Raw genomic sequence first — 113,733 nt, 5'->3', positions numbered from 1 at the left:
TGGTAAGCAAAAAGGGGACGGAGGGGATTAAGCCGCAATCGGCCTGATCGGATCCGTCGGCGTTCTGTTTGGCATCCTGAAGAGCAGCCGAGCATGGCTCGGCTCTACATGAAGGCCTTCCTTTTTGCCGGGGTGTATCGTCCCCATATCGGGCGACACACCTGCGGAGGATAGCCATGGCCACCGGTTGGGCAGGAGACGGCGCGGTCCAGGACCAGATCGACGCCACCGTCGACGACGCAATCGCCCGCGCGCGGCGCCAGCTGCGCGAGGGACCCGGTCTGGAACACTGTGAGGAATGCGACGCGCCGATCCCGTTGGCGCGGCGCCAGGCTGTGCCTGGTGTGCGGTTGTGCGTTGCGTGCCAGCAGGCGCGGGACGACGAAGACCAGGCGCATGCCGGGTACAACCGGCGTGGCAGCAAGGACAGCCAGCTGAGGTAAAGGGGTGTTTTATTGCAGGGCTGCGCCCTGCACCTGCAGAAGCAACGTCAACATCAAAGGCGCCATCCATGGCGCTCACTGATCTGGCCCCCCTCAACCGGACCCACCCCGCCTTCGACAGATTTCCGCGATCTGTTGGAACCTGCTGCTGATGGTGGGTGCCGACCGTTGGTCGGCACGGGGTCGGATCCAATTTTGACTATCGATATCTGACAGATGTGCCGACCAACGGTCGGCACCCACCAACAGCGCGCGGAATCTGTCAGAGGTGGGGCGGTGTGGGTGGGCAGGACCGTTGGCGCCATGGATGGCGCCATCGAGCCCCCAGGGGTGAGGGCGCTTTGCTTGCGAAGCACTGCTTCGCAAGCGCCCGAACGCACAGCCGCCAGCGGCTGGGCCGGACCCCGGAGGGGGGTTTACGGCGTGTCCTGACCACCCACACCGCCCCGCCATCCCACGGAATGCCGCTCTTGATCTTGCTTCGGCTTCGGCCTCTGCAGGTGCAGGGCGCAGCCCTGCCGAAAACTCCACCCTCAACCGTCGCCCTGGATGCCGCCGGGGGCCTGCGCCGGGTCACGCCAGCGCCGTACCGTGCGCTGGAAGAACAGGTTGTTCGGCAGCTGCAGCACCGTGCCCTCGTGGCCCTCGCCGGTCTCCTGCAGCGTGGTGTAGATCAGGTTCACGTCGATCACCCGGCCCTTCAGGCCCGGCTTCTCGCCGTTCTCCAGCACCTCGATGTAGTCGTGCAGGCGGAACGGGCGGGTGGTGAAGATCAGCAGCGTGCAGAAGATGTTGGACAGCACGCTCCAGGCCGCGAAGAAGGCCACCGCGCCCACGGCCGCGAAGCCGGTGAACGCGGTCCACAGCACCGAGGGCTTCGCGCCGAGCAGGCTGAGGATGTACAGCAGGGCACTGAAATAGACCACGAAACTGGTGATCCGGCGCGCGCCCATCACCATCTCGGGCGGCAACGTGTAGTGCTCGGCGAAGCGGCGGATCAGGCGCCGGGCGAGCACGCGCAGGAGCCACGCGACCAGAAGCACCCCTACGATCTGCAGGGCGACGCCGGCGTAGTTCAACCACGGGTGGGTCCAGGGCGGCAGGTGATCCTTCAGCGACAACATCATGGGGCGACAACAGGTGGCAATAACGACCTTCGATGTTACCCGGCGCGTGCCGGGGATTCGACCGCCGGGGCCCAGGCCAGGCACACCAGCGCCTGGCGGTGCTGTTGCAGGCAGGCACGGCCGTTACCGGGGTGCAGCTGCAGCGACAGGCCCAGTGCCTGCAGCACGACGCAGGCGGCGATCACCAGCAGGGCGGCGCAGGTTGGGCTGGACATGGCAGGACTCCTGGACGGCAATTTCGCGAAGGACCTTCCATGGATGCAGCAGGTGTCGAAAAGGTTGCACGGCAGTGATCGTCGTCCGGCTCTAAACCTTTTCCCGGGCCGCCGCATCCAAGCGATATGCTCGACACCACCATGCCCGCGCCGCCTGCCGCCCACGACGCCGTCGATGAACCCGCCCTGGTGCGGGCGGCCGCCGCCGGCGATACCTCGGCCTATGAACTGCTGTACCGGCGGCATGCACCGCGCGTGTTCGCCGTGCTGTGGCGGCTGTGCGGGGGCCAGCAGGCGCGTGCCGAAGACGCCTTGCAGGAAGCCTTCCTGCAGGCGTGGAAGGCGCTGCCGGGGTTCCGTTTCGAGAGCAGCCTGTCGACCTGGCTGCATCGCCTGGGCGTCAACGCTGCGCTGATGGAACTGCGTGGGCGCGCCGCCGGGCAGGACCACGACAGTCTTGATGATGTGGACGGAGGACTGCAGGAACTGGCCGTACACGACCGCTGCGCCGGTACCGAGCGCGACCTGGAGCGCGCGCTTGCGACGCTGCCGCCGAGGGCGCGCGCGGTACTGGTGCTGCATGACATCGAGGGCTGGAAACACCAGGAGATCGCCGCGCAGCTGCAGATGGCCGTCGGCAGCTCCAAGGCACAGTTGCATCGTGCGCGCGGCCTGTTGCGCGCACGGCTGGGAGACATGACATGAGTACACACGAACACGATTCCGACCACGATCTGGTGGCCCGACTGCGCGCGCTGCCTTCCGAACGCGGCCTGCCAGCCGATGGCTGGGCGCGGTTGTCGGCGCAGCTGCCGCCGCATGAACCACAGGCGGCGCCTGCGCCGACCGGCAACGTGGCGGTGCTGCCGGGGCGTTCGCGCCGGCGCTGGTGGTTGCCGGTGGGGGCCGCACTGGCCGCAAGCCTGGCGCTCTACGCGGTGGCGCCGTGGCGCCACGCGCAGCCGGACGCGCCGGTGCCGTCTACCCTGCAACTGCAGGCCGCGGCGATGACCGAGCAGTACCAGCAGGCAGTGGCCTCGTTGCCCGCAGGCCGGGCGCCGGAATGGCAGCCGGCGCTGCACGAACTCGATGAAAGCGCGGCACAGATCCGGGCCGCGCTGGCGCAGGATCCACGCGCGCCGCATCTGCTTGGCCAGCTCAAGCGCACCTATGCGCTGCGGCTGGAATTGACCCGGCAGGCGGCCTATGCCGCCGAGTCCGGCCTGACGACCTGAGGAGACCCCCGATGACACGAACCCTGATGACCTGCTGCGCCGCGCTGTTGCTGCTGCCCGCGGTGGCCCTGGCTGACACCCGGATCGACGAGCGCCACAACCTGGCCGCCGGCGGCCGCATCGAACTGAGCAACGTGGCCGGCAAAGTGAGCGTGCGTGGCTGGGACCGCAACGACGTGCAGCTCACCGGTACGCTAAGCGATGGCCTGCAGCTGCGCCAGGAGAAGAGTGCCAACCGCGTGCGCTGGGAGATCGAGTATCCGCCTCGCAACAACAACGGCGGCGCGACGCTGGTGCTGAACGTGCCGCGCTCGGTGGAACTGCTGCTGAGTACGGTCAGTGCCAGCCAGGACATCAGCGGCATCGATGTGCGCCGCCTGCAGGCCGACACGGTCAGCGGCAGCCTGAGCGCCTCCGGTCGCAGCGGCGACAGCAAGCTCAATACGGTCAGCGGCGGTGTCATCGCGCGCCTGCAGACGCCGAAGCTGGACGTGAACACGGTCAGTGGCCGCATCGAAGCCGGCGGCGGCGTGTCCGGTGACATCGGTGCACAGACGGTATCCGGCCGGGTCGAGGTCGATGCCGGGCGGGTGCAGCGGCTGGCGGTGGAAACCGTGTCGGGCAGCATCGACCTGTCGGCGGCCGGGCTGGCGCCGGGGGGCCGTATCAATGTCGAATCGGTGAGCGCGTCGGTCAACCTGCGCCTGCCACGCACGGTTTCGGCGCAACTGTCGGTGAACAGCTTCAGCGGGTCGATCAACAGCGACGCCGGCCAGGTGGAACGGCCGCGCTACGGCCCCGGCAGCCATCTCGATACTCGGCTCGGCAATGGCGACGGTGACATCCGCATCCAGTCGCATTCGGGCAGTGTGCGGGTACGCCTGGATCGCTGAGCGCCGTCCGGCAGGCCGCGGCGGCAGCGCCGCCGCGGTCGGAGCTGGGTCAGCTGGCTTTCTTCAGCGCCCAGGTAGTGCCGAGGACTTCGATCTTGCCACCGGCCTTGCGGAACGCTGCCAGGTCCGAAGCGATCGAATCGCTGCTGACCACGGTGCTGGCGGCCGCGCCCTTGCGTTCGCTGCGGATGCTGTTGCTGGCCTTCGCGGGGGTCTTTGCCTTGCGGGGCATGGTTGCTCCTGTCAGGTGGAAGGGGAGGAAAGCGCCCAGGCATCGGCCTGGCGCAGGTAGTCCTGCCGCTCGCGGCGGCAGTCATCGCCGCCCATCGAGAACTGGCGGCAGATCGCCGGGCGCTGCGAATAGATCGTGCAGCGCAGGTGATAGGGATCGATCGCCGCGCACCAGCCTTCCTCGTTGCGCGCCATCACGGCACGGCCGTGGGTGTCGCGTGACAGGAACTGGCCGGGCACGTGGTCGCCGGGCTGCAGCAGCACGGGCAACCGGCAACAGACCGCGTCACAACGGCGGCAGTCGATGGGTGCAGGTGCTGCGTCAGGTTGTAAGGCCTCAGGGGCCTGGCGGGTGCCCAAAGCGGGTCTCAATGGCGGCTCAGGTGCTGCGCGGACCATGAACGAGCCAGGAAGGCATGGCCGCTAGGCCCGCTGGGCGGACCAGGCTGCACCGTGGACACACACCGGCATGGCCGGTGGAAGGGGCAGCAGGGTTCTAGCCGACCAAGAGTAACTTAGACCGCGTAACGTTTTGTTAATCCTGGCTGGCTGCCGCCAGCGCAAGGCCCTGGACCACGCCCAGCGAGGGCTCGCCGTGGACCATGCGGGCGCCCGGGAAGGCGGCCGCCACCGCCTGGCGCAGGTAGCCGGCGCGGGACATGCCACCGGTCAGGAACACGGCATCCGGGTCGCCGCCGATGTCGCTGCGGACCTGGGCCAGCAGCTCGCGGATCTGCTCCAGGTAGCCATGGGCGGCGGCGGCCAGGCCGTCGGCGCTGCTGTCGGCATGCAGGTCGCGGGCGATGTAGTCCAGCGTGCTGCGGTGCTCGCTGGCAGCGCTGAGGGCGATCTTGGCGCGTTCGACGTCACGGTACAGGCGGGCGGTGTTGCCGGTGTCCTGCAGGGCCTGCAGGCGCTCGCCCCAGGGCGCGTCGACATGGTCGTACTTGTGCAGGCGGAATTCGCGCTGGCGGGTCATGTCCTGCACGGTGGCCGCTTCCACGTAGTGGTGGGCCGGCACGCGGGTGATGCCGCGGCCGAACAGCGGCATGTAGCTGGACAGGCTCAGCGCCAGATCGATGTCGGTACCGCCGCGGGCGATACCCCAGGCGCGGTGGATGCGCGGGGCGTCGTCGCCGCCGACTTCGGCATGGGCGATGTCGGTGGTGCCGCCGCCGATATCGACGATCACCGCCTGGTGCCGCTCGCGGCTTTCGGCGTGGTAATGCATGGCCGCCGCGGCTGGCTCCTCGAGGAAATCAACCTGGTCGAAGCCGGCCTGGGTGGCCGCTTCACGCAGGATGTCCAGCGCCTGGTCGTTGCCGGCTGCGCCGATCGAACTGCGGAACTGCACCGGGCGCCCGAGCAGGGCGGCGCGCAGCGGCCGGCCGAGCTGGGCACTGGCGGTCAGGCGGATGTGTTCGAGGATGTGCGCGGCGATGCCGGTGATGGTCTGCTTCGCGCGCGGGTGCAGGTTGTAGCCGAGCATCGACTTCGGGCTCTGCACCAGGTTGCCTTCGTGTTCCTCGAAATAGGCTTCCAGCGCTTCGTCGCCGTAGACCGCGTTCTGCAGCAGGTCGTTGGCGCTGCGTTCCTTGCCGGCGCGGGCTTCCATCCATTCCCGGCGCAGCGCGCGCAGGGCTTCGCGGCGCAGCGCCTGCGGCGTGCGTTCCTGGCCGGCGGCGCGCGCCGCGCGCGCGGCGCTGTCGATCATCTGCTGCAGCTGGTGTTCCTGGCCGTCGTCGAGCTGGAAGTCGTCCGGGTCGGGCACCACGCCGGGGAAGTACACACTGGTGCGGAACTGCTCGGCGTCGCCGAAGCGGATCGGCAGCAGTGTTCCCTCATGCACGATGGCGGCGGCGGAGTTGCTGGTACCGAAGTCGATGCCGAGGCGCATGGGGAGTTCCGGGGGGCGATCAGGGGCCGCGCACTCTGCTGCAGTTCGCCGCCGACTGCAAGTTCCTGCGGCCTCCCATTCCGTATCGGGAGGCCGGATCGGGTCAAGCCGGGAGCCGGGCGCCGCCCGGAAAAGGGCAGGCGAGCCGGGCGGTTACAATGGCGGCTGTTGATTCACTTTGAGGTACTTGCTGATGTCTTCTGCCCCCGCCTGCCCGCAGTGCACCCTGGAAAACACCTATGCCGATGGCGCGCTGTGGATCTGCGCCGACTGCGGCTTCGAATGGACCGCCGAGGAAAGTGCCGGTTCGACCCTGGTCGTGCGTGACAGCAACGGCAATACCCTGCAGGCCGGTGACACCGTCACCGTGATCAAGGACCTGAAGGTGAAGGGTTCCTCGATCCCGCTCAAGCAGGGCACCGTGATCCGCAACATCCGCCTGGTCGAGGACGATGCCGAGCACATCGAAGGCAACTCGGACAAGATCAAGGGCCTGGTCCTGAAGACCTGCTTCCTCAAGAAGGCCTGACCGGCCTTCAGCGCCTGGCCTGCTGCTGTGCGCGCCAGCGGGCCAGGCTGTCCAGCTTGGCCTGGTAGCGCGCCTGCTGCGGGGCACCGCCCAGCGCCTGCGCGCGCAGCAGTTCACGATCGGCGCGCCTGAGCTGGCCGGCCAGGAAATAGGCCCGCGCCAGCCCGAAGTGGAACTGGTGTGCGGTGTCGTACAGGCGCACGGCCTGCCGGTAATAGCGGATCGCCTGATCCAGTCGGCCGGCGCGTTCGGCCTCGGCGCCGAGCATGTACTGCGCGAACGGATCCTCGCGCTGCACCGACTGCAGGCGCTGCTCCAGCGCCTGCGCCTGCATGACCATGCCCAGCTTCCGGTACAGCGCGCTGGCGTTGGTCAGTGCAGCGTCCTGGCGGCCGTCCAGTCGCAGCGCCGTTTCCAATGCCCGGCGCGCGGCGGCGGTATCGCCCGTACGGTTTTCCAGCACGCCCAGGTTGTTCCAGGTGGCGGCGAAGCTGTTGTCCTGTGCCAGCGCGGCATTGAAGAAGGTGCGTGCACCCACCAGATCGCCGCTGGCCATGCGTTCGGCGCCGCGGTTGTTGTAGAAGTGTGCCAATGCCCGTGCCTGGCTGATCGGCAGCGGCCCGCGGCGGTCGTACAGCACGTTGCGATCCAGATCGACGGTGGCGAAGCGGCCGGCGAAGCCGACCCCGACATTGACGTGGCCGACGCTGTAGACCAGGCCCTGGGCCTGGTCCTGGTACCACGACACGACCTGGCCGACTTCCTGCACGCGTGCCTGGATGCCGGCTTCGCGTGCCAGCGCGACGAACATCAGGGTAAAGGCCAGGCAGTTGGCGCGCCGCTGCTGCCAGATCTCGCTGACGGTGAAGGTCGCATCGGCGTCGTACTGCAGGTCCAGGCCGTGGCGGTCGAAGATCATCTCCACCAGCGCCTGCAGGCGCTGCTCGCGGGAGTAACCGTGATTGATCACCTGCGTGCGCAGCATGTCGCGCATCGCCGGTGGAATCGCGAACACCTGCTGCGGCGTCGGCATCGCCGGAGTGGTGGTGCTGGCAACGGCCAGCGGCGCGGCCGTTCCCGGATGATCCTGTGCGATCGCGGACGGCGCTGCCAATGCGGCCAGTGCGAGCAGAACGAATCGGGCGGCAGGACGGTACATGACGGCTCCCGGCAGCGGCGGGCGCTCCCGCCTGAGGCGAGTGTAGACCTGTGCGCGCACCGCTGCAGCGACCGTTGGTCGGTCCGCACGTTCATCCACAACCGGTGTGGACCAGCGCTCGGGAAAGCTGTGGACAACCGCGTTGCGGCCTAGTGCGAAGGGCGTTGTGAGGACGTGGTGAAAAAAGCGACAGCTTGCCCGTCAACCGCGCAGGCGGGATGATCCGGGCATGGACTTTTCCCCGCTGACGCTCGCTCCGGCGCAGTGGCAGGCGCTGCAGGACAGCTATGCAACGCCACCACGCGCCTACCATCACTTCGGCCACGTGCGCGCGGTGCTGCAGCACTGCCAGGAGGTTGCCGACGGCCCCGGCTGGCAGCAGCCGGCCGAGGTCTACCTGGCCGTGCTCTACCACGATGCGATCTACGTGGCGGGGCGAAAGGACAACGAAGCACGTTCGGCGCAGATGGCCCTGCAGGCGATCACGCAGGCGCCGGAACTCGCCGCTGTCGATGCCGCCCGGGTCGAGCAGCTGATCCTGCTGACCGCCCGCCATGGCGCGCTCGGCCCGGACGATGTCGATGCCGAGGCCGCGCTGTTCCTGGACTGCGACATGGCGATCCTGGCCGCGCCGGAACCGGTGTTCACCGCCTATGACCGGGGCGTGGCCGAAGAGTACAAGGGCGTGGTGCCGGGCTTCCTGTATCGCGCTGGCCGCCGCCGTTTCCTGCAGGGCCTGCTGCGCGCACCGCGCATCTTCCTCAGCGAGTTCTTCCACCAGCGCCTCGACGCGGCCGCGCGCGACAACCTGCGGCGGCAGCTGGGTCGCTGAGCCAGCCCGCTACACTGGGGCCCGTTTCCACCGATTGCCGCTTCCAACCGTGTCCCTCCCTGATCCCGATCCCCGTCCGCTGCCGCCGGAAGAGCCCGGTCCCAACGAATGCTGTGGCAGCGGTTGCCCGCTGTGCGTGCTGGACCTGTATGCCGACGAGCTGCAGCGCTATCGCAAGGCGTTGGCCGAATGGCAGGCGCGGCACCCGGAAGCCTCCGCATGAGCCGCGCGCGTCCGGCGGCGCTGCTGGCGCTGGCCGCCCTGGTTCTGTTCCTGGTTACCGCGCTGTGGACCCAGTTCGCACGCACCGACCTGGACTGGGTGCGGGCCACGCTCAGCCTCTACCTGCACGGGCCGTGGGGGCTGGCGTTGCGTGCGGCGTACTGCCTGCTGGCACTGGCGATCACCCTGCTCGGCATCGCCCTTTATCGCGGCAGCATCGGCCCGCGGCGCAGCGCGGCGGCGCCGCTGCTGTTCACGGTCTCGGCGCTGGGCCTGGCCACGGTCGCCATCGGTGACAGCTGGCTGCCCGAAGCAACCCCGCTGCTGGCACCGTTCATCCACGGGTTGGCGGCCAACACTGCGTTCCTGTGTGCCAGCGTCGGCATGCTGCTGCAGGCCTGGTACCTGCGCCGCGAACCGGGCTGGCAATCCGCCGCCGGCCTGCTCTGGGGCTGGGCCTGGCTGGCCTTCGTGCTGCTGTGGCTGCACGTGCTGTGGCGTGGCGGGCCGCCGCGCGGGCTGGGGCAGAAAGTGGTGATCGTGGTGATCGTGGGCTGGCTGCTGTATCTGGCGCTGGCGCTGTATCGGCGCAGTCGTCGCGCCGCAGCCTGCTGAAACCCCAACGGCCTGCACCGGTACGTGCCGTGCACGTGGAGGCAGCGTATCGTGTGCGCATTCCATCGGGGCTGCGATATGAAGCGTGCAGGGCTGGGCAGGGTAATGGGCGTGGTGCTGGCGCTGGCCGCACTGCCGGCAACCGCGGCAGCGACCGTGCAGCAGTTCAGCCACGGGCGGTTCGAACAGATTCCGGTGCATATGCCGGCCGGTACCCCGCAGCGGGTGGTGATCTGGTTCCACGAACCGACTCCCGGTGGCGATACCAGCCGTCTGCCGATCGAGGCCCTGCGTGCCGACGGTGCGATGGTCGCCGCCGTGGACATCGCGCACCTGCGCGGCGTGCTCAAGCGCGAAGGCAACCCGACCTGTTCGTTCGGTTCCGGCGATGTCGAGAATTTCTCGCGCTGGCTGCAGGCCTCGCTGCATCTGCCCGGGTACCACCTGCCGCTGGTCGGCGGCGATGGCGAAGGCGCTGAAATGGCCTATGCGCTGGCTGCGCAGGCCGATACGCAGGTGTTCGCCGGCCTGCTCACCACTGGTTTCTGCCCGGACCACAACCACGAGCGCATGGTCTGCGGCGATGGCGTGAAGCGCAACACGCTGCAACCCGCCGAACTGAACTTCCCGTGGTTGAGTGCAGCCGGTGATCACGGCTGCAAGGCGGGCGAGGCCAGCGGTTTCGTGCAGCAGGTGGCGATGGCGCGCGAGTTCAAGCGCACGGCGCGTGGTGATGCCTCACCGGGCCTGGTGGCTGCAGCGCGGGTGATGGGTGCGCAGGCAGGCGTCAGCCTGGCACCGCCGCCGGCCGCGCTGAAGGGCCTGCCGGTGGTGGAAGTACCGTCGACCGGCAACGGCGACACGCTGGCCGTGTTCGTCTCCGGTGATGGTGGCTGGGCCGGCCTGGACAAGGACGTGGCGTCGTCGCTCAACGAGCACGGCGTGGCCGTGGTCGGCATCGACTCGCTGCGCTACTTCTGGAGCGAGCGCACGCCGAAGGGCTTCGCTGCTGACCTGCAGAAGATCATCGATCACTACCGCCAGCAGTGGCACCGCGACAAGGTGATGCTGATCGGTTTCTCGCAGGGGGCCGACGTGCTGCCGGCGACCATCAACCAGCTCGATGCCGATACCCGTGCAGCGCTGGACCGCATCGTGCTGCTGTCGGTAGGCAAGAAGGCCGACTTCGAGTTCCACGTCAGCAACTGGCTGGGCGGCGGCGGCGACGGCCTGCCGATCGCGCCGGAAGTGGCCAGACTGCCGGCGGAGAAAACGCTGTGCGTGTACGGCGACAAGGATGAGGACGCACTGTGCCCGGACCTGCCGGCCAATGACGGTGTGAAGAAGGTGAAGCTGCCGGGTGACCACCACTTCAATGGTGATTACGACCGCTTGGCCGAAGTGATCCTCAAGGGCGGTATGTAGCGCTTGGTAGACGCCGACCTTGGTCGGCGCTGGGGCTGAGGGCGCCTTGGGGATGAGCGTGTCGACCAAGGTCGACACCTACCGGGCGGCAGCTGGCGCCGGGTATGCCTGGTGGTGCGGGGCGTCAGTTGCGCCGCGGGTCCAGCGAGATCAGGCGCGTGGCATCCAGCAGTGCGGCCGGCAGGTGCATGCCACCGGGCGCAGCGAGATAGCGTGGCCGCCACTGCGGGTCGAACTTCGACTTGAAGCGGCGCAGGCCACTGAAGCCGTAGAAGCGTTCGCCATGCCGCGCCAGCAGGCCGGCCAGGCGGTTCCAGCGGCCGGCCAGGCGATGCTGTGCCAGCCCGGACAGTGGCGCCATGCCCAGCGAGAAGCGTGCATAGCCCTGCGCGCGGCCCCACAGGAACAGTTCGATGAAGAGGAAGTCCATCGTCCCCTTCGGCGCCTCGTTGACGTGGCGCATCAGGTCCACCGACAGCTCGGCACCGGCCGGCGCCTGCCACAGGTTGGCGAACGCCACGATCTGGCCTTCGGCCTCCACCAGTGCCACCGGGAACCGCACCAGGTAATCCGGGTCGTAGCTGCCCAGCGAAAAGCCCTTTTCGTCGCCGGCCTTGTCTTCCAGCCACGCGTTGGAGATCGCGTGCAGGCGCGGCAGCAGGCTGGGAATTTCCTCCACCGGTGCCACACGGAAGGACAGGCCGCCGCGCTTGCCGCGGTTCCAGGCCTGGCGCAGGTCCGCACGTTCGCGGCCTTCCAGGCCGAAATCGTGCAGCGGCACCATCGCTTCTTCGCCCAGCTTGACCAGGCCCAGGCCCAGGTCGAGGTAGGTCTGCCAGTAGGACTCGCCGACCTGGTAGAACACCGGGCGCAGGCCGAGCCGGTCGGCTTCCTCGCGGAAGCGCCAGATCAATGCGCGGGCGACCTCCGGCGGGCCGACGGGATCGCCCATCGCGATCAGCGAACCGCCGTAGCGCTGCATCATCACGAAGCCCTGTTTCGCCTCGTCGCGCAGCACCGCCTTGTCGGCGGTCAGTACCAGGCAGGCCTGGGTATCGGTGGCACCGGCCAGTACCGGCGCCAGTGATTGCAGCGTGGCCTCGTCGGCGGCTGGCAGCGGGCTGCGCGTGCTGTGCAGCAGCCGCGCCAGGCCGAACATCACCAGCGCGATCGCCACGACCAGCAACGCGCGCAGCGCGCGTGGTGCGTTGCCGGATATCGCAAACTGCCACCACAGCTCGTTCTGGTACTCGACATGGCTGTAGGTGAAGAACAGCAGCCAGGTGACCGCGACCAGCACCAGGCCGAGGTTGCGCAGCCACGGCCATGACCAGGCTTCGTCCAGCAGCGCGCCCTGGCGGTAGAACTCGCGACGTGCGGCCCACAGTGCCATCGCCACCAGCACTGCCGAGACGGCGATCAACAGTTGGCCACCCCGCAGCCACAGCGGCAGCGGGGTGATCACGCACACCGCCATCGCCAGCACCCACGCGGCGTGGCTGCGCCGGGCCAGGCCCTGGCCGATCAGCAGCAGTGCGACGCCGCTGAGGCTGCCGATCAGGTGCGAGGTCTCCAGGATCGGCAGCGAGGCATTGACCAGGTGACGGCGTGGCGTCGGCAGCGTGCCGTCGATGACCAGTGCGGCGCCGATGCTGAACACCGCCAGCGCGATGATCTGCGGCAGCCACGGGCGCAGCGCGTTCCAGCCCGCACGGGTTGCCCCGGCGCTGGCCTGCAGCGGTTGGCGCAGGGCGGGCGCAAGGGCGAGCAGGGTGGCCAGCACCAGCGGCAGCACGTAGTAGGTGACGCGGTAGATCAGCGCCGCTGCCAGCACCGCCGCCGGTGCCACCTGCGGTAACAGCTTCAGCAGGCTCCACTCGAACACGCCAAGGCCGGCGGGCACGGTCGAGACCAGGCCGGCCAGCACGGCCACCAGGTACAGGCCGACGAAGCCGGGCAGTCCGGTCGGCGTGGAGTCCGGCAGCAGCACGTAGAACGCGGCACTGGCCAGCACCAGTTCGATCACGCTCAGCACGGTGACGCCGATCATGGTGCGGCGGTCGGGCAGCCACAACGCATGGCCGAACACGCTGAACTGCCGTCCATCGCGGCCGACCAGCAGCACGGTGCCGAGATACGCGAGCAGGGCGACGATGCCGACGATGCGCACGGCATCGGGATTCAATGGCAATGCCAACGCTGCCGCTGCAGGTTCCATGCACAGTGCCACGCTGATCAGCAGCCATGCCCCGAACACGAAGCCGAGCGTGCTCATCAGCACCACCTGGCCGATCTGCGCCAGGTCCAGGCCGGCGCTGCGGTAGCCACGCAGGCGTACCGCGCCGCCGGTCAACGCGGCAAAGCCCACGGTCTGGCCCAGCGTGTGCGCAAGGAACGCGGTGATGCCGACTCGCGCAGGGTGCACGCGGATGCCGCTGCGACGCAGGCCGATGGCATCGAAGCCGATCAGGCAGGCGTAACTGGCCAGGCCGAGTACCACGGTGAGCGCGATCTGCATGCCACTGAGCTGGCGGAACGCCTGGCGGATGGCCCGGTAGCCGTGCTCGTCGAACTCGTTGGCCAGGCCGTGCAGGGCCAGGGCGAGGATCAGCAGCGGGATGACGATGGTGGCAACCCGCTTCCAGGCTGGCGTGGAAGGGGCAGTGGTGGAATCGACGGGGACGGTCATCGGCGCAAGGGTGCGGCAGGAGGGGCGAGGGCGGTGTCAACGCGGGCGTGGCGCATCGTGCGCCTGTCATCGTCATTTGACCAGTGGGACCGTCGGAGCCCGGTAGTGACGTGTCGCGGAAGGTGCCCGTGCACCCACCGTCGACCGGATTGGAGGACAATGCAGGCCTGATCACCCGCAGGAGCCACGCCCATGATGGAGCGTTACGACGTCGGACCGCGCATGTCCGAAATGACCGTGTACAACAAGGTCGCCTACCTCTCCGGCCAGATTCCGGAAGACACCAGCCAGGACATCACCGGACAGACCCGGCAGGTGCTGGCGGAGATCGACAAGCTGCTGGCACTGGTCGCCAGTGATCGCCAGCATGTGCTGCGCGCGGAAGTGTTCCTGGCCGATATCGCCGACTTCGACGGCATGAACAAGGCGTGGGACGAGTGGGTGGTCGAGGGCGCGACCCCGGCCCGCGCAACCTTCGAAGCCAAGCTGGCCCACGCCGAGTGGAAGGTCGAGATCGTGGTGACGGCGGCCGTGCCGTAACTGCGGGATGGGGTCGGATCCCTTTCCCGCGGAAAGGGATCCGACCCCTGTTACAGGGGCAGCAACTCGATGCAGTCCACCGGGCACGGCGGAATGCACAGTTCGCAACCGGTGCACAGATCGGCAATGACCGTGTGCATGTACTTGGCGCCGCCGACGATGGCGTCCACCGGGCAGGCCTGGATGCACTTGGTGCAGCCGATGCAGTCGGCTTCCACGATCAGCGCCACCTGCGGCACCTTGTGTTCGCCACGCGAACGATCAACCGGAATGGCAGGCACGCCCAGTACCTGCGCCAGCGCGCGCGCGCCGGCATCGCCGCCCGGCGGGCAGCGGTCCACGCCCACCTCGCCGCGCGCCATCGCCTGCGCATACGGGCGGCAGCCGTCGTAGCCGCACTGCCCGCATTGGGTCTGCGGCAGCAGGCGGTCGAGGCGTTCGGTCAGGGGCGGGATCAGGCTCATGCGTGGCGAAGGCTGCGCGTCGGGGTTACTTCAGGGGTTTGCCACGGAACCAGCGCTCGTGGGCCAGCGCCAGCATCGGCTTGTCTTCGGAACTGTCACCGTAGGCATGGATGCGCACGTAGCGCGACAGATCGAACTGGCGACGGATGTGCTCGACCTTGCGCGGGCCGCAGTCGCCACCGGCATAGCGACCGGTCAGGCGGCCGTCCTGGCTTTCCAGCCGGTTGCAGATCAGCTGCAGGCCCAGCTGCTCGCACCATGGCCGCAGGTACAGGTCCAGCGAGCCGGACACGATCACCACGGTATGCTGCTGTTCCCTGTGCCAGCGGATCTGCTCCAGCATTTCCGGGCGCACCACCTCGGGCAGGAACTCACGCGAGAAGCCTGCGGCCAGCGTGGCGATGTCATCGCTGTGGCGGTTGCTGAAGGTCAGGCGGGTGACGCGTGCACGGATGCGTTCGGCCGAGATCAGTTTCAGCTTGTATGCGGCCAGCCACGGTCCGACCTTCCACCACGCCTGCGCCAGCTGTTCGGCGGTGGCCACGCGGCGCAGGAAACGGCCATAGGTATCGCAGGTGGTCACGGTGTGGTCGAAGTCGAACAGCGCCAGTTCCATTCCATTGCTTCCCATCGCGTTGCCTCCGCTGGCCGATGCTGCCGGCAGGCGCGGCGGTGGCCGCGCCCGCTGCAGGCATCAGCGGACCGGCATGCCCGGCTGCGCGCCGCTGTCGGCGTCCAGCAGCGCCAGCGCGCCGCCGTCGAAACCGGCCGACAGGATCATGCCTTCGCTCAGGCCGAAGCGCATCTTGCGCGGGGCCAGGTTGGCGATGAACACCACGCTGCGACCGACCAGGGCTTCCGGCTCGCCGTAGCTGCCACGGATGCCGGAGAAGATCTGGCGCTTGCCCAGTTCGCCGGCATCCAGTTCGAAGCGCAGCAGCTTGTCCGAACCTTCCACGAACTCGCACACCAGCACCTTGCCGATGCGCAGGTCGAGCTTGGCGAAATCGTCGATGCCGATATAGGCCGGAGCATCGGCGCTCTTCGCGTCGTCCTTGGCCGGGGCCGGTGTGGCCGGCTTGGCGGCGTCGGTCCTGGCGGCGGGGGCGGCAGCGGCGGCCGGCTGCAGGGTGTCCTTGGAGGCGTCGATCATGGCGTCAATCTTCTTCGGGTCGATACGGGTGAACAGCGGGGTGTAGTCGGTGATGCGGTGGCCCAGCAGCGGCTGTGCCAGTTCGGTCCAGTCATTGACCGGCGCGGCCAGGAAGGCCTCGGCCTGCGCGGCGGTGGCCGGCAGCACCGGCTTCAGTGCGGTGACCAGCACGCGGAACAGGTTCAGGCCCTGGCTGCACACGGCCTGCAGCTGCGCGTCGGCGCCTTCCTGCTTGGCGATGACCCACGGCTTGACGTCGTCGATGTAGCGGTTGGCTTCGTCGGCCAGGGTCATGGTCAGGCGGATCGCCGCAGCCGGGTCGTTGCGCTCGTAGGCTTCACGGATCGGCGCCAGGCCGTCGACGAAGCGCTGGTACTGCGCCGCGTCGGGCAGCTGCGCGGCCAGCTGGCCGTCGAAGCGCTTGCTGATGAAGCCGGCGCAGCGGCTGGCCAGGTTGACGAACTTGCCGACCAGGTCGGCGTTGACGCGGGCGATGAAATCACCCAGGTTCAGGTCAAGATCGTCGACGCCACCGCCGGACTTGGCGGCGTAGTAGTAGCGCAGCGCTTCCGGCTCCAGGCCGGCATCGAGGAAGGTACGCGCCATCACGAAGGTGCCGCGCGACTTGCTCATCTTGGCACCGTCCACGGTCAGGTAGCCGTTGACGTGCAGGCGGGTCGGCGCGCGGTGGCCGGTACCGTGCAGCACCGCCGGCCAGAACAGGCCGTGGAAGTTGACGATGTCCTTGCCGATGAAGTGGTGCAGTTCGGTGGCGGTGCCGGCGCGCAGGTGCGCTTCGAAGTCTTCGCCGAGCTTGCCGCACAGGGTCTGGAAGCTGGACAGGTAGCCGATCGGCGCATCCAGCCAGACATAGAAGTACTTGCCCGGCTGGCCGGGAATCTGGAAACCGAAGTACGGCGCATCGCGCGAGATGTCCCACGCGCGCAGGCCACCTTCGGCGTTGAGCCACTCACCCAGCTTGGCCTTCACGCCCGGCAGGGCGACATCGCCGGCCAGCCATTCGCGCAGGAATGCATCGAAGTGGCCCACCTCGAAGAAGAAGTGCTCCGAATCGCGCATTTCCGGCGTGGCGCCGGAGATGACCGAACGCGGCTCCTTCAGGTCGGTCGGTGCATAGGTCGCGCCGCAGACTTCGCAGTTGTCGCCGTACTGGTCGGGGCTGCCGCAGTTCGGACAGATGCCCTTGACGTAGCGGTCGGGCAGGAACATGCCCTTGGCCGGGTCGTAGAACTGGGCGACCGAACGGCGGCTGATGTGGCCGGCCGCTTCCAGCTTCAGGTAGAACTGCTCGGTCAGTGCCTTGTTGGCCGCCGAGTTGGTCGAGTCGTAGTGGTCGAAGGCCACGCCGAAGGCGGCGAAGTCACGTTCGTGGCTGGCCTGGATGTTGGCGATGAAGGTTTCCGGGGTGACCCCGGCCTTTTCCGCGGCCAGCATGATCGGCGTGCCGTGGGTGTCGTCGGCGCAGACGAACCAGGCCTTGCCGCCGCTCATTCGCCGCGCACGCACCCAGATGTCGGCCTGGATGTAGCCGACCAGGTGGCCCAGGTGCAGCGGGCCGTTGGCGTAGGGCAGGGCGGTGGTGACGAGCGCGGTACGGGTCATGGTCGCGGGGTGAAGCCGAGGGGAACCGCAGAGTATCGCATGCCCGCAACGACGTGACCCGGCCGGGGCCGGGTCACGGGGATGAAGCGGGGGCCGGGGCGCTTACTCGCGCTGCCAGGTCTGCGCGCGGCAGATGAAGGCGATGCAGCCGGACACGTCCAGCCTGGTGCCACCCGGCTGCAGCTCCATCTTCGACTTGTAGGTCTTGCCGTTGGCCGGGTCGAGGATGGTGCCGCCGGACCACTTGTTGGCGCCATCGGCCTTCAGGTTCCAGAGGATGGTCATGCCCTTCACCGGCTTGTTCCTGTTGGCGCCTTCACATCCATCGCAGACCGGGTTCGGGCCCTTGTCCGAGTGCAGGATGTCGACCACCTTGCCGGTCAGGGTGCCGTTGGCGGCTTGGCTGATCTCGACGATCGACTTCACCTTGCCGGTCTTGTCGTCGATGGTCTTCCAGCGGCCGGCGGCGCCGTCGGCGGCCTGGGCCGACAGGGCGGCCAGGCACAGCGGCAGTGCCAGCAGCAGGGTCTTGAAGGTGTTGCGCATGGTCCCCTCCCAGGGTTCATTCCGGCACGGTGCCGGCATGGGTCGACTGTATACCCATTCGGCGGGGTATGGGGAAGGGGGGCTTTGCAGGGCTGCGCCCTGCACCTGCAGAGGCAGCCGCAACAGCCGGAGCAACAGCAAAAGCGGACTTGCTGAGGGATGGCGGGGCACTGTGGGTTTGCGGGGCCGCCGTAAACCCGTCCCTGGGGGCTTGGTCGCCGCATCCATGCGGCTCACACCCCGCAAACCCACAATGCCCCGCCTTCGACAGTTTCCGGCGATCTGCCGGTGCTGGTGCGGTTGGCGGGTGTCGACCTTGGTCGACACAGATCCATGCCATGCGTGGATGACGTTTCCGGTGGCGGCGATGGGGTCAGATCCCTTTTCCGTCGGAAAAGGGATCTGACCCCCGGGGACGTCAACCGGCTTCGTACAGCTCCAGCGGCAGGTCGTCGGGGTCGGCGAAGAAGGTGAAGCGGCGGCCGGTGTACTCGTCCACGCGGATCGGTTCGCACACTACGCCGTGCGCTGACAGGCGCTGGATGAAGGGTTCCAGCGTGGCCACGCGGAACGCGAGGTGGCGCAGGCCCTGGGCTTCCGGGCGGCTGGGACGGGGCGGCGGCGAGGGGAAGGAGAACAGTTCCAGCTGGCCGCCGTCGGGCAGGGCCAGGTCCAGCTTCCAGGAATCGCGCGCGGCGCGGTGGTTCTCGGCCAGCACGCGCAGGCCGAGGATGCGCACGTAGAAGTCTTTTGAACGTGCGTAGTCGCTGCAGATCAGTGCGGCGTGGTGGATGCCCAGCAGGGCACCGGAATCGGCGGTCATTGCAGGGTGTCCAGCCAGCGCTGGGCGATCTTCAGCGCCAGCGGATAGGGTTCGGGGTCGTTGCGGTTGGTCAGAACGATCACGGTCAGGTGTTTTTCCGGGTGGCGCACGATCACGTTGCGGAAGCCGATGCTCTCGCCGCTGTGCCATTGCACGGGGCCATTCAGCCGCCAGCCGAACCCGTAGTGCGGTACATCCGGTTCGGGCGTCGATGTGGCGGGGCTGAACATCGCGCGGCGCGAGGCCTTCGACAGCAGGCGGTCGTCGTACAGCGCCGCATCCCAGCGGGCCAGGTCGTCCAGCGAGGAATAGATGCCGCCATCGCCGAGCACGGCGCTGGTGGTGCTCTGGTCGGTGCGCTGCCAACGGCCATCGATCCAGCTGTAGCCATAGGCGCGTGCGGCGATGGTATCGATGCCGTCCTGATGGGCCACGGTGTGGGCCATGCCCAGCGGGCGGAAGATGCGCTGTTGCAGGAAGGCTGCGAAATCCTGGCCGGAGGCGCGGCCGACGATCAGTGCCAGCAGCGCATAGCCGCTGTTGCTGTAGTGGTACTGCGTGCCGGGCGCGAAGTTCAGCCGGTCCTGGCGCGACAGCAGGGTCAGCACATCGGCGTCATGCACCTGCCGAGCATCAGCCGGGTCCATCAGGTCTTCGTAGTCGGGCAGGCCACCGGTATGCGAGAGCAGCTGGCGGATGGTGATGGCGGCCGCAGCCGGGGGCAGTTCGGGCAGCCATTGCCGGGCAGGTTGGTCCAGCCCGAGCCGGCCATCTTCCACCAGCAGCAGCACCGCCGCAGCGGTGAACTGCTTGCTGACCGAGGCCAGCCGGAAGTTGCTGGCCGCGGTGACCGCCGTGCCGTCCTCCACCACCGCCAGGCCATAGCCGCGCCGGAATACCGGTTTGCCGTCATGCAGCACCAGTACGGCGGCGCCGGGCACCTGGCCGTCGTAGGCCTGCATCAGGCCGTCGATGCCCGCATCCGGTGGGGCCAGCACCGGTGCGGCAACGGTGGCCAGCGGCAGCAGGCCCAGCACGGCGGCGAACAGGGCGACGGCAGGACGCATGGCGGCTCCGGAAGGCTCAGGGTGACGGGGCGGGCGTGGCGCTGGCCGGCTGGGCCATCCAGCGTTCCATCTTGCGGTCCAGCACGTCCAGCGGCATCGAGCCGTCCTTCAGCAGTTCGGCGTGGAAGCGGCGCAGGTCGAAGGCGGCGCCCTGGCGCGCCCTGGCCTTGTCGCGCAGGGCGACAATGGTGGTCAGGCCGGCCACGTTCGACAGTGCCTGGCCAGGCTGGGCCATGACCCGCTCGACTTCGGCGTTGGCATCGTCGCTGCTCATGTCCACGGTCTTCTGCAGGTAGGTGACAGCCTGCTGCTTGCTCCAGCCCTGGGCATTCACGCCGGTATCGGCCACCACGCGGGCGGCGCGCAGCAGGCGCGAGTACAGGTAGCCGATGCGGTCGTAGGGATCGGTGTAGATGCCCAGGTCCTCGCCCAGCGTTTCGGCGTACAGGCCCCAGCCTTCGACGAAGGCGAGATCGCCACCGAGGCGGCGGAAGCGCGGCAGCTTGGCCAGCTCCTGCTGCAGGCCCAGCTGCACGTGGTGGCCGGGGATCGCTTCATGCAGGTACTGCACCGGCACGTTCCAGCGCTTGCGGCCGGGCAGGTCGCGGGTGTTCACGTACAGCACCGCGGATTGCCCGGGCAGTGCCGGCTGGTAGGCAGCGGCAGCGGCGGTGAGCGCACGCTCCGGTTCCACCGCGCGTACGTCCAGCGGCGCCTTCGGCAAGGTATCCAGCACCTGCGGCAGGCGTGCGTTGACCTGCTGCTGCACCTGGCGGTAACGGTTGATCAGCGCATTGGCATCGCCGTACTGGAACTGGCGGTCGTTGCGCATGCTGCGCAGCAGCTTGGTGGGGGTGCCGCGCAGCTTGGCATCCTTCATCACCGTGGCGATCTGCGCCTGCAGTTCCTGCACGCGTTGTTCGCCCAGCGCGTGCAGCTGCGCGGCGGTCTGGTCGCTGGCGGTGGTCTGCACGATCAGGCTGGCGTACCAGGCCTGGCCATCGGGCAGTGCGCCCAGGCCGCTGCTGGCGCGCGTGGCCGGCAGGTATTCGGTGGCGATGAAGCCGCGCAGGGCGCGATAGGCCGGCATGATGCGCAGTTCGATCATGCGCTTGTACTCGGCGCTGATGCGCGCCTTGTCCTCGGCCGGGATGGTGTTGGGCATGGTGCGGATCGGCGACCAGAAGATGCTCTCTTCGGCGGTCGGCTTGATCACCGCATCCAGTTGCGGCAGCACTTTTTCCATCAGGTCGCGCGGCTGTACCACGCCGGCCTTCATGCCTTGGCGCATGTTGTCGATGGCCTGGTCGAACAGTTCGGGAATGCCCAGCGAACGGCGCGACCAGGTGTCGTAGTCCTGCACGGTGTTGAATGGCTGCGCGCCGGCACCGGCACCGAGGATCGCCATGATGCTGCCGATGTTGTAGTACTGGCTGATCGGCATCATCCAGCCCGGGTAGCGCTCGGCGGCCAGCGAGGCGCGTGCGTCGCGCACGAAGATCTCGTAGCTGAGCAGGTCCTGGCCCTGCAGGCCATCACTGCCGAGCTTCTCGACCTTGCCCAGCCATTGCGTAGTGAAGTCGTGCGACTGCTGGCGCCAGGCGGCGGACAGGATGTTGGGCAGCTGGTCGTTGTAACGGGATTCGCCTTGGAAGGTGGCCTGCAGCGGGTTCAACCGCATCGAGGCATCCCAGTACTCGTCGTACAGGCGCTCCAGCTGTACCTGCTTGGGTACGGCACGTGCCGGCGCGACCGGACGCGGCGCGGCGCGGCGTGCCGAACTGCCACGCGCCGGCGCGGTGGCGCGGGCGGGCTTGGCCTTGGGCTTGGCAGCCTGGCGGGTCTGCGCGGCGGCAGGGCGGCTGGCCTTCTTTTTCGCTGCTTCGGCCGACGGCACGGCACTGAACAGGAACAACGCGGCGATGGCGGCGGCCAGGGCGCGGGTGGGATGCGGCATCAGGAGCTTCCGTGGAACACAGACCGTGGAGCTTGCACGATCCGGCCGCGTACGGCCAGCGTGAAGGCGCAGTCAGCTTGCCGCCGCTGGGGCTTCAGTCAGCCGCCGCCGCCGCGCGCAGCGCAGCGGCCCTGTCTGCGCCCAGATAGCGGGTGATCGCACGCCGCATCAGGTACAGCAGCGGAATCAGGGCAATTGCAAAGCCCATCTTGTAGATGTAGTTGACGCTGCTGACGGCCAGGAACAGCGAGGTCGGCCAGTGCTGCGGGCCGAGCACGAAGGCGATCCAGATCACCACGAAGCTGTCCACCACCTGCGAGATCGCGGTGGACCCGGTCGCACGCAGCCACACGTGGCGCTCGCCGGTGGCCTGGCGGATGCGATGGAACACCGCCACGTCGATCAGCTGGCCGAGCAGGAAGGCCACCAGTGAACCGGCGATGGTCCACATGCCCTGGCCGAACACCGCTGCGAATGCGGCCTGGTAGTCCGGCACGCCGTGCCCGTCCATGGAGGTGACCCACCAGCTGGCCGGCGCCAGCGAGATCGCCGCGAAGGCGAACAGGAAGCCATAGGCGATCAGGACCACGGCCAGCCACGAGATGAAGCGCACGCCGCGCTTGCCGAAGAACTCGTTGATGGTGTCGGTCATGATGAACACCACCGGCCATAGCAGGGTGCCGGCGGTGAAGCTGAGCGAACCAGTCTGGCCGAACAGGTTCCAGTTCAGCGGATCGATGCCGAGGGTGTCTTCCAGCGCGAAGATCTTCACTCCGATCAGTTCGGCCAGCACCGCATTGCCGCAGAAGAACGCAGCCAGCACGATGAACAGCAGGACCGCGCGGTCCTGCAACGGGCGCTCGATCGGCGCCGCGGTCATTCGCTGCGATCGCCGGCGCGCGTGAACGGAACGCTGGACGGCGCGACGGCGCCGCCGGAAATGATGAAGCTCATGGCCTGGTCGACGGTCCAGTCGGTCGGGGTCAGCAGTTCCACCGGCACGATTTCCAGGTAACCCGAAGTCGGGTTCGGCGTGGTGGGCACGTACACCGCGGCCAGTTCACGGTCGGTGCCGTGTTCCTTGATCACGCGGGTGACCAGCCCGACCGACTTCATGTCGCGGTGCGGAAAGTCGATCAGCACCACGCGCTGGGTGCTGCCCGGTTCGGTCTGCAGCATGTCCAGCAGCTTCTTGGCGCTGTCGTAGATGATGCTGGCCAGCGGAATGCGCTTGATGACCGCGCCGACCCAGCGCAGCAGGCGCTGGCCCAGCACGCGGCGGCTGGCCACGCCCACCGCCAGGATCACCAGCAGGGTGGCCAGGAGGGCGATGGTGTTCTGGATCCACTCGGCCCGGACCCAGCCGAGGTAGTGCGGAAAGCTTGTCGCGATCTGCTCGGAAAGTGGCACCACCAACGGGCTGGAAATGCCCGACAGCAGCACGAACACGAACTTGACCACGACCCAGGTCAGCCAGATCGGCAGCAGGGTCAGCAGGCCGGTCAGGAACAGGCGCTGCAGGGAGGGGCGGGGGACCAGGGCGGGGGCTTCGAGCGACATGTGCGCATTGTAGCGGTCACGGCCGCTCGATTACGCTGGGCAATCGACTGCGGCAACGGCACATGGAAGGGAAGCTGTGTTGAAGATTCTGCGCGGACTGGGTTGGACCCTGGCAGGCCTTCTGGTGCTGGCCATCGTGGTGTGGTGCGCCTCGCGCATGTGGCCGGTGCCGGAATCGCGGCTACAGGCCCAGCAGCGCCTGCAGGCCCGCCTGCCTGTCCACGGCCACAACGGTTTTGCGCTGCTGTGGACGCTCGCGTTCGACGATCTGGACGCGCGCCAGCGCGAACAGGCCCTGGCCCGCGACGTGCAGCGTTGGGAGGCCGATCCGCGCGGCAATAGCGGCGCCGGACCGCAGCTGGCGGAGGACCATGACGCGCTGCGATCACGACCGGCGGCCAGCTGCGGGCCGACCGCCAGTGACTGCCTGGGCCAGGTGCGCGCCGACCCGCAGCGCTTCGTCGATGCCCACGCTGGCCACCAGCAGCTGCATGCGCGCCTGGAGCAGCTGGCCGATGCGGACCACTTCGTGTCGCCATTCCGGCCCAAGGGCGACGGCATCCTGGTGCCGATGCCGACCTATGGCCTGATGATCGATGCCACCAGCGCACGCGCGCTGGCCTATGTGCAGGGCGATATCGACGGTGCGCTGCGTGGCAGTTGCAGGGGGCTTCAGCTGGGCCGGCGGCTGGTGACGGGCGGCAGTTACCTGGTGGAGAGCATCATCGGTGCAAGCCTGGTGCAGGCCAATGCCCAGCTGCTGGCCGACATGCTGGTCGAACTGCCGGCCGACCATCCGTTGCCAGCGGAATGCGACCAGGCAATGCAGCCGATGCTGGCCGCCGAACAGAGCTTGTGCCGTGCGATGCAGGGTGAGTACGCGATGAGCCGGGCTGCGATCGAAACCTCGGCGCAGGAATTCGGCGGGGTGCTGGTACTGGATCGCAGCAGTACCCTGGCGCGCGCGGCGGGCAATCTGGGCTGGGCCTGCGGCGCGGCGGCGATGGCGGCGCTGGAAGCGGATCGCCCGCTGCCGGTGCCGGCACCGCCGCAGCATGACTTTGGCTGCCTGTCGAACATCCTGGGGTGCGTGCTGACCGATATTGCCCGCCCGGTCTATCCGGCCTATTCGTCACGGACCCAGGATGCCGCCGCGATGGTGCGGCTGATCGGCGCGCAGCGCTGGCTGAGGCAGCAGGCGCAGGATCCGGTGGATGCGCTGCAGCGCCTGCCTGCGCAGTTCCGCTCGCCGGTGCGGGCACCGCAGCTGTCGGCCGATGGCCGCCGTCTGCAGGTGCCGCGGCGTTCACCGTCGCGCAGCACCGACGAGAGCCCATGGCTGTCGGTGCCGCTGGTGATGGAGAACGCCCCGGCCGCTGCTGCGCGCGATTGAGCAGCGTCTCAGTCGCTGCCCGCCAGCGGATCGAATGCCCAGCCATCACCGATGGTCTGCAGCGTCCAGCGGCGGCGGCTGTGCAGGGGCTCCCAGTGCACGCTGTCCTTGTCGTCCTCGATGCTGCCTTCGCTCCGCTTTACCCTGCCAGTGGAGAAGTTCACGCTCACCGACTCGGTCTGCCCGGAATTGCGCATCACCGAATTCTGGTCGTAGCCGATCAGCGCAAAGGCATCGTCCTGCCAACGGAAGGTAAAGGCGGTCGTGCCCATTGACCAGCTGCCCGCGCTGGCGAATGAAAACAGTGCGACCTTCAGGGTGCCCCGCTGGATGCTGACGCCGCCGTCTTCGAGCGGGTCGCTCATCACCGGATTGTCCGGGCGTGGTATCAGCTGGTGGTCCTGCACCGCCAGCACATAGCCTGACGGGCGCGACCACGCCACGGCGAGAATGCGCGGGTTGCTGTCGTACGGCGAGGGACCCAAGCCATCGTGCTCGATGACGTTGCGTGGCGCCTGCTGACGCAGCACCAGCGCCAGGTCCGCGCGGCCATCCTGGTCGAGATCGCCTTCGACACTCGATTCAAGTGCCCAGCCCTGCGGGACGAAACCGGCGGCATTGGCCGCCTGGGCCGGCAGCGTCGGATATTGCACCGGTGGCAGGTCGAGGGCGTGGGCGGTGAAGGACAGCAGGGTCAGCAGTGTGGCAAGCGCATACGGGCGCATCGGAGCCTCCATGGCAGGGAGGCCGAGGATAGCGCGCGCGTGCTGGATCAGCGTGCGTGCGGCTTCAACCGCAGGTACACCTGCTTGCGTACCTGGGCGACCACTTCGCCGCTTTCGTCGACGACATCGTTGCTGAACCAGCGCAGCACCTTTTCGCCGCCGGCCGCTTCGGCACGCAGTTCGGCCAGCAGTGCATCATCGATGCGGAACGAAGTGCGCACCGTGCCCCGGCCAGGCTTGAGGAAATCGATCGCACCGGCCCGGTCCCACACGTAATAGTCACGGCCGAGGATGTGCAGCAGGCCCAGCATCCAGAATGGATCGGTCATCGCGAACAGGCTGCCGCCGAAATGCGTGCCCACGTAATTGCGGTTCCACGGCCGCAGTCGCAGTGCCACGTCGATCTGCCGGTAATCGGGCGTGATCCGGGTGACGTGGATGCCGGTGAACAGGAACGGCGGCCAGAGGTTGATGCCGAAGCGGAACAGGCGGGCGTTCATGCGGGTCCGGGGCGCGAGGCGAGGTGCCCAGTCTAACCATTCGCATGCGTATGTTGCACCCCGGGAGTCACGTCCCGCCGTCGATCATGAACCCGTCGCGGCCGTTGGCCTTGGCCTGGTAAAGGGCGGTGTCGGCGCCTTCCACGAAATGGTGCGGTTGCAGGTCACCGTCGGGCACGCGGGTGAATACCCCGATGGTGAGCGTGACGCCGTCATCGCTGCCATCGCCCGGCGCCGGCAGTGCACGCACGCAGGCAATCAGGTCCTCGATCACCCGGCGCGCGCCCTCGGCCGGCGTATCCGGCAGCACCAGTGCGAATTCGTCGCCACCGTAGCGCGCCGCCATGTCGCGCGGGCGACGGGCATGCGCGCCGATCAGGCGGGCGACATCACGCAGCACGCGGTCACCGACCTGGTGGCCATGGCGGTCGTTGTGGCGTTTGAAGTGGTCGACGTCGATCAGCGCCAGGCTCAATGGCTTGCCACTGCGCCGCGCGGCGTCGCATTCCTGCTGCAGTGACTGCTCGAAGCGCAGGCGGTTGCCCAGGCCGGTGAGGGCATCGCGGTTGGCCAGGCGGTGCCAGGCCGAGATCCGCCACACCGCCCAGACCAGCAGTGCCAGCACCACGCCCAGCATCGCGCTGGCCGGTGCCCACCACAGGTCACCGGTGCGCAGCAGCAGCCAGCTCAGCAGCGGCGGCATCGGCAGCGAACACAGCGCGACCAGCCACGGCAGGCGCAGGCCGAGCAGGATCACGCACAGCGCCACCAGCACGCCACTGATGGCGTGCTGCCAGGCGTGCGGCAGCACGTCGATCTGCTTGTGCTGCAGCAGCATCGAGGTGATGTTGGCCTGGTACTCGCTGCCGCTCATCCAGAACTCGCGGGTGGTCGGGGTCAGCAGGCGAGGCGCGATGCCGCTGGCCGTCATCCCGACCACGATGCGGCGGCCATGCAGCATCGCTCCATCCACGTGCCCATCGAGCACGTCCGCATAGGACACCTGCGGCAGCCGCTCGGGCGGGCCGACGTAGCGCACGCGCACGTAATCATCGCGACGCCATTGATAGGGCGAGCCCAGCGCCGGGTCGGGGTCGGGCAGGCCGCGTACCGCACCCGCCGGCAGGTCGGCCAGTGCCAGGCCCAGTGCCGGCCAGTGCGGCCGTCCGATACCGGCGTGCAGATAGACGCCGCGGGCGACGCCGTCCCCATCCACCTCGACATCGGTGTGGCCGATCGCGGCGGCACTGGCGGCGATCTGCGGGATCGGCAGCATTTCCTCGGCCATGCGGTCGCCGGCCGCCGGTGCCGCCAGCACCGGCAGCACCACCCGGCCGTTGCGTCGGATCGCGGCCGCCAGCTCATCATCCTGGCGGCTGTCGCGACGGTCGGGTTCGGACAGCATCAGGTCCAGCGCAACGCGTTCGGCGCCGGCATCGGTCAGGCGGTCCAGCAGGCGGGCATGCACCGAGCGCGGCCAGGGCCACTGGCCGATACGCTGCAGGCTGCCTTCGTCGATGGCCACGATCAGCACGCTGGGGTCGGGGCGGTAGTCCCAGTTGCCGACCAGTGCGTCATAGGCCGCCTCGTCCTGCCGCCACAGCCATTGGCCCTGGCTGGCCACGATGGTCAGCACGCCGGCCAGCAGGGCCAGCAGGATCCGCTTCGACCATGGCAGCGGCGAGCGCCTCACAACAACAACCAGAGCAGCAGTGCACCGCCACCGGCGCCGTAGCACAGGCGGCATGGCAACGGGATCTGCTGGGCAGGGGAGAACTCGCCGGCGTGGCCGTCATCGTCGATGTACTGCACGCGCACGTGCAGCGTGCCGCTCCACGGGCGCTTGAAGCTCACCTGCGGCTGGGCCACGGTTTCATCGATCAGTGGGGCCTTGAAGTCACCGCGGCGATCCACCTGCACCCGGTAGCGCTGGCCTTCGCTGCCGGCCTGCCAGCGCAGGGTGAGCTCGCCGTGCGCGGCCTCGGGCGGTTGCAGTGCCGGGTCCACCGGCTCGTTGCTCAGCTGCAGCGGCAGCGCCTGGCCATAGCGGCCCTGGTGGCCTTCGGCATCGCGCGAGGCCACGCGCCAGTAGTACTGTCCGGGCGGCAACGGTTGCGCCAGGCGCAGGTCGGTCGCATGGGTAGCCTGCTCCTGCAATGGCTGCCGGAAGCTGGGTTCGGCGGCGATCTGCAGCACGCTGCTGCGTGCACCGGGGGCCTGGCTCCAGCGGAAGCGCGGGCGGTCGCTGTTGATCGTCTGCCCATGCAGCGGCGATATGGTCAGCGGCGGCGGTGGCTGGTCACTGAGCTCGAAATCGGCGCTCGCATCCAGGCCTTCGACGCCCTGTGCGTCGACCGCGCGCAACAGGAGGCGCAGCTGGCCGGGCGGCAGGTCGCCGATCGCCAACCGGGTGTCGGCGGTGGTGGTGGCGAACAGCAGGATCTCCGGCGTTGCCGCCTGCACCACTTCCACCCGGTAGTGATCGGCGCCAGTGACCGGTTCCCAGGCAAGCAGGGTCGGCAGCGGCGCCAGGCGCAGCGCGTCATTGCGCAGCGCCGGCGCCGGCAGCAGGGCCGAGACCGCGGCGGGGGCCGCATCGGCGCTGCTGCTGCGGGTGGACTGCCCCGGCCGTACCAGCCGCTGGCCATGGGGGTTGCCGACCTGCACCTTGCCCTGCAGGACCTCGGTGGCGCCGACGTGCCCGGTATCCCCGGCGCTGACCCGGAACAGCGTGCCGCGCACGCTGCTGGTCGCGGTGGGTGCATCGATGATGTAGCGCGAGGCCGGGCCGCGCGCCGGCGTCACCCGGTTGCTGGCGCGCCCCTGCTGCAGGCGCAGGCGGGTGTCGACCATGCCGGTGTGGCCATAGCGGCTGAGCTGGTCCAGGCGCAGGCGCGAGTATTCGCGCAGCTGCAGGCGCGAGGCATCGGCGAATTCCAGCGTGATGCTGGAATCGCCCTCGGTTTCCACGGTGTCACCGATATGCAGCTGCTCGCCGGCCTGGAGCGCACGGGTCGCCGTGCCATCGGCACCGGACAGCTCGACCTTGCCGCGCACCGACAGCACCCGGGCCGGCGCCGGTTCGGTGCGCAGCCAGCTGATCGGGAAGCGCAGCAGCTGGCCCGGCGGCAACTGGTAGGGGTTGTCGATGCGGTTGTGCTGCTGCAGCTGCTGCCAGCGTACCGAGGGTTTCAGGTACAGCCCACCCAGGTCCCACAGGGTGTCGCCGGGCCGGACCCGGTAGTTCCAGTCCTGGGCGCCGGCGATGGCAGGCGGCAGGAGGAGGGCGCAGAGCAGGGCGCCCGTTAAACGCATGGCGAACGACAGAGAGCGGACGACGGTCACAGTTTGCAATCCCGGCAATGCGGGGGTGCAGCTGCAAGACCCCATGGCCCCGACCTCATCCCCCCGAACGGATCGTGGCGACCGCAAGGCCGCCAGCGCGCGCATTATTGCCCGCGTTCAGTGCAGGGATTCTGAACGGAGCGGGCTTCCGTTCAGAACAGCAGCGACGCCATCCTGCGGCGGTACTGGCCCACCAGGTCCTCGTTGGAGATCACATTGAAGGCGTCGATCAAGGCTTTGCGTGGCAGGCCCTCCTCGAATCCACGGTCGATCCGCAGCATTTCCAGGAACTGCGCCAGGGCGGCCTCGTCATGCCCGCCCAGCAGCAGCTGCACGCCGCGCAGGTGGCGGGCCTTGAGATCCTTGCCATCAGCGGCGATGCGGGCCTCCAGCACCTCGGCCGCCGGGGCATCCTTCAGCGCAGCGGCGAAGGCCAGGCGGGCACGGGCGCGCACGGCGCGGTCGTCGGTGGCCAGATTGGCCGGCAGGCCGTCGATCAGGGTACCGGCCTCGTCCACGCCGCCGATCTGCAGCAGGGCCAGGGCCAGGTCGAGCTTCAGCTCATCCTTGTCCGGCTCGGCGGCGATCTGCGCGCGCAGTACGTCGACCTGCGCCTGCGGGTCCAGCGGGGCGTCATCCTCAGGGGCGGCATCGCCGACATCGGCCGGCACGATGCCGTGCTGGGCCAGGAATTCACGCAGCTGGCCTTCCGGAATGGCGCCGGGGAAGCCGTCCACCAGCTGGCCGCCCTTGACCAGGAACACGGTGGGCACCGAGCGGATCTGGAAGGCCGCCGCGATCTGCTGTTCCTTGTCGACATCGACCTTGGCCAGCTCGAAAGCGCCGTTGTACTCGGCAGCCAGCTTTTCCAGCATCGGGCCCAGGGTCTTGCACGGCCCGCACCAGGTGGCCCAGAAGTCGACCAGCACCGGCGTCTGCAGCGACTTCTGCAGGACTTCGGCCTCGAAGGTCGCAGTGGTGGCGTCGAATACGTAGGTCGTCTCGGTCATGGGGGAGGCATCGCTTGGCATCTGGAGACCGATTCTATGGTGACGATCGATGTCGGTCTCAACCCTGCCATCACGGAGTACGCCCTCGAGTGGTGCTGGCGGGCCGGCAGGGGCGCAGTGCAGCGTGTGGATCACCCACTAGCCGGAGGCGACAGGCTTCGATGGGGAGGCGCGCTTGCGACAGGGCGGAACTGCCATGCCTCGAGCATCACGGTAGGCGCAGCAGGCAGATATTGAAGTGCTCTGGAATGCGCCGCGCTTGGCGCATCGCGCCGCTGCCGCGACAATGCCGTGGTCCATTCCTTTCCGGGTGATTGCGCGCAATGTCCGTGGTCCGGCTTGATCGTTGGTTGGGGCTGCTTGCGGCAGTCGTATTCGTCCTGGCCGTGGCCGGCTTCGGTGCCGGCCTGGACGGCTATGCCCAGGCTCGCCACCCGGTGGCGCTGCTGGGTGCGCGCGGTGTACCGCATGCGCTGGCCTTCAATCTGCTGGGTTTCGTGCTGCCCGGCGTGCTGGCGGTGGCGGTGGCTGAACGCCTGCGCCGCAGTCTGCCGGCCACTGCTGGTTGGGCGCCACGGGTCGGCAGCCAGATGCTGCTGCTGGCCGGTCTGGCCTTTGCCGCGATGGGGCTGCTGCCACTGGACGTGGATGACCTGCATGGGCCCGCCAGCCAGCTGCATGCCAGCGCCTGGATGATCTGGGTGCTGGGTTTCGTCGCCGGCACCGTGCTGCTGGGCGTGTCCCATCTGCGCCAGGCGCATGGCCGGGCCTCGGGCGCAGTGGCCCTGGGCTGCGGCGTGCTGGCCGCGCTGGCGGCGTTCGCCCTGCAGGGCACACTGCCGGCGCCGATGGCACAACGGCTCGCGTTCGCCTGCTGGCTGGTCTGGCTGGCGGCGGCCCTGCCGCTGTCGCGTCCGCGCTGAGACGCCTCCCCGAGCGCCGCGGCGCCGGCGTCCGGCAGGCAGGATTGGAGCCATTTGCCGCACTGCGGTACGCTGTACCGCTTTGCCGCCGCATCCGCGTGTTCCATGACCAGCGCTGAAACCAACGCCTACGACCCGCAGCAGGTTGAATCCGCCGCCCAGCAGTACTGGGACGCCACCCGTGCCTTCGAGGTCGACGAGACTTCGGACAAGCCGAAGTACTACTGCCTGTCGATGCTTCCGTACCCGTCCGGTGCGCTGCACATGGGCCACGTGCGCAATTACACGATCGGCGACGTGATCAGCCGCTACAAGCGCATGACCGGCCACAACGTGCTGCAGCCGATGGGCTGGGACGCGTTCGGCCTGCCGGCGGAAAACGCTGCGATCAAGAACAAGACCGCGCCGGCGGCGTGGACCTACAAGAACATCGACCACATGCGCAGCCAGCTGAAGTCGCTGGGCTATGCCATCGACTGGTCGCGCGAGTTCGCCACCTGCCGTCCGGACTATTACGTCCACGAGCAGCGCATGTTCACCCGCCTGATGCGCAAGGGCCTGGCCTACCGCCGCAACGCGGTGGTGAACTGGGACCCGGTCGACCAGACCGTGCTGGCCAACGAGCAGGTCATCGACGGCCGCGGCTGGCGCTCCGGTGCGCTGGTGGAGAAGCGCGAGATCCCGCAATGGTTCCTGCGCATCACCGACTACGCCCAGGAACTGCTGGACGGCCTGGACGAGCTGGACGGCTGGCCGGAATCGGTCAAGACCATGCAGCGCAACTGGATCGGCCGTTCCGAGGGCCTGGAGATCCAGTTCGATGTGCGCGATGTCGATGGCAGCGCGCTGGACCCGCTGCGCGTGTTCACCACCCGCCCGGACACGGTGATGGGCGTGACCTTCGTGTCGATCGCCGCCGAGCACCCGCTGGCGCTGCATGCGGCGAAGAACAACCCGGAGCTGGCGGCGATGCTGGCCGACCTGAAGCAGGGTGGCGTGTCTGAGGCGGAGTTGGAGACTCAGGCGAAAAGAGGCGTCAACACTGGGCTGAAGGCAATTCACCCTGTAACCGGCGACCCGATTTCAATTTGGGTCGCGAATTTTGTGCTGATGGGGTACGGGACCGGTGCAGTGATGGCGGTTCCGGCACATGATCAGCGGGATCATGAGTTCGCCATTGGCGTCACTAACAGCCGCATCAAGTATGTCGTGGCTCCGGCCGCCTGGGTTGAGAGCTGGGCACAGATCAAGGCTAGATTGAAAAGCGCTTGGGTGGGTTGCCCCGATTACCCCGCAGATCTTGACGATATCAACGCGGCACTGTCGGCAGCGCAATCCATGGTTGATTCAAGCCAGCTGCAGGATGAAATCGCCGCATTCGCGGAGCATCTCCGGCTGCCGTATCTGGAAAAGGATGGGCAGCTGGTGAATTCGGCCGAGTTCGACGGCCTGGACTTCCAGGGCGCCTTTGAAGCCCTGGCCGAACGTTTCGAGCGCAAGGCCCAGGGTCAGCGCCGCGTCAACTACCGCCTGCGCGACTGGGGCGTGAGCCGCCAGCGCTACTGGGGTTGCCCGATTCCGGTGATCTACTGCGCCAAGTGCGGCGCGGTGCCGGTGCCGGAAGAGCAGCTGCCGGTGGTGCTGCCGGAAGACGTGGCCTTCGCCGGTACCGGCTCGCCGATCAAGACCGATCCGGAATGGCGCAAGACCACCTGCCCGGATTGCGGCGGCGCGGCCGAGCGCGAGACCGACACCTTCGACACCTTCATGGAGTCGAGCTGGTACTACGCCCGCTACACCTCGCCGGGTGCCCGTGATGCGGTCGACAAGCGCGGCAACTACTGGCTGCCGGTGGACCAGTACATCGGTGGCATCGAGCACGCGATCCTGCACCTGATGTATTTCCGCTTCTACCACAAGCTGCTGCGCGACGCGCGGATGGTGGACAGCAACGAACCGGCGCGCAACCTGCTGTGCCAGGGCATGGTGATCGCCGAAACCTATTACCGCCCGAACCCGGACGGCTCGAAGGACTGGATCAACCCGGCCGACGTGGAAGTGCAGCGCGACGAGCGCGGCCGCATCACCGGCGCCACCCTGATCGCCGACGGCCAGCCGGTGGTGGTCGGTGGTACCGAGAAGATGTCCAAGTCGAAGAACAACGGCGTGGACCCGCAGGCGATGGTCGGCAAGTACGGCGCCGATACCGTGCGCCTGTTCTCGATGTTCGCCGCACCGCCGGAACAGTCGCTGGAGTGGAACGAAGCCGGCGTGGACGGCATGGCCCGCTTCCTGCGCCGCCTCTGGGCCCAGGTGCAGAAGCACGCTGCCGACGGTGCCGCCCCGGCACTGGATATCGCGGCGCTGGATGCCAACCAGAAGGCGCTGCGCCGCAAGACCCATGAAACCATCGGCAAGGTCGGTGACGACTATGGCCGCCGCCACAGCTTCAATACCGCGATCGCTGCGGTGATGGAGCTGATGAACGCGCTGGCCAAGTTCGAGGATGGCAGCGAGCAGGGCCGCGCGGTGCGCCAGGAAGCGCTGCAGGCGATCGTGCTGCTGCTCAACCCGATCACCCCGCATGCCAGCCACGCCCTGTGGCAGGTGCTGGGTCATGGCGAGACGCTGCTGGAAGACCAGCCGTTCCCGCAGGCCGACAGCAGCGCGCTGGTGCGCGATGCGCTGACCCTGGCGGTGCAGGTCAACGGCAAGCTGCGTGGCACCATCGAGGTGGCGGCCGATGCCGCGCGCGAGCAGGTCGAGGCGCTGGCCCTGGCCGAGCCCAACGCGGCCAGGTTCATGGAAGGCCTGACGGTGCGCAAGATCATCATCGTCCCGGGCAAGATCGTGAACATCGTCGCTGCCTGATGTCCCCGGCACCGGTCACCCGCGCGGTGGCCGGTGCCATTCCATGAGCAGGGCCGGGCGCCTGATGGCCCTGCATTCACGCGGCTTCGGGCACGCTGTGTGTTGCCGTGATCGCCCGGCTCCGCCAGACTGTCTCCATGACCCGAATCCTGCTTGCCCTCGTTCTTGTCCTCGGCCTCGCCGGCTGCGGTTTCCATCTGCGCAACAAGCTGATGCTGCCGACCGACACTGCCCCGGTGAAGGTGGTCTCCACCGCCCCGTACAGTGAACTGGTCAAGCTGCTCAACCGCAGCCTGCTGGCCTCCGGTGCCAAGCTGGCCGATGAGGACAGCAAGGGACCCAACGCCCAGCTGCAGGTGCTGTCCGAGCGCTGGGGTGACCTGCCGATCGCCATCGACTCGCAGGGCCGCGCACAGGAATACAGCCTGCGCTACGCGGTGATCTTCATCTTCCGTCGCGAGGATGGCAGCGAACTGGTGCCGCAGCAGGTGATCGAACTGTCGCGCGACTATGTGTCGCCGCCGACCGACGCCACCGGTACCACCACCGAACGCGAAATCCTGGCCACGGAGCTGCGCCGGGAAATGTCCGCCTCGATCATCCGCCGTATCGACAGCGTGGTCCGCGCCGAGATCGAGAAGGGCGGCAGCCTGTCCGCGCCGAAGGCCAAGCCGATCGAGGGTGCGGTGCCGGCCGCCGACGTCAAGCACTGAGCGGCAGCGACGATGGAACTGCGTCCGGAGCAGCTGGCCAGCCAGGGCGCTGACACCCCGTTGGCGCCGGTGTACCTGATCGCAGGCCCGGAAACCCTGCGCGTGCTGGAGGCGGCAGATGCCGTCCGCGCGCGCGCGCGCGCCTCCGGCATCGGCGAACGCGAAGTGTTCGACGCCGACGGGCGGGATTTCGACTGGAACCAGCTCGACGCCAGCTTCAATGCGCCCAGCCTGTTCAGCGCCCGCCGCCTGGTCGAGGTGCGCCTGCCCAGCGGCAAGCCCGGCAAGGACGGCGCCGAAGTGATCAGCCAGTTCTGCGCCAATCCGGCGCCGGACGTGGTGCTGATGATCACCGCCAATGAATGGAGCAAGGCCCATCAGGGCAAGTGGGCCGAGGCGGTCAGCCGCATCGGCGTGCTGTCGGTGGCCTGGGCGATCAAGCCGCACGAACTGCCGGACTGGATCGAGCGCCGCCTGCGCGGCAAGGGCCTGCGTGCCGACCCGGCCGCCGTGCAGCGCCTGGCCGAGCGGGTGGAGGGCAACCTGCTGGCCGCCGCCCAGGAAATCGACAAGCTGGCGCTGTTGGCCGATGGCCAGCCGCTGGATGTGGAGCGGATGGAATCGCTGGTGGCTGACGCTGCCCGCTACGACGTGTTCCGGCTGGTGGAGGCGACGTTCTCCGGCCAGCCGCCGGCCGTACTGCGCATGCTGGCTGGCCTGCGCGGCGAAGGCGAAGCGGTGGCCGCACTGATGCCGATCGTGATCCGAGAACTGCTGGCCGGTGCCGGCCTGGCCCGTGTGCAGGCCCGTGGCGGCAACCTGGCCGCCGAAATGAAATCGCGTGGCATCTGGGAATCACGGCAGGCGCCCTACAAGCGCGCGCTGCAGCGGCACCCGGAAGGCAAGCGCTGGGAACGCTTCGTGGCCGAAGCCGGGCTGGTCGACCGCATCGCCAAGGGGCGGGCCGACGGCGATGCCTGGCTGGCGCTGGAGCGCCTGCTGGTGGCCGTGGCCGAACCGCGTGCCGTGCGCCTGCTGGCGCGGGCCTGAGCGATGAGCCTGCGGATCTATTACGGGGGCACCTTCGATCCGGTGCACCTGGGGCATCTGGCAATCGCGCGAGCCGCGCGGGACGAACTGCAGGTGGCCGTGCGCATGTTGCCGGCAGGCGATCCGCCGCACCGTGCGGTGCCCGGCGCCACCGCCGAGCAGCGCTGCACCATGTTGTCGCTGGCCATCGGCGACGAGCCGGGCCTGCTGCTGGACCGTCGTGAACTGGACCGTGCCACGCGCTATCCCGGTCGTCCGTCCTACACCGTCGATACCCTGCGCGAGCTGCGTGGCGAGCTGGGCCCAAGCCGGCCCCTGGCCTGGCTGGTGGGCGCCGACAGCCTGCTGGGCCTGTCCGGCTGGCACGAATGGGAGGCCCTGTTCGGGCTGGCCCACTTCGTGGTGGCCGAGCGGCCGGGCAGCCCGCTGCAGGCGTCGATCGACGGTGAACTGGGGCGTGCCCTGCAGGGGCGCTGGGCCGACAACGAACAGGCCCTGTTCGCCAGCCCGGCCGGGCGCATCCTGCGCCTGCACCACCCGCTGCGCGAGGAATCGGCCAGCGCCGTGCGCTCGCAGATCGCCGCCGGTGGCCCCTGGCGCGCCCTGCTGCCGCCGGCCGTCGCGGACTACGTCGCTGCACACGGGCTGTACCGCCCGGCCACAGCGTGAATGGCGCCGCCGTGCCATCCCCGTATAATCGCCCCCACGTTTATCGAGTCGATCCACTTTGAGCAACCAGACCCAGCCCCAGACCATCAAGGTCGATCTGCCCAGCCCGCCGCCGTCCGTGCCGGAACTGCTGGCCAGCGTCCGCCAAGCCACCGAAGACCTGAAGGCCAAGGACCTGGTCGAGATCGACGTGCGCGGCCGGTCCAGCGTTGCCGACTACATGATCGTCGTTTCGGGCACCTCGACCCGCCACGTCAAGTCGATCGCCGATGAAGTCGTGCGCTTCGCCAAGAACATCGACGTGATGCCGCTGGGTGTTGAAGGCGAGCGCGAAGCCGAGTGGGTGCTGGTCGATCTGGGCGACGTGATCGTCCACGTGATGCTGCCGCGCGTGCGTGAGTTCTACGCCCTCGAGCGCCTGTGGACCGTTGGCGACCAGCCGCCGTCCAGCGACGACGAAGTGGCCTGAGCCGCACGTTGATGCATCCCTTCGACGGCGCCGATGGCGCCGTCGACGTTTTGGAGGACCGTGTAGATGAAAGCCCGCCTGATCGCCACCGGTGAACGCGCGCCCAGCTGGGTCGCGCAGGGCTTCGCCGAGTACCAGAAGCGGCTGTCGCACTGGCTGCCGTTCGAGCTGGTGGAAATCGAGCCCGGCTTGCGCGGCAAGGGACGTGATCCGCGCCGCGCCACTGAAGAGGAAGGCAAGCGGGTCATCGCTGCGCTGCCGAAGAACGCCTATGTGGTGGCACTGGATGTGCCAGGACGACAGCTGAGTTCCGAACAGCTGGCACAGCGCCTGGAGCATTGGCGCGGGCAGGGCCGCGACCTGGCGTTCCTGATTGGTGGCCCGGAAGGGCATTCGCCGGAGGTGTCCGCGCTGGCCGATGAGAAGTGGTCGATCGGACCGCTGACGCTGCCGCACATGCTGGTGCGCCTGGTGGTGGCCGAGCAGCTGTATCGGGCCGCCGCAATGATTGCCAATCACCCCTACCATCGCGCGTGAAGAGTGGTTATACTAGTCGTCTGCCCGAATAGCTCAGCCGGTTAGAGCACTTGACTGTTAATCAGGGGGTCGTTGGTTCGAGTCCAACTTCGGGCGCCACCTTGAGAAACCTGCATCGCAAGATGCAGGTTTTTTTTTGTCGCTACACTCTGCTGCTGCAACCATGGATGCCGATCATGCGCGTGCTGCTGTCCTCGAGCTTCCTGCTGCTGGCGATGGTGCCGTTCGCCACAACGAAGGCCGCGCCTTCCACCTGGCATCCGCCACAGGGCACCACCGAGCTTCCGTTGTGGCCGCAGGGCACGGTGATCGCGCCGCCGAAGTTGAAGGGGCCCGAGCAGGTCAGCGAAGTGATCTCCGAAGCCAGTGGCGAACACTGGATGATGCTGCAGAACGTCGCTGCGCCGACCCTCATCGTGTTTCCACCGAAGGGACCGGCCACCGGCACCGCAGTGATGGTGGTGCCTGGCGGAGGCTATCGGGTGCTGGCGATGGACCTGGAAGGCAGCGAGATCTGCGGCTGGCTGACCGCACAGGGCATCACCTGTGCATTGCTGAAGTACCGGGTGCCAGCCTCTGGCCCGAACTGGGACCCCGAGTGCAACTGCCGCGACATTCCGAAAGTGCCGATGGCCCTGCAGGATGCACAGCGTGCAATGGGCCTGCTGCGCGCACAGGCCGAGCGCTGGTCAATCAATCCCAAGCGGATCGGGGCGATCGGCTTTTCCGCCGGTGGTCACGTGGTGGCGGGACTGAGCACGCACGCGCTGCGCAGCTACGCGCCGGTCGATGCTGCGGATGAGCAACCCAGCCGTCCCGATTTCGCGATGGTGATGTATTCCGGGCACCTGTGGGCAGGGCACGGGAAGGGATTGTCGCTGGTCAGGGACATCACCGTGGATGACAAGGTGCCGCCGACGTTCATCGCGCAGGCCACCGACGATCGCACCGATGACGTGCGTGAATCGCTGGCCTATTACCGTGCCCTGGCGGACGCGGGCGCGCCGGTGGAAATGCACCTGTTCGCACGCGGCGGCCACGCATTCGGGCTGCGCATGAAGGATGCACCGGTCGCGGCGTGGCCGCAGCTGGCCGAGCGCTGGATGCAGGATATCGGCATGCTGGCGGAACGCCAGTTGTAGAGCCGAGCCATGCTCGGCTGCCTGTGTGAAGCCGAGCGTGGGCTCGGCTCTACAGTGCCAGCTCACCTCTGCAGAAGGCCACCAGCGTGGCGATCGCCACCGCCAGGATCGCGCCGAACAGTACCCACTCCCAGCGCGTGAATACCCGCTCGCCGCGCTGGCGCCGGGTCAAAGCGAACAACACCACGCCGGGCACGTACAGCAGTACCGACAGCAGCAGGTTGTCCAGGCCGCCGGCATACACCAGCCACAGCGCATAGGCGCTGGCCAGCAGTGCGACCCCGAAATCGCGCCAGCGCACGCCTGGTTCGCCGGCGTAGGCCTGCCCGCGCCAGGCCAGCTGCACGCCGAACGCGGTGGACAGGAAGTAGGGCACCAGGCTCATCGACGCAGCGAGCAGCACCAGCCCGGTGTAGCTGCCCGAACTGACCAGCACCATCAGCAGGAACAACTGGATCAGGCCATTGCTCAACCACAGTGCATTGGCCGGCACGCCACGCGCGTTCTCGCGGCCGAGGAAGGCCGGCATGGTGCCATCACCGGCGGCGGCATACAGCACTTCGGCGCACAGCAGCACCCAGGCCAGCAATGCGCCGAGCACGGAGACGATCGAACCGATGATGATCACCGTCGCGCCCCATTCGCCGACGATGGCGCGCAGCACGTAGGCCATCGACGGGTTGGGCAGCCCGGCAAGCTCGGCCTGCGACAGCACGCCCATCGACAGCAGGCTGACCAGTACCAGCAGCAGCCAGACCCCGAGGAAACCGATCACCGTGGCACGGCCGACGTCGGCACGGCGCGCGGCACGCCGCGAATAGATGCTGGCCCCTTCGATGCCGATGAACACCCACACGGTCACCAGCATCATGCCGCGCAACTGCTGGCCGAGGTCGCCGAGTGCGGGCGTACCGAGGAAATCGGCACGGAACACGTCCATGCGGAACGCGCCCGCCGCCAGGATCAGGAACAACGCGATCGGCAGCAGCTTGGCCACCGTCACCAGGCCGTTGACGATGGCGGCCGTGCGCAGGCCGCGCAGCACCAGCAGGTGCACGGTCCACAGCAGCAGTGATGAAGCGGCTACGGCGGCGGGTGTATTGCCTTCACCGAGGACCGGCACGAAGTGGCCGAGGCCACTGAAGATCAGTACGAAGAAGCTGGCGTTGCCGAGCACCGACGCCACCCAGTAGCCCCACGCCGCGGAGAAGCCGATGTAGTTGCCGAAGCCTTCACGCGCATAGGCGTAGATGCCGGTATCCAGGTCGGGGCGACGATTGGCCAGGGCCTGGAACACGAAGGCCAGCATCAGCATGCCGGCGCCACTGACCGCCCAGCCGATCAAGGCGGCGGCCGGGCCGGCGCTGCGCGCGACGTTCTGCGGCAGTGAAAAGATGCCGGCGCCGACCATCGAGCCGACTACCAGTGCAGTCAACGCGGGCAGGCCCAGCCGTTGCGATGTCGCGGCCATGGAGATCCCCTGCGGCGCGGATGCCGCGAGCATACGGTAGCCATGTCCTCGTGAACATGTCCGCAAGAGCCAGCGGGCAAGCGCCAGCCTGCAGGAACCGGCCCGCGTGAAAACGACGAAGGCCCGGGCAACGGCCCGGGCCTTCGAAGGTGACGCTGCAACCGGTCTTACTTGAACGTGTACTTGAAACCGACGGTGTAGTAACGGCCCAGCGCACCGGAGAAGTGCATCGGGTTGTAGTTCACCGCGCCGTAGGTGGTCGGATCGAGCGGGGCGATGCGGTCGAACACGTTGGCCACCGAGGCGTTGAGTTCGAACGAGTCGTTGATGCTCCAGCGACCGGACAGGTCCATCGTGGTGAACGAAGAGATCTTCTTCACCGGCGTACCGTCAGCGTAGAAGGCCAGGTAGCTGCCACCACGGCTGTCGATGTTGTCCATCTTGCTGATGTAGTTGACGATGCCGCTGACGCTCCACGGGCCCTGCTTCCAGGTGGTGCCGAAGTTGACCTTGTCCTTCGGCGTACCGATGCAGTTGGTGACGTCGCAGTTGCCGTGGGTACCCACGTAATCAACCGTGTCGCCGCCTTCGGTGCGCTCGAACTTCAGGATGTGGCTCCACTGCAGGTCCAGCTCCAGCTGGCCCGGGCCGATCTCGAAGGTCTGGCGGATATCGGTATCGATACCGCGCACGCGCGACGAGCTGGCATTCACGTAGCCGGTGTTGACCGCCAGGATGGTGCCGCTGTTGGCCACGCCATTGAGATTGTTGCTGTCGCGCAGCACGTTGCCGGCCAGGATCGCCGCCGCCGTGCTGCCCTGCACGATCTCGTTGGTACGCTTGATCTGCCAGGCATCGACGGTCATCGAGGTGGTCGAAGTCGGCTGCAGCACGATGCCGACCGAGTAGCTCTTGGACTCTTCCGGCTTCAGCAGCTTGTTCGGCTTGGTGATGATCGCCACCGAATTGGCGCCACATTCGCTGGCAGCGCCGCCGCTGATCTGGCAACGCACCGGGTCGACCGCAGTGGAGAAGGCGGCCAGGCCACCGTCACCGTTCTCGGCCGGGTTCGGCGCGCGGAAACCTTCGGCGTAGCTGGCGCGCAGGGCGATCCAGTCGGCCGGGGTCCACTTCACGCCCAGCTTCGGCGTAGCCTTGCCTTCGCCGCTTTCGTACTTGTCGTAACGCAGGGCGCCGGACAGTTCCAGCTGTTCCAGCACCGGTGCCGACAGTTCGACGTAGCCGGCGTAGACGTTCTGGGTGCCGTCATAGGCCGAGTAGCCCAGGCCGATGATGTCGCCCTGGTCGGTGTAGGTCTGCGGGGTCAGGCTGTTGCTGGTCTTGCGCCACTCGGTACCGATCGCCAGGCCCAGCGGACCACCCTTCAGGTCCATCAGGCTGCGCGAGACGGTGAAGTCGAACATGTCCAGGCTGGACTTGGCGCGGGCGCTGATCGTGGGCGAGATGTAGTCGTACAGCGCCTGCGAGTTCTTGCCGGCATCATCACCGATACGCCACACGCCACCGGCGCAGTTGGCATTGCCCAGTGCACACTGGACGGCGCTGTAGCGCAGGAAGCCGGTGCGCTTGTTGGTCAGGTCGGTGCCCGAGTGCAGGTAGGCAGTGTCGTAGCTCCAGTCGCCCCAGTTGCCCTTGATGCCGACCAGGAAGCGGTTGAACTCATTGGTGTTGTCGGTCACGCGCGGGCCGACATCCCAGGCCGAGTAACGCACGCGGCGCGCCGTGCCCGGGGTCGGGTTGTCGGGATGGTTCGGGCCCAGCACGGTGGCACCGGGGCCACTGTTGGCATTGACCGGGCCGCCCGGATAGCCCCAGCCGCCCGACACGCCGGACGGGGTGTTGCTGAAGATGGTTTCCTTCTTCGAGTAGCCGATCTCGGTGTAGATCTCGCCGCCTTCACCGAAGGCGAAGCTGGCGCGACCGAACACGTTGACGTACTTCTCTTCCGGAATCAGGTCGCGGTACTGCTGCGCCGGATCCCACAGGCAGCCATCGGCGGCGATGCTGGCCGGGGTCTGCCCACCGATGGTGGTCAGGCCGGCGCAACCCGGCAGCGGCACCAGATGGCCGGTGGCGTCGAGGTAGGAGCCGTTCGGGCCGGAACCGCCGGAGGTGCCACCACGGGTGTAGGCACCGCCGAGGAACTGGGCGGTCTTGTCATAGCCCCACGGGCGGGTGTCACCGGTACCGATCCACTTGCGGTTCTTGCGGTCGCTGATCTTGATCGCGTCGGTCTTGCCAACGTCCAGGCTGAAGAAGGCGTTCCAGCCATCGGTGGCCAGGTCGCCGGTACCGGCGGTCAGGGTTGCCTTCCGGGCGTCGCCATCGCTGTCACCGGACAGGCCGTAGGAGCCACGCAGGATGGCGCCCTGGAAGTCGCTGCGCAGGATGATGTTGACCACGCCGGCGATGGCATCGGAGCCGTAGATCGCCGAAGCGCCGTCCTTCAGGACTTCCACGCGCTCGACGGCATCGAGCGGAATGGTGCTGAGGTCGGTGAAGACCTTCTGTCCGTCATCGGCCAGGCCATAGGTGGCCATGCGGCGGCCGTTCAACAGTACCAGCGTCGAGCCGGCGCCCAGGCCGCGCAGCGAGATGCCGGCACCACCGCCGGCGAAACCGTTGCCGAAGGTCTTGGGAATCGAGCCGGCGCCATCGGCGGTGATGGTCTGCAGGTACTCGGCCAGCGAGGTCTTGCCGGTGCGGTCGATTTCCTGGCGGGTCACCACCTGCACCGGCGACGGTGTCTCGGTGTTGGTGCGCGGGATGTTGGAGCCGGTGACCGTGATGCGGTCGAGGTTGGTGGCCTTTTCCTGCGCGAAGGCGGAGGAGGAAGCGACGGCGCCGGCCAGCAGCAGGGCGCCGCCGGTGAGGATGTGGGTGATGGACGATGCCAGGGTGCTGCGGCGGCGGCTGGCGGGCCGTTGGATCGGGTGTTTCACAGCTTCTCTCCTAACTGGAAAACCGTAGCGTTGAGGGCTGTCGCCGGATCGATACCGGGACGCGCCAATCTAGGTTTCCTGCAGGTGACGAAGTCGTGAAATTTTGCTTAATCGGTAACGCTTGGTCCCTGGCCTGTCCGCATTTCCCGGGCAGCGGCAGGGACCGGCCCGGCGCGAGGCCGGGCCGGTGGTGGGGCTCAGTCGGGCAGCGAGAACTGTACCGGTACCAGGCCGATGGCCGGAACTGCCACGCCGTCACGCTGGGCAGGCTCGAAGCGCCAGTGCCGGAGCACCTGCTGGCGGGCGGCCTGGTCCAGGTTGCGCGAGCCGCTGCTGCGCTCGACGCTGACCGCGACCGGTTGGCCATGGCTGTCCACTTCCACCCGCAACAGCACTGTTCCCTGTTCGTGGTTGCGCAGGGACTGGATGGGGTAGGTCGGCGGCGGGGCGCTGCGGTACTGCAGCTGGGCGCCGGCCAGAGGGGTGGACGTGTCGATGCTGGGCGCCAGCTGCGGCGGAGCCGGTTCGGCGGCCGGCAGCGCGATGCCCTGGGTCTCCTCCACGGTCGCGGTGGGCGCCGGCAGTGGCGGTACCACCGGCTGCGTTCGCGGTTTCGGCACCACCTGGACGATCTCCTTGGGCGGGACCGGAACCGGCGGCGTTGGCGGTGGCGGGATCTTCTCGATCAGCCGGACCGGCGTCTTTTCACGCGGGACCTGCACGGCCTGGTAGGTCGCAGGGATGAGCAGCAACAGGAAGGCCAGCAGGTGCAGAGCGATCGCCGCGCTCCAGGCGGCCACCCGGGCGGGGTCGAAATGCAGGGATGCAACGGGGTACGTACGAACCATGATCCACCTCCATGCCAGTGACGAAGTCCTCAACGCACCAGGGCCCGTGGCGGGGTTGCCGCACGCGGCTGGCAGTCCATCAGTAGCGCGGCATGACGGCTACTGCCTAGAGGCAGGGGCATGATCGTTGGGCTGGCCTTCAGCCAGTGTCGGCGGGGGCACGAAAAAGGCGGGCCCCCTGCGGGACCCGCCTGTGTCGTCGACCGTGGCGGCCGCGATCAGCGGCCCAGTTCGAACACCACGTCCAGGTTGACCGAGAGGGTCGATTCGCCCGGTGCGACCGGGGTGGCCTTGTCCATCGCCGCACCGGCCGCCATGGTGCGCATCATCTGCATCGGGCGGAAACCGCCGCTGCTGTTCTCGGAGATGCTGACGATGCGGCGCACCTGCAGGCCCAGCGACTTGGCATAGGTCTGGGCGCGGGCCTGGGCCTTCTTCAGCGCGGCCAGGCGGGCTTCGTCATAGACCGGTTCGGGCTGGTCGATCTCAAACTGCGGACCGTTGATCTGGTTGGCGCCCTGAGCGGCCAGCGCATCGAGCACCTTGCCGAGCTTGGCGATGTCACGGACCTTCAGGCTGACCGTGTTGCTGGCCTGGTAGCCGGTGATCTTCGGCGCCTCGTTGTCGGCATAGCGGTACTGCGGGTTGAGGCTGACGCCGCTGGTCTGCACGTCGCGCTCGGCGATGCCGGCGGCCTTGATCGCGGCCAACACCTTGTCCATCTGCTGGGCGTTCTGGCGCATGGCGCTGTTGCCGTCGGCGGCCTGGGTGACCACGCCGGCCGACAGGGTGGCGACGTCCGGCACGCGGGTGGCCTCGGCGTTGGCCGAAATGTTCAGCAGGGTGCCTTCGGCCGCGGCGGCGATCGAGGGCGACGAAGGAGCAGCATGGGCAGTCATCGAGGCTCCAAGGGCGAGGGACAGGGCGAGCAGCAGCGGGGTGGCGGTCAGGCGCATGGGATCTCCTTGTTGTGCGGTGAGGGTGGTGTCGTAGCGATGAACGCGCTGTGAGCCTGTACGGGGTTGTACGCGTTCCGTAACGGGTTGCCGACGATTCAGGTGACGGGCTCAGGTTATGCTGTGCCGATGCTCTATCTTGCTTCCCGCTCCCCCCGACGCAACCAGTTGCTGGCCCGACTCGGACGCCCCTTCCAGGCCCTGGACCTGGAGGTCGTCGAGCAGCGCGCCGCGACCGAGAGTGCCGAACAGTATGTGTGCCGGGTCGCCGCCGACAAGGCGCGCGCCGGGCTGGCCCGGGTGCTGGCCGAAGACCCGCAGGCGCGGGTGCTCGGCTCGGACACCGAGGTGGTGCTGGACGGTGAAGTGTTCGGCAAGCCGGCCGACGCCGCCGGCGCGCGCGCGATGCTGGCGCGCCTGGCCGGGCGCACCCACCAGGTGATGACTGCGGTGGTGGTGGTCGGCGCCGACGGGCTGGACAGCGAACTGGTCATTTCCGAAGTGACCTTCGCCCCGATCGCCGCCGCCGACATCGCCGCCTATGTCGCCACCGGCGAGCCGTTGGACAAGGCCGGGGCCTACGCCATCCAGGGCGGGGCCGAGCGCTGGATCGAACATCTTTCCGGCAGCTACTCCGGCGTCATGGGGCTGCCATTGCTGCATACCGATCGTCTGCTGGCGCGCTGTGGCGTGCCGGCCCCCACTGCCGATGCCGCCAGGGAGGCTGCCGATGTCTGAGGAAATCCTGGTCAATGTGACCCCCCGCGAAACCCGGGTCGCGGTGATCGAGAACGGCATGCTGCAGGAACTGCACATCGAGCGCGGCTGGCGCCGGGGTGTGGTCGGCAACATCTACAAGGGCAAGGTGCAGCGGGTCATGCCCGGCATGCAGGCCGCCTTCGTCGAGGTCGGCCTGGAGCGCGCCGCGTTCCTGCACGCCAACGACGTGGTGCGCCCGGCCCCGGTGGCCAGTGCCGACACCGAGAACACGACCCTGCCGCCGCCGGCCAGCGTGCCGATCGTCGAGCTGCTGCGTGACGGCCAGGACATCGTGGTGCAGGTGGTGAAGGACCCGATCGGCACCAAGGGTGCACGCCTGACCACGCAGATCAGCATTCCCTCGCGCTACATGGTGCTGCTGCCGCAGTCCAAGGTGGTGGGGGTGTCCGCGCGCATCGAGGATGAAACCGAGCGCGCCCGCCTGAAGGCGCTGGTGACCGAGTTGTCGGCGCAGCACGGCGGCTACGGCTACATCGTGCGCACCAACGCCGAAGGGCAGCCGGCCGAGGCCATCGCCGAGGACATCGCCTACCTGTCGCGCGTGTGGAACGTGGTCGAGCGCCGCGGCCGCGAAGCGCCGTCGTGCAGCATCATCTATGAAGACCTGAGCCTGCCGCTGCGGTCGGTGCGCGACCTGATCCGCAAGGACGTGGACAAGGTGAAGGTGGACTCGAAGGAGACCTTCGGCCAACTGCAGGCCTTCGTCGCCAAGTACATGCCGGTGCTGGCCGAGAAGCTGGAGCTGTACTCCGGTGACCGCCCGATCTTCGACATGTTCGGCGTGGAGGACGAGATCGGCCGCGCGCTGGACAAGCAGGTGCCGCTGAAATCCGGTGGCTACCTGGTGATCGACCAGACCGAGGCGATGACCACCATCGACGTCAACACCGGCTCGTTCCTCGGCCAGCGCAACCTGGAAGAAACGGTGTTCCGCACCAACCTGGAAGCGGCGCAGGCGGTGGCGCGGCAGCTGCGGCTGCGCAACCTGGGCGGCATCATCATCATCGACTTCATCGACATGGATGATGCGGAGCATCGTCGCCAGGTGCTGCGCACGCTGGAAAAGGCGCTGGCCCGCGACCATGCCAAGACCACGGTCTATGATTTCTCGCCGCTGGGCCTGGTGGAGATGACCCGCAAGCGTACGGTGGAAAGCCTGGAGCGCCAGCTGTCGGAGACCTGCCCGCAGTGCAGCGGCCGCGGCAGCATCAAGACCACCGAGACGGTGACCTATGAGATCTTCCGCGAGATCACCCGTGCCGTGCGCCAGTTCGATGCTGCGCGCCTGCTGGTGATCGCCTCGACCAAGGTGGTCGCGCGCATTACCGATGAGGAATCCTCGGCGGTGGCCGAGCTGGAAGAGTTCCTCGGCAAGAGCATCCGCTTCCAGGCGGACGAGCAGTACCTGCAGGAGCAATTCGATGTCGTTCTGCTCTGATCCTCGCCGGCTGCAGGCCGGCGGTGGCCGATGAGCGCGCCGCCGCGCCTGCGACTGCGAAGGATCCGCCGTCATTTCATTGCCGCCTGTGCGGTGGGCCTGGTCGGGCTTGCACTGCTGGTGGGCACGCTCAGCCAGCTGCTGCCGCTGGCCGAGCGTCATCCTGACAGGATTGCCGCCTGGCTGAGCGAGCGTGCCGGCCAGCCGGTGCGTTTCGACCAGCTGCAGACCGCCTGGACCCGTCGTGGCCCGCTGCTGCAGCTGAAAGGCCTGCGCATCGGCGCCGGGCAGGGCCTGGCGATCGGCGAGGCCGAGGTGCTGGTATCGATGTACAGCGGGCTGCTGCCCGGGCGCTCGCTGACCGAGCTGCGCCTGCGTGGCCTGGCGCTGGATCTGCAGCAGGGCGAGGACGGACGCTGGACGGTGCGCGGGCTGCCGCAATCGGACAACGGCGGCGATCCGCTGGATGCGCTGCGCCGGCTGGGCGAGCTGCAGGTGATCGGGGGGCGCCTGGGCGTGCACGCGCCGACGTTGGGCATCGACACCACGCTGCCGCGCATCGACCTGCGCATGCGGGTCAATGGCGATCGCCTGCGCGTGGGCGTACGCGCCTGGGCGCAGCCCGAAGCGCTGCCGCTGACCGCGGTGCTGGACGTGGACCGTGCGCGCGGCAACGGCGAGGCCTGGCTGGGCGCCGACCCGGTCGATTTCCACGCCTGGGCGCCCTTGCTGGCGGCTGGCGGCGTGCGCCTGCGCGAGGGCAAGGGCGAGTTGAACCTGTGGTTGACCCTGCGCGATTTCGCGCCGGTGGCGCTGACCACGGATTCGGACCTGCGCGACGTGCGTATCGATGGCGCACCGATACCCGGCATGGCGGCGCCGCAGCTGCAGCTGCAGCGACTGCAGGCCCGCCTGCGCTGGCAGCGCCAGGCCGAGGGCTGGGCGCTGCAGGTACCGCAGCTGCGGCTGAAGAATGAAGACGGCGAGCAGCGCCTCGATGGCCTGCAGCTGCAGGTCGGCAAACAGCTGCAGGTCCGTTCCGGTGAAGTGCAGGCCGGCATCGCACTGCGTGCGCTGGCCCTGAGTGATCGCCTTGAGCCGGGCCTGCGTCGCTGGCTGTTCCTGTCCAGGCCGCAGCTGGACGTGCGCGCCTTGCAGCTGTCGGGCGAACGCGATGGCCCCCTGTGGGCGCAGGGTGAACTGCAGTCGCTGGGTTTCGCCAGCGTGGGCAACTCGCCCGGCCTGCGCGGCCTGGGCGGGCGCTTTGAAGGCGACGCCGACGGCTTCAGCCTGCAGCTGCAACCGCAACGGCAGCTGCAGTTCGATTGGCCGACCGGCTTCGGCGTGCGCCATGACCTGCACCTGGCCGGACAGATCGTGGGCTGGCGCGACGAGGGCGGTGGTTGGCGGATCGGGACGCCGGCGATGCGTGTGGAAGGCACCGACTACGCGGCCGACGTGCGCGGCGGGGTCTGGTTCCAGGGCGACGGCACGCGGCCGTGGCTGCAGCTGGCCGCGAAGCTGGACGACGTGCCGATGACGGCGGCCAAGCGCTTCTGGATCCACTCCAAGATGAGCAAGGGCGCCACCGACTGGCTGGACATGGCGCTGGCTGGCGGCCAGGTGCGCAATGGCGTCGGCCTGGTCACCGGTGACCTGGACGACTGGCCGTTCGACAACAATGATGGCCGCTTCGAGGCCACCGGCCACATCACCAATGGCGACATCCGCTTCCAGCACGACTGGCCGCTGATGAGCCAGGTCGACGCCGACATCGCCTTCATCGGCCCTGGCTTCGACATGCGTGGACGGGGTGATCTTGCCGGCGTGGCGGTACAGAAATTCGAAGCGGGCATTCCGGACTTCGGGCACCAGCCGTTGTACGTACGTGCCGACGCGCCGAGCGAGGCCGGCAAGCTGCTGGCGATGCTGCGCCAGAGCCCGTTGCACAAGGATTACGGCGATACGCTGGACAATCTGGTCGCCAGTGGTCCGGCCCATGTGACCTTCGATCTGCTGCAGCCGCTGCATCAGGACGAGGGCGAGGGCCACCTGCAGGGCACGGTCGATCTGGCCGGCGTGAAGCTGGTCGACAAGCGCTTCCAGCTGACCTTTGACAACATGCACGGGCAGGCGCGCTACAGCAATGGCGGTTTCGGCGCCGAGGACCTGGCGGTGCGCCACCTCGGCCAGGAAGGACGGCTGAGCCTGCGTGCCGGAGGTTACGTGCATGACAGCACGCGCGCCTTCGAGTCGCAGCTGACCGCCCGCCTCGATGCCAGCGTGCTGATCGACCGTGCTCCGGAGATGGCCTGGCTCAAGCCTTACATCAACGGCAATTCGGCCTGGACCATCGGCGTCAACCTGCCCAAGGTGGCGCCCGGCGCGCCTGCGCCGCCGAGCGAGCTGCGGCTGAGTTCGGACCTGGTCGGCACCCGGCTCGACCTGCCGGCGCCGCTGGACAAGCCGGCCGCCGAGCCGCTGGCGACCACGGTGGCCGCGCAGCTGCCGATGGGCGCCGGCCGCATCGATGTGGCGTTCGGCCAGCGCCTGGCCCTGGCCGCGCGCAGCCACAACAACCAGACCGGTGTGCAGGTCACGCTGGGCAGCGACCATGTCGACCGCGAGCCGCCGGCGAGCGGACTGACGGTCAATGGCCGCAGCCCGACCCTGGATGCGCTGGAGTGGATCAGCCTGGCGCGCGGTGGGAGTGACGACGACGCGATGCCGCTGCGCGCGGTCGACGTGCAGGTCGGCCAGCTCAAGCTGATCGGCGGAGTCTTCGAGCAGACCCGGCTGCAGCTGCACCCGGGCCCGCAGGCACTGGACGTGCGCCTGGACGGGCCGTCGCTGGCCGGCCGCCTGACCGTACCCAACGCCGACGGCGGCACCATCAGCGGCCAGCTTGACCGGGTGCACTGGCAGTCACTGCCGGCGGCACCGGGTGCGGCCGCCGCGCCGGCGCGGGTACAGGCCGGTGCCAATGACATGGACCCGGCCAAGCTGCCGCCGTTCGCGCTGGACATCGCCGACCTGAAGTTCGACAAGGTGGTGCTGGGCCAGGCGGTGCTGCGCACGCGCCCACTGGCCAACGGCCTGAACGTGGACGCGTTGCGCTTCCGCGCGCCGGACCAGGAAATCGACATCACCGGCCGCTGGCTCGGCCGTACGGGCGGCGCCCGTACCGAACTGACCGCGCAGGTGCGCAGCGAGGACCTGGGCGGGCTGATGCAGAACCTTGATTACGGCGGCCAGCTGCGCGGCGGTTCCGGCCAGGCGCAGCTGCAGGCGGCCTGGAGCGGGGGGCCGTCGGACTTCCAGCTGGGCAACCTGCAGGGCAGCCTCGACCTGCATGCGCGCAATGGCCAGCTGCTGGAGCTGGAGCCGGGCGCCGGCCGCGTGCTGGGCCTGCTCAGCGTCGCGCAGCTGCCGCGGCGGCTGATGTTCGATTTCCGCGACTTCTTCTCCAAGGGCTTCGCGTTCAACCAGATCGAGGGCAGCATGCAGTTCGGTCAGGGCATGGCGCGCACCGACAAGGTGCTGATCGAAGGCCCGGCGGCCAACATCACCATCCGTGGCCAGGCCGACCTGCGCAACCAGCAGTTCGACCAGACCATCGACGTCAACCCGCGCGCGGGCAACCTGCTGACCGTGGTCGGTGCGGTGGCCGGCGGCCCGGTGGGGGCGGCGCTGGGCGCGGCCACCAATGCGGTATTGTCCAAGCCGCTGGGCGAGATTGGCGCCCGTACCTACAAGGTGACCGGTCCATGGAAGGAGCCGAAGGTGGAAGTGATCGAGCGCAGCCGCGACAAGACCCCATCACCGCCCGTGCCGGCACCTGCACCGGCCATTCCGCCGACCGTCACCGACCTGCCGCGCTCGCGCTGAGCACGGCTTCCTGTTCACGGGGCTTGCCTGAGCGCCCCCGCACCCCCAGATCGAAACCATGACTGATATCGCCCTGACGCTTGCCCAAGACCGCCTGCTGCGCCCCGGCGGCCTGGATACCGCCGGCCTGGAGCGCACCTTCGGGCAACTGCTCGGCCCTGGTGTCGACTTCGGCGACCTTTATTTCCAGCACGCCCGCCGCGAGAGCTGGAGCGTGGAAGACGGCATCGTCAAGGACGGCGCCCATTCCATCGAGCAGGGCGTGGGCGTGCGGGCGATTTCCGGCGAGAAGACCGGCTTCGCCTACTCCGATGACATCCATGCCGATGCGCTGCTGGCGGCGGCGCAGTCGGCGCGCGCGATCTCGCGCGAGGGCGGTGCGCAGACCGGACGTTCGCTGCTGCGCGGCAATGCGCGCGCGCTGTACCCGGCGCTGGACCCGATCGACGGCATCGGCAACGAGGCCAAGGTCGAGGTGCTCAAGCGCCTGGATGGCTACCTGCGTGCCGCCGACCCGCGCGTGAAGCAGGTGATGGTGAGCCTGTCCGGCGGCGTCGATACTGTGCTGATCGCCCGCAGCGACGGCGTGCTGGCGGCCGACGTGCGCCCGCTGGTACGCCTTAACGTGCAGGTCATCGTCGAACACAACGGCCGTCGCGAGTCCGGCTACGCCGGTGGCGGTGGCCGTTATGGCTACGAAGCGCTGTTCGCCAGCGGCCGCCCCGAAGCCCTGGCCCAGGAAGCGCTGCGCCAGGCGCTGGTGAACCTGGACGCGGTGCCGGCGCCGGCCGGCATGATGCCGGTGGTGCTCGGCCCGGGTTGGCCGGGCGTGTTGCTGCACGAAGCGGTCGGCCATGGCCTGGAAGGCGACTTCAACCGCAAGGGCACCAGCGTCTACGCCGGCCGCATCGGCGAGCGCGTCGCCGCACCGGGGGTGACCATCGTCGACGACGGCACCCTCGACGGTCGCCGCGGTTCGTTGAACATCGACGACGAAGGCCACCCGAGCCAGTGCACCCCGCTGATCGAGGACGGCATCCTGGTCGGCTACATGCAGGACAGCCTCAACGCGCGGCTGATGGGCATGGCCCCGACCGGCAACGGGCGCCGCGAATCGTTCGCGCACCTGACCATGCCACGCATGACCAACACCTACATGCGCGCCGGCGAGCACGACCCGCAGGAGATGATCCGTTCGGTGAAGAAGGGCCTGTACGCGGTGAACTTCGGCGGTGGCCAGGTCGACATCACCAGCGGCAAGTACGTGTTCTCGGCCACCGAGGCCTACCTGATCGAGGATGGCCGCATCACCACCCCGGTGAAGGGCGCGACCCTGATCGGCAACGGCCCGGAGACCATGCAGAAGGTGCGCATGGTCGGCAACGATCTGGCCCTGGACGAGGGCGTGGGCATCTGCGGCAAGGACGGGCAGAGCGTGCCCGTGGGTGTCGGCCAGCCCTCGCTGTTGATCGAGGGCATCACCGTCGGCGGTACGCAGGCCTGAGCGTGGCGATGGCCGCGGCCACCGCCCGGGCCGGCGCGGACTCAGTCCTCGTCGGCCTCGTCGACCGGATCGCCGGCGTGTTCGTCGCCCGCCGTCTTCAAGCCCAGCGCCGCCGGCAGCATCAGCGTACGCAGCACCTGGAAGATCTCGCGGTAGGCGCGCGGCGGCTTGTTCTTCGCCTTTTCGGCCTGCGCGTTGCGTACCAGGGTGCGCAGCTGCTGGCGGTCGGCCTGCGGGTAGTCGTCAAGCAGGGCGGCCAGCGCCTTGTCACCGTCGGCCAACAGGCGGTCGCGCCAGTCTTCCACGCGGTGCATCATCGCCACTTCGCGGCGGCCAGTCTCGCTGTTGGCGTCCAGCGCATCGCGGATCGCGTCCAGCGTTGCCTCGTCCTCGCGGCGCATGTGCTTGGCCAGGAACGCCAGCTGGCGCTTGTGGGCGATGTGGGCGGTGATGCGCTTGCACTCGGCGATATGCGGCAGCAGGTCTTCCGGGATCGGCAGGCGCGCCAGCTGGGCCGGGGTCAACGACACCAGCTTCTCGCCCAGGGCCAGGACGTCGAGCGCGTCGCGCCGGTTCTGGCTGCGGCTCTTGTCGTGGAATTCACCGGTTTCTTCGTCGCGTCCGCGCATCGTCCCTACCTGATCTCAAAAAAAGTCGCCCGGCGTGATGCCGGGCCCAACCTGTACAGGATAAAGCATTGAACGTGATCGCCCCTGAAGTGGCCGTCGGCGACGACAGCCCGGCCCGGCTGGAACGGCTGGCCGACCTCTCCCAGCAGCTGCTCGACCGCGCCCGCGCGCTGGGCGCCAGCCAGGCCGAGGTCAGTTGCAGCGAGGACCGCGGACTGGAGGTCAATGTCCGCCTCGGCGAGGTCGAGACCGTGCAGTCCACGCGTGACCGCGGCATCGCCGTGACCGTCTATTTCGGCCAGCGCAAGGGCAGTGCCAGCACCGGTGACCTGAACGAGGCCAGCCTGGCCGCTACGGTCGAGCAGGCCTGCGCGATTGCCCGGCATACCGAGGATGACCCGGCTGCCGGCCTGGCCGAGGCCGCACTGATGGCCACCGACTTCCCGGAGCTGGACGGTTGGCACCCGTGGGCGCTGCAGGCCGATGAGGCGGTGGACCTGGCCCTGGCCTGCGAGGCGGCCGGTCGCGAGGCCGACGCGCAGATCCGCAATTCCGACGGCGCATCGGTGTCGAGCATGCAGAGCCTGTCGGTGTATGCCAATTCGCATGGTTTCTTTGGTCGTGAGCGCGGCACCCACCATTCGGTCGGCTGCGCGCTGATCGCCGGGCAGGGCGATGGCATGCAGCGCGATGGCTGGTACACCAGCGCGCTTGCCCGGGAGGACCTGGAAGACGTGGGCCTGGTCGGCCGTCGTGCCGCCGAGCGCACCGTGGCCCGCCTGCAGCCGCGTTCACTGGCTACTGGCAGCATGCCGGTGCTGTTCGCCCCGGAAGTGGCGCGCAGCCTGGTCGGCCACCTGCTGTCGGCGGTGTCCGGCGGCGCCTTGTACCGCCAGGCCAGCTTCCTGCTGGACAGCGTCGGCCAACGCCTGTTCCCGGAATGGATGCAGATCGACGAGCTGCCGCACCTGCGCCGTGGCCTGCGCTCGGCCGCCTTCGACGGCGACGGCGTGGCCACCCGTAGTTCGGCGCTGGTCCGAGACGGCGTACTGCAGCGCTACGTGCTGGGCAGCTATTCCGCGCGCAAGCTGGGCCTGCAGACCACCGCCAATGCTGGCGGCGTGCACAACCTGCAGCTGGCGGCCAATGCCGGCCCGCTGGAAGAGATCGCCCGGCAGATGGGTGACGGCCTGCTGGTGACCGAGCTGATGGGGCAGGGCGTGAACGGGGTGACCGGCGATTACTCACGAGGCGCGGGCGGCTTCCGTGTCGAGAACGGCGAGATCCAGTACCCGGTGGACGGCGTCACCATCGCCGGCAACCTGCGCGAGATGTTCAGCAGCATCGAGGCGGTCGGCAGCGACGTCGACCCGCGCTCGCACATCCGGACCGGTTCGATCCTGCTGGGGCGGATGACCGTCGCCGGTAATGATTGATGGCATTGATGACGTAAGCTATGCGCGCCTGACGCAACCAGCTTGGTGCTGGTGGGTCAAGACCACCCAATGAAAAGGAGTTTTGTCGTGAGCGAATTCGATAACGTCCCGCCGCCGCCGGCAACCACCGATGCCCCGGCCGACCAGCGCACCATGGCGCTGGCTGCGCACCTGCTGGGCATCTTCACCTGGTTCATCGGCGCCCTGATCATCTGGCTGATCAACAAGGATGACGCCAGCAAGGCCTTCGTGACCGACCAGGCCAAGGAAGCGCTGAACTTCCAGATCACCGTGACCATCGCCATGGTCATCAGCATCATCCTGATGGTGGTGATCATCGGCGGCATCCTGGCGCCGATCGTGGGCATCATCAACCTGGTGTTCTGCATCATTGCCGCAGTCAAGGCCAACAACGGCGAAGCCTATCGCTACCCGTTCACCCTGCGCCTGATCAAGTAATACCGGCCGCATGCGCAAGCAGGAACGCCCGGCATTGCCTGGCGTTCCTGTTTGAGGGCAGCGTCACCGGCGGCGATCAGTGATCGCGTTCCACCGCCAGCGTTGCCAGCGCGCGCAGCGCATCGGCCTCTTCGCCATGGCCGGCCAACGTGGCCTGCATGCGTGCGGCCAGTTCGCGCAGCTGCGCCTTCGCGCCGTCCATGCCGAGCAGCGCGGGGAAGGTGCTCTTGTCCTGCGCCTCGTCCTTGCCGGCGGTCTTGCCCAGCTGTTCGGAACTGGCTTCGACATCGAGGATGTCATCGCGGACCTGGAAGGCCAGGCCGAGCGCATCGGCGAAACTGTCGAGCTGGGCCAGCTGCGGCTCGTGGGCCTGGCCGCACAGCGCCCCCATGCGCACCGCTGCACGGATCAGCGCGCCGGTCTTCAGCGCATGCATGCGGGTCAGTGCCGCCAGGGTCTGCTGCTGGCCGGTGGCATCGATGTCCAGCGCCTGGCCGCCGCACATGCCGGAGGCGCCGGACGCGTGAGCGAGGGTCTGCAGGCAGGCCACGCGCAGCGTGGCCGGCAGCGGCGCATCGGCCAGCAGGCCGAAGGCACGCGTCTGCAGGGCGTCGCCGGCCAGGATCGCGGTGGCTTCGTCGAAGGCGATGTGGGTGGTCGGCTTGCCGCGGCGCAGGGCGTCGTCGTCCATCGCCGGCAGGTCGTCATGCACCAGCGAATAGGCGTGGATCAGCTCGACAGCCATCGCCGCCGCGTCCAGCTGTTCCGGCTGCGCGCCGAACAGGTGTCCACTGGCATACACCAGCAGCGGGCGCATGCGTTTGCCACCGCCCAGCACCGAATAGCGCATGGCCTGGTGCAGGCGCTGCGGTGCTTCGGCAGGCGAGGGCAGGGCGGCATCGAGCTGGCTTTCGATACGGTCGCGCCAGCGCGCGAACAGGGCTTCAGCCGTCATGGTTGGGCGGATCGAAAGGCTCGGCCGTTTCCGGCTGGGCCGGATCGCTGAGCAGGCGCACGCGCAATTCGGCCTGCTCCAGCGCCTGCTGGCACTGACGGTACAGACCGACGCCGCGTTCGTAAGCACTGAGCGACGCTTCCAGGCTCAGCTCGCCGGTTTCCATCTGCTCCACCAGCTGCTCCAGCGATTCGAGCGACTGCTCGAACTGGGCGACCGGGGAGGCGTTTTCGGGGGACTTCTTGGCCATGCGGCAAGTGTGGACGGGCTGCGCGCGGGGGTCAATTCACCAGCCGCCGGGACGCCACTGCAGCTGCGCGTCGTGGGCCTGCAACCAGGCCTGCAGGGGAGCTGCGATGACCACGTCGGCGGCGGCAAGCAGCTGCGCTCCATCGAAGACCAGCGGCAGCTGGGCGCGTCGCCAGGGGGCAAGGTGTTCGCGTTGCAGGCAGTCCTTCAGCGCATGCGAATGCTGGCGACCGGGCAGCAGGATGCGTTCGCCGCCCACACGCGCACGGACCTGGAGCGGCCGTTCGAAGGCCTCGGCGCCGTGCAGGTGCAGCTGACCGCCATCGGGCAGCGCCAATGGCGCGCGTCCATCCCATCCGGCCTGCCAATCATGGGGAAGCGCCGGCAGTTGCGCGGGCAGGAGATAGGCATGATCGCGCCATTGCTGGATGGCATGATCGTGCCAGCGCACCCGCGCCTGGCGATCGTTGCTGGCTGGCAGCAGCTCGTCCAGCGCCTGCTGCAGCACCGTGGCCGGCAGTGGGGCGGCCCCATGGCCGATCACCCAGGCACGCAGCACGCGCGCGGCGCGGCCCGGTGACACCTGGCGCAGCAGCTGCAGCGACAGCACACGCGGTGCCACCTCCAGATGCGCGATCAGCTCGGCGTCCTCCTCGTCCAGCAGCTCGCGGGTCTGCCGGCAATGCAGGGCGCTGCCCGCCAATGCCGCGGCGGCGTGCGGCCAGCGCTGGCGCAGCAACGGCAGCACCTGCAGGCGCAGGAAATTGCGATCGGCGTGGTCGTCGGCGTTGCTGGGGTCTTCAACCCAGCGCAGCGCGTGCTGGTGCGCGTAATCGAGCAGCGCACGGCGCGGCACCGCCAGCAGCGGTCGCCACACACGGTGTTCGCCTACGCGGCTGTCTGCGGACATCGCGGCAAGACCATCGACGCCGGAGCCACGCAGGGCACGCAGCAGGAAGGTCTCGGCCTGGTCGTCCAGGTGCTGCGCCAGCGCCAGTGTTTCGCCGTCGCGCAGTTCGGTGGCGAACGCGGCGCGTCGCGCCTGCCGTGCTGCGCCTTCCAGGCCCAGGCCCGATGTGGGGTCGATCTGCACGCGATGCACGGCCAGTTCGATGCCCAGCGCTGCGCATTGGTGCTGGCAATGCAGCACCCAGTCGTCCGCATCGGGGTGCAGGCCATGGTGCACGTGCACCGCGCGCAGCGCCGTGCCGGAGGCCTTGGCGCTGCGCCACAGCCAGTGCAGCAGCACGGTCGAGTCGACACCGCCGCTGTAGCCCACCAGCAGTGGCGCATCCAGCGGAACGAGGGCAGGGAAGGCAGTCACGGCGGCAAGTATAGGGTTGCTCGGCAGGGCTGCGCCCTGCACCCGCTACGATCCAGAGCAACGGCAACAGCAACAGCAACAGCAGAAGCTGGTTTCCTGAGGGTGGGCGGGGTGGGTCCGGTTGCGGGGGCCGCTGCAAGTACGTCCATGTAAGCTCGGTCGCCGCATCCATGCGGCTCACGCCCCCGCAACCGGACCCACCCCGCCTTCGACAGTTTCCTGCGAACTGTTGGACGTGCCGATGGGGTCAGATCCGTTTTCCTGCGGAAAACGGATCTGACCCCGATTTATTTCGATATCTGACAGATGTGTCGACCAAGGTCGACACCTACCAACAGCCGCCGGAAAACTGTCGAAGGCGGGGCACTGTGGGTTTGCGGGGTGTGAGCCGCATGGATGCGGCGACCAAGCCCCCAGGGACGGGTTTACGGCGTCCCCGCAAACCCACAGTGCCCCGCCATCCCACGGAACGCACGCTGTTGCTGTTGCTTCGGCCGTGGCCGTTGCTATTGCTCTGGCGTGTAGCAGGTGCAGGGCGCAGCCCTGCCGAAAAACCTACTTCACCCGACGGCCCGCGCGGTCGATGCGGAACCACTCCCCGCCTTCCATCGGCGTGTGGCCATCGGCATCCGGCGTGCCGCGCCGACAGCCGTTGCAGACCTCGGCCACGCCATCCTGGAACGGCCACCCGAAATCGTAGGTGCCGGGCACCACCTGGCGGAACGTCAGGTCGAAGTAGCCGACGCGGTTGCCGACGCGGCCGCGCAGCAGGCCTTCCTGCGGTGTTTCCGGGCCGTTGTCCCAGGTCAGCACAGGCAGGCTGCGGCCCTTGCGGTCGACGTAGTGGAAGCCCTGGGCGGCATACACCACGGCCAGGCCGTGGTCGTCGTAGTTCAGGTCCTTCAGCGCATCGGCGCTGATCTTCGGCCGGTGATCGACCACCTCGCAGTTGGGCAGCGGCCACAACCCGTGTTCGTCGGTCAGCAGCTTGCAGGCCGGCGCCTGCGCCAGCGTGCTGGAACCGGCCAGTACGCCGAGCAGGACCAGCGACCGCGCGAAGCGGCCGCGGTCGAGGCGGGCCTGCCGCACGATCACTTGGCCTCGGCCTTGCGCTCGAAGGCCGTCGGTGCCGGCAGCTGCACCGGCACGCCCTTGTCATCGCAGGTGCCGGCCTGGCACAGGCGCTCGCGCAGGGCCGGGGTGGCCTGCACGATCATGTGGTAGATCGCGTTCTGTTCCAGCGTGCCGCGGATCGCCTTGCTGCCCGGGCCACGCGCCCAGATGCCGACATCCTCACCACCGTGCGATTCGGACTTCATCGGCACCAGTGCTTCCTGCATGTAGTCCGGATGCTCGGTGTCGACCTCGCGCAGGTTCGGGCGGCCGTTGGCCGGTTCGAAGCTGCTCGGGTTGTGCGGGTAACGCTTCGGGCCGGCCGGCTGCTGGTTGCTGCTGCCGGTATGGCCCGGGCCGTTGGCATAGCTCAGCGTGGTGTACGGCTGGCCGGTGCCGTCCAGCGCGTAGTCCAGCTTGCCGGCACCATCTTCGCCGCCCTTGTCCTTCACCTTGCCCAGGATCGGATTGCCACGTGCCGGGTAGCCGACGAAGTTCAGCGTATGCGAGTGGTCGGCGGTGACGATGATCAGGGTGTCGTCGGCCGAGGTCAGCTCGTTGGCCACGCGCACCGCGTCGGACAGCGCCACGGTCTCGGTCAGTGCACGGAAGGCGTTGCCGCTGTGGTTGGCGTGGTCGATGCGCGCGCCTTCGATCATCAGCACGTAGCCTTCCTGGTGCCTGGCCAGATTCCTGATCGCTGCAGCCGTCAGTTCGGCCAGGCTCGGCTCACCGCCCGGATCCTGCGGGCGCTCGTATTCGTAGCGCATGTGGTCCGGTTCGAACAGGCCGAGGATGGCCGGCGCATTGGCGGCCGCCGCCAGCTGCTTGCTGTTCCACACGTAGGCACCCTGCGGGTGCGCCTGCTGCCATTCCTGCACCAGGCTGCGGCCATCCAGGCGCTGGCCGACCTTGTCGTCGTATTCCGGATCGCGCTCTTCCACGGTGGTGAATTCACCGCGACCGCCGCCGAGAGCGACCAGCGGGCCGCGCCCATAACGCGAGGTCGACAGCAGCTGCTGTGCGATGTCCTTGCAGCCTGCAGCCTTGGCCGCTTCAGTCAGGTCGGTGTCGTTTTCCCAGTTGCGCTCGGGCGAGTGCGCATAGGTGGCAGCAGGGGTGGCATGGGTCAGGCGCGCGGTGGACACCACACCGGTGGCCAGGCCGGCGCTGTCGGCCAGCTGCAGCCAGGTCAGCAGGCCCTTGGACAGGCTGTCGGCGCAGTCGGTGCGGCTGCCGGCGCTGACACCGATCGCGCCCATGTGGGTCTTCACGCCGGTGGTGATGGCGGTCATGGTGCCGGCCGAGTCCGGCGTCTGCGAATCGGTGTTGTAGGTCTTGCTGAACGCCGTGGCCGGGAAGCGCTCCCAGGACAGCAGGTTCTCCTCGCCCGAGCCACCCTTCTGCTGGCCTTCGTAGATGCGCGAGGCGGCCACGGTGGTCAGGCTCATGCCGTCGCCGAGGAACAGGATGACGTTCTTCGCCTTGCCGGACATCGCGCCGTTGGCGGCGGCCTGGGCGGCGCCACTGCGGTACCACCATTGCGGGGTCTCGCCGGCCGGATGGGCGACCGGGTCGACGGCGACCTTCAGGCCGGCCGGGGCAGAGGCGGGGGTGGTGCTGGCGCAGGCGCCCAGCAGCAGGGTGGTGGCGCAGGCGGCCAACAGGGAGACGGAACGGCGCATGGACGCTTGGATCTCACAAACTGTAACGGGACGTTCATTATGCCCGCCCCTGCAAGGCACGCCGATGACACACTGATTTGCCGGCCGGGCGGTCGTTCTGCGGGCCGCCTTGGGCTATCGTGCCAGCATCCCTTCCTTCCCCTCTGGATTGCCTATGAAGCTGGTCTCTGCCTGGCTGCGGATTCCATTCTGGCAGCGCGTGGTCGGTGGCTTCGTGCTCGGCGCGCTGGCCGGCTGGGCGCTTGGCCCGGCCGCGGAAACGTGGTTCGGCCCGCTCGGTGAGCTGTACGTCACCCTGATCAAGATGATCGCCGTGCCGCTGGTGTTCTTCGCGGTCATCAACGCAATCTCGTCGCTGCACGGGCAGAAGTCGGTCGCCGCGCTCAGTGGCCGCACCTTCCTCTGGTTCGTGATCACCGCGGCGCTGGCGGTATGCGTTGGGCTGGGCGTGGGGACCGTGCTGCAGCCCGGTGCCGGCGGGCTGCAGCTGACAATGGCCAGCAACTACGTGCCGCGCGAAGTGCCCAGTGTGGTGCAGGTGCTGCTGGACGTGGTGCCGGCCAATGTCTTCTACGCGCTGTCCGGCATCGGTACCAAGGTCAATGCGGCCGGTGAGACTGTGCTGGCGGCCGGTCGCGGCTCGATCCTGCCGGTGATCTTCTTCGCAGGCCTGGTGGGCTTTGCCATCGTCAAGCTGGGCGAGAAGGTGACCGAGGCGCGCAAGCTGGTCGGCCAGATGAGCGACATCATGATCCAGGTGACCCGCTTCGTGCTGGAAGTCACCCCGATCGGTACCTTCGGCCTGATCGCCGGCCTGGTCGGCAGCTATGGCTTCGAGAAGCTGCTGCCGCTGGGCCATTTCGTGCTGGCCCTGTACGTGGCCTGCGCCCTGCACATCGTGGTGGTCTACAGCGCGCTGCTGCTGGCGCACGGCCTGAACCCGCTGAAGTTCTTCCGCGGCGCGGCGCCGGGCATGCAGGTGGCCTTCGTCAGCTCGTCCAGCTTCGCCGCGATGCCGGTGGCGCTGCGTTCGATCACCCACAACCTGGGCGTGAACAAGGACTACGGTTCATTCGCGGTGCCGCTGGGCGCCAGCATCAAGATGGATGGCTGCGGCGCGATCTATCCGGCGCTGTGCGCGGTGTTCATCGCGCAGTACAGCGGTGTGCCGCTGACCCCGGAGCAGTACGTGGTGGTGCTGATCGCCTCGGTGCTGGGCAGCTTCGGTACGGCCGGCGTGCCGGGTACCGCGGTGATCATGGCCACGGTGGTGCTGAGCGCAGCCAACCTGCCGCTGGAGACCATCGGCTATCTGTATGCCATCGACCGCATCCTCGACATGATGCGCACGATGACGAATGTGACCGGCCAGATGCTGGTGCCGGTGATCGTGGCCAAGGAAACCGGGCTGCTGGACCAGGCGGTGTATGACAATCCGTCCAGCAATGTGGGCGTGGACGATCCTGACCCGACACCGCCACGCAGCTGAGGTTGCGTGGAGATGAAAGGCCCGCCCTGACCGGCGGGCCTTTCGTTTGGGAGATGGCTGACGCGCTGCCGACCGTGGTAGATCCACGCCATGCGTGGATGGAGGCGGTGCCGACCAAGGTCGGCAGCTACCCACCATTACGCGGGCCCAACAAAAAAGCCGCTGCAGGGCAGCGGCTTTGCTTTGCGTATCAGGCGGCGCTGTGACGCCAGCCGGTCAGAGGTCGACCCGGCGGGCCTGCATGAACTTGTTGCCCCAGTAGCCACTGAGCAGGGTGTCCACGCGGACGTCCTTGCCCGAGCTCGGCGCATGCAGGAAACGGCCATCGCCGACGTAGATGCCGACGTGGTCGACGCGGCCCTTGCGGCCGAAGAACACCAGATCACCCGCGGCCAGCGCGGTGCGGTCGTTGATCAGTTCGGCATTGTCATCGTGGGCCATCTCGCGCGAGACGCGCGGAAGTTCGATGCCCAGGGCCGAACGGAACACATAACCGACCAGGCCGCTGCAGTCGAAACCGCTGTCCGGGTTGCTGCCACCCCAACGGTACGGGGTGCCCAGCAGGGTCATCGCGCGGCGCAGCAGCGACTGCACCTTGCCGTTGTCGGCGGCGGTGCCGACGACGCTGCCATTGGCGGCGCTGCTGGTGTCGTAGTTGGCGAGCAGGCGGCTGAGGTCGCCGGCCACCACGGCCGAGCGGTCCATCAGCGGAATGGTGTCGTTGGCGGCCAGGTGCGGCAGCAGGGCGGCCAGCGTGGCACTGGCGGCGGCATCGACGCGGCTGCGCTGCGGAGCGGCAGCCTCGGCCTTGGCGGCCGGTCGGGCGGTGCTCTCGGCCACCGGGGCCGGGGTCACATCGGAACGGTTCGGAGCAGTCTGCGACCAGGCCGGAAGGCTGGTCAGACACAGTGCCAGGCCAAGCAACAGCGGGCGGGCACTACGTGAAGATACGGAAGTCTGGCCTTCGCTTTTCAGGTCGTCAGTCGTCACGCGTCGGTCACAGGAAAAAAACGATGGGGCATCATGCCCTGTAAAAGCGCGGATAAGTTAAAAATTCCGTTAGTAATTCGTTAGTTGCACAGTGATGTTCGTCACAGTTTTGAATATATCGCCTGTTCATTTTAGCGAAGGACGCGTTTCGCCCCTGTGTAGTGGTCCTTCCAGTAGGGACCGCTGAGCGAGTCCAGGCGCACGGTGCCGCCGGTGCTCGGCGCATGCACGAAACGCCCTTCACCTACATAAATACCGACGTGGGTGACGCTGCCGCGGCTGCCGAAGAACACCAGGTCGCCGGTGGCCAGGCGCTGCGGGTCGATCTTCGGGCCCTGCACCGCCGCCAGGTCGCGGGAGGTGCGCGGCAGCCGCAGGTCCAGCATCTCGCGATAGACATAAGCGACCAGGCCGCTGCAGTCGAAGCCCGAATCCGGGGTGTTGCCGCCATAGCGGTAGGGCGTGCCGACCAGGCTGATGGCGCGCATCAGCACCGAGTTGGCAGCCTCGGGGTTGTCCGGCACGGTCTTTGGCCAGTTCGCCGTGGGCGGGGGCGGGGCCGGGCGGGTGGCCTTGCCACCGCCACAGGCGGTCATCAACAGGGGCAGGGCCAGCAGCAGGGCCGGGGCGAGAAACCGGCGCTGGCCGGACGAAACTGGCGTGATGTGCATGATCTCCGGATAATGCGCCACCTTGGATTGGCCGTCATGATGGCGGCGTCCCCGCCGGGCGACAACCCGCCCCAACCCGCCTGCCTCCGGCAGATCCAGACAGAGTTGCGCATGAAGATCGAAAAAGACCGCGTTGTCCGCTTCCACTACACCGTTTCCGAAGTCGGCCAGGAGCCGATCGAATCGTCCAAGGACCGCGGCGAGCCGCTGGCGATCCTGATCGGTCACGGCAACATCATCCCGGGCCTGGAAAACGCCATGATGGACAAGGAAGCCGGCGCGACCTTCAACGTCGACGTCAAGGCGGCCGATGCCTACGGCGAGCGTCGTGAGGGCCTGTCCCAGCGCGTGCCGAAGAAGCACTTCGGCAATACCAAGCTGGCGCCGGGCCAGCAGGTCGTGCTGCAGACCAACTTCGGCCCGCGTGCGGTGACCGTGCAGAAGGTCGGCATGAGCGTCGTCGACGTTGACCTGAACCATCCGATGGCTGGCAAGGACCTGCACTTCGACGTCGAAATCGTCGACGTGCGCGAAGCCGGCAAGGAAGAGCTGGACCACGGCCACGTCCACGGCGACGGCGGTCACCAGCACTGATCGCAGCGCGATCGTGATGGCAGCAATGGCCCGCTTCGGCGGGCCGTTGCGTTTCTGGAACACGCCGCGGCCATCCATGGTGCACGGGCCGGCGGCATAATGGCGGACCTGCCTGACGGACGCCCCGTGAACGCCGCTTCTCCTTCCCTGCAGCCGGTGGCTTCCGGCGAACGCATCGCCGTGCTGGACGTGCTGCGTGGTGCTGCGCTGCTGGGCATCCTGCTGATGAACATCGAGGCTTTCAGCGGCCCGCTGGACCTGGCCTTCACCGGCATTGACGTGCACTGGCGGGGCATCGATTACTGGGCCGACGCCTTCGTCTATGTGTTCGTGCAGGGCAAGTTCTTCACCCTGTTCTCGCTGCTGTTCGGTGCCGGCTTTGCGGTGATGGCGCAACGCGCCGAGGTGGCCGGGCGCGACTTCACCCCGTTCTACCTGCGCCGCAGCGCCGGCCTGCTGCTGATCGGCCTGTGCCATGCACTGCTGGTCTGGTCCGGCGACATCCTGGTGATGTATGCGCTGGTCTCGTTGCCCTTGCTGGCCTGCCGCGAGGCGCCGCGCAGCTGGCTGCCGTGGATGGGCGTGATCGTCTACCTCGGCGGTGTAGCGATGATGCTGCTGGTGGGTGCGATGGTGTCGATGGCTTCGGCCGAAGAGGTGCAGGGCATGCTTGCCGAGGCGCAGCAGAGCATCGACCTGCAGCGGCAGGTGTACGGGCAGGGCAGCTGGGCGCAGGCCACTGTGCAGCGCCTGAGCGAGTTCGGCACCTCGATGGGCGCGTTGCTGATCAGCGGCCCGGAAGTGCTGGGCATGTTCCTGCTCGGCAGCTGGTTCGCCGGCAGTGGCGCGCTGGCGACGCCGGAGCGCTTCCCGCGGCTGTACGCGTCGCTGCGCTGGATCGCACTGCCGCTGGGGCTGCTGGTCACGCTGCTGGGGGTTGCCTGGAAACCCTACCTTGCACCCGGCGCCTACAACCTGCCGGTGACCGCGGCGATGGCCCTGGTCACGGTTGGCGGGCTGCCGATGTGCCTGGGCTACCTGGCGTGGATCGTGCACTGGCGCACGCGGCTGGCGTGGCTGGCGCCGGTGGGGCGCATGGCGTTGACCCACTATCTTGGCCAGTCGCTGCTGTGTACCTGGACCTTCTACCACTACGGCCTGGGCAGGTTCGAGATGATGCCGCGCAGCGTGCAGCTGCTGTTCGCGCTGCTGTTGTTTGCCGTGCAGGTGGCTGTTTCGCACGCGTGGCTGGCGCGCTTCCGCTTTGGTCCGATGGAATGGCTGTGGCGTGCAATGACCTACCGGCAGTGGCCACCGATGCGGCGCAGGACGAAGCAGGGGTGAGCGATGAGCGCGCACGCGCTGCGCCGATCGGCCGCGCGCCCGCGCATCCTCACGTCTGGCCTGCAGCGGGGCATGGCATGCTCGGCGTCAGCATGAGCGCCGGCATCGGCCAGCGGATCGCCGATCTCGTCTGCGGCCACACGCCAGCGATCGATCCTGCCCCTTACCGACCCGAGCGATTCCGATGAGCACTGCATCCTATGATTACGACCTGATCGTCCTTGGCGGCGGCTCCGCCGGCCTGGCCGGCGCGATCCGCGCCGCGCAGCACGGCAAGCGCGTGGCAATGCTGGAACCCGGCGAACTGGGCGGAACCTGTGTCAATGTCGGCTGCGTGCCGAAGAAGGCGATGTGGCTGGCGGCCGACCTGCACGAGCGCATCGGCCTGGCCAATGCGATGGGCTTCGATGTCGAGGCACGCCCGGCGCTGTCGTGGAAGGAACTGGTGATCCATCGCCAGGCCTACATCAGCAACATCCACACCAGCTACCACAAGCGCCTGGACGAAACCGGCGTGGTGCGCATTCCGGCACGTGGCCATCTGCTTGATGCGCACACCGTGGCCTGCAGTGATGGCGTGCGCTACAGCGCCGAACACATCCTGATCGCCACTGGCGCGCATCCACTGCGTCCGGATATTCCCGGCGCGGAGCTGGGCCTGGTCTCCGACGATTTCTTCGACCTGCGTGCGGCGCCGGCCGAGGTGGCGATCATCGGTGGTGGTTACATCGCGGTGGAGCTGGCTGGCCTGCTGCAGGCGCTCGGCAGCCGCGTGAGCCTGCTGGTGCGCGGCAAGCGCCTGCTGGAGCGCTTCGATTACGAGCTGACCGATCAGCTGGCCGAGAACCTGAAACAGCAGGGCGTGCGGATCCATTTCGACTATCGCCTGCGCGAACTGCAGCGCGATGGCGAGCGCGTGCGGGCGTTCGGCCATGACGGCCCGATCGACAGTGTGTTCGATGCGGTGTTCTTCGCTGCCGGCCGCCGCGGCAACAGCCGTGGCCTGGGTCTGGAAGCGCTCGGCATCGACATCGGCGAGCACGAGCAGGTGCGGGTGGACGAGTGGCAGACCACCCGCGTGCCGAGCGTGCACGCGGTCGGTGACATCGCCGGCAAGGTCGGCCTGACCCCGGTGGCGGTGGCCGCTTCGCGGCGGCTGATGGACCGCCTGTTCGGGGGGCGCCCGCAGTCCAAAATGGATTACGAGAACGTGGCCAGCGTGGTGTTCTCGCATCCGCCGCTGGGCGCGGTGGGCATGAGCGAGGAAGAAGCGCGCCGGCGTTTCGACCAGGTGAGCGTCTACCACAGCCGCTTCCGCCCGATGCTGCAGGCGCTGGCCAATGGTACCCAGCGCAGCCTGTTCAAGATGGTCTGTGCCGGCCCGGAAGAACGCGTGGTAGGCATCCACCTGCTGGGCGAAGCGGCCGACGAGATCCTGCAGGGCTTTGCGGTGGCGGTGAAGATGGGCGCGACCAAGGCCCAGTTCGACGACACCGTGGCGATCCACCCGACCTCGGCCGAAGAAGTGGTGCTGATGCGCTGAGCCGGGCCGTTGTGGGGCCGAGCCCTGCTCGGCAGCCTTTCGCCCCGGCCTGGCGACGCCGAGCGCAGGCTCGGCTCTACAGGGCAGCGGGCGCCCCCATGCGACAATGAGCGTCCCCCACGCCTTACCGGGCCGCTCTGCGCGGCCCGCCGTCGTCCTGATGTCCACTCCCGCTTCCCGCATCGCCACTGCTTCCCCACGCATTGCGCTGGGCGGCATCGGCCTGGCCGCGATCGGCGCCATCGCCGCGTCGGGCAAGGCGATCATCGTCAAGCTCGGCCTGCGCCACGGCGTCGATGCCACCACGCTGCTCGCCCTGCGCATGCTGATGGCGCTGCCCCTGTTCGCGTTGATGGCAGCGTGGGCCGCGCGCCGGGCCGAGCCGTTGTCCTGGGCCGACCGTGCCCGCGTGCTGTGGCTGGGTTTCACCGGCTACTACCTGTCCAGCCTGCTCGACTTCCAGGGACTGCAGTACATCAGCGTGACCCTGGAGCGGCTGATCCTGTACTTGAACCCGACCCTGGTACTGCTGATCAACGTGCTGCTGGCGCGCCAGCGGCCGGGCCGCTGGCAGATCGGTGCGCTGGTGCTGAGCTACCTCGGCGTGCTGCTGGCCTTCGGCCACGATCTGCAGCGCGAGGGTGGGCAGATCATCGTCGGCAGCCTGCTGGTGCTGGGCAGTGCCCTCAGCTATGCGCTGTACCTGTTCGGCAGTGGGCAGGTGGTCGCGCGCATCGGTGCGGTGCGGCTGACCGCCTATGCCAGCTGCGTGGCCAGCGTGCTGGTGCTGCTGCATTTCGCGGTGACCCATCCGCTGCCGCTGCTGTGGCAGGCACCGGCGCCGGTGCAGTGGCTGTCGTTGGTCAATGCCACCGTGTGCACGGTGCTGCCGGTGCTGGCGATCATGCTGGCGGTGCAGCGCGTGGGTTCGTCGCTGGCCGCGCAGGTCGGTATGCTGGGCCCTGTTTCCACCATCGTGATGAGCCTATGGCTGCTCGACGAACCGATGGGGCCGGCGCAGATCGCCGGCACCGTGCTGGTGCTGATCGGCGTTCTGCTGGTGACCCGCCTGCGGCGCTGACGCCGGAGCAGGCGCGTGCGCGCATCCTGGCGGTGATCCGCGCAATCCCGGCGGGGCAGGTGATGGGCTACGGCCAGGTGGCGATGCGCGCGGGCCTGCCCGGGCGTGCACGCCTGACCGCACGCATCCTGGGCCAGAACGACGACCCGGACCTGCCCTGGCACCGCGTGCTGCGCTCGGACGGGCGCATTGCCATGGAAGAAGGGTCGGCCGGCTGGCGCGAGCAGTCACAACGGTTGCGCGCCGAGGGTGTGCGGGTGGAGAACGGCCGGGTGCGGATGCCGGCGACCGATCCGGCGGCGGCGCTGGACGCAGCGGTGTGGGGCCCGGGCTGAGCACCGCTGGCGACTGAACAGGCCGGACCTGCGGGTCGCCAACAAGACACGATGCTGCGGCTATGATGGAGGCCGTTCCATGCCGGTGCTCCCATGTTCCCGCGACTGCCAACCGTCACCAAGGCCCTGCTGATCGCCAACGCGATCCTGTTCCTGCTGCAGCAGCCGTTCCTGCTCGGCATGCAGACCTTCGAGCCGTTCATGCTGCAACCGTTGCAGCAGGGCTTCGACGCGTTCTCGCCGGGTGGCAACTTCCAGCCCTGGCAGCTGCTGACCTACGGCTTCCTGCATGGCAGCTTCGGCCATCTGTTCTTCAACATGCTGGCGGTCTTCATGTTCGGCGCGCCGCTGGAGCAGACCTGGGGCGAGAAGCGCTTCCTGCTGTACTACCTGGTGTGCGTGGCCGGTGCCGGTGTCTGCCAGCTGCTGGTGGGTACGCTGCTGGAAAACCCTGCCACGGTGCTGGGCGCCTCCGGCGGCGTGTTCGGCCTGCTGCTGGCCTACGGCATGCTGTTCCCGAACCAGCGGGTGATGCTGCTGTTCCCGCCGATCCCGATGAAGGCGCGCACTTTCGTGATCCTGTTCGGTGTGGGCGAGCTGGTGCTGGGCATGACCGGCTGGCAGCCGGGCGTGGCCCACTTCGCGCACCTCGGCGGCATGCTGTTCGGCTGGTTGCTGATCCGCTACTGGCGCGGGCAGCCGCCGTTCAAGCGCCGCCCGCCCGGCCCACCGAAGCGCCCGAACCATCTGCGCAGCGTCAAATGATCCGAAGGATCATTTGACGCTGCAGGTGCCGACCGTTGGTGGGCACGCCTCTACAGATCCTGCAACACCACCTGCGCCGCGTTGTGCCCCGGTGCACCGGTGACGCCACCGCCGGGGTGTGTGCCCGAACCGCACAGGTACAGCCCGGGCAGGGCACCACGATAGCCGGCCTGGCCGACCATCGGCCGTGCCGAGAACAGCTGGTTGGCGCTCAGTGCGCCGTGGAAGATGTCGCCGCCGACCAGGCCGAAGGTGCGTTCCAGATCCAGCGGCGACAGCACCTGCCGACCGAGCACGCTGGCGGTGAAGCCGGGCGCATGCCGTTCGACGGTGGCGATCATCAGGTCGGCCACGGTCTCCCGGTGATCGTCCCAATGGCGGCCTTCAGGCAACACCGGCGCCACATGCTGGCAGAACAGGCTGGCCACATGCTGCCCGGGCGGCGCCAGCGAATCGTCCAGCGTGCTCGGAATCAGCATTTCCACGATCGGTTCGCGCGCCCAACCGTCGCGGCGCGCATCCAGCCAGGCGCGGTCCATGTAATCCAGGCTGGGTGCCATGATGATGCCGGCGCTGAGGTGATCGCCAGGCCCGGGCAGGGCGCGGAACTCCGGCAGCCGCGACAGCGCCACGTTCATCCGGAACGTGCCGGAACCGCAGCGCCAGTTCGCCATGCGTTCGCGTGTCGCGTTGGGTACGTGTGCCGGTTCCAGCAATTGTTCGTACAGCAGTTTCGGATTGACGTTGGCAACCACCGTGCGTGCGCGCAGGATCTCGCCGTTGGCCAGTTCGACGCCCACCGCGCGGCCCTGTTCGATTCGCACGCGCTGCACGCCGGCCTCCACGCGCAGTTCCGCTCCGGCCTCGCGTGCCGAGGCTGCAATCGCCTGGCTGATCGCGCCCATGCCGCCGATCGCATGGCCCCACGCACCCTTCATGCCATTGCACTGGCCGAATACGTGGTGCAGCAGTACGTAGGCACTGCCCGGTGTATAGGGGCTTGCGTAGTTGCCGACGATGCCATCGAAGCCGAACAGCGCCTTGATCGGTTCGCTTTCGAACCAGCGATCCAGATACTCGGCTGCCGACAGCGTGAACAGGTCCAGCAGCTCCTGCCGCAGCGAGGCATCCAGCGTGGCCAGTTCACGACCAAGACGGCCCATCTGCCACAGCGCAGGCAACGCGCGCCAACCACCGGCAACGCCGGCATCCGGTGGCGCGCGCAGGGCCCACGCGCGCAGCACATCGGCGAAGATCTCCAGGCGCGCTTCGTATTCGGGTAGCCGCTGCGCATCCCGCTCGGAGAACTTCGCGACCTCTGCCTGGGTGCGGCCCGGTGCCGACAGCAGATAACGACCATCCTCCATCGGCAGGAAGTTGTTGACCGGGCGATTGATGATGCGCAGCCCATGCGCATGCAGTTGCAGGTCGTCGATCACCTTCGGCTGCAGCAGGGACACCGTGTACGACGCCACCGAGTTGCGGAAGCCGGGATGGAATTCCTCGGTGACTGCGGCACCGCCGAGAACGCCACGACGTTCCAGCACCAGCACCTTCTTTCCAGCGCGCGCCAGATAGGCCGCGCAGACCAGGCCGTTGTGGCCGCCACCAACGACAATCGCATCCCAGGACATCAACACCTCGCAAAAAGGGGACGGAGGGGATTAAGTCGCAATCTGCATCTGCACACGGGGCATGGGGAGAAACGACTTAATCCCCTCCGTCCCCTTTTTTGATTGCCGCTTCGATGGTGGCGATGTCGATCTTCTTCATCGGCATCATCGCGTTGAAGGCGCGCTTGGCCAATGCCTTGTCCTTGCTGGTCACGGCTTCGATCAACATGCGCGGGCTGATCTGCCAGGAAATGCCCCAGCGATCCTTGCACCAGCCGCATTGGCTCTCCTGTCCACCGTTGCCGACGATCGCATCCCACAGGCGGTCGGTCTCGGCCTGGTCCTCGGTCTGGATCTGGAAGGAAAACGCTTCGCTGTGCTTGAACGCGGTGCCGCCGTTGAGGCCGACGCAGGGAATGCCGCAGACCGTGAACTCGACCGTCAGCACGTTGCCTTCCTTGCCATCCGGAAAGTCGTCGGGGGCGTGATGCACGGCGATCACCGCGCTGTCGGGCAGGATGCTGGCGTAGAAGGTGGCGGCCTCGAGCGCGCCGTTGTCGTACCAGAGGCAGATCGTGTTCTTGTGTGCCATGTCGGGGCTCCGCGATGGACGAAGCCGCAGCGATAGCACGCGCGGTGTTAACCCGGGATCGTGCTGCACCCGCAAAAAAGGGCGCCCGAAGGCGCCCCCTGTACTACGGGTAGTGCGCGTGGCTCAGCGCCAGACCTTGATCTGGTCGGCTTCGCTGCGCTGCATCGGCTGGCCGGCCTTGCAGCTGAAGGTGGCACCGAATGCCGGCAGGTTGGCCAGCGTGCCGTTGCTGCGCCACAGGCCCGGCGCGCGGATGTCGGCGGTCAGGCGGCGCACGGCCTCGTTCGGCGACAGCTGCTGTGCCCACAACGCCGACCAGGCGCGGAAGAAGCCCTGCTGCTGTGCCGGCTTGGCCTTCGGCTCCTGCGCGGTATAGGCCGCCCAGGCCAGTTCCAGACCGGCGATGTCGGCCAGGTTCTCTTCCTGGGTGAGCGTGCCGTTGACCTTGGCACCCTTCACGCCCGGGAAATCGTAGGCGCTGTACTGCGCGGCCACGCGGTTGCCAAGCAGGGTCCAGGCGGTCTTGTCGGCCGGGGTCCACCAGCTGCGCAGTTCGCCCTTGGCGTCGACCAGTGCACCCTTGGCGTCGATCGCACGGGTCAGCTCATGGCCGACCAGGCCACCGAAGCTGCCGAACTTGTCGGCGGCGTCGGCCTTGGCATTGAACACCGGGCCCTGCAGGATCGCCGCGGTAACGATCAGGCGGTTCTGTGCCAGGTCGTAGGCCAGCGACGGCTGCTGCGGCAGCACGTCCCAGCGGCGGTCGGCGTTGCCCTTGCCGATGCGCTTCATTTCCTCGCGGTGGCGCCAGGTCGACGCGATCAGCATGTTGCCGCCGAACGAACCGCGGCCCATCGGCTGCACGCTGTAGTCGAGGTCGCGCAACGGGGTGCCGATCTCGATCTTCAGCGCAGCCAGCTTGGCCTGCGCTTCGGTCTTGGCTTCGGCGCTCATCCAGCTGTTGTTCTTGACCGCCTCGATCTGCACTTCGCGCAGCTTGTCGACGATCCACGCCGCCTGGCGACGGTCTTCGGCCGACAGGTAACGGGCCGCGTATTCGCGGCCGACCATCGGGCCGGCGGCCACGTTGATCGCCTCCAGCACGTCTTCCCAGCGCTGCGGCGGCAGCGTTTCGCCACGCAGCACGCGGCCACGGAATTCAAACTCCGCGTCGCGGTAGGCCTTGGACAGGTACGGTGCCATCGAGTCGCCCACGCGCCAGCGCAGGTAGGCCTTCCACTGGTCCGGCTTGAGCTTGGTGACCATGCCATCGAGCTGCTTGAACAGGCCCGGGTCGGCCAGCGAGACCAGGTCGTCGTCCACGCCCTGTGCCTTCAGGAACGCGTCCAGCTGCAGGTTGCGGTAACGGCTGTTGAGCTCCTTGGTGGAGATCGGCGCGTAGTTGTTGAACGGGTTGTTGATGCCGGCCAGCGATTGCGCATTGCGCGCCAGCTCGGTCTCCAGCGCGATCACCGACTGCGATTCGGCATCGAGCCTGGCCGCCGGGGTGCCGGTCAGCGCCAGGATCTGCTTGACGTAGTTGCGGTAGCGCCCCATCAGCGCCACGGTATCGGCGTCGGTGCGGGTATAGAACGCCGGGTCCGGCAGGCCCATGCCGCCCTGCATGAAGTAACCGATGTGGCGGTCCAGTGCCTTCAGGTCGACGTCCGGGCCGAAGTTGAAGGCCACCGGGATGCCCACCTGGTGCAGCGCGGCGATCGAGGCCGGCACATCCTTGGCCTTCTTGATGGCGTTGATGCGGGTCAGCAGCGGCGCGATCGGGTTGGAGCCGTCCGCTTCCACGGCGGCTTCGTCCAGGCCGCTGGCCCAGAAGTCGCCCAGCAGCTTCTGCACGTTGCCCTGCGGCGACTTCATCGCGGCGTCGAGCAGTTCACGCTGCTGCTGGCGGCTGCGCTCGACCAGCTGGCCGAGCGCGGTGGTGGCACCGGTCTGCGGCACCGGGTTGGCCTTCAGCCAGCCTGCATTGGTGGCGTCGTAGAAGTCGCTGCACTGGGCGCTGACGGCCGGGGCGCGCGCGGCCTTCTTTTTGGCGGCGAACGCATCGTGGGTCGGGACCAGGGTCGCCAGGCTGATGCCCAGGGCGATGGCAAGCGGACGGAAATTGGGCATGTGGAACGAATCCGTGATGGATTGAGGGCGCGCGCACTATAGCAAGCTGTGCATGGGCGCGGCATGCACGCGTCACGGTGGCGCCGCCGGGCCGTGCGCCGACCAGGGTCGGCATCTACCAACGGCCTGGGCCCTGCGTGGATGACGGGTGCTGTGAAAAACAAAGGCCCGGGATTCCCGGGCCTTTGCAGGTCTGCCGCAGCGTCAGCCGTGGCTTACCAGATCACCACCTGCTGCTCGCCGGTGCGGGCCATCGGCGAACCGGCCTTGCACTGGAACGCGGCAGCGAAGGTCGGCAGGTTCGACGGCGCACCCATGGCGCGGAACTGCGCCGGGGCGTGCGGGTCGGTGGCCAGGCGGACCTTGGCGTTTTCCGGGGTGTACTTGGTGCGCCACACGGTGGCCCAGTTGAAGAAGAAGCGCTGGTCGCGGGTGAAGCCGTCGACCTTCGCATCTTCCTTGCCGGCGGTGGCCTTCTGCAGGGCGTCGTAGGCGGTGGCCAGGCCGCCCAGGTCGGCGATGTTCTCGCCCAGGGTCAGGTGGCCGTTCACTGCCTGGCCGTCGACCTTGTACTGGTCGAACTGCTTGACCAGCTTGCCGGTGAGGCCTTCGAAGTTCTTCTTGTCGGCCGGGGTCCACCAGTCTTCCATGTTGCCGGTCGGCCCGAAGCGTGCGCCCTGGTCGTCGTAACCGTGGGTCATCTCATGGCCGATCACCGCACCGATGCCGCCGTAGTTCAGCGCGTCGTCGGCCTTCGGATCGAAGAACGGCGGCTGCAGGATGGCGGCCGGGAACACGATCTCGTTCTGCAGCGGGTTGTAGTAGGCGTTGACGGTCTGCGGGGTCATGCCCCACTCGGTCTTGTCCACCGGCTTGCCGATCTTGGACAGGTTGAACTTGTAGTTGAACTCGTTGGCCGCGCGCACGTTGCCCAGGTAGCTGTCGCGCTGGGTCTGCAGGCCCGACCAGTCGCGCCACTTGTCCGGGTAACCGATCTTCGGGGTGAAGGTTTCCCACTTGGCGATGGCCTTGGCCTTGGTTTCCTCGCTCATCCAGCTCAGGCCCTGGATGCGGTCCTTCAGCGAGGCGGCCAGGTTCTTCACCAGTTCTTCCATCTTCGCCTTGGCTTCCGGCGAGAAGGCCACCTTCACGTACAGCTGGCCGAAGGCTTCACCGGCATCGTTTTCGATGGTGCCCAGCACACGCTTCCAGCGCGGCTTCTGCTCCTTCTGGCCGTTGAGGGTCTTGCCGTAGAACTCGTAGTTCTCCTGCACGAAGGCATCGGCCAGGTACGGCGAGGCGCTGTCCACGGTGTGGAAGCGCAGGTAGGCGCGCCACACCGACGGATCGGTGTCGGCCAGCGACTTGCTCACTTCCTCATGGAAGGCCGGCATGGCCAGCGAGAACTTCTCCGGCGCGGCCACGCCCTGCGACTTGAAGAACTCGGTCCAGCTGAAGTTCGGGGTCAGCTTGTCGGCGTCGGCCAGGGTGACCGGGTTGTAGTACAGCTCGACGTTGCGCGACAGCTCCACGCGCGACTTGGAGGCCTTGGCCAGGCGGGTTTCGAACTTGACCACGTCCTCGGCCTGCTTGGCTGCATCGGCCGCGGCCACGCCGGACAGCTCCAGCACCTTGGCGACATGCGCCTGATAGGCCTTCAGCTTGTCGGCGTTCTTGGCATCGGTGTAGTAGGTGGTATCCGGCAGGCCCAGGCCGCCCTGGCTGGCATAGGCCATGTTCACGCCGGAGTTCTTGAAGTCGGCTTCAGCGCCGAAGCCGAACAGGAGGTTGTCACCCTTGGCGGCGCTGGTGCGCAGGTAGTTGGCGATGGCCGCCTTGTCCTGCAGGCCGTCGATCGCAGCCAGGTCGGCCTTCAGCGGCTCGATGCCCTGGGCGTTGATCTTGGCTTCGTCCATGCCGGTGGCCCACAGGTCGCCGACGATCTTCTCGATGTGGTTCGGATTCTTGACCTGCGCAACCTGTTCGGCCAGCTGGTGCTGCACGGCCACCGAACGTTCGTCGAGGATGGTGAACGCGCCCCAGCTGGTGCGGTCGCCCGGGATTTCATTGGCGGCCAGCCACTTGCTGTTGACGTAGTCGCCGAAGGCGGTGCACGCGTCCTTGGTGGTGTCCAGGTCGCTCGGCTGGAAGGCGTTGTAGGCCGGCAGCTTGCTGTCGTCCAGCTTGTAGGTGGTGGCTTCGGCGGTGGCCGGGGCGGGGGTCGCGGCATCCTTGGCCGGGGTTTCGTTCTTGCCGCAGCCGGCCAGCACGGCCGACACGGCCAGGCTGAGCAGGACGATCTTGGGAGTGCGCGTCATCACTATTCTTGGCCTCCAGGCCGAGTGAGTCAGGGAGAAGCCGCAGGTACGGCCGTGGGCCGAACGATACGCCGCCGGCCTGGCCTGCAAGGGTGTCGAAGGTCATGTCCGGGCGCAAGGGCCAGAACGTGCAAGGGCGCCCCGTGGACGCCCTTGCAGGAAGCGGTGCGGCTTACAGGCCGCCGCCGCCGCAGCCCTTGCCCAGGTAGTCGTCGATCAGCCTGAGCTGGTCACCCATGATCGCGCGGGTCCAGGCGGGACCATGCGCGTAGTCGGCGATGGCGTGGAACTCGACCGGCTGCCCCGAACCCCTGGCCTTGTTCACGAACCACTCCGACTGCTCGATCGGCACCGTGCGGTCGCGGTCACCGTGGTAGACCATCAATGGAATCTTCATTTCACCGGCCTTGTCGACCGGGTTGAGGCCGGCCACGGTCGGCGCCTGGGCCTGGCGGAAGAAGGGGTTGGTATAGAAGCGCGACCAGATCTTCTTGATGTCCGAAACGCCGGCACCGGCGATGGCGCACTTGTACAGGCCATTGGGACGCACCGAAGCCGCGAACGCGGAGTAGCCGCCATAGGAGAAGCCGAACATGGCGATGTGGCCGGGCTGGGCGATCTTCTGGTCGATCATCCACTGCGCGCCATCGTCCTTGTCGTCCTGCATCTTCTGGCCCCATTCGGCATCACCGGCCATCCACAGCTTGCGGCCCCAGTCGGCCGAGCCGCGGAACTGCGGGCGCAGGACCGCCATGCAGCGTGATGCCATCAGCGGTACCCACATCGAGCCGTCGAAGTCCATGCCATCGCGTGCCCACGGGCCGCCGTGCGGATGCACCACGGCTTTCCACGGGCCGGCACCGCACAGCTCGGTGCTGGGCGTGGTCAGGAATGCCGGAATGTCCAGCCCGTCGCGTGCCTTGTAGTAGACCAGCCGGGTGGTGCCCAGCGCGGCTGGCTGGATCTGCGGATAGGTCTTGGCCAGCAGGGTCAGCTTGCCGTCGTGCAGCAGGTGATACTCGGGCGGGTTGGAAGGGCCGGAGGTAGCCACCAGCACATTGGAAAGATCGGCGGTGTAGTCGACGATGCGGTAGCTCAGGCCTGTATCGTAGTTGGCGGTGTAGCGCTGGCCGTTCGCGGTATCGACCATCGCCAGCGGCTCCTGGCGGATGCCAAGCGCCTGGCGCAGCCCCTGGTCCAGGGCCTTCATGCGCGGAGAGGTCCACTGGATGTCGTCGCCGCGCGGACCGGCGTAGCCGATTCCCATGATCTCGCCGAAGGGTACCGCACCGCTCCGGTGGCGGTTGATCAGCATCGAGCCGGCGTTGAACAGTTTGTGCTCGAACAGCACTTCCTTCTGCTTGCGGGCCGTGATGTCGTACTCGTAGACGATTGATTTGTCGCGGCCGACATTGCTGAGTACGAACGCGATGTTCGGATCATCGGCAAAGCCGATCACCTGGTTGACGTCGCGGTTCTTCACGTAGGAGCGGAAATGCTCCTCCCAGGCACCGTTGGCAGGCGAGCGGAACTCGGTGGCGACGTAGGCGCCGGTACCGTCGACGTCCTGCCGCAGGCGTGCCCGCAGTTCACTGTCCAGGTCGGTGATATAGCCCGCCACGCGCTCTTCGGTCTTCTGGATGCGCTGGGAGGTGAAGTTGCGCAGGTCGACCTTGTAGACGTCACCGGAACTGCTGCCCGAACCGTTGACCACCAGGATGTGGTCGGGATCGTTGGGCAGGGTGTCGAGCACCGTGGCGTTGGCCAGTGCCTGCTCGAGCTCTTCATTGCGACTGGAGGCGCGCGGCGGCGTGATCGGCTCCTTCCACTGCTTGCCTTCGATGTCGGTGATGAAGAACTTGCTGACGAAGGTCTTGGTCACCCGGTCGGCGCGCAGGTCGTAGGGTTGCCACAGCACGACGGCCAGCTGTCCGTTCTTGATGAACGACACGCTCTGGAACTTCATGCGGTTGGCGCCGATCACCGTGGGTGGCTTGTCCAGTGCATCGGTCCGCCAAACCACGATCACGCGCTCCTCGCCATCGGCGCGAAGGCCGGCGATGTGTTTTCCGTCTGGTGACAACGACAGGCTGGAGATGGCCGGGAAGGCGGCCATCTGTTCGATGGTGGGCGCCACAGGCTTGGCGTGCAGCAACGGTGAAAGGCTGGCCAGGGCCGCCAGCAGCAGGGCTCGCTTCATTGCAACCTCGGAATGCGTTGGCACCGGCCTGCGGAGAATCCGGTGCCTGAAATGGAACCGCCGCCCCGAAGGGCGGCGGTTGCAGGGAGCAGGATCAGAACGAACGCGTGATGTTCAGGAAGTAGCTGCGACCGAAGTAGTCGAAGCCGCTGTACAGCAGCGCGTTGCCGACGGTGCTGTAGACACCCTGGGAGATGGTCGGCGGCTTGCGGTCGGCGAAGTTGCGCACGCCACCGGTGACCGACCACTTGTCCGCTTCATACTTCACCGAGATGGCCTGCAGGAAGTAGTTCGGGGTGTACAGCTTGTACGCCGAGGTGGCCGGATCGAAGTCACCCGGGTTGCGCTCCTCGTAGTACGCGTAGCTGTCCATCTTGTCGATCCAGTCCAGGCCGTAACGCACCTGCCAGTTCTTCCACTTGTAGCTCAGGTCCAGCGAGGCGGTGTTTTCCGGACGCGACAGCATGCCGTTGTAGTCCACCAGCGGATCGTCGGAGAAGACCTTGCTGGCCTGTTCCAGGTAGTGGGTGAACTGCAGCGTGGTGCGCAGGGTGCCCGGGCCGATTTCGCGGACATAGCGGGTGGTGAAGTCCAGGCCACGGACCTTGTCGGTGGACAGGTTGATGAAGCCGTTGGTCACCACCAGTTGGTTGTTGACCGGGTTGCGGGCCACCAGGCGGCACAGACCCGAACCGGAGGAGAAGTCGGCACTGCCGCTGTCGTAGCAGCGCGACAGGATGTTCGCGCCGCCCGCGCTGTCGACGCCGTTCTTCACTTCGATGTCGAAGTAGTCGGCGGCGAAGGACAGGTCACCGAAGCCGCTGCCGAATTCCGGCTGGATCACCACGCCCAGGGTCTTGGCCTTGGAGGTTTCGGCTTCCAGGCCGGCCTCGGCACCACCCTGGGTGACCACGGTCACGCCCTGGGTGGCCAGGTAGTCCGGTGCCAGGCCCAGCGATGCGCAGTTCTGGTAACGCGGCGAGCTCGGGTTGCGATCACCATACTCGTTGCAGGGGTCGGCACTGCTGCTCAGGAAGCCGGTGGTGCCGCCCAGGAACTGTTCGAACAGCGCCGGTGCGCGGTAGGAGGTGCCGTACGACGCACGGAACGACAGCCACTTCACCGGGGTCCACAGCGCGCCGATCTTGTAGGTCTCATCCGAGCCGTAGGACTTGTAGTCGGTGTAGCGGCCGGACAGGTTGACCGTCAGTTCCTCGGCAGCGGTGACGCCGGACAGCAGCGGCAGTTCCAGTTCGCCGTAGGCTTCGAACACCGAGTCCGAACCGCGGGTCGGAGTGGCGTTGGTCAGGTTGTACAGGTCGGCATTGATCGAGTACGGCGACGGGGTGTCGTCGATGCGTGCCTTGCGGTACTCGACGCCGAATGCACCACCGGCCGAACCGTACGGCATGTCGAACAGCGGGCCGTTGACGTTGAAGTTGACCGTCGTTTCCTTGTACAGCGTGTTGCCGGTGACCGGCACGAACACCCAGTCCTTCCAGTCCTGCGGCAGCTTGCCACCGATGGTGTTGGTGTTCAGCGCCGGCGCGGCGATGCAGCCGTTGGAACCGTCCCGGCAGACATAGCCACCGGCACCGTTGGAGACCACGTCCAGGCTCTGGCGCAGGCGGCTGGTCAGGAAGCTCTCGAAGGTGTAGTCGGCGTCGCTGCGCGAGTGCATGACGTTGAAGTCATAGTTCCACTCCGAGCTCAGGTGGCCACGCAGGCCGGCATTGAAGCGCAGGAAGTCGACGTTCTGCTTGTTGGTGTCGTTGCCGAAACCGATGAACGCACGCACGCCCAGGTTCTTGCCGCTGGTCTGATCGGTCGGAGCACCGGCAACGCTGTCACGCAGGTTGGCCGGGATCAGCGGGCTGCCCACGGCATAGTCCAGGGTCAGCTGGCGATAGCCGGTCTGGGTCGACTTGCGCTTGTTGCCCAGGAACTCGTAGTACAGCTCGGCATCGCCCAGTGCGTTGAGGTCGAAGCCACCCTGCAGGTACAGGGTGTGGGTCTTGGTCGGCGAGATCAGCGACTGGTTGCGCATGGCCGGATCGAAGGTGTCGCGGGTGTTCAGGTCCACGCCTTCGTAGCCCACCAGGCCGGTGGTGATGGCCGCATTCGGGCGCCAGCGGTTGAAGCGGGTGCCGGCGCCGCCCGGGGCCGCAACACCGGTACGGGTGTTGGTGCCGATGGTGTTCAGCGTGGTGCCGCCGGCATCGAGCGACCAGCACTTCGGCTTGCCGGTCAGCGGGTCGATGAAGTCGCCGCTGCCCCAATAGTCGCCCGCGTCGATGTCGCGGTACATGTCGGTCGGGCAGCCACCGGCCCAGCTGCGGTCGGCCAGGGTCAGCTCGTTGCGGGTGTAGTACTCATAGGAGCCGGAGAAGTGCGAGCGCTCGCCGGTGGCACCGAACATGATGGAGTAACGGCGCTCTTCACCGCCGCCGCCATCGGTGGCGTTGTGCTGTGCTTCGAAGCTGACGCCATCGACCTTCTTCTTGGTGATGATGTTGATTACGCCGGCAACGGCGTCGGAGCCGTAGATCGAGGACGCACCGTCCTTCAGGATTTCGACGCGGTCGACGATCGAGTTCGGCAGCACGTTCAGGTCGGTCGAGCCCACCGAGCCGCGGGTACCGGCCGGCGACACGCGGCGGCCATTGAGCAGGATCAGGGTGCGGGTCGGGCCGAGGCCGCGCAGGCCCAGGGTGTTGGCGCCCGGGCCACCGTCGGTGACGTAGCCGCCATAGGCGTTGTTGATCTGCGCCGCACCGGCGGTGACCGCGGTGCTCTGCAGGGCCGCCGTGGTCGAGTTGAAGCCGGCCAGGGTGGTTTCTTCACGGGTGACGACCTGCACCGGCGAGACCGAGTTGAACACGTCGCGGCTGATGCGCGAGCCGGTGACGGTCACCGTATCCAGATTGGTGGCCTTGGACTTGGATGCCTCTTCGGTGGTCTGCGTCGAGCCCGAGGCGTCCTGTGCGATCGCCGGGGCGGCCGCAGCGAGCAGCACGGCGGAGGCGAGGGCGAAGCTCAGCGGATGCTTGCTGAGCGACTTGCGATTGATCATCTGAAATCCCCTTGAATCGAATGATTGCGTCGTACACCGGGACAGGTCCTTGTCGGCGTCTCCGTGTGCCCCTTGCCCGGGGTCGGCAGCGTGCTGCCACCCGGCGCTGGTACCGGCTTCACGTGCCGATGACCCGAGATTAACACGACATTAACCGAGCCTGTCAAACGTTCACGAGGGAGTCATGAAGCTGTGGGTGATGTGCGCACCTTGCAGTGACAGGAGCGCCCATTTCTCCTTCATCTCATTGATATGTATTGATTTGTTTCGGTTCATGTCAAACGTGTCTGAACCGTGAACGGGATGTGGCCGTGCTGTGCGACGGACAAAAAAAGGCCCCGCCGAAGCGGGGCCTGGTCCAGACACGCAGTCCGGAATACGACGGGATCAGAAGTCGTACTTGACCTGGGCCGAGATCTGACGGCCGTAGACGCTGTAGAAGCCGTCGTTGAACGGGGTCGATTCGTTGCCCGGGTAGTTGTAGCGCTGGCCTTCCGGCAGCTTGTTGAACACGTTGTTGACCATCAGCGACAGGGTCAGATCGTCCTGCGCCTGGTAGTTCAGGCTCATGTTGTAGGTGGTGTACGAGCCCCACTTGCCGGCCTTGGCGCCGGAGGAGTGGACGTAGTCATAGCTGCGGCCGGTGTAGGCCAGGTAGTTCGGTGTGCTGCCGACGTAGTTGGCGTACAGGGTGGTGGTGAACTTGGAGATGGCCCAGCCCACCGACACATCGCCGCGCACCTTGGCGAAGTTGTCGTAGTACCACATGTTGTACGGATCGCTCAGCAGATCCAGCTTCTGTGCGCCCGGCAGCGGCACCACTTCACGCTTCAGCATGTTGGTGTAGTTGCCCGAGAACATCAGCGAACCGAAGCGGCCCAGGTCCTGCTGGTACTTGGCGCCGACGGTCACCGCTTCCAGGTTCTGGCTGGCCACGTTGAGCTTCGGGGTGTACACGCGGGCCAGGTTGCCACCGGCGTCGCGGGACACCCAGTCGGTCACGTTCTGGCAGCTGGCCGAGGTGTTGTTCGGCAGGCCGTTGCGGCACTGGTACTCGGCCAGCAGCAGCTGGTCGGTGCTCAGGGTCTTGACCTCGTTCTTGATCTTCCAGTTGTAGTAGTCGACCGACAGCGAGAAGTTGCTCACCGGGGCCCACACCACGCCCGCGCTCCACACGTCGGCGGTGATCGGCTTCAGGTCCGGGTTGCCGGACTTTTCGCTGTACACCGAGGTGGTCTTGTAGAACGAGCAGGCTTCGTCACGCAGCGCGTAGCCCATCTGGCTGCAGCGGTAGTAGTCGTTCTGGCCGGAGGCGAACGAGCCGCTCATGCCCTGGAAGGCATCGGACAGGGTCGGCGCACGGAATGCGGTGCCGTACTTGCCGCGCAGCAGCAGGCTCTCAACCGGGCGGTATTCCAGGCCGATGCTGTAGGTGGCCTTGTCAACGGTCTTGTCGGCGATCTTGAAGGCGTCGTAGCGGCCCGAGGCGCTGATGGTCAGCGACTCGAACACCGGCATGCGCAGTTCGCTGGTCACCGCGTAGTTGCTGCGGTGGCCGGCACCGGCCACGGCGGTGGCGCCCCAGGCGTTGCCATCGACGAAGGCCTGGTCGGGCGAGTAATCCCAACCTTCGCTGCCACCTTCCAGCACCACGGCCAGGCCGGCGTCGCCGCCCGGTAGGGAGAACAGCGACCCGTTGGTCACCTGCACGCGACCCAGGTTCTGCCAGGTCTTGCTGCGGTGGGTGCCATAGCCGGTGAAGCTGGCGAACTGGTCCGGGGTGATCGGCGAGTAGAACGCAGCGTAGTCCGGGTTGTAGATGCCGAAGCCATCAGCGGTGGTACCCAGGCGCGGGCCCAGCACGGTGTCGCCGAAGAAGCCTTCGATCTTGTCCTTCCAGCGCGCGAAGCGGTTCTGGTCCAGGCGGTATTCGCCGCGGGTGAAGCTGGCGCTGTAGTCCCAGTCGCCGACCATGCCCTTGCCACCCAGGGTGACCTGGTAGGAACGGCTCTCATCGGAGTTCAGGATGTTGTTGTAGTGGCCCGGGCCGATTTCTTCCGGTGCGAAGGCGCGCTGCAGGTTCACGACCTTGCCCAGGCCCTGGTCGTAGAAACCGCCCATCACCGACTTGGTGCCCCACCACAGGGCGCTGGAGCCGGAGGTGAACTCGGTCTTCTCCTTGCTGTACAGCACATCGGCGAACAGCTGGAAGTTGTCGTTCACGTCGAAGGTCATCGACGAGTAGAACTGGCCGCTGTTCTTGCCGTTCTTCAGGGTCTTGTAGCCGGCGCTGTACACCGAGCCGCACGATTCGCCCGATGCACGCTTGCCGACGGTGGTGGTGCCGTCGTACAGGCCTGCGACGTTGGCGCAGCGGGTCGGGTCCATCATGTACAGCTTGTTGTCGGCGTTGCCGATGACGGCAAAGTCGTTCGACGGCAGCTGTGCGGTGTAACCGACCGGGTTGTTCTGCTTGGTGATGTCACGCTGGTAGCCCCAGATCGGGCTGCCGTTTTCGATCTGCACGTTGACCAGCGCGTGGAAGCGGTCGTCGAATGCGTTGAAGCCCTTGGCGGCGCTGAAGCGGATGTTGCTGCCACCACCTTCGGTGTAGGTGCCGCCACGGATCGACATCGTGCCGCCGTCCATGCGTTCCTTCAGGATGATGTTGACCACGCCGGCGATCGCGTCCGAGCCGTACAGCGACGACTGGCCGCCCGGCAGGACCTCGATGCGCTCGACGATGTCGATCGGAATGCCGCTGATGTTGTTGAACGACTCGCTGCCGTTGTACAGCGCCGGATACGAGAGCATCGGGCGGCCGTTGATCAGGTACTTGGTGTAGCCCGGGTTCAGGCCGAACATGCCGGCGGCTTCGGCGCCCTGGGTGAACGCACCCGAGGTCTGTCCACCCTGCAGGCCGCCGGTGGTCAGCGACGACTGCTGCAGAACTTCAGCAACGCTGCTGAAGCCGCGGGTCTGGATGTCTTCGGCGGTGATGGACATCACCGGGGTCTGGGTTTCGACCTGGGTCTGCGGGATCAGCGAACCGGTGACGGTGATCTTGTCCAGGTTGGTCGCCTTGTCCTGGGCCATTGCCGGGGCGGCGGCCATCAGAGCGGACATCAGGGCGACGGCGAGCGTGTTGCGACGTGCGGTATTGCTGACGTGTTTCATGTAATTCCATTGGAGAGCAAAAACAAAAACGGCACTGCGCATGCGCCATCGCGCGGGCTGGAATATCCGGCTCCGCAGCTCAAAACAGTGCTCATCGAACGTAACATGAACTTAACAATCTGTGCACGAATCTGTCGCATTCCTGAATTTCAGTCAGCTTGCATCCAGCTTGTATGATGTCGGGTTATCCCCCTGACCCCGCCGGTGCCCGTTGTGAACAGTTCTCCCCGCCGTCCCCATGTCAGCCAGGTCCAGAAGGGACTTACGCCGCATGCCCGCATCCGCAACGTGATCGCGGTCGGTTCGGGCAAGGGCGGCGTCGGCAAGTCCACCACCTCGGTGAACCTGGCCGTCGCGCTGCAGCAGCTCGGTGCGCGCGTGGGCGTGCTCGATGCGGACATCTACGGGCCGAGCGTGCCGGCCATGCTGGGCCTGTCCGGTCGCCCGGAAAGCCCGGACAACAAGAGCATCGAGCCGTTGCGTGCCTTTGGCGTGGACACCATGTCGATCGGCTACCTGATCGAAGAGGACACGCCGATGATCTGGCGGGGCCCGATGGCCACCTCGGCGATGACCCAGCTGTTCAACGACACCCTGTGGGACGACCTGGATTTCCTGCTGATCGACCTGCCGCCGGGCACCGGTGACATCCAGCTGACCCTGACCCAGAAGATTCCGCTGGCCGGTGCGGTGATCGTCACCACGCCGCAGGACATCGCCACGCTGGACGCGAAGAAAGCGCTGAAGATGTTCGAGAAGGTCGAGGTGCCGGTGCTGGGCATCGTCGAGAACATGGCGGTGCACACCTGCAGCAGTTGCGGGCACATCGAGCACCTGTTCGGCGAGGGCGGCGGCGAGCGCATGGCCGCGCAGTACGGCGTGCCGCTGCTGGGCTCTCTGCCCCTGCAGATCGGCATCCGTGAACAGGGCGATGCAGGCACCCCGATCACCGTCGCCCAGCCGGATTCGGCGCCGGCCCAGGCCTACCGCCATGCCGCACAGCGCCTGATCGAGGAAGTGGGCAGGCGCCCGCGGGCTTCGATCCCGATCCTGTCGTCGCTGCTGTAAGGGCCGGGGCAGGGGCCGCCGGCCGAGGCCGGGCCCCTGCTAGAATCCTCGCGCCCCCTCGTACCCCCAGGACAAAGCATGAGCATCAAGAGTGACCGTTGGATCCGCCGCATGTCCGAGCAGCACGGCATGATCGAGCCGTTCGAGGCCGGGCAGGTGAAGCAGGCCAACGGCCAGCGCATCGTCAGCTATGGCACGTCCAGCTATGGCTACGACGTGCGCTGCTCGCGCGAGTTCAAGGTGTTCACCAACATCAACTCGACGATCGTCGATCCCAAGCACTTCGACTCGGGCAGCTTCGTCGACATCACCGCCGACGAATGCATCATCCCGCCGAACAGCTTCGCGCTGGCGCGTACCGTCGAGTACTTCCGCATCCCGCGCGATACCCTGGTGGTGTGCCTGGGCAAGAGCACCTACGCGCGCTGCGGCATCATCGTCAACGTGACGCCGCTGGAGCCGGAATGGGAAGGCCACGTCACCCTGGAATTCAGCAACACCACGCCGCTGCCGGCGCGCATCTACGCCAACGAAGGCGTGGCACAGATGCTGTTCTTCCAGGCGGCCGCCGATGACGTCTGCGAGACGTCCTACCGCGACCGTGGCGGCAAGTACCAGGGCCAGACCGGCGTGACCCTGCCGCGGACCTGACGATTGCAGGCGATTTGTAGAGCCGAGCCATGCTCGGCTGCCCTGCATTGAAGCCGAGCATGGCTCGGCTCTACATGATGGAAGGCGGCGCAATGCGCCGCCTTCCTTATTTGCCGCGACCGAACAGCATCGCGATGCCGACACCAACCAGGGCCACCGGCCACCAGGTCAACAGCAGCTTGGACAGGTTCAGGTGCGTCCAGCCGAGATTGCTGGCGAGCATGAACAGGCCGATCAGGATCAGCAGGACGGCGGCAACGAGGTTGAATCGCATCGGGTCGGCGAAGGCTCAGGACTGGGCCGGATATCCTAGCCGTTCCTTCCAGTAGGCGACATGCTGGTCCAGCGCCGCCGGCTCGTAGCGGTGCGCCGGGCCACTGCCCCAGACCGGGCCCGGCCAGGCCGGATCACCGTCATGGCGGCCGATGACATGGAAGTGCAGCTGGCGCACGATGTTGCCCAGCGCCCCGATGTTGATCTTCTCCACCCCGTCGGCACCCTTCAGGGCCTTGCAGGCGCGGTTGAGCTCGGTGCGCAGCTTGTCCTGCTGCTCGCCGTCCAGCTCGATCCACTCGGTCACCCCGGCCAGGCGCGGTACCAGCACCAGCCAGGGGAATCGTTCGTCGTTCATCAGCCGCACTTGCGACAACGGTCCTTCCGCCACCAGCACGCTATCGGTGGCCAGGCGTGAATCGAGTTCGAATTCGCTCATCCAAGATGCTCCGAGAAGAAGTCCAGGGTGCGTTGCAGCGCCAGGGCGGCGCTGTCTGGATCATACGCATGTCCGACCTCCCGGTTGAAGGCGTGATCGGCCGGATAGACGTAGGTGGCCATCTGCGGCAGCTTCTCGCGGTGGGCCTGGACCGCTTCCGGCGGGATGCTGCGGTCCTGGGCGCCGAAGTGGAAGATCACCGGGGCCTTGGGCGCCTCGTCGAGGAACTGCACGTTGCGCGCACCGTAGTAGCTGACCGACGGCAGCCCCAGACGCAGTGCGGACAGCATCGCCACCGTGCCGCCCCAGCAGTAGCCGACGGTGCCGACCTTGCCGTAGGGCGCCAGCCGGGTGGCCGCCGCGCGCACGACCTCCAGCGCCCGTTCCATGCCCAGCGCGCCGACCCGTTCCAGGCCCTGCTTCACGCCCTCGGCGTCGTAGGGCAACGCATCCGGGTCGGCGTCGGGGCCGTCGACCAGGTCGAAGAACGAGGGCGCCAGCACCGCATAGCCTTCGGCTGCGAAGCGCTCGGCCACGCTGCGGATGTGCGGGTTGGCGCCGAAGATTTCCTGCACCACCACCAGTCCGCCGCGCGCGGTGCCGTCCGGCAGGGCCTGCCAGGCCCGTACCGGGCCGTGATGCGTATCCAGGGTGATCCACTCGGCCATCGTCATCTTCCTCGTTGCTGGGAACAGAGCTGCATTGTCGGCGCTGCGCCGGTTAGCGCGGCGTCAGCGGCTGTGCCGGATCGGGCGGCTGCGGGTTTGCGGCAGTGCGTTCCCAAGGCGGTGCAGAGGGCTGTTTCTGCATTGACCGGTGCACACCCGCAGCCTAAGCTTTCAGCCACGATGACATACAAGCCTCCGGCGCGAGCCGGGGGCTTTTTTGTTGTCCGCGTGTTGCGGGTCGCAACGCGCAACCGGTGGCTGTGACGGGCCAGCCACGATGACCCACTGCAGGCAGCCCCGAGCCTGATCACCCCGAACCCCAGCCGCCGCAAGGCGGCTTTTTCATTTCCAGGAGATTCAACACCATGTCCATCAATCAAGCCATTTCCGCCCAGGACTCCGCGCTGTACGTGAAGGCCGGTACCGCCCCGACCGCGCCGAACAATCCGGCCGGCTATACCGAAATCGACGGCCTGACCGCCTTCCCGTTCGGCCGCGGCCAGGCCAACACCCTTGATGCCACCAACCTGCGTTCCAAGCAGATGGAGAACATCGCGGGTCTGTCCGGCGGCCAGGCCGTGCAGGTGTCCGGCCACCGCTGGCCGGTCGGCAGCTCGGCAGGCCAGGAGATCCTGCGCGACGCCGATCCGGATGCCGACCTGCACTTCCTGATGGTGCTGCCCACCGGCGATGCCGCTACCTTCGTCGCCAAGGTCGCCGCCTTCAACGTGGCCCCGGGCACCAACCAGGTGCTGACGTTCACTGCGGACCTGCTGCCGCGTGAGTTCGCGCTGGTAACCGTGGCCGCTGGCGGCACCCCGTGATGCTGCTGGGCAAGCAGCAGATCCTGGACGCGCAGGATCGCCGGCACGAGGACGTCGCCGTACCCGAATGGGGCGGCAGCGTGCGCGTGGCGATGATGTCGGCGCGTGACCGTGATCGCTGGGAGCAGGAGACCTATGGCGGTGACACGCCCAAGGTGGATGACTTCCGCGCGCGATTCGTCGGCCTGTGCCTGGTCGATGAAATGGGCGAGCGCCTGTTCTCCGACCACGAGGTGGCCCAGCTGGGCACGAAATCGGCCGCGGCGCTGGATCGCGTGTTCCGTGTCGCGCAGACGCTCAATGCGCTCGGCGATGCGGCCGTGGGAGAGCTGGAAAAAAACTGATCCGCCGGCCTGAGCGCCGGCTTCAGTTCCGGATCGCGTGGAGGCTGGGCCTCCCGCATCCGGACCACCTGCTGGCGGGAGTGACCTCCCGCCAGCTCTCGGAGATGTATGCGTTCGCACGCCTGGAGCCGTTGGACCAGCCCCTGCAGGGGATGCTCGCCCAGCTGACCAGTGTGCTGGCGCAGGTGCACGGCAATACGACCACTGCCGACGACTTCCTGCTGGTGCGACCGCGTGCGTCGCCGGAGAGGGCGGCAAAGGAGCGCTCGCAGCAGCTGCTGGAACTGTTCGGCAGCGCATCGCGGCGCAACGCCGCAGCGTGATTCCGGGCGGGGCAGGGCATTGCTTCCCCGATGCGTGGCATGCAATCGAACCTGGGGCCCTGCGGGGCCCCTCATCATTCTTGGAGGAACGCGTATGGCGTCCACTAACCAGAATCTAGACGTAGTACTGCGGGTCAACACGACGGGCTTCCGTACCGCAATGGCGGAGGCCAGCCGCCTGGCAACGCAGAATCTCAAGACACTGCGCGCGGAGGCCGAGCGGACGGCCGCCGCGCTGGCGCGCGTGCATGCGGCACCGGAGGGCGCAACGGGCAAGGCCGCGACAAAGGCAAAGGCCAACGTCGGCGGCGATGTGCTCGGCAGTGGCTTGAAGGAGCTTGGTAGCGGCCTGCTGACGGCCGCCGGTGGCCCATGGGGCATCGCCATCGCGTCGGTGCAGAAGCTGGGCGAAGCGTACCTGGACATGGTCAAGGCGTCCGAACGTGCGCGCAGCGAGTACAAGGAGCAGATGCAGTCGCTGCAGCAGATGTCGTTCTCGATGGACCAGGCCGGCCTGGGCATGGGCGCGGGCACGCTGCCCCTGGAGCAGGCGGTCGCCACGCTGCATGAGCAGGCGAGGGCGCTGCGAGAGCTGGAGGCACGCGAGAAGGCGCTGCAGGGCTCGGTCGTCCATTGGGAAGGCCGAGTGAGTCATGGCCAGCGATCGGGACGGGAAGGGGCGGGCCTGAGTGCAGCCTCGGACTACGCCGAGCTGGAGAAGGCCAGGGCGAACCTGGAAGCGTTCCAGGCGGAGGTCGCGCCGGTCCAGGAGAAGTTCCGGGGCCTGAAAGAAACGATCAGGGGCGCCCTCGACGAGAAGCTGTTCAATGCGATTGCCGCGGCCATCCAGAACGTGGACAACCAGACGCTTGACCAGCTCATCGCGTCTCTGGGTGCGACGCAATGGAACGCATTGAAGGCGACCGATGCCTTCAACGGCATGCTGGGCGCCATGCGCGGAGAGGCGTGGCGGGACGAGGTCGAGTGGATCCGGCTGACCCGTGGCGAGTACGCGGCCTGGATGGCTGAACGCGGCGCGGAGATCAACGCAAGGGGCGGCCCGGACAAGATGGACCCGGCCCAGCGCGCAGAGTTCAACAGGGATGCCGCGCGCAAGAAGGCCGACATCGAACGCAAGGCCCAGTTCCGCGAACAGCAGCAGGCCGCCCAGCAGTCGGTCAGGGGCGTGCACGAGCAGGCTGATGCGTACGCCGGGCTGATGGATCGCATCGAGAAGCAGATCGCCCAGGACCGGGTGCGGCAGAAGCTGAAGGAGGGGATGACAGAGGCGGAAAAGCTGCAGGTCACCCTCCTTGACGAGATGGAGCATGCCGAGAAGAAGCTCAGCGAGCAGAAGCAACTGCGGGTGAAGGCCTCGCTGGACGCCGCGGTGGCCCTGGCCAAGGAAGCGGCAGCCGCTGAAGCGTCGAAGAAGGCCCAGCAGGATCTGCTGAAGCTGCAGCGGGAACTCCAGCAGGCGGCGCATGCACAGCAGCGCGGCAACGACCAGGCGCTGTTCGGCATCGGCCATGGCGCAGCGAGCGTGGATCGCATGCAACGCCGTTCCGCTCTGGATGAGGATCGGGACAATCGAAAGCGCGCGCTGGACGACGAGTCGCGTGGTGAGGACGGCAAGGTCATCGAGTCGGAGCGCTACAGAGCCCGGCTGGCCGAGCTCGATGCATTCCATGAACAGTCACTGCAACGCGAGGCAGAGTTCCAGGAGAACAAGAAGGCATACCAGTCCGATTGGAAGAACGGCGCAATGCGGGCGTTCGAGGACTATGCCGATGCCGCGGCCAATGCCGCCGAGTTGAGCCACGGCGTCTTCAGTAATGCATTGGGCGGGTTGGAAGACAGTCTGGTCAAGTTTGCCCAGACCGGAAAGCTGTCCTTCTCCGACCTCGCCGACTCGATCATCGCCGATCTGGCGCGCGTGGCAGCCAAACAGATGGTCAGTGGGCTGATCAGTTCGATCGGGCAGATGTTCGGACCGAAGATCACCGGTTTTTCCATCGGCGGCTATACAGGCCCAGGGGGCAAGTACGAGCCGGCCGGCATCGTCCACAAGGGCGAGGGCGTGCTCAGCCAGGAAGACATGGCTGCGCTCGGCGGCCCATCGGCATTCTTCGCCCTGCGCACTTCGCTGCGAACCGGCAATGGCCTGTCCGGTGGTGATAGCGGGGGTTATGTGCAGGTACCGATCGCCCGTGCCGGCGAGGGTGGGATGAATGTGGAAATCAACAACTACGGCGAAAGCCGGGTCAACACCCGGGAAGAGCGGCAGCGCATGCCCGATGGCAGCGAAGTACGGCGGCTGGTGATCGACATCGTGGGCGACAGCCTCAACGGTGGTGAGCTGGGCGCCATTGGACGGGCCCGATACGGATGGACGGAGGCAGTGGGATGAGCAGTTGGCCAGAATATGCAGAAATACGCTTTGCGGATTACGGCGAGGAGATCGTCGCTTCGGAAGAGCGGACCGAGATGGAGCGCGGCCCCAGCAAGATGCGCGCGCTCAACAGCCGGGTGATGAAGAACGTGTACGCCTCGGTGCAGTTCCGCACCGCGGCTGACGCCGAGGCATTCGAAGCGTGGTACCTGCACGATGTCGGTCGCGTCGGCTGGTTCACGATGGAGCACCCGCGGACCGGGCAGCCGATCAGCGCCCGCTTCCCGCAGGGCATCGGCCGCCTGGTGCCACTGAACACCCGGTTCCGCTTCTCCAAGCGCGATCTTGTACTGGAGTACATGCGATGAGTTCCTTCCATGAGCGCCGCCAGCGCCTGGCCGACACCCAGGGACCGCTGATGCTGTTGGAAGTGTCGGCGCCGTCGATGCCGGAGGTGTTGCGGATCGTCAACGACAACGTCAACTGGACCAGCAACGGCAAGGAGTTCATTGCCGCACCGTTCGGCTTCCAGCTTCCCGACGATGTCAGTGGACAGGCACCGCGCGCGCAGCTGGTGATCGACAACATCGGCCGCGCACTCACCGAGGACCTGGAAGGGCTTGCCCCCGGAGAGATGGTGACCGCTCGGTTGATGCTGACCGATCGCGCCGATCCGGATGCCATCGAGGCCGAGTACGACCTGCCGATGACCCAGGTGTCGGTCAACACGCGCACGGTCAGTGCCCAGTGTGGTGTCGACTTCCTGATGCGCCAGCAGGCCGTGCTGCTGCATGCCAATCCGTTCACGCTGCCGGGAATCTTCTGATGCGCCTGGTCGACGTCGAGCGATGGGTGGGCATCCCCTATGACGAAGCAGCGTGCGACTGCGCCGACCTGGTGATGCAGGTGCAGCGGGCGCTGTTCGCCCGTGAAGTGGCACTGCCCGGACGCCGGCCGCGCGGGCGGCGCGGCTCGGCCGAGCTGGGCGCATTGTCGCGCGCGCAGGCGGTACCTCGCGAGGGCCCTCCACAGGACGGCGACCTGGTACTGATGATCGAACGCGGACAACACAACCCCGGCCACGCCGGGGTTTTCTTTTTCCTGGCTCATGAGGGCTGGGTCTTGCACAGCAACGAAACGAACGGCTGCAGCGTGCTGCACCGCGTTCGTGACCTGCCCGGATTTGGGCTGAGGATCGAGGGATACTACGCATGGAACTGACACCACAACCGGCGGTCGACGGCCGCCTCATCATCACCCCGCACCCGGTGCTGCTGGATGGCCAGCGCAACGTGCCGGTCGAACTGCGCCCGGGTGAAAGCCTGTACGCATTCCTCATGCGCCATGTAGACGGGCTCGATGGCCGCGCATGGCAGGTCTGCGTTGACGGGCTGGAGGTGCCGCGCGAGCAGTGGATGCACACGCGACCGCGCCATGGCCAGTTGATCGAAGTGCGCAGCGTGGTGGGCAAGGCGGTGATTCCGCTGGTGGCGATGATCGCGCTGACCTATTTCACCTTCGGCATCGGCACGCTGGTGGCCGGTTCCGCGTGGGGCGCAGGCGCCGTTGCGGGGCTCAGCGCCACCTACGGCACCGCGCTGGCGTCGGCGGTCTATGTTGCCGGCAGCGTGCTGATCAACAAGGTGCTGGGCCCGAAGCCTCCCCGTGCAGGTGGCGGTGGCGGTGTCGCCGACACTGCGTATTCCCTGGCAGCGCCGCGCAACCGTGTGCGCGCCTATGAACCGCTGGGCCTGCTGTTCGGTTCCACGCGCCTCGCTCCGGACCTGATCAGCCGCCCCTATACCTGGTTCGAGGGCGATGAGCAGTACGTCGGCCTGACCCTCAGCCCGGGCATCAACGTTGGCCGGGTGGAGGCCCTGCAGAACGGTGATTCAGCGCTGTCCAGCTACGAAGGCGTGCGCACCTGGTTCCGCGGCTTCCCGCAGATGCCCGACGAAGCGATTCCGCTGTACAGCAACGCGGATGTGATTGAAGGCGCGCAGCTGCTCGATACCGGCAGCGATGCCAAGCACGTGGCCAGCCCGTGGGTGGAGCGCACCAGCTCCGCTGACTCTCTGCGCCTGCAGGTGAACATCGAGTTCCGGCTGTGGGATACCACGTCCAAGGGCAAGGACAAGGACAACCGCGAGCAGATCCAGATCCAGTACCGGCCGGTCGGCTCCGATGCCTGGCAGTCGTTCGGCAATTACAGCGTCGTGGGACGCACGCAGAAGGCGCGCCGCGTCAGCTACGGCCGCGACGTGGAGCTGGGCCAGTACGACGTGCGCGTACGCGTGGCCGGGCAGAACACCGATGGCAGTGGCGCGCAGGCGAATTTCACCTGGACCACGCTGGTCAGCGTGCAGCGCGACGACGCCAGCCATGCCGGCATTCCTGCCATCGGCCTGCAGATGAAGGCGTCCGGCCAGCTCAATGGCACCCCGGATGAGATCCGCTGCGTGGCTCATGCGCGACCGATTCCGGTGTGGAAGGGTGAAGCGGCCGGCTGGGTGACCGAGGAAACCAGCAACCCGGGCGCACAGATCCTGGCCTACGCGCGTGGCATCCATGATGAGAACGGCAAGCGCATCGCCGGCCTGGGCATGGCCGACCGGCGCATCGATATCGAAAGCCTGAAAGCCTTCATGCTGCACTGCGCGGACAACGCGCTGGGCTACGACTACTGGCTGACCGAGGTGCGCAGCCACCAGGCAGTGCTCGACGCCATCGCGCTGGCCGGCTTCGGCCAGGTGACCTGGGCCAAGGGCCGGCTGGGCGTGGCTTGGGCGGCCGATGAGCAGCCCCTGTCCGGCGTGGTCAACATGGCCACGATCAAGAAGGGCCAGTTCCAGGTCGATTACACCCTGGCCAACGCTGCCGACGGCATCGAGTACAGCTACCTGGACCGCCGCACCTGGAAGGCGGCGACGCTGCGCGTGCCGGCGCCGGGCGTGGAGGTGATGCTCAATCCGGCCAAGATCACCGGTGAGGGCGTCAGCTCCGAAGCCCATGCCGCGATGCTGGCGCGTTGGCATCTGGCGCAGAGCGTCTATCAATACAAGTCGATCAGCTACAGCACCGACATCGAGCACCTGGCCTACTCGCGGTTGTCGGTGCTGGCGTTGCAGCACGACCTTACCCAGTGGGGCTTCGGTGGCCGCCTGATCGATGCCGCCGTCGACGCTGCAGGCGTTGCCACGCTGCAACTGGACGAGACGGTCCCGGCACCTTCGCTGGGCAGTGCGTTCATCGGCCTGCGTATTCCAGGCGAGCGCGTCTACCGCGTACTGCGCGTGGTTCCGGGCGCTGAGCCAAGTGACAGGCTGGTGCTGGCCGATCCGTGGCCGGCAGATGCACCGCTGCCGGGCCACAACGACGGCAATCCTGCACACGACACGATCTGGATCTACGACTTCAAGCAGACGCCGGGTACCCGCGTGCGCGTGACCGGCATCCGCCCGGAAGGTGACCTGAAGGGCGCCGCTGTGGAGGTGGTGCAGGAGGGGCCCGAGTTCTGGCACTACGTGCGGACCGGGCAGTATGTGCCGCCGTCGAATGAATCCTCGCTGCAGACCCGGCCGGTGGCCAGCAATCTGAAGGTGGTCGAGCGCCAGGTCAGCCGGGGTGGCAGCGTGCATACCGAACTGCAGGCCAGCTTCGATATCAGTGGACCCACCGGCGAAACGCGGGTCCTGTCCGATCCAGACGGCAATGCCGCGCTGGAGGAAGTGGCACGCACCACCACGCGATCAGCGAGCTGGGCGATTCCCGGAGCGGGTACCTATCCGGTGGTCGTTCGTCCGTACAGCCCCGATGGCCGTGCCGGCGTTGCCGTGTCCACCCAGTACACCACGCTGGGTGCCGATGCGCCGCCGGTCCTGGTCGATCTGTTCGACATCGAAGAGCTCAGCGGTGGCGTGCGCCGGTATGTGTGGGGCTTCTCCGGCGACACCGTGCAGTCGGCTGATTTCGCCGGCGTGGAAATCCGCTATACCGCCGGCAGTATCGACAACCCGCTGTGGGAGCACATGACCCCGCTGGGCGATGCCGGTGGCTTCTTCACCTCCGCAATCGAAGCCGTATTGCCAGAGGCGGGCAGCTGGACGTTTGCGTGCCGCAGTCGCAACACCGCTGGCGTGCTGTCCGTCGGTGCCCGCTACCTGCGACGCTCGCTGGGGCGCAATACCGGGCAGACGCTGGAGGGAATCGGCGGTGTGGTCGAATCGGTCAAGCAGGACCTGGGCAAGGAAATCAACGCCCGCATCGATAGCGACCTGGCCGCCGCCACCCGTGCAGCCGAGGCGCTGCGTAGCGAATCGCTGCGCCTGCAGGACCAGATCACCGCCAGCGCCCAACGACTTGCCGGCCAGGCCGAACGGCTGGACCAGCAGGCGCAGGCGCTCAAGGCGAACACCGATGGCCTGGCGCGCGAAGTGCTGGACCGTGCTGCCGGCGATCTGAATACCCGCACCGAGCTGACCACGGCGGTGACCCGCGAAACCAGCGAGCGCCGGTCGGATGTGGAGAACCTGACCCGCATGGTGAGCCAGCTGTCGGCAGGCAGTGGCGTGCAGTTCGACAGCAAGCGCATCTGGTACTTCGACAGCAGCGTGGAAGGTTGGGGCGCGAATGGCGGCAGTCCAACGCTGGTGGAGGGCTGGCTGCGCCCGGCCAACCATGCCAGCGACGCCTTCGTGACGAGCCCGCGCGGCCAGGATGTCCAGGGCGCGGCGCACCGCTTCGTCAAGCTGCGCATCCGCAAGGTGGGCAGTCCTGCCTGGGACGGGCGCCTGCTGTGGAATGGTCCCGGCCAGTCGTGGGACAACGCACGCATGGTGCAGTTCGCGGAGCCAAGCTATGACAGCAACGGCATCGCGACGCTGGACGTGGACAACATTCCATGGAACGGGACCATCGTCGACCAGATCCGCCTGGATCTGTCCAAGGCGCAGACCGATGCCGACTACTTCCTGCTGGACTGGGTGGCGATCGGTCGCCCGACGCCGGGTGCGTCGGTGGCCATGCTGCAGGACGAAGCCACTGCACGCGTCGCAGCAGACAGCAGCGAAGCGGGCCGGCGCGAGTCGCTGGCCGTGCAGTTGCGCGGCAGCTACGAGGGCGGTGACCTGGCAGGGGTCAGCCAGGGCCTGATCGCGGCCGAGAAGACCGCACGGCTGAGTGGCGACCAGGTCAACGCGCAGTCGATCCAGGCACTCCAGGCACGGATGCCGGCAGGCACCGGCGCGCTGGCCACCGGTGCCAGTGTCAGCAGCCTGCAGCAGGCGATGGTGACCGCTGACACCGCGCTGGGGCGGCGCGTGGACAGCCTCGATGCCACGATGGGGGACAAGATCGGATCCAGCGCCTTCAATGCGTTGAAGACCGAAGTCGGGCAGCTCGATGGCCGGGTTACCAGCAGCAGCCAGGACCTGGTGCAGCTGAAGAGTCGCATGGAAGCGGTGATGGGCGCGGGCAGCAACCTCGCGCTCAATGGCGACTTCAACCTGGGCGCTGGCACCGGCTGGACGTTCTTCAACACCACCGCAGCATCGGTGGTGCGCGAGGGCCGCGGCAACAGCCTGTGCTGGAAGGCGGAGCCCTATGCGGGCGGAAACAATACGGTGGTCAGCGCCGCGGTCAATGAGGGGCGCGTCATCACCCTGACCGCCGGCCGTCGCTATCGAGTGTCGTGCTGGACGCGGACCAGCGAGGACTTCGACGGCACCGCCGACAATACCAAGCTGCGCGTCGCCGACCACAACGGCAACCTGATGGGCGGCGCCACGCAGTCGTTCCCGAAATCGGCGGACTGGGTCAAGACCGAGACCGTCGTGACGTTGCCGCCTACCGGCACGGTGCAGGGCATCAAGGTCACGATCAATCGCAATGGCACGGCCGGCACGTTGTGGCTGGACGATTTGTGGGTGGAGGATGTGACCGATGTCGACGCGAACGCTGCGGCGGTCAGTGGCCTGTCGACCAGGGTGGAACAGATCGATGGCAAGCTGAGCAGTGCCGCCGAGGACGTCACCCGGCTGGCCTCGGGCATCGGCAACATGGTGGCCTACAACATCATCGCCAACGCACATATCCTCGCCTGGCCCACCGGTGGCCCCCGTGCATCGGGTGTGTACCGTGCCAATGGCAGCACCGTGCCGGGCATGGGCGCCAACCGGGGGCTGCGGGTGGGCATCATCAATGCGGACAACAGCATCACCGATACGGCGGTGTTCGATACCCATGGCAATCTGCAGAGCGAGTCGGCCCGCTTCAACACCTGGTACGACCAGACGCTGAAGGACAACCAGTACTTCATTGCCTATACGTCCGATGCAGTGGGGGCGATCAGTAGTGCCAGCAACAGCGACACCAGTGGCCTGCGCACCCGCCTGCTGGACGCGGGCCTGTCACAGGAAAACCTGGCGGCCCTGTCGGGGTCGCGGATGCTGGTGATGATCGGGCGGCGCAGGAGTGGTGCCGGCGGTGGCAGGCAGATCCTGTCGCCCTTGCCGGAGACCGGCCGTACTGGCATGTGGGTGGAAATGACCGTCACCGTGCTCAATGGCGTGCCGACCGGATCGCAGGATTCGTCGATGCTCGATCGTACGGCGCGGAGCAATGCGGACGCATTGACCGGGCTGCGCACCGACGTCAGCAAGCTCGGTACCGACCTGGTGTCCGCCGCCGACAGCCTGACCAGCCTGGCCGCGCGGGTCGACACCTCGGTGACCAGCAGCGACAACGTGCTGCGCAACAGTAACTTTGCTGGCAGTGCCGCCTGGTGGACGCTGACCCGTACCGTGTCGGCCAACACCGTGGAGTGGGTGAAGGCATCGGGCCAGAGTGGTGATGCGTTGCTGATGACGCATGGGCCGCAGGCCGGGCAGAATCCGGCCATCACGGCCAATGACGCGCGGTGGCTGCCCGTTGTTGCCGGCAGGTCGCGGCGGTACCGCCTGGTGATGGTCGCCCGCGCCTTCGACGATGCGACGGCGACCCTGGTCTGCCGGTTGCGCGTGCGAACCACGGGTACAGGCGAAAGCCACGCCGACGTGACGCTGAACCTGTCCGATGCGTCCTGGAAAACCTACACGGCCGAATGGTCTGCTGCGCAGGATCGCAACGAGATCATGCCGCAGGTGCATCTGACCAACGCCGGCGGCAAGGTGCTGTTCGACCGGATCGAGTTCTACGACATCACCGATGCGCAGGACATCGCCGGCAACGCGACGGCCATCGCCAACCTGCGCAGCGACGTGGTGCAGCTGGGCGATCGTGTCACCAGCAGTGCGTCCAGTGTGCTCAAGCTGCAGTCGGACGTGCAGTCGGTCCTCAATGGCAGCGACAGCCTGTTCCCGCTGGGTGCGTTCGAAACGTTCCAGGATGGCCAGCTGCTGGGCAGTGCGGCGGGCACGATCTACACCGTCCGCGCCGATGCTCGCCGGACCGGTGAGCGCGGTCTGGACGTGAACGTTGCGGCCAACACCAGCCCGAACACCAATGCGGACCTGTACCTCGGGCAGTGGACCCCCATCACCGGCAATCGCCGCATCTATGTGGAGTACTACGCCCGCCTGCATCCGGACAGTATCCAGCCGACCGGTGGTTCCATCCGGGTGGGCTGGCAGACCACCAACGAAGCCAACGCGGAGAATTCCTGGCCCTTGCAGGCTTACGCACTGGCCTCGCTGCGCAAGGATGGCTGGACCAAGGTCAGCGGTTACCTGGACACCGCCGCGTCTGCGGCGAAGTGGCGGATGCTGGTCAGCATTCCGGGAGGAAGTGGTGCGCGCGAAGTGGGCGTGCGCGTGCAGGTGGACGACATCCGCATGATCGATGTCACCGACGCCTACGCCGCGCAGCAGAGCGCCGCTGCCACGGCCACCGCGGTGACCGCGCTGACCACCAAAGTCGATCAGCAGGGCACGAAGGTCGACGCGCAGGCGCAGCAGCTCACCGACCTGTCCAGCGGGCTGAAGGGCGTGCTCAACACCGGAAGCGGCCTGCTGCCCAATCCCGACTTCGCCGAAGGGCTGGCGGGGTGGACGGCATCGGCGGCGGCCAATGGGGCGGTGTGGAGTACGGTCAACGGCGACGGACGCCCAGGTGTGCTGCTCAACCGCTACACGAACGTGAATCCGACCCTGCAGGCCAACGGTGGCAAATGGGTGCCGATCAACGGCGCGCGCCGCCTGCGGGTGATCGTCCGCGCCTGCGGTGCTGGCGGCGCCAACAATCTGCTGGTGCGGATGTATCGCAAGAATGCGGCAGGCCAGCAGTCCTACCAGGATCTGCGTGCCGTGTTCGCGGTGGAGGCGTTCGAGACCCGATCGTTCGACTTCGATGCCTTCAACAGCGGCATCGATGCCTGGCGCTTGAACCTCTATGTTCATCCCGACAACGGTCAGGTGCGGGTGGACAGCGTCCAGGTCTATGACATCACCGACCAGGTGGCCAACGATGCCAATGCCTCGGCCATCACGGGGCTGAGCACCTCGGTAAGCCAGCAGGGCACCAAGCTGGACACCACCGCGCGTGACCTGACCCAGCTCAAGACCCAGGTGGGCGATGTATCGGCCAGCGGCTTCTCGCAGCTGAACAGCCAGGTCAGCCAGCAGGGTACGCAACTGACTGCGCTGTCCGGGCGGATCGATGGCGTGCAGGCCTCACTGGGTGGCAAGGCGGATGCAGCCGTGGTCACCAGCATGCAGGCGCAGGTCAAGAATCTGGGCGCCGGTGGCAACCTGCTGATGAACACCACGTTCCCCTTCTGGCAGCGCTCGGGGTGGGGCTGGGGCAGTAATCCGAACGGGCGGTGGACCGAACTGGGCAACCCCACCGGCGATGACAACTGGCATCCGCAGGGGATCTTCGGGCTGGGCGCGGTGACGCCCGGCGTCGTCGCAGCAGGCGAAATGGCATGGTGGGGAACCGAGTACGACATCGCCATCGAAGGCGGCAAGACCTATTGCGCGTCCGCCTGGATCAATACCCATCGCGTGGAAGCCAAGCTGGAGATGACGTTCTTCGATGCGGCCGGCAATCACCTGGGGCTGGTGCACAGCCCGGGCGTGAGGAGCGATACCGGAACCCCGATCACGCTCGACCGCTTGACGCGCACGTTCCTGATCACCAAGGCGCCCGCCACGGCGACCTTCGCTCGCTTTCGCGTGATCGTGATCGGCACCGGTGGAAACACGCCCTATTTCTGGATGTTCCGCCCGATGCTCAGCCAGGTGGACGCGGCAGCAACCGCCCCGCCCACCTGGTCGGCCGGAGGCACCGAGTCTTCTGCGCAGTGGTCGGTCAACGTCCGTGCAGATGGCCGGGTAGGGGGCGTTCAACTGGCGTCCAGCGGCCAGGTCTCGCGTTTCGATGTGGTGGCCGACGCGTTCAGTGTCAGTGCCCCCGGTGGCGGGCGTCGTACCGAGTACAGCGATGGCAACTGGCGGGTCTATGACGAAGCCGGACGCCTGCGCGTGCGCATGGGCGTGTGGTGACCCGTGCACCTGCCCGTCGCGGTGGGTGCCCTGCATGAAAACCGTTCGGGCCGCCGGTGGATGCGGCCCTTTTTTTGGAGATCCAACATGAAGTTCAACGCACGTCTTGTCCTGCTGACCCGCGCAGTGGAGCAGTCGGGGGTGGTCAATCTGCATTTCCGGCCGGAGGGCGAGAACCTTCTTCCGCAGATGGTGATCCCGGTATCGCCGCTGGATGCGTATGCCTTGAAGTTCGGGGCACTGTACCGGTTCGAGGCGATCGAGGTGGAAGAAGCGCTGCCCATTGAAGCAGCCGCTGGCTGAGACCGGGCGGTTGCAGTGGTGCTGGATATGACCGGGTACTGACCCTTCACGGGCCAGGCGCCGCAGGCGGCAGCGGCGATTCAGGGCGCTGGCCCGAAGCCCGGTATACTGGCGCCCTTTCAGGCCCCGGCCCCCAGGAACCCCTGCCATGCCGGCAGGGGCCCAGGCCCCCAGAGTCCCGCGATTCCATGTCCCAGCTGAACCCCAAAGTCGGCTTCGTCAGCCTTGGCTGCCCGAAGGCCCTCGTCGATTCCGAGCGCATCCTCACCCAGCTCCGCTCGGAAGGCTACGACATCGTCCCGTCCTACGATTCGGCCGACGTGGTGGTGGTCAACACCTGTGGCTTCATCGATTCGGCGGTGACCGAGTCGCTGGATGCCATTGGCGAGGCGATGAACCAGAACGGCAAGGTCATCGTCACCGGCTGCCTGGGCAAGCGCCCTGAGCAGATCCGCGAGGCGTACCCCAACGTGCTGGCGGTGTCCGGCCCGCAGGATTACCAGAGCGTGATGGAAGCGGTGCATGAAGCACTGCCGCCCAAGCACGATCCGTTCGTGGATCTGGTGCCCGACTACGGCATCAAGCTGACCCCGCGCCATTACGCCTACCTGAAGATTTCCGAAGGCTGCAACCACACGTGCAGCTTCTGCATCATTCCGTCGATGCGCGGCAAGCTGGTCTCGCGCCCGGTGGATGAGGTGCTGCGCGAAGCCGAGCGCCTGGTGCGTGGTGGCGTGCGCGAACTGCTGGTGGTGTCGCAGGACACCTCGGCCTACGGCGTGGACGTGAAATACGCCGAGAAGATGTGGCGCAACAAGGCCTACCAGACCCGCCTGAAGGCGCTGTGCGAAGGCCTGTCCGAGCTGGATGCGTGGGTGCGCATGCACTACGTCTACCCGTATCCGCACGTGGACGAAGTGGTGCCGCTGATGGCCGAGAACCGCATCCTGCCGTACCTGGACATCCCGTTCCAGCATGCGAGTCCGCGCATCCTGCGCCTGATGAAGCGCCCCGGTGCGGTCGAGAAGACCCTGGAGCGCGTGCAGAACTGGCGCCGTATCGCGCCGGACATCACCGTGCGTTCGACCTTCATCGTCGGCTTCCCGGGCGAGACCGAGTCCGAGTTCGAAGAACTGCTGTCGTTCCTCGACGAAGCGCAGCTGGATCGCGTGGGCGCGTTCGCCTATTCGCCGGTCGAGGGGGCCACCGCCAACGATCTGCCCGATGCTGTGCCGGAGGAAGTGAAGCAGGAGCGTCTGGCCCGCTTCATGGAGAAGCAGGCGCAGATCTCCGCCGCACGCTTGGAGGCCAAGATCGGCACCGTGCAGCAGTGCCTGGTCGACGCCATCGAAGGCGATATCGCCGTGGCCCGTTCCAGGGCCGATGCGCCGGAGATCGACGGACTGGTGCATATCCAGAACGCCGACCAGGTGCCGCTGCGCGTGGGCGACTTCGTCGACGTGGAAATCACCGAGAGCGACGAGCACGACCTGTACGGTGACGCGCTGCCCGCCGCTACCCGCCCGGCATTCGACCTCAAGATGCTGTGACCGCAGCGACGACCGCCGCCAGTGACGGGGGCGGCGTCCGGCGCTTCGTACCGCCGCCACGTGCGGCGATCGATCCGCAGGTGTTCGCTCAGCCGCTGTTTGCCGGCCTGCAGGATTTCCGTGATCTGCTGGATGGCCCCCATTGGCCGTCCATCGCGGCGCTTGACGCACGCCTGTCCCTGCCGGGTTGGCAGCTGGTCGAACAGGATGCCGCGTTGCTGGCCGATGGCCTGCACTACGAGGCCCGCATCGCGCAGGGGCGCATCGCCACCCGTGCCGACAACTGGCACGACCTGTTCAACGCGCTGGTGTGGGCCTCCCACCCGCAGCTCAAGCGGGCACTCAACGTGCAGCAGTGCCGGCATATCGAAGCCATGCCACCCGGCCAGCGCAACCGCGCGCAGGCCGCCTTGACCCAGTTCGACGAAACCGGCGTGATCGTGCGTGTGGGGGATGTCACGTTGCTGCGCGCGTGGGATGGGCATGACTGGCCTGCGTTGTTCGAGCCAACGCGCTGGCAGAGCGGTGACATCGCCATTGCCACGGTATTCGGGCACGCGTTGATGGAACAGGCACTGCTGCCGGGGCGATTGCTGGTGGGCAAGTGCGTGGTGGTGCAGGGTGATGCCGATGCTGCCTGCGTTGACGCGGTGACTGCGGCCATTGCCGAAGGCAGGGCAGTGACCGATCCGCTACAGCTGCGGCCCCTGCCGTTGGCCGGTATTCCTGGCTGGCACGGCGTGCAGGATTCCGCCTTCTATCGCAATGCCGGGTATTTCCGCCCGTTGCGCGCAGGGCGCACATATCCGCCGCCGTTGTAGAGCCGAGTCCATGCTCGGCTGCGTTTGCCCATCAGCCGAGCATGGGCTCGGCTCTACAACGGCAGCGAGGTCGGGCATGACTCGACTCTACAACGGCGCGTACTCCACCCCGATCACCGCAAAGGTGAATTGCCCGCCGGGCAGCTCCACCGAGAATTCATCATCCAGTCGCTTCTTCAGCAGCGCCCGCGCCAACGGCGAATCGATGCTGATCCAGCCCAGCCCGGCATCGGTCTCATCCGGCCCGACAATGCGATAGCGGCTGGTCTCGCCACTGTCCACATTCTCCAGTTCCACCCATGCGCCGAAGAACACCGCCAGCGGGTCGGTCGGCGTGGTGTCGACCACGCGCAGTGATTCCAGCCGCTTGGTCAGGTAGCGCACGCGACGGTCGATCTCGCCCAGCTGCTTCTTGCGATAGGTGTATTCAGCGTTCTCGGAGCGGTCACCTTCCGCGGCGGCCGCGGCCAGTGCCTTCACCACCTCCGGGCGGCGCACGCGCCACAGCTCATCCAGTTCGGCCTTCAGCCGGGCATGCCCGGAGGCGGTGATCAGGGCCGTGCTTTTTTCTGCGGGGGGACGCCAACGCGACATGCAATACGACTTCTTTTCTGGATGACGAACGGGGAGCGGGGTCGGAGCCCTCCCTGGCGGGGGGGATCCGACCCTGGGGTCAGATCCCTTTCCAGCGGAAAGGGCTCTGACCCCGGCCGTGGCAGATCAACGCTTTCCGCCGAAGATGCCACCCAGGATGCCGCGCACGATCTGGTTGCCCAGCTTGGTGCCGACGGTGCGCGTGGTCTGCTTGGCCATCGTCTCGATCATGCCCTGGCGGCGCTTGGTGCCGAAGATCGCATCCTTGATCGCCTGGCCGAAACCGCCTTCCTGCGCTTCGTCCTGCTCGCGGCTGCGCGCGGCCGGCGCCTGCGCCTGTTCGACAGTCTTCTGTGCACGCTGGGCCAGCAGTTCGGCGGCCGATTCGCGGTTGATCGCGGTGTCGTAGCGACTGCCGACCGGGCTGCCGGCACGCACCTGGGCGCGTTCGGCTTCGGTGATCGGCCCCATCCGGCAGCGTGGCGGCGCGATCATGGTCTGCTGCACCGGCATCGGGATGCCCTTGTCCTGCAGCGTGGAGACCAGGGCCTCACCAGTGCCGAGCTGGCTCAGTACCTTGGCCACGTCCAGCTTCGGGTTCGGCACGAAGGTTTCGGCCGCGGTCTTCACCGCCTTCTGGTCGCGCGGGGTGAACGCGCGCAGTGCGTGCTGCACGCGGTTGCCGAGCTGGCCGAGGATGTTGCCTGGCACGTCGTCGGGGAACTGCGAGCAGAAATACACGCCCACGCCCTTGGAGCGGATCAGGCGCACCACCTGCTCGATGCGCTGCACCAGCGATGGCGGCGCATCGTCGAACAGCAGGTGTGCCTCGTCGAAGATGAAGACCAGCTTCGGCTTGTCCAGGTCGCCCACTTCCGGCAGCTGCTCGAACAGCTCCGACAGCAGCCACAGCAGGAAGGTGGAGTACAGCTTGGGCTTGAGTACCAGCTGGTCGGCGGCGAGGATGCCGATCATGCCGCGGCCGTCGTGGTTGACGCGCATGATGTCGGCCAGCTCCAGCGCAGGTTCGCCGAAGAAGTGCTCGCCACCGTCCTGCGCCAGGCGCAGCACCGAACGCTGGATCGCGGCGATCGACTGCGCGCTGACCAGGCCGTACTCGGTGGAGATGTCCTTGCGCTCCTCGGCGACGAGGCCGAGCAGGGCGCGCAGGTCGTCCATGTCCAGCAGCAGCAGGCCGCGGTCGTCGGCCAGCTTGAACACGATGTCGAGCACGCCGGACTGGGTGTCGTTCAACTCGAGGATGCGCGCCAGCAGGGTCGGGCCCATTTCGCTGACCGTGGTGCGCACCGGATGGCCGAGCTTGCCGTACAGGTCCCAGAAGATGGCGGGGCTGGCGGCCGGCGCATAGTCGGCCACGCCGATCTCGGCGGCACGCTGCAGCAGGTTCTCGGCGCCGCTGCCGGGCACGGCCAGGCCGGAGACATCGCCCTTCACATCGGCCAGGAACACCGGCACGCCCAGTCGCGAGAAGCCCTCGGCCAGCGTCATCAGGGTCACGGTCTTGCCGGTACCGGTGGCGCCGGCCACCAGGCCGTGGCGGTTGCCGAGTTTCGGCAGCAGGGTGACGGCAATATCGTCGGTAATGCCTTTGCCGAGCAGAATCGGATCCATGGTCCAGCCCTTGTGATGAATAGCCCAATGTTAACCGCCGGCAGTGACGGTCCGAAGGTCGGCTTGCCCGGACCTTGGCGGCGCCGCTACTCTGCCTGCCTGTTTCGCACACAGTGCCATCAATGCCCGTTCCTGTCCTGATTTCCCGCGGTTGGCCGCTGCTGGCCCTGGCCGGCCTGGTTTCCCTGGCGCCCGACGCCCATGCGCAGCGGGTTTCGGCCCGGGACAAGGTGAAGGTGGATGCGCTGCAGCAGCGCATGACCGTCGCCGAAAAGCGCTACAGCGACGCCCTGCTGCTGGTCGCCAATGCCGACCCCAAGGGCAGCAACGAGGCCGACGCCGCGCTGGAGGACATGGAAGATGTCCTCAACGACTGCGTGAAGCAGAAGGGCTGCCAGATGGGCACCCTGCTGGCCAGCTACAAGCGCCTGCTCAAGCACGACGCCGATGCGGCTGCCAGCGATGACGTGGCCGACGAGGGGGGTGACCGCCTGGAAGCCGACCCGGATCACATCGGCCCGCTGACCGCGGATGTGCCCGAGGCCGCGCGCGCTGCCGCGCTGCTGAACGACAAGCGGCACGCCTTCGACAGCATGGTCGAGTACAACCCGGCGGTGCAGGCCGGCATCCGTCGCTGGCTGACCGACATGCGTCCTGCGCTGCTGACCAGCTACGAGAACTACCAGAACCTGCGCGCGGTGATGTGGCCGGAGTGGGAGAAGCGTGGCCTGCCCGAGGCGCTGCTGTTCGGCATCATGGCCAAGGAATCCAACGGCCGCGTGCACGCCTCCTCGCGTGCCGGCGCCGCCGGCCTGATGCAGTTCATGCCGGCCACTGGCCGTCGCTTCGGCCTCGGCCCGGATGGCACCGGCTTCGACACGCGCTTCGATGCGCGCAGCGCCGCCGAGGCCAGCGCCAGCTACCTCAACGAACGTCTGCGCGAACTGAACAACAACGTGGAAATGTCGGTGGCCGCCTACAACGGTGGCGAAGGCCGTGCCGCACGCGTGTTCAAGCAGAGCGCCGGCCAGAGCTTCTGGACCGACAGTGTCTACAACCAGTTCCCGGGCGAGACCAAGGACTATGTGCCGATGGTGATTGCCGCGGCCTGGATCTTCCTGCACCCGCAGCAGTATGGCGTGGAGTTCCCGAAGATCAGCGCGCAGCCGGCCACGCTGCGCCTGGCCAAGTCCACCACCATCTATGAACTGACCATCTGCCTGGGCAGCCACGGCACCCGTGATGGCTACATGCGCGCGCTGCGCAACCTCAACCCGCGCTATGAAGCCGATGGCTGGATTCCGGCCGGCACCCTGATCAACGCCACCACCCGCATCGCCGGGCTGTACCAGCGCAACTGCGTCAGTGGCCCGCGTGCCGACCTGGCCCGCACCCTGATCACCGCCGATCTGAACGCGGCGATCAAGCGCCCGACCGCGGCCAGCTACACCGGCAGCGTCGCCGTGGGCGGCGTGGTGCCGGTGGCCGACGCTGCGGCCTCCACCAGTGTGCCGACCACGCCGGTGGCGGCGGTGGCGACGCCTCGCCCGGCGCCGGCCGCGCGCCCGAAGCCGGTGCGCAGCCACAAGGTGGGCAAGGGCGAGACCCTGGGCGCCATCGCGGCGAAGTTCCAGTGCGACGTGCCGACCCTGGCCCGCGCCAACGGCCTGAAGGCCCCGGCCTACAGCCTGCGCCACGGCCAGACGCTGAAGCTGCAGGGCTGCGACAAGTAATTCCCCCGACCCCTGGAACCCGCATGGATCTCGAAGACACCCGCAACCTGTTCGCCAACCTCCGCGAAAACACCGACTGGGACATCAACGGCCCGTTGCTGTGGGGGTACTTCTTCGTGCACTCCACTGCTGAGCCGTTGCAGGCACTGGCAGAGCACCTGCAGGCGCAGGGCTACACCTTCGTGGAATTGTTCGAACAAGATCCGGAAGAGGGTGACGCGCCGTTCCACGTGCTGCATGTGGAGCGCGTGGAGATCCACGACGAAGCCTCGCTGGACCGTCGCAACCAGGAATTCGCAGCGCTGGCCGCGGAGAAGGGCGTGGAAGACTACGACGGCATGGACGTCGGCCCGGCCCCGGCCCTGCAGTAACGCGCGTACCGGTAGTGCCGGCCGCTGGCCGGCATCCCGTTGTGGAAAAGGGGACGGAGGGGATTAAGTCGTTTATGCATAAACGACTTAATCCCCTCCGTCCCCTTTTTATCAGCGCAGCTTCGCCAGGGCCTGGCCCAGCTGTACCGGGCTTTCGGCGCCCAACTGCGGGGCGAATTCGGCCACGCCCGGCGGCAGCAGCACGATCACGGTCGAGCCGTAGTTGAAGCGTGCCATCTCGGCGAAACGCTCCAGCCTGATGCCCTGGCCGCGGTAGTCCTTGCGGGTGATGCGGTCGCCGTAGTGCGGAATCTCCTCGCCGCTCCACACGGTTTCCACGCCGGACACCAGCAGTGCACCGACCATCACGCTGACCATCGGGCCGAAGCTGGTATCGAAATGGCAGACCAGGCGTTCGTTGCGTGCGAACAGGCGCGGTACGCCGTTGACGGCCGCCGGGCCGACACTGAACAGGCGCCCCGGCACGTGCACGGTTTCACGCAGGGTGCCGGTCCAGGGCATGTGCACGCGGTGGTAGTCGCGCGGGGACAGGTACACGGTGGCGTACAGGCCGTCGTTGTACGGCTTGGCATCCTCGGCGCCGCCCAGCAGTTCGGCGGCGGTGAACGACTGGCCCTTGGCCTGGAAAATGCGGCCGGCCTCGATCCTGCCGAGCTGGCTGATGCGGCCGTCGGCCGGCATCACCAGGCTGCGCGGATCGGCATCGGCCACGCGTGCGCCCGGCTTCAGCGCACGGGTGAAGAACTGGTTGAAGGTCGCATAGCTGCGCGGGTCCGGGTTGGCCGCTTCGTCCAGGTTGACGTTGAACTTGCGGGTGACCGTGTCGATCAGCCAGCGCGACACGCGCGGATCGTCCGAGTACGCCAGCGAACGCGCCATCGAGGACAGCAGGCGGTGGGGCAGGGCATACGTCAGGGCGGTGGTGAGGCTCATGGGGCGGTTTTCTCGGTCAGCTTCTGCAGGTCGCGGGCGATCGCCGGCGCGTTGAACGGGGGGCGTACCAGGCCGGCGAGGCGGCCCTGCGGGTCGAGCACGGCCAGGCTGGCCGAATGCTCGACCGTGTAATCCTCGGGGTTCTCGTCGAAATGCTTGCCCGGCACCTTCTGGAACACGAAGCCCAACGAGGTGGCGAAGCGCTCCAGCGAGGGAACGTCAGCGGTGGCGGCCAGGGTGTCCTTGTGGAAGCCGTGCACGTACTCGCCCAGCCGGGTGGCGCTGTCGCGGTCGGGGTCGACCGAGATGAACAGCACGCGTGGGCGCAGGCTGTCGGGCAGGGCTTCCCACTGGTTCTGCGCGCCGGCCAGCGCGGCCAGCGTGGTCGGGCAGACGTCCGGGCAGAAGGTGAAGCCCAGGAACACCAGGGTCCAGTGGCCCTTCAGTTCGCCCGGGATCAGGCGGGTGCCGTCGGACTGGGCCAGGTTGAAGTCAGGCAGTTCGCGCGGCTGCGGGTACAGCGTGATCGCTTCGGTGGCCGGGGCATTGGCCGGCGGCTTCGGCGCGAACACCTGCTGGGCGGCCAGCAGGCCGAGACCCGCCGCCAGGGCGATCAGCAGGATGATGCCGGCGTTGCGATTGAACATGGGGGCTCCCGCGCGAAGTGGCCCCCATCATACCGGCTGTGGCCCGAATCGTTTCCGCCGCAACGGATGCCGCCACGGGCGCCAGCCCCTATAATCGGGGGCCACTTTGCCCGCAGTACCGCCATGACCGCTGAAACGGCCGCCGAACTCCACACGATCATCGATCTGATCCGCTACGGCACCAGCCGTTTCAACGAAGCCGGGCTGACCTTCGGGCACAGCTACGATAACGCGCTGGACGAGGCCACCCAGCTGGTGCTGCACAGCCTGCACCTGCCGCACGACCTCGGCCCGGCCTACGGCCAGGCGCGCCTGCTGCAGGCCGAAAAGCTGCGCGTGCTTGAGCTGTTCCAGCGCCGCATCGATGAACGCATCCCGGCCGCCTACCTGACCGGTGAGGCCTGGTTTGCAGGATTGAGCTTCAAGAGCGACAAGCGCGCCCTGGTACCGCGCTCGCCGATCGCCGAACTGATCGAATGCGGCTTCGAGCCGTGGCTGGCCGGCCGCGACGTGTACCGTGCACTGGATCTGTGCACCGGTTCGGGCTGCATCGCCATCGCCATGGGCCACTACTACCCGAACTGGCAGGTGGACGGCGTCGACCTGAGCGACGATGCACTGTCGCTGGCCGAAGAAAACAAGGAGCGCCTGCAGGCGCACAACGTCACCCTGATCAAGTCGGACCTGTTCAACGGCCTGTCCGGCCGCCACTACGACCTGATCGTCACCAATCCGCCATACGTCACCAACGACGAGACCGATGCCCTGCCGCAGGAATACTCCTACGAGCCGGAGATGGGCCTGCGTGCCGGCGACGACGGCCTGGACCTGGTGCTGAAGATCCTGCGCGATGCCCCGCTGCACCTGAGCGAGGACGGCCTGCTGATCTGTGAAGTGGGCGAGTCCGAGCAGCATCTGGTCAAGCTGCTGCCGGAAGTCGATTTCGCCTGGATCGAATTCAAGGTCGGCCAGATGGGTATCTTCGCGGTTGAATGCCGCGAGCTGATCGCCCACAGCGCACGCATCACCGAACTGGCGGCGCAGCGCCCGTGAGCTCCAATTCGTTCGGCAAGCTGTTCACCGTCACCACGTTCGGCGAGTCGCACGGGCCGGCCATCGGCTGCGTGATCGATGGCTGCCCGCCGGGGCTGGCGCTGGACGCGGCCGAATTCGCCCACGACCTGCAGCGCCGCGCCACCGGCAAGAGCCGGCATACTTCGGCGCGGCGCGAGGCCGACGAGGTCGAGATCCTGTCCGGCGTGTACGAGGGCCTGACCACCGGCACCCCGATCGCGCTGCTGATCCGCAACACCGACCAGCGCAGCAAGGATTACGCCAACATCGGCCAGCAGTTCCGGCCGGGCCATGCCGACTACAGCTACTGGCACAAGTACGGCATCCGCGACCCGCGCGGTGGCGGCCGTTCCTCGGCACGCGAGACCACCATGCGCGTGGCCGCTGGCGTGGTCGCCAAGAAGTGGCTGGCCGAGCGCTTCGGCGTCACCGTGCGTGGCTACCTGTCGCAGCTGGGCGACATCACCCCGGCCGGTTTCGACTGGTCGGCGGTGGAAGACAACCCGTTCTTCTGGCCGCACGCTGCACAGGTGCCCGAACTGGAGGCGTACATGGACGCGCTGCGCAAGTCCGGAGATTCGGTCGGCGCGCGCGTGGACGTGGTCGCCGACAATGTGCCGCCGGGCTGGGGTGAGCCGATCTACGGCAAACTCGACGGTGAACTGGCTGCCGCGCTGATGAGCATCAACGCGGTGAAGGGCGTGGAGATCGGCGACGGTTTCGCCAGCGCCGCGCAGAAGGGCACCGAACACCGCGACCTGCTGACCCCGCAGGGCTTCGCCAGCAATCACGCGGGTGGCATCCTCGGTGGCATTTCCACCGGCCAGCCGGTGGTCGCCTCGATCGCGTTGAAGCCGACCTCCAGCCTGCGCCTGCCGGGCCCGTCGCTGGATACGTCCGGCAACGTGGTCGAGGTGGTCACCACCGGCCGCCACGACCCCTGCGTCGGCATCCGCGCCACCCCGATCGCCGAGGCGATGGTAGCGATGGTGCTGATGGACCAGGCGCTGCGCCACCGCGCGCAGTGCGGCGATGTGGGCACGATCACCCCGCGCATTCCCGGGCAGATCGATGGCTGACACGCGGCCGACCGTGTGGGTGAGCCAGCCGCTGATCGACGCGGCCATCGCGCCGCTGCGCGATCGCGTGCAGCTGCGCAGCACCGACACCGTCACCGCCTGGGCGCCGGACCAGATCGCCGGACAACTGGCCAGCGCCGACGGCGCGATCATCACGCTCAACGAGCGCATCGGTGCGGCCCAGGTGGCCGGCGCCGCGCAGCTGCAGGTGATCGCCAATGTCGGGGTGGGCTACAACAACCTGGACGTCGACGCGCTCAGCGCGGCCGGCATCCTGGCCAGCAACACACCGGACGTCCTGACCGAAACCACCGCCGATCTCGGTTTCGCCCTGCTGATGGCCACCGCGCGCCGCATCACCGAGTCCGAGCGCTGGCTGCGCGAAGGGCAGTGGCAGCAGTGGTCGTTCCAGACCATGCTCGGTGCCGATATCCATGGCAGCACGCTGGGCATCCTTGGCATGGGCCGCATCGGCCAGGGCATCGCCCGTCGCGGCGCGCACGGTTTCGGCATGAAGGTGCTGTACCACAACCGGTCGCAGCTGCCGGCGGCGACCGAGGCGGAAGTGGGCGCGACCTATGTGGACCTGGATACGCTGCTGGCACAGTCCGACCACCTGCTGCTGGTGCTGCCGTACACGCCGGCCTCGCATCATCTGATCGATGCCGCCGCACTGGCGAAGATGAAGCCGTCGGCGACGCTGGTGAATATCGCCCGCGGTGGCCTGGTCGATGAGATCGCGCTGGCCGATGCGCTGGCCAACGGTCGCCTGGCTGCGGCGGGTCTGGATGTGTACGAAGGCGAGCCAACGGTACGCCCGGAACTGCTGGCGCTGCGCAACGTCGTGCTCACTCCGCATATCGGCAGCGCCTCGCTGGCCACGCGCACGGCGATGGTACAGCTGGCCGTGGATAATCTGCTTGCCGGGCTCGGCCTGGACGGCGGCCCGTCGCGGATGCCGAGCGCGATCAACGCTGACGCGGCGATGGCCGCGCGCGTGACGCTGGGCAAAAAAACCGGGAAACGATAGGGAACCTCCGCGCGCCCCGCTTGAGGAGGTTCCCCGAACCCAGCTGTCGTGCGTGTTTTTCCCCATTCCCGTTTTCGTGAGAGTTCCCCCATGAGCAATGCACAGCGCAGTTTCCACGTCGCCGTCGTCGGTGCCACCGGCGCCGTCGGCGAGACCATGTTGTCGATCCTGGCCGAGCGTGATTTCCCGGTCGGTACCCTGAGCGTCCTGGCCTCCGAGCGTTCGGCCGGTGGCGAGATCGAGTTCAACGGCCAGAAGGTCACGGTCCAGGACCTGGCCACCTTCGATCCGGCCGGCGTCGAGATCGCGCTGTTCTCGGCCGGTGGCAGCGTGTCCAAGGAATACGCACCGAAGTTCGCCGCCGCAGGTGCGGTGGTGATCGACAACTCCTCGGCCTTCCGTTACGACGATGACGTGCCGCTGGTGGTGTCCGAAGTCAACCCGGAACAGGTCGCCAACCGTCCGCGCGGCATCATCGCCAATCCGAACTGCTCGACCATGCAGATGCTGGTGGCGCTGGCGCCGCTGCACCGCAAGTACGGCATCGAGCGCATCAACGTCTCCACCTACCAGTCGGTGTCCGGCGGTGGTCGTTCGGCCACCGAGGAGCTGGGCAAGCAGACCGGCCAGCTGCTGAGCTTCCAGGAGATCGATCCGCAGCGCTTCCCGGTGCAGATCGCCTTCAACCTGATCCCGCACATCGACGACTTCCAGGACAACGGCTTCACCAAGGAAGAAATGAAGCTGATCTGGGAGACCCGCAAGATCCTCGGCGACGACAGCATCCTGGTGAACCCGACCGCAGTGCGCGTGCCGGTGTTCTACGGCCATTCCGAGTCGGTGGCGATCGAAACCCGCGACAAGGTCACCGTGGCCGAAGCACGTGCGCTGCTGGAGCAGTCGCCGGGCATCGAAGTGGTGGACCGTCACGAGGCCGGTGGCTACCCGACCCCGGTCACCCACGCCTCGGGCACCGACGCGGTGTACGTCGGCCGCATCCGTGAGGACCTGTCGCACCCGCGCGGCCTGAACCTGTGGATCGTATCGGACAACGTGCGCAAGGGCGCCGCCCTGAATGCCGTGCAGCTGGCCGAGCTGGTCGCCGCCGAGCAGCGCTGATCACAGCGGTTGCCTCACCGGTAGTGCCGGCCGCTGGCCGGCATTGCCGTGATGGCACGTGCGTGTCTGCCGGCCAGCGGCCGGCACTACCGAAGGTCCCTATCGGTGGGTGCGGACCGCGGTCCGCACGCTTTATAGT

100 protein-coding genes, 1 tRNA gene and 1 pseudogene (1 of these 102 only partly in view) are annotated in these 113,733 nt (G+C 67.4%); 55 read left to right on the top strand and 47 right to left on the bottom strand.

Features of this window, described 5'->3' with window-relative positions:
• Together QP609_RS15305 and QP609_RS15300 are read left to right on the top strand one after the other, a co-directional pair.
• Window positions 1-6, top strand: partial view of a DUF2058 domain-containing protein gene (locus tag QP609_RS15305; protein ID WP_014647975.1) — the 3' end only. The gene continues 552 nt to the left of window position 1, outside the view; 6 of the gene's 558 nt are visible here — the last part of the coding sequence; its start codon lies off the left edge, out of view; its stop codon occupies window positions 4-6.
• 170 nt (window positions 7-176) lie between these two features.
• On the top strand, window positions 177-443 hold the full coding sequence (locus QP609_RS15300; protein WP_014647974.1) for a DksA/TraR family C4-type zinc finger protein: 267 nt from the start codon (window positions 177-179) through the stop codon (window positions 441-443).
• Between the two features lie 533 nt (window positions 444-976).
• On the opposite strand, the gene QP609_RS15295 is transcribed toward QP609_RS15300, so the two are convergent.
• Window positions 977-1,570 carry a mechanosensitive ion channel family protein gene (locus tag QP609_RS15295; RefSeq protein WP_014647973.1) on the bottom strand — a complete coding sequence of 198 codons (594 nt, stop codon included), beginning with the start codon at window positions 1,568-1,570 and terminating at the stop codon, window positions 977-979.
• Between the two features lie 35 nt (window positions 1,571-1,605).
• Window positions 1,606-1,785 (bottom strand): hypothetical protein, encoded by a 180-nt coding sequence (locus QP609_RS15290; RefSeq protein WP_014647972.1) that lies wholly within the window; start codon window positions 1,783-1,785, stop codon window positions 1,606-1,608.
• Window positions 1,786-1,911: 126 nt separating this feature from the next.
• Here QP609_RS15290 and QP609_RS15285 point away from each other — a divergent pair, with 126 nt between their 5' ends.
• Genes QP609_RS15285 through QP609_RS15275 form a run of 3 tightly spaced genes read left to right on the top strand, consistent with a single transcriptional unit; the run spans window position 1,912 to window position 3,913 of the window.
• A complete protein-coding gene (locus tag QP609_RS15285) occupies window positions 1,912-2,490 on the top strand; it encodes a sigma-70 family RNA polymerase sigma factor (RefSeq protein WP_032958649.1) in 579 nt (192 codons plus the stop codon).
• The gene (locus tag QP609_RS15280) at window positions 2,487-3,020 is read left to right on the top strand and encodes a hypothetical protein (protein WP_197621865.1); all 534 of its coding nucleotides are present in this window, start codon (window positions 2,487-2,489) and stop codon (window positions 3,018-3,020) included. The genes QP609_RS15285 and QP609_RS15280 overlap by 4 nt, the downstream gene beginning before the upstream one ends.
• An 11-nt stretch (window positions 3,021-3,031) precedes the next feature.
• Complete coding sequence (locus tag QP609_RS15275; RefSeq protein WP_289213807.1) at window positions 3,032-3,913, top strand: DUF4097 family beta strand repeat-containing protein; 882 nt, start codon at window positions 3,032-3,034, stop codon at window positions 3,911-3,913.
• A 49-nt stretch (window positions 3,914-3,962) separates the two neighbouring features.
• Here QP609_RS15275 and QP609_RS15270 read toward each other — a convergent pair whose 3' ends face one another.
• The 3 genes from QP609_RS15270 to QP609_RS15260 form a co-directional block, all read right to left on the bottom strand.
• Complete coding sequence (locus tag QP609_RS15270; RefSeq protein WP_005410566.1) at window positions 3,963-4,145, bottom strand: hypothetical protein; 183 nt, start codon at window positions 4,143-4,145, stop codon at window positions 3,963-3,965.
• A gap of 11 nt (window positions 4,146-4,156) precedes the next feature.
• Window positions 4,157-4,408, bottom strand: coding sequence for a YkgJ family cysteine cluster protein (locus tag QP609_RS15265; RefSeq protein WP_005410565.1), 252 nt, complete (start codon window positions 4,406-4,408; stop codon window positions 4,157-4,159).
• A 271-nt stretch (window positions 4,409-4,679) separates the two neighbouring features.
• Window positions 4,680-6,041, bottom strand: a complete 1,362-nt coding sequence (locus QP609_RS15260; protein WP_032958655.1) for an Hsp70 family protein — start codon at window positions 6,039-6,041, stop codon at window positions 4,680-4,682.
• Between the two features lie 193 nt (window positions 6,042-6,234).
• On the opposite strand from QP609_RS15260, the gene QP609_RS15255 reads away from it, so the two are divergent.
• Entirely contained in the window at window positions 6,235-6,570 is a 336-nt protein-coding gene (locus QP609_RS15255) for a zinc ribbon domain-containing protein YjdM (protein ID WP_010482882.1), read from the top strand.
• Window positions 6,571-6,577: 7 nt separating this feature from the next.
• On the opposite strand, the gene QP609_RS15250 is transcribed toward QP609_RS15255, so the two are convergent.
• Window positions 6,578-7,729: a tetratricopeptide repeat protein gene (locus tag QP609_RS15250; protein WP_289213806.1), complete on the bottom strand. Its 1,152-nt coding sequence runs from the start codon at window positions 7,727-7,729 to the stop codon at window positions 6,578-6,580.
• A gap of 229 nt (window positions 7,730-7,958) precedes the next feature.
• Between QP609_RS15250 and QP609_RS15245 the strand changes: the two genes are divergently transcribed.
• The 4 genes from QP609_RS15245 to QP609_RS15230 all read left to right on the top strand — a co-directional run bounded on the left by QP609_RS15245 (window position 7,959) and on the right by QP609_RS15230 (window position 10,823).
• Window positions 7,959-8,561, top strand: a complete 603-nt coding sequence (locus QP609_RS15245; protein ID WP_014647966.1) for a hypothetical protein — start codon at window positions 7,959-7,961, stop codon at window positions 8,559-8,561.
• A gap of 49 nt (window positions 8,562-8,610) precedes the next feature.
• Window positions 8,611-8,784 carry an oxidoreductase-like domain-containing protein gene (locus tag QP609_RS15240; RefSeq protein WP_289213805.1) on the top strand — a complete coding sequence of 58 codons (174 nt, stop codon included), beginning with the start codon at window positions 8,611-8,613 and terminating at the stop codon, window positions 8,782-8,784.
• A complete protein-coding gene (locus QP609_RS15235) occupies window positions 8,781-9,398 on the top strand; it encodes a DUF998 domain-containing protein (protein WP_014647965.1) in 618 nt (205 codons plus the stop codon). The genes QP609_RS15240 and QP609_RS15235 overlap by 4 nt, the downstream gene beginning before the upstream one ends.
• A gap of 78 nt (window positions 9,399-9,476) precedes the next feature.
• Complete coding sequence (locus QP609_RS15230; RefSeq protein WP_053494993.1) at window positions 9,477-10,823, top strand: AcvB/VirJ family lysyl-phosphatidylglycerol hydrolase; 1,347 nt, start codon at window positions 9,477-9,479, stop codon at window positions 10,821-10,823.
• A gap of 124 nt (window positions 10,824-10,947) precedes the next feature.
• On the opposite strand, the gene mprF is transcribed toward QP609_RS15230, so the two are convergent.
• Window positions 10,948-13,512 carry a bifunctional lysylphosphatidylglycerol flippase/synthetase MprF gene (gene mprF / locus QP609_RS15225; RefSeq protein WP_014647963.1) on the bottom strand — a complete coding sequence of 855 codons (2,565 nt, stop codon included), beginning with the start codon at window positions 13,510-13,512 and terminating at the stop codon, window positions 10,948-10,950.
• Window positions 13,513-13,704: 192 nt separating this feature from the next.
• On the opposite strand from mprF, the gene QP609_RS15220 reads away from it, so the two are divergent.
• Entirely contained in the window at window positions 13,705-14,052 is a 348-nt protein-coding gene (locus QP609_RS15220) for a RidA family protein (RefSeq protein ID WP_005418155.1), read from the top strand.
• 50 nt (window positions 14,053-14,102) lie between these two features.
• Here the strand turns inward: QP609_RS15220 and rnfB are convergent, their stop codons facing one another.
• The 9 genes from rnfB to QP609_RS15175 form a co-directional block, all read right to left on the bottom strand.
• The gene (gene rnfB / locus QP609_RS15215; RefSeq protein ID WP_197621755.1) at window positions 14,103-14,516 is read right to left on the bottom strand and encodes an Rnf electron transport complex subunit RnfB; all 414 of its coding nucleotides are present in this window, start codon (window positions 14,514-14,516) and stop codon (window positions 14,103-14,105) included.
• 25 nt (window positions 14,517-14,541) lie between these two features.
• Window positions 14,542-15,132 carry an HAD family hydrolase gene (locus QP609_RS15210; RefSeq protein WP_032958670.1) on the bottom strand — a complete coding sequence of 197 codons (591 nt, stop codon included), beginning with the start codon at window positions 15,130-15,132 and terminating at the stop codon, window positions 14,542-14,544.
• A 78-nt stretch (window positions 15,133-15,210) separates the two neighbouring features.
• Window positions 15,211-17,292, bottom strand: a complete 2,082-nt coding sequence (gene metG, locus QP609_RS15205) for a methionine--tRNA ligase (protein WP_014647960.1) — start codon at window positions 17,290-17,292, stop codon at window positions 15,211-15,213.
• Window positions 17,293-17,394: 102 nt separating this feature from the next.
• A complete protein-coding gene (locus tag QP609_RS15200; protein WP_032958676.1) occupies window positions 17,395-17,838 on the bottom strand; it encodes a DUF2147 domain-containing protein in 444 nt (147 codons plus the stop codon).
• A gap of 418 nt (window positions 17,839-18,256) precedes the next feature.
• Window positions 18,257-18,661 carry a VOC family protein gene (locus QP609_RS15195; RefSeq protein ID WP_014647959.1) on the bottom strand — a complete coding sequence of 135 codons (405 nt, stop codon included), beginning with the start codon at window positions 18,659-18,661 and terminating at the stop codon, window positions 18,257-18,259.
• The gene (locus QP609_RS15190; RefSeq protein ID WP_014647958.1) at window positions 18,658-19,728 is read right to left on the bottom strand and encodes a serine hydrolase domain-containing protein; all 1,071 of its coding nucleotides are present in this window, start codon (window positions 19,726-19,728) and stop codon (window positions 18,658-18,660) included. The genes QP609_RS15195 and QP609_RS15190 overlap by 4 nt, the downstream gene beginning before the upstream one ends.
• Window positions 19,729-19,744: 16 nt before the next feature.
• The gene (locus QP609_RS15185) at window positions 19,745-21,685 is read right to left on the bottom strand and encodes a DUF885 family protein (protein ID WP_197621679.1); all 1,941 of its coding nucleotides are present in this window, start codon (window positions 21,683-21,685) and stop codon (window positions 19,745-19,747) included.
• A gap of 94 nt (window positions 21,686-21,779) precedes the next feature.
• Window positions 21,780-22,565 (bottom strand): queuosine precursor transporter, encoded by a 786-nt coding sequence (locus tag QP609_RS15180; protein ID WP_014038042.1) that lies wholly within the window; start codon window positions 22,563-22,565, stop codon window positions 21,780-21,782.
• A complete protein-coding gene (locus tag QP609_RS15175; protein WP_014647956.1) occupies window positions 22,562-23,245 on the bottom strand; it encodes a DUF502 domain-containing protein in 684 nt (227 codons plus the stop codon). The genes QP609_RS15180 and QP609_RS15175 overlap by 4 nt, the downstream gene beginning before the upstream one ends.
• Window positions 23,246-23,321: 76 nt before the next feature.
• Between QP609_RS15175 and QP609_RS15170 the strand changes: the two genes are divergently transcribed.
• Window positions 23,322-24,638, top strand: a complete 1,317-nt coding sequence (locus QP609_RS15170) for a hypothetical protein (RefSeq protein ID WP_197621678.1) — start codon at window positions 23,322-23,324, stop codon at window positions 24,636-24,638.
• 8 nt (window positions 24,639-24,646) lie between these two features.
• Here the strand turns inward: QP609_RS15170 and QP609_RS15165 are convergent, their stop codons facing one another.
• The 5 genes from QP609_RS15165 to trxA form a co-directional block, all read right to left on the bottom strand.
• Window positions 24,647-25,363 (bottom strand): hypothetical protein, encoded by a 717-nt coding sequence (locus tag QP609_RS15165; RefSeq protein ID WP_014647954.1) that lies wholly within the window; start codon window positions 25,361-25,363, stop codon window positions 24,647-24,649.
• 47 nt (window positions 25,364-25,410) lie between these two features.
• Complete coding sequence (locus tag QP609_RS15160; protein WP_014647953.1) at window positions 25,411-25,863, bottom strand: DUF4442 domain-containing protein; 453 nt, start codon at window positions 25,861-25,863, stop codon at window positions 25,411-25,413.
• A gap of 67 nt (window positions 25,864-25,930) precedes the next feature.
• Window positions 25,931-27,556: a CHASE2 domain-containing protein gene (locus QP609_RS15155; protein WP_046431880.1), complete on the bottom strand. Its 1,626-nt coding sequence runs from the start codon at window positions 27,554-27,556 to the stop codon at window positions 25,931-25,933.
• The gene (locus QP609_RS15150; RefSeq protein ID WP_197621677.1) at window positions 27,553-29,253 is read right to left on the bottom strand and encodes a FecR domain-containing protein; all 1,701 of its coding nucleotides are present in this window, start codon (window positions 29,251-29,253) and stop codon (window positions 27,553-27,555) included. Before QP609_RS15150 ends, QP609_RS15155 begins: the two co-directional genes overlap by 4 nt.
• 107 nt (window positions 29,254-29,360) lie before the next feature.
• On the bottom strand, window positions 29,361-30,218 hold the full coding sequence (gene trxA, locus QP609_RS15145) for a thioredoxin (protein ID WP_197621676.1): 858 nt from the start codon (window positions 30,216-30,218) through the stop codon (window positions 29,361-29,363).
• Window positions 30,219-30,541: 323 nt separating this feature from the next.
• Here trxA and QP609_RS15140 point away from each other — a divergent pair, with 323 nt between their 5' ends.
• The 9 genes from QP609_RS15140 to QP609_RS15100 all read left to right on the top strand — a co-directional run bounded on the left by QP609_RS15140 (window position 30,542) and on the right by QP609_RS15100 (window position 38,592).
• Complete coding sequence (locus QP609_RS15140; RefSeq protein ID WP_046431876.1) at window positions 30,542-31,141, top strand: DUF998 domain-containing protein; 600 nt, start codon at window positions 30,542-30,544, stop codon at window positions 31,139-31,141.
• Between the two features lie 105 nt (window positions 31,142-31,246).
• A complete protein-coding gene (leuS, locus tag QP609_RS15135) occupies window positions 31,247-34,012 on the top strand; it encodes a leucine--tRNA ligase (RefSeq protein ID WP_197621675.1) in 2,766 nt (921 codons plus the stop codon).
• Between the two features lie 137 nt (window positions 34,013-34,149).
• Window positions 34,150-34,725, top strand: coding sequence for an LPS assembly lipoprotein LptE (lptE, locus tag QP609_RS15130; RefSeq protein ID WP_032961942.1), 576 nt, complete (start codon window positions 34,150-34,152; stop codon window positions 34,723-34,725).
• Window positions 34,726-34,737: 12 nt separating this feature from the next.
• Window positions 34,738-35,775: a DNA polymerase III subunit delta gene (gene holA / locus QP609_RS15125; RefSeq protein WP_032961944.1), complete on the top strand. Its 1,038-nt coding sequence runs from the start codon at window positions 34,738-34,740 to the stop codon at window positions 35,773-35,775.
• Between the two features lie 3 nt (window positions 35,776-35,778).
• Window positions 35,779-36,444, top strand: a complete 666-nt coding sequence (nadD, locus tag QP609_RS15120; protein ID WP_014647945.1) for a nicotinate-nucleotide adenylyltransferase — start codon at window positions 35,779-35,781, stop codon at window positions 36,442-36,444.
• Window positions 36,445-36,502: 58 nt separating this feature from the next.
• The gene (gene rsfS / locus QP609_RS15115; protein WP_005418109.1) at window positions 36,503-36,913 is read left to right on the top strand and encodes a ribosome silencing factor; all 411 of its coding nucleotides are present in this window, start codon (window positions 36,503-36,505) and stop codon (window positions 36,911-36,913) included.
• A gap of 66 nt (window positions 36,914-36,979) precedes the next feature.
• On the top strand, window positions 36,980-37,450 hold the full coding sequence (gene rlmH / locus QP609_RS15110; protein WP_014647944.1) for a 23S rRNA (pseudouridine(1915)-N(3))-methyltransferase RlmH: 471 nt from the start codon (window positions 36,980-36,982) through the stop codon (window positions 37,448-37,450).
• 22 nt (window positions 37,451-37,472) lie between these two features.
• Window positions 37,473-37,549, top strand: a tRNA-Asn gene (locus QP609_RS15105).
• A gap of 2 nt (window positions 37,550-37,551) precedes the next feature.
• Window positions 37,552-38,592: an alpha/beta hydrolase gene (locus QP609_RS15100; RefSeq protein WP_289213803.1), complete on the top strand. Its 1,041-nt coding sequence runs from the start codon at window positions 37,552-37,554 to the stop codon at window positions 38,590-38,592.
• 49 nt (window positions 38,593-38,641) lie between these two features.
• Here QP609_RS15100 and QP609_RS15095 read toward each other — a convergent pair whose 3' ends face one another.
• The 4 genes from QP609_RS15095 to QP609_RS15080 form a co-directional block, all read right to left on the bottom strand.
• Complete coding sequence (locus QP609_RS15095) at window positions 38,642-40,063, bottom strand: basic amino acid/polyamine antiporter (protein WP_041864242.1); 1,422 nt, start codon at window positions 40,061-40,063, stop codon at window positions 38,642-38,644.
• Between the two features lie 167 nt (window positions 40,064-40,230).
• A complete protein-coding gene (locus tag QP609_RS15090; protein WP_014647941.1) occupies window positions 40,231-43,026 on the bottom strand; it encodes a TonB-dependent receptor in 2,796 nt (931 codons plus the stop codon).
• Window positions 43,027-43,223: 197 nt separating this feature from the next.
• Window positions 43,224-43,874: an energy transducer TonB gene (locus tag QP609_RS15085; RefSeq protein ID WP_014647940.1), complete on the bottom strand. Its 651-nt coding sequence runs from the start codon at window positions 43,872-43,874 to the stop codon at window positions 43,224-43,226.
• A gap of 218 nt (window positions 43,875-44,092) precedes the next feature.
• A complete protein-coding gene (locus QP609_RS15080; protein WP_197621665.1) occupies window positions 44,093-44,830 on the bottom strand; it encodes an SIMPL domain-containing protein in 738 nt (245 codons plus the stop codon).
• Between the two features lie 129 nt (window positions 44,831-44,959).
• Here QP609_RS15080 and QP609_RS15075 point away from each other — a divergent pair, with 129 nt between their 5' ends.
• From QP609_RS15075 to tldD, 4 genes are read left to right on the top strand one after another with little or no spacing between them, the layout of a single operon-like run.
• On the top strand, window positions 44,960-45,568 hold the full coding sequence (locus tag QP609_RS15075) for a Maf family nucleotide pyrophosphatase (protein WP_032961948.1): 609 nt from the start codon (window positions 44,960-44,962) through the stop codon (window positions 45,566-45,568).
• Window positions 45,561-47,048 carry a ribonuclease G gene (gene rng, locus QP609_RS15070; protein WP_005418079.1) on the top strand — a complete coding sequence of 496 codons (1,488 nt, stop codon included), beginning with the start codon at window positions 45,561-45,563 and terminating at the stop codon, window positions 47,046-47,048. Before QP609_RS15075 ends, rng begins: the two co-directional genes overlap by 8 nt.
• A gap of 30 nt (window positions 47,049-47,078) precedes the next feature.
• Window positions 47,079-50,936, top strand: coding sequence for a YhdP family protein (locus tag QP609_RS15065; RefSeq protein ID WP_197621664.1), 3,858 nt, complete (start codon window positions 47,079-47,081; stop codon window positions 50,934-50,936).
• Between the two features lie 58 nt (window positions 50,937-50,994).
• Window positions 50,995-52,440: a metalloprotease TldD gene (tldD, locus tag QP609_RS15060; RefSeq protein ID WP_014647936.1), complete on the top strand. Its 1,446-nt coding sequence runs from the start codon at window positions 50,995-50,997 to the stop codon at window positions 52,438-52,440.
• Between the two features lie 41 nt (window positions 52,441-52,481).
• Here tldD and yjgA read toward each other — a convergent pair whose 3' ends face one another.
• Entirely contained in the window at window positions 52,482-53,069 is a 588-nt protein-coding gene (yjgA, locus tag QP609_RS15055) for a ribosome biogenesis factor YjgA (protein ID WP_014647935.1), read from the bottom strand.
• A gap of 68 nt (window positions 53,070-53,137) precedes the next feature.
• Here yjgA and pmbA point away from each other — a divergent pair, with 68 nt between their 5' ends.
• Both pmbA and QP609_RS15045 read left to right on the top strand, forming a co-directional pair.
• Complete coding sequence (gene pmbA, locus QP609_RS15050) at window positions 53,138-54,505, top strand: metalloprotease PmbA (protein WP_014647934.1); 1,368 nt, start codon at window positions 53,138-53,140, stop codon at window positions 54,503-54,505.
• An 87-nt stretch (window positions 54,506-54,592) separates the two neighbouring features.
• Entirely contained in the window at window positions 54,593-54,964 is a 372-nt protein-coding gene (locus QP609_RS15045) for a DUF4870 domain-containing protein (protein ID WP_014647933.1), read from the top strand.
• Between the two features lie 76 nt (window positions 54,965-55,040).
• Here QP609_RS15045 and QP609_RS15040 read toward each other — a convergent pair whose 3' ends face one another.
• The 5 genes from QP609_RS15040 to QP609_RS15020 form a co-directional block, all read right to left on the bottom strand.
• Window positions 55,041-55,919 carry a farnesyl diphosphate synthase gene (locus tag QP609_RS15040; RefSeq protein ID WP_014647932.1) on the bottom strand — a complete coding sequence of 293 codons (879 nt, stop codon included), beginning with the start codon at window positions 55,917-55,919 and terminating at the stop codon, window positions 55,041-55,043.
• Window positions 55,909-56,169 carry an exodeoxyribonuclease VII small subunit gene (locus QP609_RS15035; protein ID WP_014647931.1) on the bottom strand — a complete coding sequence of 87 codons (261 nt, stop codon included), beginning with the start codon at window positions 56,167-56,169 and terminating at the stop codon, window positions 55,909-55,911. The genes QP609_RS15040 and QP609_RS15035 overlap by 11 nt, the downstream gene beginning before the upstream one ends.
• A gap of 36 nt (window positions 56,170-56,205) precedes the next feature.
• On the bottom strand, window positions 56,206-57,492 hold the full coding sequence (gene tilS / locus QP609_RS15030) for a tRNA lysidine(34) synthetase TilS (RefSeq protein ID WP_197621663.1): 1,287 nt from the start codon (window positions 57,490-57,492) through the stop codon (window positions 56,206-56,208).
• Between the two features lie 555 nt (window positions 57,493-58,047).
• Complete coding sequence (locus QP609_RS15025) at window positions 58,048-58,587, bottom strand: WG repeat-containing protein (RefSeq protein ID WP_197621787.1); 540 nt, start codon at window positions 58,585-58,587, stop codon at window positions 58,048-58,050.
• Window positions 58,584-60,290 (bottom strand): alkaline phosphatase, encoded by a 1,707-nt coding sequence (locus tag QP609_RS15020; protein ID WP_046431863.1) that lies wholly within the window; start codon window positions 60,288-60,290, stop codon window positions 58,584-58,586. Before QP609_RS15020 ends, QP609_RS15025 begins: the two co-directional genes overlap by 4 nt.
• 154 nt (window positions 60,291-60,444) lie before the next feature.
• On the opposite strand from QP609_RS15020, the gene QP609_RS15015 reads away from it, so the two are divergent.
• Together QP609_RS15015 and QP609_RS15010 are read left to right on the top strand one after the other, a co-directional pair.
• Window positions 60,445-61,779, top strand: coding sequence for a dicarboxylate/amino acid:cation symporter (locus QP609_RS15015; protein ID WP_014647927.1), 1,335 nt, complete (start codon window positions 60,445-60,447; stop codon window positions 61,777-61,779).
• Between the two features lie 53 nt (window positions 61,780-61,832).
• Entirely contained in the window at window positions 61,833-61,985 is a 153-nt protein-coding gene (locus QP609_RS15010) for a hypothetical protein (protein WP_153643432.1), read from the top strand.
• 10 nt (window positions 61,986-61,995) lie between these two features.
• Here the strand turns inward: QP609_RS15010 and QP609_RS15005 are convergent, their stop codons facing one another.
• On the bottom strand, window positions 61,996-62,703 hold the full coding sequence (locus tag QP609_RS15005) for a C40 family peptidase (RefSeq protein ID WP_223224737.1): 708 nt from the start codon (window positions 62,701-62,703) through the stop codon (window positions 61,996-61,998).
• 197 nt (window positions 62,704-62,900) lie between these two features.
• Window positions 62,901-63,440 carry a C40 family peptidase gene (locus tag QP609_RS15000; RefSeq protein WP_026347086.1) on the bottom strand — a complete coding sequence of 180 codons (540 nt, stop codon included), beginning with the start codon at window positions 63,438-63,440 and terminating at the stop codon, window positions 62,901-62,903.
• 111 nt (window positions 63,441-63,551) lie between these two features.
• Here QP609_RS15000 and QP609_RS14995 point away from each other — a divergent pair, with 111 nt between their 5' ends.
• The 7 genes and pseudogenes from QP609_RS14995 to QP609_RS14965 all read left to right on the top strand — a co-directional run bounded on the left by QP609_RS14995 (window position 63,552) and on the right by QP609_RS14965 (window position 69,102).
• Window positions 63,552-64,034, top strand: a complete 483-nt coding sequence (locus QP609_RS14995) for a peptidylprolyl isomerase (protein ID WP_014647924.1) — start codon at window positions 63,552-63,554, stop codon at window positions 64,032-64,034.
• 99 nt (window positions 64,035-64,133) lie between these two features.
• Window positions 64,134-65,378, top strand: a complete 1,245-nt coding sequence (locus tag QP609_RS14990) for a DUF418 domain-containing protein (RefSeq protein ID WP_041863671.1) — start codon at window positions 64,134-64,136, stop codon at window positions 65,376-65,378.
• A gap of 26 nt (window positions 65,379-65,404) precedes the next feature.
• A pseudogene (locus QP609_RS14985) lies at window positions 65,405-65,566 on the top strand (amino acid dehydrogenase); the annotation flags it as partial.
• The gene (gene gorA, locus QP609_RS14980) at window positions 65,563-66,921 is read left to right on the top strand and encodes a glutathione-disulfide reductase (RefSeq protein WP_197621786.1); all 1,359 of its coding nucleotides are present in this window, start codon (window positions 65,563-65,565) and stop codon (window positions 66,919-66,921) included. The pseudogene QP609_RS14985 and the gene gorA, both read left to right, overlap by 4 nt.
• Window positions 66,922-67,081: 160 nt before the next feature.
• On the top strand, window positions 67,082-68,002 hold the full coding sequence (locus QP609_RS14975; RefSeq protein WP_014647921.1) for a DMT family transporter: 921 nt from the start codon (window positions 67,082-67,084) through the stop codon (window positions 68,000-68,002).
• Window positions 67,999-68,337, top strand: a complete 339-nt coding sequence (locus QP609_RS14970; protein WP_223224586.1) for an MGMT family protein — start codon at window positions 67,999-68,001, stop codon at window positions 68,335-68,337. The genes QP609_RS14975 and QP609_RS14970 overlap by 4 nt, the downstream gene beginning before the upstream one ends.
• A 93-nt stretch (window positions 68,338-68,430) precedes the next feature.
• Window positions 68,431-69,102 (top strand): rhomboid family intramembrane serine protease, encoded by a 672-nt coding sequence (locus tag QP609_RS14965; protein ID WP_014647919.1) that lies wholly within the window; start codon window positions 68,431-68,433, stop codon window positions 69,100-69,102.
• 50 nt (window positions 69,103-69,152) lie between these two features.
• Here the strand turns inward: QP609_RS14965 and QP609_RS14960 are convergent, their stop codons facing one another.
• From QP609_RS14960 to QP609_RS14930, 7 genes are all read right to left on the bottom strand, one after another.
• Window positions 69,153-70,736, bottom strand: coding sequence for an NAD(P)/FAD-dependent oxidoreductase (locus QP609_RS14960; protein ID WP_197621718.1), 1,584 nt, complete (start codon window positions 70,734-70,736; stop codon window positions 69,153-69,155).
• A gap of 76 nt (window positions 70,737-70,812) precedes the next feature.
• Complete coding sequence (locus tag QP609_RS14955; protein WP_197621719.1) at window positions 70,813-71,307, bottom strand: VOC family protein; 495 nt, start codon at window positions 71,305-71,307, stop codon at window positions 70,813-70,815.
• A gap of 123 nt (window positions 71,308-71,430) precedes the next feature.
• A complete protein-coding gene (locus QP609_RS14950; RefSeq protein WP_069116157.1) occupies window positions 71,431-73,437 on the bottom strand; it encodes a M13 family metallopeptidase in 2,007 nt (668 codons plus the stop codon).
• Window positions 73,438-73,652: 215 nt separating this feature from the next.
• Complete coding sequence (locus QP609_RS14945) at window positions 73,653-75,755, bottom strand: M13-type metalloendopeptidase (RefSeq protein WP_032957470.1); 2,103 nt, start codon at window positions 75,753-75,755, stop codon at window positions 73,653-73,655.
• A gap of 172 nt (window positions 75,756-75,927) precedes the next feature.
• Window positions 75,928-77,955 (bottom strand): prolyl oligopeptidase family serine peptidase, encoded by a 2,028-nt coding sequence (locus QP609_RS14940; protein WP_014647914.1) that lies wholly within the window; start codon window positions 77,953-77,955, stop codon window positions 75,928-75,930.
• A gap of 94 nt (window positions 77,956-78,049) precedes the next feature.
• Window positions 78,050-81,028, bottom strand: coding sequence for a TonB-dependent receptor (locus tag QP609_RS14935; RefSeq protein ID WP_014647913.1), 2,979 nt, complete (start codon window positions 81,026-81,028; stop codon window positions 78,050-78,052).
• Window positions 81,029-81,415: 387 nt separating this feature from the next.
• Window positions 81,416-84,205 (bottom strand): TonB-dependent receptor, encoded by a 2,790-nt coding sequence (locus QP609_RS14930; protein WP_014647912.1) that lies wholly within the window; start codon window positions 84,203-84,205, stop codon window positions 81,416-81,418.
• Between the two features lie 213 nt (window positions 84,206-84,418).
• On the opposite strand from QP609_RS14930, the gene apbC reads away from it, so the two are divergent.
• Window positions 84,419-85,273, top strand: a complete 855-nt coding sequence (gene apbC, locus QP609_RS14925; protein WP_014647911.1) for an iron-sulfur cluster carrier protein ApbC — start codon at window positions 84,419-84,421, stop codon at window positions 85,271-85,273.
• 78 nt (window positions 85,274-85,351) lie between these two features.
• The gene (gene dcd, locus QP609_RS14920; RefSeq protein WP_014037995.1) at window positions 85,352-85,924 is read left to right on the top strand and encodes a dCTP deaminase; all 573 of its coding nucleotides are present in this window, start codon (window positions 85,352-85,354) and stop codon (window positions 85,922-85,924) included.
• Between the two features lie 106 nt (window positions 85,925-86,030).
• Here the strand turns inward: dcd and QP609_RS14915 are convergent, their stop codons facing one another.
• Genes QP609_RS14915 through QP609_RS14905 form a run of 3 tightly spaced genes read right to left on the bottom strand, consistent with a single transcriptional unit; the run spans window position 86,031 to window position 87,304 of the window.
• Window positions 86,031-86,198 (bottom strand): DUF5668 domain-containing protein, encoded by a 168-nt coding sequence (locus QP609_RS14915; protein WP_005418011.1) that lies wholly within the window; start codon window positions 86,196-86,198, stop codon window positions 86,031-86,033.
• A 15-nt stretch (window positions 86,199-86,213) separates the two neighbouring features.
• Window positions 86,214-86,636, bottom strand: a complete 423-nt coding sequence (locus QP609_RS14910; RefSeq protein ID WP_014647910.1) for an HIT family protein — start codon at window positions 86,634-86,636, stop codon at window positions 86,214-86,216.
• Window positions 86,633-87,304: a dienelactone hydrolase family protein gene (locus tag QP609_RS14905; RefSeq protein ID WP_032957503.1), complete on the bottom strand. Its 672-nt coding sequence runs from the start codon at window positions 87,302-87,304 to the stop codon at window positions 86,633-86,635. Before QP609_RS14905 ends, QP609_RS14910 begins: the two co-directional genes overlap by 4 nt.
• 365 nt (window positions 87,305-87,669) lie before the next feature.
• Here QP609_RS14905 and QP609_RS14900 point away from each other — a divergent pair, with 365 nt between their 5' ends.
• The 11 genes from QP609_RS14900 to QP609_RS14850 all read left to right on the top strand — a co-directional run bounded on the left by QP609_RS14900 (window position 87,670) and on the right by QP609_RS14850 (window position 103,361).
• Window positions 87,670-88,128 (top strand): hypothetical protein, encoded by a 459-nt coding sequence (locus QP609_RS14900; protein ID WP_014037992.1) that lies wholly within the window; start codon window positions 87,670-87,672, stop codon window positions 88,126-88,128.
• Window positions 88,128-88,472 (top strand): hypothetical protein, encoded by a 345-nt coding sequence (locus QP609_RS14895; protein WP_014647908.1) that lies wholly within the window; start codon window positions 88,128-88,130, stop codon window positions 88,470-88,472. Before QP609_RS14900 ends, QP609_RS14895 begins: the two co-directional genes overlap by 1 nt.
• Window positions 88,473-88,552: 80 nt before the next feature.
• Window positions 88,553-88,795: a hypothetical protein gene (locus QP609_RS14890; RefSeq protein WP_227864145.1), complete on the top strand. Its 243-nt coding sequence runs from the start codon at window positions 88,553-88,555 to the stop codon at window positions 88,793-88,795.
• A gap of 94 nt (window positions 88,796-88,889) precedes the next feature.
• The gene (locus QP609_RS14885; RefSeq protein ID WP_069116152.1) at window positions 88,890-91,205 is read left to right on the top strand and encodes a phage tail tape measure protein; all 2,316 of its coding nucleotides are present in this window, start codon (window positions 88,890-88,892) and stop codon (window positions 91,203-91,205) included.
• Window positions 91,202-91,555 carry a hypothetical protein gene (locus QP609_RS14880; RefSeq protein WP_014647906.1) on the top strand — a complete coding sequence of 118 codons (354 nt, stop codon included), beginning with the start codon at window positions 91,202-91,204 and terminating at the stop codon, window positions 91,553-91,555. Before QP609_RS14885 ends, QP609_RS14880 begins: the two co-directional genes overlap by 4 nt.
• A complete protein-coding gene (locus tag QP609_RS14875; protein WP_014647905.1) occupies window positions 91,552-92,013 on the top strand; it encodes a DUF1833 family protein in 462 nt (153 codons plus the stop codon). Before QP609_RS14880 ends, QP609_RS14875 begins: the two co-directional genes overlap by 4 nt.
• Window positions 92,013-92,408, top strand: coding sequence for a hypothetical protein (locus QP609_RS14870; RefSeq protein WP_014647904.1), 396 nt, complete (start codon window positions 92,013-92,015; stop codon window positions 92,406-92,408). Before QP609_RS14875 ends, QP609_RS14870 begins: the two co-directional genes overlap by 1 nt.
• Window positions 92,399-100,687, top strand: coding sequence for a host specificity factor TipJ family phage tail protein (locus QP609_RS14865; protein WP_289213802.1), 8,289 nt, complete (start codon window positions 92,399-92,401; stop codon window positions 100,685-100,687). The genes QP609_RS14870 and QP609_RS14865 overlap by 10 nt, the downstream gene beginning before the upstream one ends.
• An 87-nt stretch (window positions 100,688-100,774) precedes the next feature.
• Window positions 100,775-100,990: a hypothetical protein gene (locus QP609_RS14860; protein ID WP_041863666.1), complete on the top strand. Its 216-nt coding sequence runs from the start codon at window positions 100,775-100,777 to the stop codon at window positions 100,988-100,990.
• Window positions 100,991-101,178: 188 nt separating this feature from the next.
• Window positions 101,179-102,540 (top strand): 30S ribosomal protein S12 methylthiotransferase RimO, encoded by a 1,362-nt coding sequence (gene rimO / locus QP609_RS14855; RefSeq protein WP_197621657.1) that lies wholly within the window; start codon window positions 101,179-101,181, stop codon window positions 102,538-102,540.
• Window positions 102,537-103,361: a DUF3025 domain-containing protein gene (locus tag QP609_RS14850; protein WP_197621656.1), complete on the top strand. Its 825-nt coding sequence runs from the start codon at window positions 102,537-102,539 to the stop codon at window positions 103,359-103,361. Before rimO ends, QP609_RS14850 begins: the two co-directional genes overlap by 4 nt.
• A gap of 87 nt (window positions 103,362-103,448) precedes the next feature.
• On the opposite strand, the gene greB is transcribed toward QP609_RS14850, so the two are convergent.
• Window positions 103,449-103,955 carry a transcription elongation factor GreB gene (greB, locus tag QP609_RS14845; protein WP_014647900.1) on the bottom strand — a complete coding sequence of 169 codons (507 nt, stop codon included), beginning with the start codon at window positions 103,953-103,955 and terminating at the stop codon, window positions 103,449-103,451.
• Window positions 103,956-104,081: 126 nt separating this feature from the next.
• Window positions 104,082-105,587 carry a helicase HerA-like domain-containing protein gene (locus QP609_RS14840; protein WP_197621655.1) on the bottom strand — a complete coding sequence of 502 codons (1,506 nt, stop codon included), beginning with the start codon at window positions 105,585-105,587 and terminating at the stop codon, window positions 104,082-104,084.
• 122 nt (window positions 105,588-105,709) lie between these two features.
• Between QP609_RS14840 and QP609_RS14835 the strand changes: the two genes are divergently transcribed.
• Window positions 105,710-107,320 carry a transglycosylase SLT domain-containing protein gene (locus QP609_RS14835; RefSeq protein ID WP_014647898.1) on the top strand — a complete coding sequence of 537 codons (1,611 nt, stop codon included), beginning with the start codon at window positions 105,710-105,712 and terminating at the stop codon, window positions 107,318-107,320.
• Window positions 107,321-107,343: 23 nt separating this feature from the next.
• Window positions 107,344-107,691 carry a ribonuclease E inhibitor RraB gene (locus QP609_RS14830; RefSeq protein ID WP_046431838.1) on the top strand — a complete coding sequence of 116 codons (348 nt, stop codon included), beginning with the start codon at window positions 107,344-107,346 and terminating at the stop codon, window positions 107,689-107,691.
• Between the two features lie 111 nt (window positions 107,692-107,802).
• Here QP609_RS14830 and asd read toward each other — a convergent pair whose 3' ends face one another.
• Together asd and QP609_RS14820 are read right to left on the bottom strand one after the other, a co-directional pair.
• Window positions 107,803-108,645, bottom strand: a complete 843-nt coding sequence (gene asd / locus QP609_RS14825; protein ID WP_169411778.1) for an archaetidylserine decarboxylase — start codon at window positions 108,643-108,645, stop codon at window positions 107,803-107,805.
• On the bottom strand, window positions 108,642-109,292 hold the full coding sequence (locus QP609_RS14820; RefSeq protein WP_014647895.1) for an SCO family protein: 651 nt from the start codon (window positions 109,290-109,292) through the stop codon (window positions 108,642-108,644). The genes asd and QP609_RS14820 overlap by 4 nt, the downstream gene beginning before the upstream one ends.
• Before the next feature lie 123 nt (window positions 109,293-109,415).
• Between QP609_RS14820 and prmB the strand changes: the two genes are divergently transcribed.
• From prmB to QP609_RS14800, 4 genes are all read left to right on the top strand, one after another.
• Window positions 109,416-110,345, top strand: coding sequence for a 50S ribosomal protein L3 N(5)-glutamine methyltransferase (gene prmB / locus QP609_RS14815; RefSeq protein ID WP_014647894.1), 930 nt, complete (start codon window positions 109,416-109,418; stop codon window positions 110,343-110,345).
• Window positions 110,342-111,445, top strand: coding sequence for a chorismate synthase (aroC, locus tag QP609_RS14810; protein WP_014647893.1), 1,104 nt, complete (start codon window positions 110,342-110,344; stop codon window positions 111,443-111,445). The genes prmB and aroC overlap by 4 nt, the downstream gene beginning before the upstream one ends.
• Complete coding sequence (locus QP609_RS14805) at window positions 111,438-112,475, top strand: D-glycerate dehydrogenase (RefSeq protein ID WP_197621854.1); 1,038 nt, start codon at window positions 111,438-111,440, stop codon at window positions 112,473-112,475. Before aroC ends, QP609_RS14805 begins: the two co-directional genes overlap by 8 nt.
• Before the next feature lie 90 nt (window positions 112,476-112,565).
• Window positions 112,566-113,594: an aspartate-semialdehyde dehydrogenase gene (locus QP609_RS14800; RefSeq protein WP_014647891.1), complete on the top strand. Its 1,029-nt coding sequence runs from the start codon at window positions 112,566-112,568 to the stop codon at window positions 113,592-113,594.
• The last annotated feature ends 139 nt before the right edge of the window (window positions 113,595-113,733 follow it).

Origin of the sequence: Stenotrophomonas sp. 8(2023) (genome assembly GCF_030345295.1) — a bacterium.
In the GTDB taxonomy this organism is placed as follows: domain Bacteria; phylum Pseudomonadota; class Gammaproteobacteria; order Xanthomonadales; family Xanthomonadaceae; genus Stenotrophomonas; species Stenotrophomonas muris.
The sequence above is the reverse complement of the archived record's forward strand: the minus strand, read 5'-3'. Positions and strand labels throughout refer to the sequence as shown.

Coding starts and splice junctions, on each gene's coding strand:
- QP609_RS14835 (WP_014647898.1), top strand. CDS start 105,710: ATGCCCGTTCCTGTCCTGATTTCCCGCGGTTGGCCGCTGCTGGCCCTG.
- mprF (WP_014647963.1), bottom strand. CDS start 13,512: ATGACCGTCCCCGTCGATTCCACCACTGCCCCTTCCACGCCAGCCTGG.
- holA (WP_032961944.1), top strand. CDS start 34,738: ATGGAACTGCGTCCGGAGCAGCTGGCCAGCCAGGGCGCTGACACCCCG.
- nadD (WP_014647945.1), top strand. CDS start 35,779: ATGAGCCTGCGGATCTATTACGGGGGCACCTTCGATCCGGTGCACCTG.
- QP609_RS14915 (WP_005418011.1), bottom strand. CDS start 86,198: ATGCGATTCAACCTCGTTGCCGCCGTCCTGCTGATCCTGATCGGCCTG.
- QP609_RS14880 (WP_014647906.1), top strand. CDS start 91,202: ATGAGCAGTTGGCCAGAATATGCAGAAATACGCTTTGCGGATTACGGC.
- QP609_RS14940 (WP_014647914.1), bottom strand. CDS start 77,955: ATGAAGCGAGCCCTGCTGCTGGCGGCCCTGGCCAGCCTTTCACCGTTG.
- QP609_RS14870 (WP_014647904.1), top strand. CDS start 92,013: ATGCGCCTGGTCGACGTCGAGCGATGGGTGGGCATCCCCTATGACGAA.
- QP609_RS15245 (WP_014647966.1), top strand. CDS start 7,959: ATGGACTTTTCCCCGCTGACGCTCGCTCCGGCGCAGTGGCAGGCGCTG.
- QP609_RS14950 (WP_069116157.1), bottom strand. CDS start 73,437: ATGCCCAATTTCCGTCCGCTTGCCATCGCCCTGGGCATCAGCCTGGCG.
- QP609_RS14885 (WP_069116152.1), top strand. CDS start 88,890: ATGGCGTCCACTAACCAGAATCTAGACGTAGTACTGCGGGTCAACACG.
- QP609_RS15180 (WP_014038042.1), bottom strand. CDS start 22,565: ATGACCGCGGCGCCGATCGAGCGCCCGTTGCAGGACCGCGCGGTCCTG.
- QP609_RS15190 (WP_014647958.1), bottom strand. CDS start 19,728: ATGCGTCCTGCCGTCGCCCTGTTCGCCGCCGTGCTGGGCCTGCTGCCG.
- QP609_RS14820 (WP_014647895.1), bottom strand. CDS start 109,292: ATGTTCAATCGCAACGCCGGCATCATCCTGCTGATCGCCCTGGCGGCG.
- QP609_RS15300 (WP_014647974.1), top strand. CDS start 177: ATGGCCACCGGTTGGGCAGGAGACGGCGCGGTCCAGGACCAGATCGAC.
- QP609_RS15160 (WP_014647953.1), bottom strand. CDS start 25,863: ATGAACGCCCGCCTGTTCCGCTTCGGCATCAACCTCTGGCCGCCGTTC.
- QP609_RS14905 (WP_032957503.1), bottom strand. CDS start 87,304: ATGGCCGAGTGGATCACCCTGGATACGCATCACGGCCCGGTACGGGCC.
- QP609_RS14965 (WP_014647919.1), top strand. CDS start 68,431: ATGTTCCCGCGACTGCCAACCGTCACCAAGGCCCTGCTGATCGCCAAC.
- dcd (WP_014037995.1), top strand. CDS start 85,352: ATGAGCATCAAGAGTGACCGTTGGATCCGCCGCATGTCCGAGCAGCAC.
- QP609_RS15020 (WP_046431863.1), bottom strand. CDS start 60,290: ATGCGCCGTTCCGTCTCCCTGTTGGCCGCCTGCGCCACCACCCTGCTG.
- QP609_RS15285 (WP_032958649.1), top strand. CDS start 1,912: ATGCTCGACACCACCATGCCCGCGCCGCCTGCCGCCCACGACGCCGTC.
- QP609_RS14865 (WP_289213802.1), top strand. CDS start 92,399: ATGGAACTGACACCACAACCGGCGGTCGACGGCCGCCTCATCATCACC.
- QP609_RS15085 (WP_014647940.1), bottom strand. CDS start 43,874: ATGGTTCGTACGTACCCCGTTGCATCCCTGCATTTCGACCCCGCCCGG.
- QP609_RS15200 (WP_032958676.1), bottom strand. CDS start 17,838: ATGCGCAACACCTTCAAGACCCTGCTGCTGGCACTGCCGCTGTGCCTG.
- QP609_RS15255 (WP_010482882.1), top strand. CDS start 6,235: ATGTCTTCTGCCCCCGCCTGCCCGCAGTGCACCCTGGAAAACACCTAT.
- greB (WP_014647900.1), bottom strand. CDS start 103,955: ATGTCGCGTTGGCGTCCCCCCGCAGAAAAAAGCACGGCCCTGATCACC.
- QP609_RS14955 (WP_197621719.1), bottom strand. CDS start 71,307: ATGGCACACAAGAACACGATCTGCCTCTGGTACGACAACGGCGCGCTC.
- gorA (WP_197621786.1), top strand. CDS start 65,563: ATGAGCACTGCATCCTATGATTACGACCTGATCGTCCTTGGCGGCGGC.
- QP609_RS14910 (WP_014647910.1), bottom strand. CDS start 86,636: ATGAGCGAATTCGAACTCGATTCACGCCTGGCCACCGATAGCGTGCTG.
- QP609_RS15035 (WP_014647931.1), bottom strand. CDS start 56,169: ATGGCCAAGAAGTCCCCCGAAAACGCCTCCCCGGTCGCCCAGTTCGAG.
- prmB (WP_014647894.1), top strand. CDS start 109,416: ATGACCGCTGAAACGGCCGCCGAACTCCACACGATCATCGATCTGATC.
- QP609_RS15040 (WP_014647932.1), bottom strand. CDS start 55,919: ATGACGGCTGAAGCCCTGTTCGCGCGCTGGCGCGACCGTATCGAAAGC.
- metG (WP_014647960.1), bottom strand. CDS start 17,292: ATGACCCGTACCGCGCTCGTCACCACCGCCCTGCCCTACGCCAACGGC.
- rlmH (WP_014647944.1), top strand. CDS start 36,980: ATGAAAGCCCGCCTGATCGCCACCGGTGAACGCGCGCCCAGCTGGGTC.
- QP609_RS14960 (WP_197621718.1), bottom strand. CDS start 70,736: ATGTCCTGGGATGCGATTGTCGTTGGTGGCGGCCACAACGGCCTGGTC.
- QP609_RS14800 (WP_014647891.1), top strand. CDS start 112,566: ATGAGCAATGCACAGCGCAGTTTCCACGTCGCCGTCGTCGGTGCCACC.
- QP609_RS14990 (WP_041863671.1), top strand. CDS start 64,134: ATGGCGGACCTGCCTGACGGACGCCCCGTGAACGCCGCTTCTCCTTCC.
- rng (WP_005418079.1), top strand. CDS start 45,561: ATGTCTGAGGAAATCCTGGTCAATGTGACCCCCCGCGAAACCCGGGTC.
- QP609_RS15165 (WP_014647954.1), bottom strand. CDS start 25,363: ATGCGCCCGTATGCGCTTGCCACACTGCTGACCCTGCTGTCCTTCACC.
- QP609_RS14975 (WP_014647921.1), top strand. CDS start 67,082: ATGTCCACTCCCGCTTCCCGCATCGCCACTGCTTCCCCACGCATTGCG.
- QP609_RS14945 (WP_032957470.1), bottom strand. CDS start 75,755: ATGACGCGCACTCCCAAGATCGTCCTGCTCAGCCTGGCCGTGTCGGCC.
- QP609_RS15295 (WP_014647973.1), bottom strand. CDS start 1,570: ATGATGTTGTCGCTGAAGGATCACCTGCCGCCCTGGACCCACCCGTGG.
- QP609_RS15195 (WP_014647959.1), bottom strand. CDS start 18,661: ATGACCGCCGATTCCGGTGCCCTGCTGGGCATCCACCACGCCGCACTG.
- QP609_RS14930 (WP_014647912.1), bottom strand. CDS start 84,205: ATGAAACACGTCAGCAATACCGCACGTCGCAACACGCTCGCCGTCGCC.
- QP609_RS15010 (WP_153643432.1), top strand. CDS start 61,833: ATGGCTGACGCGCTGCCGACCGTGGTAGATCCACGCCATGCGTGGATG.
- QP609_RS15175 (WP_014647956.1), bottom strand. CDS start 23,245: ATGTCGCTCGAAGCCCCCGCCCTGGTCCCCCGCCCCTCCCTGCAGCGC.
- asd (WP_169411778.1), bottom strand. CDS start 108,645: ATGAGCCTCACCACCGCCCTGACGTATGCCCTGCCCCACCGCCTGCTG.
- leuS (WP_197621675.1), top strand. CDS start 31,247: ATGACCAGCGCTGAAACCAACGCCTACGACCCGCAGCAGGTTGAATCC.
- QP609_RS15220 (WP_005418155.1), top strand. CDS start 13,705: ATGATGGAGCGTTACGACGTCGGACCGCGCATGTCCGAAATGACCGTG.
- QP609_RS15075 (WP_032961948.1), top strand. CDS start 44,960: ATGCTCTATCTTGCTTCCCGCTCCCCCCGACGCAACCAGTTGCTGGCC.
- QP609_RS14875 (WP_014647905.1), top strand. CDS start 91,552: ATGAGTTCCTTCCATGAGCGCCGCCAGCGCCTGGCCGACACCCAGGGA.
- QP609_RS15000 (WP_026347086.1), bottom strand. CDS start 63,440: ATGCACATCACGCCAGTTTCGTCCGGCCAGCGCCGGTTTCTCGCCCCG.
- rimO (WP_197621657.1), top strand. CDS start 101,179: ATGTCCCAGCTGAACCCCAAAGTCGGCTTCGTCAGCCTTGGCTGCCCG.
- QP609_RS15270 (WP_005410566.1), bottom strand. CDS start 4,145: ATGCCCCGCAAGGCAAAGACCCCCGCGAAGGCCAGCAACAGCATCCGC.
- QP609_RS15280 (WP_197621865.1), top strand. CDS start 2,487: ATGAGTACACACGAACACGATTCCGACCACGATCTGGTGGCCCGACTG.
- QP609_RS14805 (WP_197621854.1), top strand. CDS start 111,438: ATGGCTGACACGCGGCCGACCGTGTGGGTGAGCCAGCCGCTGATCGAC.
- tldD (WP_014647936.1), top strand. CDS start 50,995: ATGACTGATATCGCCCTGACGCTTGCCCAAGACCGCCTGCTGCGCCCC.
- QP609_RS14840 (WP_197621655.1), bottom strand. CDS start 105,587: ATGGATCCGATTCTGCTCGGCAAAGGCATTACCGACGATATTGCCGTC.
- QP609_RS15065 (WP_197621664.1), top strand. CDS start 47,079: ATGAGCGCGCCGCCGCGCCTGCGACTGCGAAGGATCCGCCGTCATTTC.
- QP609_RS15080 (WP_197621665.1), bottom strand. CDS start 44,830: ATGCGCCTGACCGCCACCCCGCTGCTGCTCGCCCTGTCCCTCGCCCTT.
- QP609_RS15185 (WP_197621679.1), bottom strand. CDS start 21,685: ATGCCGCATCCCACCCGCGCCCTGGCCGCCGCCATCGCCGCGTTGTTC.
- QP609_RS15140 (WP_046431876.1), top strand. CDS start 30,542: ATGTCCGTGGTCCGGCTTGATCGTTGGTTGGGGCTGCTTGCGGCAGTC.
- QP609_RS15210 (WP_032958670.1), bottom strand. CDS start 15,132: ATGGAACTGGCGCTGTTCGACTTCGACCACACCGTGACCACCTGCGAT.
- rnfB (WP_197621755.1), bottom strand. CDS start 14,516: ATGAGCCTGATCCCGCCCCTGACCGAACGCCTCGACCGCCTGCTGCCG.
- QP609_RS15015 (WP_014647927.1), top strand. CDS start 60,445: ATGAAGCTGGTCTCTGCCTGGCTGCGGATTCCATTCTGGCAGCGCGTG.
- QP609_RS15095 (WP_041864242.1), bottom strand. CDS start 40,063: ATGGCCGCGACATCGCAACGGCTGGGCCTGCCCGCGTTGACTGCACTG.
- lptE (WP_032961942.1), top strand. CDS start 34,150: ATGACCCGAATCCTGCTTGCCCTCGTTCTTGTCCTCGGCCTCGCCGGC.
- trxA (WP_197621676.1), bottom strand. CDS start 30,218: ATGACCGAGACGACCTACGTATTCGACGCCACCACTGCGACCTTCGAG.
- QP609_RS15150 (WP_197621677.1), bottom strand. CDS start 29,253: ATGGGGTCTTGCAGCTGCACCCCCGCATTGCCGGGATTGCAAACTGTG.
- QP609_RS15235 (WP_014647965.1), top strand. CDS start 8,781: ATGAGCCGCGCGCGTCCGGCGGCGCTGCTGGCGCTGGCCGCCCTGGTT.
- QP609_RS15250 (WP_289213806.1), bottom strand. CDS start 7,729: ATGTACCGTCCTGCCGCCCGATTCGTTCTGCTCGCACTGGCCGCATTG.
- QP609_RS14860 (WP_041863666.1), top strand. CDS start 100,775: ATGAAGTTCAACGCACGTCTTGTCCTGCTGACCCGCGCAGTGGAGCAG.
- yjgA (WP_014647935.1), bottom strand. CDS start 53,069: ATGCGCGGACGCGACGAAGAAACCGGTGAATTCCACGACAAGAGCCGC.
- QP609_RS14830 (WP_046431838.1), top strand. CDS start 107,344: ATGGATCTCGAAGACACCCGCAACCTGTTCGCCAACCTCCGCGAAAAC.
- QP609_RS15260 (WP_032958655.1), bottom strand. CDS start 6,041: ATGCGCCTCGGCATCGACTTCGGTACCAGCAACTCCGCCGCCGCCATC.
- QP609_RS14995 (WP_014647924.1), top strand. CDS start 63,552: ATGAAGATCGAAAAAGACCGCGTTGTCCGCTTCCACTACACCGTTTCC.
- QP609_RS14935 (WP_014647913.1), bottom strand. CDS start 81,028: ATGATCAATCGCAAGTCGCTCAGCAAGCATCCGCTGAGCTTCGCCCTC.
- QP609_RS15230 (WP_053494993.1), top strand. CDS start 9,477: ATGAAGCGTGCAGGGCTGGGCAGGGTAATGGGCGTGGTGCTGGCGCTG.
- QP609_RS15275 (WP_289213807.1), top strand. CDS start 3,032: ATGACACGAACCCTGATGACCTGCTGCGCCGCGCTGTTGCTGCTGCCC.
- QP609_RS15290 (WP_014647972.1), bottom strand. CDS start 1,785: ATGTCCAGCCCAACCTGCGCCGCCCTGCTGGTGATCGCCGCCTGCGTC.
- QP609_RS14900 (WP_014037992.1), top strand. CDS start 87,670: ATGTCCATCAATCAAGCCATTTCCGCCCAGGACTCCGCGCTGTACGTG.
- QP609_RS14895 (WP_014647908.1), top strand. CDS start 88,128: ATGCTGCTGGGCAAGCAGCAGATCCTGGACGCGCAGGATCGCCGGCAC.